This window comes from Neolewinella aurantiaca (assembly GCF_008014675.1).
Taxonomy (GTDB): Bacteria; Bacteroidota; Bacteroidia; order Chitinophagales; family Saprospiraceae; genus Neolewinella; species Neolewinella aurantiaca.
Window position 1 is genome coordinate 1 of the sequence record NZ_VOXD01000018.1, and the last position, 115,343, is coordinate 115,343.

82 protein-coding genes, 3 tRNA genes and 1 pseudogene are annotated in these 115,343 nt (G+C 53.3%); 55 read left to right on the plus strand and 31 right to left on the minus strand.

All coding sequences use genetic code 11. The features are described 5' to 3' along the window. Nucleotides 1-131: pseudogene (locus tag FUA23_RS23140) on the plus strand (IS5 family transposase); the annotation flags it as partial. A gap of 18 nt (nt 132-149) precedes the next feature. Here the strand turns inward: FUA23_RS23140 and FUA23_RS23145 are convergent. Next, a complete protein-coding gene (locus tag FUA23_RS23145) occupies nt 150-485 on the minus strand; it encodes a 3'-5' exonuclease (RefSeq protein WP_147931073.1) in 336 nt (111 codons plus the stop codon). A 1-nt stretch (nt 486) separates the two neighbouring features. Then, nucleotides 487-840 carry a hypothetical protein gene (locus FUA23_RS12440; RefSeq protein ID WP_147931074.1) on the minus strand — a complete coding sequence of 118 codons (354 nt, stop codon included), beginning with the start codon at nt 838-840 and terminating at the stop codon, nt 487-489. Between the two features lie 486 nt (nt 841-1,326). Between FUA23_RS12440 and FUA23_RS12445 the strand changes: the two genes are divergently transcribed. Then, nucleotides 1,327-1,989, plus strand: a complete 663-nt coding sequence (locus FUA23_RS12445; protein WP_147931075.1) for a phosphatase PAP2 family protein — start codon at nt 1,327-1,329, stop codon at nt 1,987-1,989. Nucleotides 1,990-2,015: 26 nt separating this feature from the next. Here FUA23_RS12445 and FUA23_RS12450 read toward each other — a convergent pair whose 3' ends face one another. Further along, nucleotides 2,016-2,939 (minus strand): YheT family hydrolase, encoded by a 924-nt coding sequence (locus FUA23_RS12450; protein WP_147931076.1) that lies wholly within the window; start codon nt 2,937-2,939, stop codon nt 2,016-2,018. Nucleotides 2,940-3,115: 176 nt separating this feature from the next. Here FUA23_RS12450 and nagB point away from each other — a divergent pair, with 176 nt between their 5' ends. Together nagB and FUA23_RS12460 are read left to right on the plus strand one after the other, a co-directional pair. Then, the gene (gene nagB, locus FUA23_RS12455; protein WP_147931077.1) at nt 3,116-5,062 is read left to right on the plus strand and encodes a glucosamine-6-phosphate deaminase; all 1,947 of its coding nucleotides are present in this window, start codon (nt 3,116-3,118) and stop codon (nt 5,060-5,062) included. 103 nt (nt 5,063-5,165) lie between these two features. Then, entirely contained in the window at nt 5,166-6,350 is a 1,185-nt protein-coding gene (locus tag FUA23_RS12460; RefSeq protein ID WP_147931078.1) for a class I SAM-dependent rRNA methyltransferase, read from the plus strand. 108 nt (nt 6,351-6,458) lie between these two features. Here the strand turns inward: FUA23_RS12460 and tnpA are convergent, their stop codons facing one another. Together tnpA and FUA23_RS12470 are read right to left on the minus strand one after the other, a co-directional pair. Next, nucleotides 6,459-6,911, minus strand: a complete 453-nt coding sequence (tnpA, locus tag FUA23_RS12465) for an IS200/IS605 family transposase (protein ID WP_147931079.1) — start codon at nt 6,909-6,911, stop codon at nt 6,459-6,461. A gap of 221 nt (nt 6,912-7,132) precedes the next feature. After that, a complete protein-coding gene (locus FUA23_RS12470; protein WP_187271002.1) occupies nt 7,133-10,216 on the minus strand; it encodes a DNA polymerase III subunit alpha in 3,084 nt (1,027 codons plus the stop codon). Between the two features lie 414 nt (nt 10,217-10,630). Between FUA23_RS12470 and FUA23_RS12475 the strand changes: the two genes are divergently transcribed. Continuing rightward, nucleotides 10,631-11,656: a hypothetical protein gene (locus FUA23_RS12475; protein ID WP_147931081.1), complete on the plus strand. Its 1,026-nt coding sequence runs from the start codon at nt 10,631-10,633 to the stop codon at nt 11,654-11,656. Between the two features lie 527 nt (nt 11,657-12,183). Then, nucleotides 12,184-13,983, plus strand: coding sequence for an acyl-CoA dehydrogenase family protein (locus tag FUA23_RS12480; RefSeq protein WP_147931082.1), 1,800 nt, complete (start codon nt 12,184-12,186; stop codon nt 13,981-13,983). Between the two features lie 658 nt (nt 13,984-14,641). Here the strand turns inward: FUA23_RS12480 and FUA23_RS12485 are convergent. Then, nucleotides 14,642-15,634: a hypothetical protein gene (locus FUA23_RS12485; RefSeq protein ID WP_147931083.1), complete on the minus strand. Its 993-nt coding sequence runs from the start codon at nt 15,632-15,634 to the stop codon at nt 14,642-14,644. 319 nt (nt 15,635-15,953) lie between these two features. Here FUA23_RS12485 and FUA23_RS12490 point away from each other — a divergent pair, with 319 nt between their 5' ends. Beyond that, nucleotides 15,954-17,267, plus strand: coding sequence for a Gfo/Idh/MocA family protein (locus FUA23_RS12490; protein WP_147931084.1), 1,314 nt, complete (start codon nt 15,954-15,956; stop codon nt 17,265-17,267). Nucleotides 17,268-17,273: 6 nt separating this feature from the next. On the opposite strand, the gene FUA23_RS12495 is transcribed toward FUA23_RS12490, so the two are convergent. The 4 genes from FUA23_RS12495 to FUA23_RS12510 form a co-directional block, all read right to left on the minus strand. After that, complete coding sequence (locus FUA23_RS12495; protein ID WP_147931085.1) at nt 17,274-17,846, minus strand: PhnA domain-containing protein; 573 nt, start codon at nt 17,844-17,846, stop codon at nt 17,274-17,276. 70 nt (nt 17,847-17,916) lie between these two features. Continuing rightward, nucleotides 17,917-19,443, minus strand: coding sequence for a bifunctional metallophosphatase/5'-nucleotidase (locus tag FUA23_RS12500; protein ID WP_147931086.1), 1,527 nt, complete (start codon nt 19,441-19,443; stop codon nt 17,917-17,919). 488 nt (nt 19,444-19,931) lie between these two features. Further along, nucleotides 19,932-20,975: a T9SS type A sorting domain-containing protein gene (locus FUA23_RS12505; RefSeq protein WP_147931087.1), complete on the minus strand. Its 1,044-nt coding sequence runs from the start codon at nt 20,973-20,975 to the stop codon at nt 19,932-19,934. A 79-nt stretch (nt 20,976-21,054) separates the two neighbouring features. After that, complete coding sequence (locus tag FUA23_RS12510) at nt 21,055-31,845, minus strand: PKD-like domain-containing protein (RefSeq protein WP_147931088.1); 10,791 nt, start codon at nt 31,843-31,845, stop codon at nt 21,055-21,057. Between the two features lie 419 nt (nt 31,846-32,264). Here FUA23_RS12510 and FUA23_RS12515 point away from each other — a divergent pair, with 419 nt between their 5' ends. From FUA23_RS12515 to FUA23_RS12545, 7 genes are all read left to right on the plus strand, one after another. After that, on the plus strand, nt 32,265-32,477 hold the full coding sequence (locus tag FUA23_RS12515) for a hypothetical protein (RefSeq protein WP_147931089.1): 213 nt from the start codon (nt 32,265-32,267) through the stop codon (nt 32,475-32,477). A gap of 102 nt (nt 32,478-32,579) precedes the next feature. After that, nucleotides 32,580-33,626, plus strand: coding sequence for a Gfo/Idh/MocA family protein (locus FUA23_RS12520; RefSeq protein ID WP_147931090.1), 1,047 nt, complete (start codon nt 32,580-32,582; stop codon nt 33,624-33,626). Between the two features lie 190 nt (nt 33,627-33,816). After that, a complete protein-coding gene (locus FUA23_RS12525; RefSeq protein WP_147931091.1) occupies nt 33,817-34,617 on the plus strand; it encodes a class I SAM-dependent methyltransferase in 801 nt (266 codons plus the stop codon). Nucleotides 34,618-34,786: 169 nt separating this feature from the next. Beyond that, nucleotides 34,787-35,458: a ribulose-phosphate 3-epimerase gene (rpe, locus tag FUA23_RS12530; protein WP_147931092.1), complete on the plus strand. Its 672-nt coding sequence runs from the start codon at nt 34,787-34,789 to the stop codon at nt 35,456-35,458. Between the two features lie 247 nt (nt 35,459-35,705). Continuing rightward, a complete protein-coding gene (locus FUA23_RS12535; RefSeq protein ID WP_147931093.1) occupies nt 35,706-36,950 on the plus strand; it encodes a M16 family metallopeptidase in 1,245 nt (414 codons plus the stop codon). A gap of 306 nt (nt 36,951-37,256) precedes the next feature. Next, nucleotides 37,257-38,789 carry an OmpA family protein gene (locus tag FUA23_RS12540; protein ID WP_147931094.1) on the plus strand — a complete coding sequence of 511 codons (1,533 nt, stop codon included), beginning with the start codon at nt 37,257-37,259 and terminating at the stop codon, nt 38,787-38,789. Between the two features lie 79 nt (nt 38,790-38,868). After that, nucleotides 38,869-40,164: an OmpA family protein gene (locus FUA23_RS12545; RefSeq protein WP_187271003.1), complete on the plus strand. Its 1,296-nt coding sequence runs from the start codon at nt 38,869-38,871 to the stop codon at nt 40,162-40,164. Between the two features lie 74 nt (nt 40,165-40,238). Here the strand turns inward: FUA23_RS12545 and purE are convergent, their stop codons facing one another. The 3 genes from purE to FUA23_RS12560 are packed head-to-tail and all read right to left on the minus strand — an operon-like array spanning nt 40,239 to nt 42,969. Next, nucleotides 40,239-40,730 carry a 5-(carboxyamino)imidazole ribonucleotide mutase gene (purE, locus tag FUA23_RS12550; protein ID WP_147931096.1) on the minus strand — a complete coding sequence of 164 codons (492 nt, stop codon included), beginning with the start codon at nt 40,728-40,730 and terminating at the stop codon, nt 40,239-40,241. 33 nt (nt 40,731-40,763) lie between these two features. Beyond that, complete coding sequence (locus FUA23_RS12555; protein ID WP_147931097.1) at nt 40,764-41,477, minus strand: NUDIX domain-containing protein; 714 nt, start codon at nt 41,475-41,477, stop codon at nt 40,764-40,766. Nucleotides 41,478-41,502: 25 nt separating this feature from the next. Beyond that, entirely contained in the window at nt 41,503-42,969 is a 1,467-nt protein-coding gene (locus FUA23_RS12560) for a nicotinate phosphoribosyltransferase (protein ID WP_147931098.1), read from the minus strand. 628 nt (nt 42,970-43,597) lie between these two features. On the opposite strand from FUA23_RS12560, the gene FUA23_RS12565 reads away from it, so the two are divergent. Both FUA23_RS12565 and FUA23_RS12570 read left to right on the plus strand, forming a co-directional pair. Continuing rightward, nucleotides 43,598-46,093, plus strand: coding sequence for an outer membrane beta-barrel protein (locus FUA23_RS12565; RefSeq protein WP_246144185.1), 2,496 nt, complete (start codon nt 43,598-43,600; stop codon nt 46,091-46,093). 170 nt (nt 46,094-46,263) lie between these two features. Beyond that, the gene (locus FUA23_RS12570; protein ID WP_147931099.1) at nt 46,264-46,965 is read left to right on the plus strand and encodes a hypothetical protein; all 702 of its coding nucleotides are present in this window, start codon (nt 46,264-46,266) and stop codon (nt 46,963-46,965) included. A 94-nt stretch (nt 46,966-47,059) separates the two neighbouring features. Here FUA23_RS12570 and FUA23_RS12575 read toward each other — a convergent pair whose 3' ends face one another. The 4 genes from FUA23_RS12575 to murQ form a co-directional block, all read right to left on the minus strand. Further along, a complete protein-coding gene (locus FUA23_RS12575) occupies nt 47,060-47,434 on the minus strand; it encodes a group III truncated hemoglobin (protein ID WP_147931100.1) in 375 nt (124 codons plus the stop codon). After that, a complete protein-coding gene (locus FUA23_RS12580) occupies nt 47,431-47,847 on the minus strand; it encodes a VOC family protein (RefSeq protein WP_147931101.1) in 417 nt (138 codons plus the stop codon). Before FUA23_RS12580 ends, FUA23_RS12575 begins: the two co-directional genes overlap by 4 nt. A 47-nt stretch (nt 47,848-47,894) precedes the next feature. Beyond that, entirely contained in the window at nt 47,895-48,716 is an 822-nt protein-coding gene (blaOXA, locus tag FUA23_RS12585) for a class D beta-lactamase (protein ID WP_147931102.1), read from the minus strand. An 81-nt stretch (nt 48,717-48,797) separates the two neighbouring features. Then, nucleotides 48,798-49,595: an N-acetylmuramic acid 6-phosphate etherase gene (gene murQ / locus FUA23_RS12590; protein ID WP_147931161.1), complete on the minus strand. Its 798-nt coding sequence runs from the start codon at nt 49,593-49,595 to the stop codon at nt 48,798-48,800. A 281-nt stretch (nt 49,596-49,876) separates the two neighbouring features. On the opposite strand from murQ, the gene lon reads away from it, so the two are divergent. From lon to FUA23_RS12630, 8 genes are all read left to right on the plus strand, one after another. Continuing rightward, entirely contained in the window at nt 49,877-52,291 is a 2,415-nt protein-coding gene (gene lon / locus FUA23_RS12595) for an endopeptidase La (protein WP_246144188.1), read from the plus strand. A 210-nt stretch (nt 52,292-52,501) separates the two neighbouring features. Beyond that, nucleotides 52,502-53,149: a carboxypeptidase-like regulatory domain-containing protein gene (locus FUA23_RS12600; RefSeq protein WP_147931103.1), complete on the plus strand. Its 648-nt coding sequence runs from the start codon at nt 52,502-52,504 to the stop codon at nt 53,147-53,149. Between the two features lie 154 nt (nt 53,150-53,303). Continuing rightward, nucleotides 53,304-53,993 (plus strand): hypothetical protein, encoded by a 690-nt coding sequence (locus FUA23_RS12605; RefSeq protein ID WP_147931104.1) that lies wholly within the window; start codon nt 53,304-53,306, stop codon nt 53,991-53,993. A gap of 221 nt (nt 53,994-54,214) precedes the next feature. Beyond that, nucleotides 54,215-54,286 (plus strand) — tRNA-Glu (locus FUA23_RS12610). Nucleotides 54,287-54,398: 112 nt separating this feature from the next. Further along, nucleotides 54,399-54,470 (plus strand) — tRNA-Glu (locus tag FUA23_RS12615). Between the two features lie 112 nt (nt 54,471-54,582). Then, a tRNA-Glu gene (locus FUA23_RS12620) sits at nt 54,583-54,654 on the plus strand. 345 nt (nt 54,655-54,999) lie between these two features. After that, entirely contained in the window at nt 55,000-55,989 is a 990-nt protein-coding gene (gene gap / locus FUA23_RS12625; RefSeq protein WP_147931105.1) for a type I glyceraldehyde-3-phosphate dehydrogenase, read from the plus strand. A 221-nt stretch (nt 55,990-56,210) separates the two neighbouring features. Beyond that, nucleotides 56,211-57,425: a phosphoglycerate kinase gene (locus FUA23_RS12630; RefSeq protein ID WP_147931106.1), complete on the plus strand. Its 1,215-nt coding sequence runs from the start codon at nt 56,211-56,213 to the stop codon at nt 57,423-57,425. Between the two features lie 116 nt (nt 57,426-57,541). On the opposite strand, the gene FUA23_RS12635 is transcribed toward FUA23_RS12630, so the two are convergent. From FUA23_RS12635 to FUA23_RS12645, 3 genes are all read right to left on the minus strand, one after another. Further along, nucleotides 57,542-59,398 (minus strand): T9SS type B sorting domain-containing protein, encoded by a 1,857-nt coding sequence (locus FUA23_RS12635; protein WP_187271004.1) that lies wholly within the window; start codon nt 59,396-59,398, stop codon nt 57,542-57,544. A gap of 60 nt (nt 59,399-59,458) precedes the next feature. Beyond that, nucleotides 59,459-60,616, minus strand: coding sequence for a glycosyltransferase (locus FUA23_RS12640; protein WP_147931108.1), 1,158 nt, complete (start codon nt 60,614-60,616; stop codon nt 59,459-59,461). A 306-nt stretch (nt 60,617-60,922) separates the two neighbouring features. Next, the gene (locus FUA23_RS12645; RefSeq protein ID WP_147931109.1) at nt 60,923-61,414 is read right to left on the minus strand and encodes a hypothetical protein; all 492 of its coding nucleotides are present in this window, start codon (nt 61,412-61,414) and stop codon (nt 60,923-60,925) included. Nucleotides 61,415-61,642: 228 nt separating this feature from the next. Here FUA23_RS12645 and FUA23_RS12650 point away from each other — a divergent pair, with 228 nt between their 5' ends. The 5 genes from FUA23_RS12650 to FUA23_RS12665 all read left to right on the plus strand — a co-directional run bounded on the left by FUA23_RS12650 (nt 61,643) and on the right by FUA23_RS12665 (nt 68,774). Beyond that, nucleotides 61,643-62,998, plus strand: a complete 1,356-nt coding sequence (locus FUA23_RS12650) for a TlpA family protein disulfide reductase (RefSeq protein ID WP_246144189.1) — start codon at nt 61,643-61,645, stop codon at nt 62,996-62,998. Beyond that, a complete protein-coding gene (locus tag FUA23_RS22930; RefSeq protein ID WP_262713709.1) occupies nt 62,998-63,123 on the plus strand; it encodes a hypothetical protein in 126 nt (41 codons plus the stop codon). The genes FUA23_RS12650 and FUA23_RS22930 overlap by 1 nt, the downstream gene beginning before the upstream one ends. A 92-nt stretch (nt 63,124-63,215) precedes the next feature. Then, the gene (lspA, locus tag FUA23_RS12655) at nt 63,216-63,791 is read left to right on the plus strand and encodes a signal peptidase II (protein ID WP_147931110.1); all 576 of its coding nucleotides are present in this window, start codon (nt 63,216-63,218) and stop codon (nt 63,789-63,791) included. A gap of 158 nt (nt 63,792-63,949) precedes the next feature. Then, the gene (locus FUA23_RS12660; RefSeq protein ID WP_147931111.1) at nt 63,950-66,172 is read left to right on the plus strand and encodes a gliding motility-associated C-terminal domain-containing protein; all 2,223 of its coding nucleotides are present in this window, start codon (nt 63,950-63,952) and stop codon (nt 66,170-66,172) included. A 79-nt stretch (nt 66,173-66,251) separates the two neighbouring features. Beyond that, a complete protein-coding gene (locus FUA23_RS12665; RefSeq protein ID WP_187271006.1) occupies nt 66,252-68,774 on the plus strand; it encodes a TonB-dependent receptor plug domain-containing protein in 2,523 nt (840 codons plus the stop codon). A gap of 57 nt (nt 68,775-68,831) precedes the next feature. Here the strand turns inward: FUA23_RS12665 and FUA23_RS12670 are convergent, their stop codons facing one another. Beyond that, nucleotides 68,832-70,691: an AAA family ATPase gene (locus FUA23_RS12670; RefSeq protein WP_147931113.1), complete on the minus strand. Its 1,860-nt coding sequence runs from the start codon at nt 70,689-70,691 to the stop codon at nt 68,832-68,834. Nucleotides 70,692-70,845: 154 nt separating this feature from the next. Here FUA23_RS12670 and FUA23_RS12675 point away from each other — a divergent pair, with 154 nt between their 5' ends. The 4 genes from FUA23_RS12675 to FUA23_RS12690 all read left to right on the plus strand — a co-directional run bounded on the left by FUA23_RS12675 (nt 70,846) and on the right by FUA23_RS12690 (nt 74,340). Then, a complete protein-coding gene (locus tag FUA23_RS12675; protein WP_147931114.1) occupies nt 70,846-71,496 on the plus strand; it encodes a hypothetical protein in 651 nt (216 codons plus the stop codon). After that, nucleotides 71,493-71,816, plus strand: coding sequence for a winged helix-turn-helix domain-containing protein (locus FUA23_RS12680; protein ID WP_147931115.1), 324 nt, complete (start codon nt 71,493-71,495; stop codon nt 71,814-71,816). The genes FUA23_RS12675 and FUA23_RS12680 overlap by 4 nt, the downstream gene beginning before the upstream one ends. A gap of 437 nt (nt 71,817-72,253) precedes the next feature. Continuing rightward, entirely contained in the window at nt 72,254-73,723 is a 1,470-nt protein-coding gene (locus tag FUA23_RS12685; protein ID WP_147931116.1) for a DUF4153 domain-containing protein, read from the plus strand. Nucleotides 73,724-73,761: 38 nt separating this feature from the next. Beyond that, nucleotides 73,762-74,340 carry a hypothetical protein gene (locus tag FUA23_RS12690; protein WP_147931117.1) on the plus strand — a complete coding sequence of 193 codons (579 nt, stop codon included), beginning with the start codon at nt 73,762-73,764 and terminating at the stop codon, nt 74,338-74,340. 27 nt (nt 74,341-74,367) lie between these two features. On the opposite strand, the gene FUA23_RS12695 is transcribed toward FUA23_RS12690, so the two are convergent. The 4 genes from FUA23_RS12695 to FUA23_RS12710 form a co-directional block, all read right to left on the minus strand. Then, the gene (locus tag FUA23_RS12695) at nt 74,368-74,898 is read right to left on the minus strand and encodes a hypothetical protein (protein WP_147931118.1); all 531 of its coding nucleotides are present in this window, start codon (nt 74,896-74,898) and stop codon (nt 74,368-74,370) included. Between the two features lie 76 nt (nt 74,899-74,974). Next, nucleotides 74,975-76,858 carry a Fe-S protein assembly chaperone HscA gene (gene hscA, locus FUA23_RS12700; RefSeq protein ID WP_147931119.1) on the minus strand — a complete coding sequence of 628 codons (1,884 nt, stop codon included), beginning with the start codon at nt 76,856-76,858 and terminating at the stop codon, nt 74,975-74,977. Between the two features lie 161 nt (nt 76,859-77,019). Continuing rightward, nucleotides 77,020-78,021 (minus strand): NYN domain-containing protein, encoded by a 1,002-nt coding sequence (locus FUA23_RS12705; protein ID WP_187271007.1) that lies wholly within the window; start codon nt 78,019-78,021, stop codon nt 77,020-77,022. 188 nt (nt 78,022-78,209) lie between these two features. Continuing rightward, nucleotides 78,210-78,746 (minus strand): RNA polymerase sigma factor, encoded by a 537-nt coding sequence (locus FUA23_RS12710; RefSeq protein WP_147931121.1) that lies wholly within the window; start codon nt 78,744-78,746, stop codon nt 78,210-78,212. 214 nt (nt 78,747-78,960) lie between these two features. Between FUA23_RS12710 and FUA23_RS12715 the strand changes: the two genes are divergently transcribed. The 3 genes from FUA23_RS12715 to FUA23_RS12725 all read left to right on the plus strand — a co-directional run bounded on the left by FUA23_RS12715 (nt 78,961) and on the right by FUA23_RS12725 (nt 82,580). Further along, nucleotides 78,961-79,482 (plus strand): helix-turn-helix domain-containing protein, encoded by a 522-nt coding sequence (locus tag FUA23_RS12715; protein WP_147931122.1) that lies wholly within the window; start codon nt 78,961-78,963, stop codon nt 79,480-79,482. Between the two features lie 123 nt (nt 79,483-79,605). Beyond that, complete coding sequence (locus FUA23_RS12720; RefSeq protein WP_147931123.1) at nt 79,606-80,094, plus strand: hypothetical protein; 489 nt, start codon at nt 79,606-79,608, stop codon at nt 80,092-80,094. Between the two features lie 146 nt (nt 80,095-80,240). Continuing rightward, nucleotides 80,241-82,580: a S9 family peptidase gene (locus tag FUA23_RS12725; RefSeq protein WP_147931124.1), complete on the plus strand. Its 2,340-nt coding sequence runs from the start codon at nt 80,241-80,243 to the stop codon at nt 82,578-82,580. Between the two features lie 15 nt (nt 82,581-82,595). Here the strand turns inward: FUA23_RS12725 and FUA23_RS12730 are convergent, their stop codons facing one another. Then, the gene (locus FUA23_RS12730; RefSeq protein WP_147931125.1) at nt 82,596-83,429 is read right to left on the minus strand and encodes an OmpA family protein; all 834 of its coding nucleotides are present in this window, start codon (nt 83,427-83,429) and stop codon (nt 82,596-82,598) included. A 257-nt stretch (nt 83,430-83,686) separates the two neighbouring features. Here FUA23_RS12730 and FUA23_RS12735 point away from each other — a divergent pair, with 257 nt between their 5' ends. The 4 genes from FUA23_RS12735 (at nt 83,687) to FUA23_RS12750 (ending at nt 88,116) form a co-directional block, all read left to right on the plus strand. After that, on the plus strand, nt 83,687-84,592 hold the full coding sequence (locus tag FUA23_RS12735; protein ID WP_147931164.1) for an SDR family oxidoreductase: 906 nt from the start codon (nt 83,687-83,689) through the stop codon (nt 84,590-84,592). A 260-nt stretch (nt 84,593-84,852) separates the two neighbouring features. Continuing rightward, nucleotides 84,853-85,599 (plus strand): MlaE family ABC transporter permease, encoded by a 747-nt coding sequence (locus tag FUA23_RS12740; protein WP_147931126.1) that lies wholly within the window; start codon nt 84,853-84,855, stop codon nt 85,597-85,599. 22 nt (nt 85,600-85,621) lie between these two features. After that, nucleotides 85,622-86,398 carry an ABC transporter ATP-binding protein gene (locus tag FUA23_RS12745; RefSeq protein WP_147931127.1) on the plus strand — a complete coding sequence of 259 codons (777 nt, stop codon included), beginning with the start codon at nt 85,622-85,624 and terminating at the stop codon, nt 86,396-86,398. 389 nt (nt 86,399-86,787) lie between these two features. Further along, nucleotides 86,788-88,116 (plus strand): MATE family efflux transporter, encoded by a 1,329-nt coding sequence (locus FUA23_RS12750; RefSeq protein ID WP_147931128.1) that lies wholly within the window; start codon nt 86,788-86,790, stop codon nt 88,114-88,116. A gap of 64 nt (nt 88,117-88,180) precedes the next feature. On the opposite strand, the gene FUA23_RS12755 is transcribed toward FUA23_RS12750, so the two are convergent. Continuing rightward, nucleotides 88,181-88,651 (minus strand): ribonuclease H-like YkuK family protein, encoded by a 471-nt coding sequence (locus tag FUA23_RS12755; RefSeq protein ID WP_147931165.1) that lies wholly within the window; start codon nt 88,649-88,651, stop codon nt 88,181-88,183. A 274-nt stretch (nt 88,652-88,925) separates the two neighbouring features. Between FUA23_RS12755 and FUA23_RS12760 the strand changes: the two genes are divergently transcribed. From FUA23_RS12760 to FUA23_RS12800, 9 genes are all read left to right on the plus strand, one after another. Next, nucleotides 88,926-90,404, plus strand: a complete 1,479-nt coding sequence (locus FUA23_RS12760; RefSeq protein WP_147931129.1) for a family 20 glycosylhydrolase — start codon at nt 88,926-88,928, stop codon at nt 90,402-90,404. Between the two features lie 201 nt (nt 90,405-90,605). Continuing rightward, nucleotides 90,606-91,493 carry a hypothetical protein gene (locus tag FUA23_RS12765; protein WP_147931130.1) on the plus strand — a complete coding sequence of 296 codons (888 nt, stop codon included), beginning with the start codon at nt 90,606-90,608 and terminating at the stop codon, nt 91,491-91,493. 146 nt (nt 91,494-91,639) lie between these two features. Then, nucleotides 91,640-91,894 (plus strand): autorepressor SdpR family transcription factor, encoded by a 255-nt coding sequence (locus tag FUA23_RS12770; RefSeq protein WP_147931131.1) that lies wholly within the window; start codon nt 91,640-91,642, stop codon nt 91,892-91,894. Nucleotides 91,895-91,933: 39 nt separating this feature from the next. Beyond that, nucleotides 91,934-92,575, plus strand: coding sequence for an SdpI family protein (locus FUA23_RS12775; RefSeq protein WP_147931132.1), 642 nt, complete (start codon nt 91,934-91,936; stop codon nt 92,573-92,575). A gap of 97 nt (nt 92,576-92,672) precedes the next feature. Beyond that, nucleotides 92,673-94,103 (plus strand): alpha/beta hydrolase family protein, encoded by a 1,431-nt coding sequence (locus FUA23_RS12780; protein WP_147931133.1) that lies wholly within the window; start codon nt 92,673-92,675, stop codon nt 94,101-94,103. 144 nt (nt 94,104-94,247) lie between these two features. Then, nucleotides 94,248-95,174 carry a helix-turn-helix domain-containing protein gene (locus tag FUA23_RS12785; protein ID WP_147931134.1) on the plus strand — a complete coding sequence of 309 codons (927 nt, stop codon included), beginning with the start codon at nt 94,248-94,250 and terminating at the stop codon, nt 95,172-95,174. Nucleotides 95,175-95,304: 130 nt separating this feature from the next. Next, on the plus strand, nt 95,305-96,495 hold the full coding sequence (locus FUA23_RS12790) for an efflux RND transporter periplasmic adaptor subunit (protein ID WP_147931135.1): 1,191 nt from the start codon (nt 95,305-95,307) through the stop codon (nt 96,493-96,495). Between the two features lie 108 nt (nt 96,496-96,603). Continuing rightward, nucleotides 96,604-99,789 carry an efflux RND transporter permease subunit gene (locus FUA23_RS12795; RefSeq protein WP_147931136.1) on the plus strand — a complete coding sequence of 1,062 codons (3,186 nt, stop codon included), beginning with the start codon at nt 96,604-96,606 and terminating at the stop codon, nt 99,787-99,789. A 42-nt stretch (nt 99,790-99,831) separates the two neighbouring features. Further along, nucleotides 99,832-101,280, plus strand: coding sequence for an efflux transporter outer membrane subunit (locus FUA23_RS12800; protein WP_147931137.1), 1,449 nt, complete (start codon nt 99,832-99,834; stop codon nt 101,278-101,280). A gap of 151 nt (nt 101,281-101,431) precedes the next feature. Here the strand turns inward: FUA23_RS12800 and FUA23_RS12805 are convergent, their stop codons facing one another. Together FUA23_RS12805 and FUA23_RS12810 are read right to left on the minus strand one after the other, a co-directional pair. Beyond that, on the minus strand, nt 101,432-102,475 hold the full coding sequence (locus FUA23_RS12805; RefSeq protein WP_147931138.1) for a PspA/IM30 family protein: 1,044 nt from the start codon (nt 102,473-102,475) through the stop codon (nt 101,432-101,434). 70 nt (nt 102,476-102,545) lie between these two features. Next, on the minus strand, nt 102,546-103,067 hold the full coding sequence (locus FUA23_RS12810) for a hypothetical protein (protein ID WP_147931139.1): 522 nt from the start codon (nt 103,065-103,067) through the stop codon (nt 102,546-102,548). Nucleotides 103,068-103,333: 266 nt separating this feature from the next. Here FUA23_RS12810 and FUA23_RS12815 point away from each other — a divergent pair, with 266 nt between their 5' ends. The 3 genes from FUA23_RS12815 to FUA23_RS12825 all read left to right on the plus strand — a co-directional run bounded on the left by FUA23_RS12815 (nt 103,334) and on the right by FUA23_RS12825 (nt 107,937). Continuing rightward, nucleotides 103,334-104,644: an aminotransferase class I/II-fold pyridoxal phosphate-dependent enzyme gene (locus tag FUA23_RS12815; RefSeq protein WP_147931140.1), complete on the plus strand. Its 1,311-nt coding sequence runs from the start codon at nt 103,334-103,336 to the stop codon at nt 104,642-104,644. 60 nt (nt 104,645-104,704) lie between these two features. After that, nucleotides 104,705-107,086, plus strand: coding sequence for an alanine racemase (gene alr / locus FUA23_RS12820; protein WP_147931141.1), 2,382 nt, complete (start codon nt 104,705-104,707; stop codon nt 107,084-107,086). Between the two features lie 146 nt (nt 107,087-107,232). Continuing rightward, entirely contained in the window at nt 107,233-107,937 is a 705-nt protein-coding gene (locus FUA23_RS12825; RefSeq protein WP_147931142.1) for a hypothetical protein, read from the plus strand. A gap of 55 nt (nt 107,938-107,992) precedes the next feature. Here FUA23_RS12825 and FUA23_RS12830 read toward each other — a convergent pair whose 3' ends face one another. Together FUA23_RS12830 and FUA23_RS12835 are read right to left on the minus strand one after the other, a co-directional pair. Continuing rightward, the gene (locus tag FUA23_RS12830) at nt 107,993-109,159 is read right to left on the minus strand and encodes a PQQ-dependent sugar dehydrogenase (RefSeq protein WP_147931143.1); all 1,167 of its coding nucleotides are present in this window, start codon (nt 109,157-109,159) and stop codon (nt 107,993-107,995) included. Between the two features lie 151 nt (nt 109,160-109,310). Next, complete coding sequence (locus FUA23_RS12835) at nt 109,311-110,411, minus strand: ligand-binding sensor domain-containing protein (RefSeq protein WP_187271008.1); 1,101 nt, start codon at nt 110,409-110,411, stop codon at nt 109,311-109,313. Nucleotides 110,412-110,685: 274 nt separating this feature from the next. Here FUA23_RS12835 and FUA23_RS12840 point away from each other — a divergent pair, with 274 nt between their 5' ends. The 3 genes from FUA23_RS12840 (at nt 110,686) to FUA23_RS22755 (ending at nt 115,266) form a co-directional block, all read left to right on the plus strand. Next, entirely contained in the window at nt 110,686-111,108 is a 423-nt protein-coding gene (locus tag FUA23_RS12840) for a DUF983 domain-containing protein (protein ID WP_147931145.1), read from the plus strand. A gap of 208 nt (nt 111,109-111,316) precedes the next feature. Beyond that, complete coding sequence (locus FUA23_RS12845) at nt 111,317-114,808, plus strand: reprolysin-like metallopeptidase (RefSeq protein ID WP_147931146.1); 3,492 nt, start codon at nt 111,317-111,319, stop codon at nt 114,806-114,808. Between the two features lie 50 nt (nt 114,809-114,858). Further along, nucleotides 114,859-115,266: a translation initiation factor gene (locus FUA23_RS22755; RefSeq protein ID WP_246144192.1), complete on the plus strand. Its 408-nt coding sequence runs from the start codon at nt 114,859-114,861 to the stop codon at nt 115,264-115,266. The last annotated feature ends 77 nt before the right edge of the window (nt 115,267-115,343 follow it).

Genomic DNA, 115,343 nt, shown 5'->3' on the forward strand with positions numbered 1-115,343 from the left:
TGTCTTTGAGTGCCCATCAAGACCGGAAGGCTCGAAGGGGTTTGTAGTAGAAGCCAAGCGGTGGGTAGTCGAAAGAAGCTTCGCCTGGATGAATTTCTATCGCAGAATCACCAAGGACCTGGAGCGAACGATAGAAAATTCGGCTTCATTCATTTTGATGGCCAACATTCAGATGGTTCTATCGTCAATACAGAGAAATCTTGACTCGAATTTTTAGACACGCTCTTATTATGAGATACAGGAATTGAGCCTCTCAAAAATTCATTTACGTGATAATGAATTTCCTCAAAAGAAGGCGCGGATTTAACCATTGTAGCTGTGATCCCGTGAATATGTGATCCACTTACATCCCTGTTCGGGTTTACTAAAGTTGAGTATGAATCAAGCACAACACCTTGACCGTTAATTTTAACCATCCCAATCTCTACGACTCGGTCGTATTTCCCGAACCCCGTAGTTTCGAGATCAATTACAGTATACTTCATCCTACTTCTTTCTCGATTCTTTCTGAATCTGTTGATATTTACCAGACAACCTTAGTAAAGCAAATGAATAATTCATTGACTTTTTCTCTTGAAACCAGCCTGAAAACAATTTTGCTTTCAGCGCAGCGTGAGCGGGTGTGCATCCTTCCAAGTAAATACATGCTGATTCATACGCATTTTCAAAATCTCCAGCTATTAAATATTGCTTTACAAGCCAGTAGTGTGGTTCATATGCGATGTCTTCAGGTAGCTCATTAGAGTAAGCCTCCAAATATTGGATGGAACTCATTAAATCACCACTAGCTAGAGATTTACGGGCATTCCAATAAGAATCGATCAGTCTTTTCCTCAACATTTGATATTGGGTTTAGAGGAGATGGAGTTTACGTGTACTCTGACGTGTGAGTTAATTGACATCCTCTTAAGAGGATCAATTCCCCATTCAACTCCTCAGCGTTCTAGATCACGTACTTAGCGCGATATACTCCTCCAAAGTTACCATTATATTTAACAAAACCTAGAAACCCCAACAAACTAATACGCGTTTAAACACTGTTGTTTTTCATCTAAGAAGACGGAAAATAGTTTTCACTTTGACCATAAATTCTCCAAAGCTTATTTCTACATCATCATTATCAACAGTTGTCAGAACTACGTTGACAATTGCCTGATACTCTAAACCATTTACGCTCGAGACCAAAAGATAAGCCAACGGCTGAAGCCGTGCCTACTGTAGCGCTTTTGACTTTTTCAACGTGTATTGCACCGGCGGCCGCGCCCTTCTGATTCTTTCCAGGGTTTACCCTGAACTTCGGGAACAGAAAGATTGCTTTATTACGATATGGCCATACCCGATAAACTGCTTACCTTTTTCCGGCGCGACAAACGCCTGCTTTTACACTTCAGTCTCTTTCTGCTGGCCGGGTTCCTGTTACTGACCCTGCTCGTTTACCTGCTGCCCCCTTCGTTTATCGACGTGGAGCTATCGGAAGAGTTGCAGGAAGATCGCAATCCGTTACTGGACGGACTGATGCAGGGCATCAGTTGGTTTGGCAACGGCATTGTGCCCGGCATACTAACCGTAGGAACCGCACTGGTTTTCCTTTTGTTCCGGGCGCGCCGTGAAGCTTTGTTCACCCTCCTGACCGCCCTGGCCGGGGCAGTAATTTACGTACTCAAAGTAGCAATTAACCGCCCCCGACCCACCGAAGACCTGGTGACCATAATCGAACACGCACAGTACCAGAGTTTCCCAAGTGGTCACGTCACTTTCTATGTCGCCTTTTTCGGCTTTCTGACTTTCCTGATGTACAGACTGGCTTGGGTACGGAGCTGGATACGGTGGAGTGTCGGTCTGGTTTGCCTGGCCCTCATTTTCAGCGTTCCTTTCTCGCGGGTTTACCTGGGCGCGCACTGGTTTACCGACGTCCTGGCCGGGTTCTTCGTGGGCCTTCTGTGTCTGATCGGGCTGGCGAAATGGTACAGCAGCAAGCCGACCGAATAAAACTCCGAAAACCAGCGGCCGGAAGATCATTCCACAAACGCCAGCGCCCGCTCATCCATCAGGTTGTGTGCTTTGCTCCGCAAAGCAAACCCTACGTGGCCGCCGTAGGCGGGTGTTTCCAGATTGATCAGCGGGTGAGTTTGCGCCAGTTTATGCGGGTTACAGGCATCCGGGACGATGGGGTCGTTCTTGGCGTTGACGATCAGGACCGGGGCGGTTGTCTCCCCGACGTAATTACCCGACGAAAGGTAAGCGTAGTAATCGTCGAGGTTGTCGTAATCGCTGATGCGCATTGAGGTTGCCCGGTCAAAATCACGCCAGACCTTTACGTCTTTCAGCTTAGAAAAATCTACCCGGCCGGGAAACTGGGCTTCTTTGGCGATCATCTTGGCCGTAAGCGACCGCTTGAATTTGATGCGGTAGATGAAATTCTCGGGCCGGTCGAGACTGTCAGCACTGTGCTGAATAAATACCGGAGCCGAAAACGCAACCCCGTGGGTTACTTCCTTTGGTCTCCGGCTTCCCATTGTTCCGAAATATTTGAGGGTAAGGTTGCCTCCCATACTGTAACCAACCAGGACGATGCGGTCGAACTTCCCCGTTGCCAGCGCGTGATCAACGACCGTCTCGACGTCTTCCGACTGGCCGTGGCTGTAGAGTTTCGGGGTGAGGTTCATCTCCTCCGAGCAGGAGCGGCAGTTCCAGGCCAGAGCGTGCCAGCCATGACGGTGGAAGTACCGGGCTGCGCTGGCCACGTAAACCCGCCGGCTGTCTCCCTCCAGGCCATGAGACAGAACGACAAGCTTACGGCTGTTGTCGTGATCCAACCAGTCGAGGTCCAGAAAGTCACCGTCAGGCGTATCAATCCGTTCCCGGCGGTAATCGACGGGAACCGAACGAAAAATATTGGGAGCAATGGTCTGGTAGTGGGCGCGGAAACGATTGAGCATATTTTGGGTAACAGATGGGATAGAAAATTGATCATGAAGGCGAGGCATTTCCGGCAAAAAAATACACGTTCAAACACACTACTCAACCCCGAAAGATATACCGCAACGTGTTTGAACGTGCAAAAAAATCAAAACACAATATTTCCCTAGCTTTAGCCTGTCTAAAAAGTCAATCAATGCTACCAATCCACACCTCCCCCAAAGCGGACATCAGCTACCGCCACGTAGGCCGTACCGATGTTACCCGCTACGAGAAGATGCACGTCGAAGTATTCGGAGAATCGGCTGATGCCTCCATCGCCGTTGCCAATGAGATCGCCGATCTCATCCGCGCCAAGGCCTACGCCCGGCAAAAGTGTGTGCTCGGCCTCGCCACCGGTTCCTCTCCTATTCGGGTGTACGACGAGCTCGTACGCCTGCACAAAGAGGAAGGTCTGAGTTTCGCCAATGTTGTCACCTTCAACCTCGACGAGTACTTCCCCATGGAACGTACCGATAGCCGCTCCTACTGGTACTTCATGCACGAGCACCTCTTCGATCACGTAGACATAGACCCGCAGAACATTCATCTCCCGGATGGCAGGATCGACCTGGCCGACGTCTACCAGCACTGTATGGACTATGAGCATAAAATAGAAGAGCACGGCGGCCTGGACTTTCAGCTTCTGGGTATCGGACGTACGGGCCACGTAGGTTTCAACGAGCCTGGCTCGAACTCCCGTAGTCTCACCCGCCTCATCACTCTCGATCATCTCACGCGGGTAGATGCCGGACCAGACTTCCAGGGCATGAACAACGTACCCACCCGCGCCATCACCATGGGCATCGATACCATCCGGAAAGCACGGAGGGTCGTGCTCGTAGCCTGGGGCCACAAAAAGGCGCCGATCGTACAAACCGCCGTAGAGGGTGAGCGCACCAGTTCTGTACCTGCGTCCTTCCTTCAGGACCACGACAACCTGACGGTTCTTCTCGACGGTGAAGCTTCTTCCGACCTCCGCCGCTTCAAAACACCGTGGCTCGTCGGGCCTTGCGAATGGGACGAAGACCGTACCCGCAAGGCCATTGTCTGGCTGAGCAGCCACGTGGAAAAACCCATTCTCAAACTCACGGAACGCGACTATAACAACAACGGCATGTCAGACCTTCTTGCCCGGGATGGTTCCGCTTACGAACTCAACATCAAGATGTTCAACCAGCTTCAGCACACCATTACCGGCTGGCCGGGCGGTAAACCGGGAGTAGACGACAGCCAGCGCCCCGAGCGCAAGAGCCCCGCAAAGAAGAGGGTTATCCTTTTCAGCCCTCACCCCGACGACGATGTGATCAGCATGGGCGGCACCTTCCTTCGCCTTGTCGATCAGGGGCACGAAGTACACGTTGCTTACCAGACCAGTGGCAACATCGCCGTTTCCAACGCCGATGCCCGCCGCTTCGCCGAGTTCTGCCAGCAGGTTAACCGCAGGGCAGGCGTCGAGAACCCAGACCTCGACAAAACAGTAGACCTGCTGCAAAACCCTGACCCCGCAGCAGACACCGACCCGCTGGAAGTCAGAACCATAAAAGGCCTTATCCGCCAGGGCGAAGCCATTGCGGGAGCTCGCTTCTGTGGTGTTCCGGACGAACAGATTCACTTCCTCAACATGCCTTTTTACGAATCGGGGAAGAACAAAAAGTTCCCCCTCAGCCAGCCCGACATCGATCTGGTCAAGGACCTCATCAAAAAAGTGGAGCCCCACCAGATTTATGCCGCAGGTGACCTTGCGGACCCTCATGGAACCCACAAGGTTTGCCTCGATGCCGTCTTCCAGGCCCTCGACCAGCTGGAGGGAGACGACTCCATCAAGAACACCTGGCTCTGGCTCTACCGCGGTGCCTGGCAGGAGTGGCCCATCCATGAAATCGAAATGGCGGTCCCCCTTTCTCCGCAGGAAGTGGACAAGAAAAGACAGGCCATATTCTTCCACCAGAGCCAGAAAGACGGCGTCATGTTCCAGGGCGAAGACAACCGGGAATTCTGGCAGCGGGCCGAGCAACGAAACCGGGAAACTGCCCGGGCTTACAACCAACTGGGGCTTACGGAGTACGAGGCCATCGAGGCGTTCAGGAGGTGGCGGTTTTAAGCCTGAGTCCTTTGATCGCTTACTCTTTCAGCTTGTTGTTTCGTCAGAAGCTTCCGGCTAAAAGACTAACGAACTAACGCACCAACGAACTACCTTCGCCCTTATGAAGACAGTAACCCTCCAAAAAGGCAAAGACGGAGCCATCCGCCGCCGCAACCCCTGGGTATTTTCCGGTGCAATCAAGCGCGAGGAAGACGGAATTGAAGATGGCGATCTCGTCGCCGTCGAGGCCATCAACGGTGAACGCCTTGGCTACGGACACTATCAGGGAGGTGGCATCCGGGTGCGGTTACTTGCTTTCGGAGAAGATGTATTGCCGATCGACGAAGTCTTCCGCGACAAGCTTAGCCAGGCTCTCGACCTGCGCCGGCAGCTCGGTCTGGCCGATGATCCGCTGACGAACGCCTACCGCATCGTACACGCCGCCGGCGACGGATTGCCCGGGCTGATCGTAGATCGCTACGCCTCCGTGGCGGTGATTCAGTGCCACGGTATCGGCATGTTCCGGCAGCGTCGTCTGATCGCAGAATTGCTCATGGAGTTGATGGGAGATCAGATCACCACCGTTTACGACAAGAGCGCAAAGACCCTGCCCGACCGTTACCCCGCCGAAGACGGTGTTTTGCTCGGCGAGCAGGTTAGCGAAGTTGTAATCCTCGAAAACGGCCGCCGTTTCCGGGTAGACATCGCCGACGGCCAAAAGACGGGCTTCTTCCTCGATCAGCGGGACAACCGCTGGCTGCTGGGCAGTTACTCAAAAGGCAAACGGGTGCTCAACACCTTCTGCTACACTGGCGGTTTTTCGGTATACGCATTATTGGGCGACGGTGCGCAGGTGCAAAGTGTGGACCTGAGCGGCAGTGCCATCGATCTCACCAACGACAACGTTGGGCGCAACGGCGACTTCTCCGACAAACACGAAGCCTACGCGGCTGATGTGATGGAATGGCTCAAGGAACACAGCGAAGACGACCCTTACGACATCATTGTCGTGGATCCGCCCGCATTCGCTAAAAACAAGCATAAACGCCACAAAGCCGTCCAGGCCTACAAGCGCCTCAACGCCCGGGCGATGAAAGCCATCAAGCCCGGCGGGCTGCTCTTCACTTTCAGCTGCAGCCGGGTTGTGGAACGACAACTTTTCTACGACACCATCGTCGCCGCCGGCCTCGAGGCCGGCAGGAACTGCCGGGTCCTCCATCACCTCAGCCAGGGAGCGGACCACCCTGTAGACCTCTACCACCAGGAGGGAGAATACCTCAAAGGGCTGGTGTTGCGGGTGGACTAGCCTTCGCTAGGGCGAGGAGGAGGTAGTCCCCCCCGGATTCCGCGACTGCTACGCAGTCTGCTCCATCCAGGGGTACGGCGGTTTGATCCCTCCGGGATCGGAGTGCTTTTATTCAAAATACTGCTCGTCAAATTCTACACCATTTTTGTGCAGCAAGCGACGTAGTTCGTTAGAAGAATTTTCTTTGCGGTGGTGGGCTTCCTGGTTCTCTGCGTAGAGGATCAGATTACGAAGTGCATCTGGTGTATAAGTAAAGGCACCATACCCTACTTGCCAATACCTGAAATCCGGGAATAGATTCGTGTGTCGGATAAACCTGGAACTTGCCAGCTTGATATCTTTCACCAGACTGGCTAGTGCTACTGAAGGATGTAAGCCAATGATGAGGTGCAGGTGATCTTCCACTCCCCCACCCTGGTACATCGTACAGCCTTTGTTTTTAACGATAGCCCCCATATAGGAGTAGAGTTTTTCCCGCTGCTCCCGCCCGATCATTACGGGTTCGCGGTATTTTGTAGAAAAAACGATCTGGTAAACAGTACGGATGTAAGTACTACTCATGACAAAGAGGTTTATAACTGCCGTCAACCAGCAATCAGTACATGGCGATAATGCCAGCGGCAAAAGAGCAACACTCTAAGCCCATTAGTCGTATTTTATACGAATACTTGCGTTTATAAACGTATACAAACGCCTACGCAACCCGATCCCGGAGGGATCAAACCGCTCTAACCCCGGATGTAGCAGACTGCATAGCAGTCACAGAATCCGGGGAAAGCCACCTACCCAAACCGCAAATCCGGTAAATAAGCCAACCGCTCCATCTCCCCCACTTCCAGACTGGGGAAGTCAAACTCGCGTGTGACCCTTCCCTTCAGGCGGTACACCCCCCTCCCGGAAAACGGGTGCTCCGAAAGGCTGTCGGGGAAGTGAACGGTATCGAAGTGTTGCCCGCCCTCGTCCAGCCAGCAGCCAAAACTCATGCGCTCTCCCTTTACCGTCGGGACAACCTTATCGCAGACGAAGTAGGCCAGTAATTCGACGGGCTGCCGGTCCATTATGCGGGAGATACGACTCGCGGCCCCCTTGTCTCCCCAGTCGTTTACATGTTTGGGGGCGCGGCCGCAGGATGCCGGGTGGGGTTTTCCGGGAACAATCTCCGCGCCAGAATCATCCTGTCCCGGAAAGCTCTTTCCTGTCGGGGGATTGACCAGCAAAAAGGGAGAGCACAGCATGAAGCCCAATAGTTCCAACTCATCGAAGGCCTGGTCCAGTTCTTCGGCGGAGAGCGGATGCCCGGTATAGTGATTGGGAGAAAGGTCGAGATCAAAATGCTGCGTTGGCCCGGTATTCGCGAAAAGCCCGGGTGTAGGGTTCTGCTTCACTCTGGGGTTGAACACAGCGTTTTTCTCCCACAACAGTTCAGATTTCGTTCGTCCCGTAAAGCGAAAAGCCCCGATGCGGACGAGCAGATCGAGTTGAGCTCTATCAACCCGAAGGCGCGCACAAAAATCTGTCAGGGACACGAAGTGGCCACCCCGTTCGCGCTCCAGCAGTATGCGAAGAATCAGCTGCTCCGAAATTCCTTTCACGTGAACGAACCCCAGGTAGAGGTCTTTGCCCTGCAGGTCCGTCAGGTAGCGCCCCTGATTGATGCAGGGGGCATGGATGGTTGCCCCTAGCAACCGGGCCTCGTGCACGTAGAACTCCGTTTTGTAGAAGCCCCCAAAGTTATTGATTACCCCCACCAGAAATTCCAGCGGGTAATAAGCCTTGAGAAATAAGCTCTGAAAACTCTCTACGGCGAAGGAGGCCGAATGCGCCTTACAGAAGCTGTACCCGGAGAAAGACTCGATCTGTCGCCAGACCTCCTCTGCCTTCTCAAGAGCGTAACCCCGCACCTGCGCCCCCGCAAAAAATTTCTCGCGGAGTCGCTGAAACGTGTCATCGTCGTGTTTTTTACCGCTCATGATCCGCCGCAGCACGTCGCTTTCGTTCAGGTCTAAGCCCGCAAAATGATGAACGATCTTCATGACGTCTTCCTGGTACACCATGATCCCGAAGGTCTCTCCGAGTTGCTCTTCGAAGACGGGAGCCAGGTATTCGAAACTGTGCGGAAAGTGGTAGCGGTGGATGTATTCTTTCATCATTCCCGACTTGGCCACACCAGGACGGATGATGCTGCTTGCGGCCACCAGATGGATGTAATTGTCGCACTTCAGTTTGCTCAGCAGGCTCCGCATCGCGGGGCTTTCGATGTAAAAACAGCCAAGTGCATTCCCTTTTTTGAGTAGAGTTTTTACTTTGGCATCGTTTTTGATTTTATCAAGATCGTGAATATCAACCGCTTTCCCCTGATTGCGTCGGATGAGGTCTACTGCCGATTTCAGGTGCCCCAATCCCCGTTGGCTGAGCACATCGTACTTGTGGAACCCGAGGTCTTCAGCGTGATACATGTCGCAGTGAGCAACAGGAAATCCCTTTGGCGTCAGTAACTGTGCGGTATGGTAATGAATGGGTTTTTCGGTAATTACGATGCCTCCGGCATGGATGCTCAGGTGATTGGGCAACCCCAGAAGGCCGGCCGCAATCCTGAGAACCTCTGCCGCTTTCGGGTCCGCTGCTTTCTGTCCGTGCGGGTCGCGTACCAGAAGGTCGATTTCTTCTTTGGGCAGTCCGTAAACTTTAGCGACTTCGCGCAGGGCGGCACGGCCCTTAAAAGTGGAGTAGGTCGCCAGCAGTGCGGTATAATCGCGGCCGTACCGCTTGAAGATGTAGTCGGTAACGTCGTCGCGTTCATCCCAGCTGAAGTCGATGTCAAAATCCGGCGGACTGGCCCGGAAGGGATTAATAAAGCGTTCAAAGTAAAGGTCGAGCTCCAGAGGATCGACGTCTGAGATCGTGATGCAATAAGCAACAATTGAGTTGGCCCCCGAGCCACGCCCCACATGCTGATAACCTGCCGCCCGGGCGTAGCGGACGATATCGTGGGTGATGAGAAAATAGGAACAGAAATCCTGCTTCCTGATCACGGCCAGTTCCCGCTCTACCCGCAGACGGGCCTTTTGAAAACGTACCCCCGGCGGGTAACGACGGGTAACCCCCGCCAGTGCCAGTTTCTCCAGCAAAGCGTAATCGCCCTCTCTGGACCCCGTGAAGGAGCGGCGGTTGATCTGCAGGCCCGTCTCCAACTCTGCCGTACAGGAGTCGATGATCCGTTGGGTATTGCGGACGATTGCGGGATAAGACTTATAGAACCCGGCCAGGGTTTCGGGAGGCAGCAACCGGTCTCCCCGCTTAGCCAGGTCGCGTGGGGTGAGTTTGGTATGAACCGTGTTCAGGTCGATCGCCCGCAGGGTTTTGTGCCGGGAGTAATCCTCGTCCGTAATCGCGACAACCGGAGCGAGAACAACCAGCTTGTGCTGAAAATTACGCAATTCGTGACTAAAAAGCCGGTTAACGTGCTGAGGACGGACCCCCAGAAGCTCGTTGTCTCTGAAGTCTCTGATGGGTTTGCACAATCGTGGGTAAATGATCCATACATCCGACATTGGAGGCGGTACGGCGGGCAGTTTCTTTTCTTCCAGCGCATGTCTGCTTAAAAAAGCACACAGGTTCCGCCAACCTTCCGCATTACGCGCCAGGCCCGAGTAGAGCCATTGCCCCTCCCGCCAAAACGAAATACCGAGAATTGGCTTGATGCCCGCTGCCCGGCAGCGGGCAACAAACTCGACCGCACAACTAGTGTTGTTGGCATCAGTCAGGGCCAGGGTTTTGACTCCCCAGGCAGCAGCCTTTTCTACAAGCGTCGCGGGCATGAGTACCCCGTAGCGCAGGCTAAATGCAGTGTGAACACTCAGGTGCATAACCAAGTAATTCTTCTTTTGAAGCATAGAGCTGTCTGATCACCGAAGTGAATTCATAAAAAAAATGCATGTTTAGTCGTTAATTTTCAGGGATGAAACGATCGCGGACAATGACTTAACATTTGTCGCTAACCTACTTCGTGGCAATCAGTTGTATATATATGCAGACGCAAAGTAATGTATTTCACCACTACCAAACAAATTTTTTGTTTTTAAAAAACCAATAAGCCTACTTATGTTTGCAAACTCCACCTTAACTTTTCGGTTGTGACCAGTATGTGTTCCTTCGTCTTAGTTATTGAAAAATAAACCATTATACTTCTCAATAGTCGATCACAAGTCTTTCTCTTTTGATCAGCAGAGTAATTGTACAGAACCTTCGTTGATCGATGTTCTCTGTATCAATAACAAGCCATGATGAACGCATATCCTACAGAAACTTTTCAGAGTCGTTTTTTCGAACAACTGGAGCGGCAGTTCGACAAACGCGGAGACATGGTCAACGCTACCTGTGAAACACTTCATTTGGGTCGGGATGCCGTTTATCGCCGCTTGCGTGGCGACACCCTCCTCACTGCTAATGAATTGATGACTCTTGCGCAAAAATTCAATATTCAACTCGACGAAGAAGTAGGAAACCGCAAATCTTCGACATCTCAACTGATCTACCCTCAGGGTATTAATCAAGTAAAGGACGAACTGGAGTATTTCGAACAACTCGAATCGTACTGCCAGAAAATGATCAACTTACCTGAAGTTGAAATTGACTACGCGACTCCCGAACTCCCCCTTTACTACGAGGGCTTCACTCCTACTCTACTGGCATTCAAGACGTACGTTTACGGCCTGACTTCCTGGAATTTTGAAAAGTGGAAAGGGCTCCCTTTCAGCCCTTCATTGATCGATCCGAAAATGTTCGAGATCACCGAACGCTTCATTCCCAAACTGTTCAAATTACCCGGAAGGGAACTTTGGTCTATTGGAATTCTTGACATAACGCTTCGTCAGATCGAGCACGCCGTTGAAGTCGGGCAACTGAATGACAGAAAGCTTGTAGATAAAATGTTCGAGGAACTTGAAGATACCATTCGGCACATGGAAGACATGGCAAGGTTCGGTAAAAAGTTCCTCCCCGGAGAGATACCCTCTAAGAACGACCCCGATTTTCAGGTTTATCACAATGAAATGACAAATACGAACAATGTCATTATCATAAAATCCCCTTTGCAGTCGTTCGTGTTTTCTACATTTGTCAACCCTAACTACATCATCAGTACGAATGAACGCATTCAGGTACAGATGGAAACATGGTTCAATAATCTGGTGGACAACTCTAATTGCCTTAGTAAAAAATCAAGCAAATATTACCGGCAATTCTTCGCCAGATTGAGACGAACGGTTCATGCGGCTCAAAATCGCGTAAATGGACTGTTAATTTGAGGAAACGGCATTTAAATCCTTCACATTAGCTTAAAAAATATGTAACATTAAATACATTTGCAAAAATTGCGTAACCTGTGTATCAACAAGAATGTTATCTTTGCAACGCAAGAAGAGAGATGTATATCTTTTACTATGATCTCGCTTCTTAAAGAATAGGTTTATTTTTCATGAGAGACGCTGTGGACAACACAGTCGTATAACCAGACCCAGGCGCGATTCGCTTGGGTCTTTTTTTTGCTTTTGCAAAAAGATATTTGTCGGCCCTAATCCCCTCTTTTTCTGAAGATTACTGCAAAAGTCGCGTTCTACACAAAGGCAGGTCGCACGAGTTGCACTAAGAACATTTCCGTCCTTTGTCTCTCCTCCTGATCCGCCGGTTTCCCCTGAAGCAACAACACTTCCTGCTGCTTTCAGGTAAGCACTTAGCGAAAATTCGCTAAATAATTGCCTTCTCTCTTGACCGGATGGCCTCTGGACCGTAACTTCGCAGCGAAAATTCGCTAAACATAAAATAGATACCGATCATGTCAACAACTGCAGAACAGCTAAAAGTCCTTAAAGGCGGGGAATTTCTCATTGCCGATGCTACGCCAGAAACTACGTTTACTCCCGAAGACTTCAACGAGGAGCAGATGATGGTAAAGCAGATGGTTGACGATTTCATTCAACAAGAGATCACTCCGAACCTCGACAACATCGAGAAGCAAAAAGACGGCATCGCCCCTAAGCTCCTCGAGAAGATGGCCGAACTCGGTCTGCTTGGCAGCCATATGCCCGAGCAGTACGGTGGCCTGGAGATGGACACCAACACCAACACTCTCATTTGCGATGTAATGGGAGGAAGCTCAGGCTCATTTACCGTTTCCTTTGCTGCCCATACCGGCATTGGGATGCTTCCTATTCTGTACTACGGTACCGAGGCTCAGAAAGAACAATGGCTCCCCCGTCTCATCAACGGTGAGTTGAAAGCAGCCTATTGCCTTACAGAACCCGGCTCGGGTTCTGACGCAACCGGCGCGAAGACAACCGCCATGCGCGATGGAGACGAATGGGTACTCAATGGCCAGAAGATGTGGATTTCCAACGCAGGCTTTGCGGATGTTTTCATCGTTTTCGCTCAGGCCGAAGGCGACAAGTTCACCGGCTTCATCGTTCCGTCTAACCTACCCGGCATCACTCTGGGTGCAGAAGAAGACAAACTCGGCATCAAGGGCAGTTCTACCCGTCAGGTTTTCTTCGAAAACTGCCGCATTCCAGCTGATGCGTTTCTCGGTGAGATTGGCAAGGGGCACCTCATTGCCTTCAACGTTCTCAACGTTGGTCGTTTCAAGCTTCATGCACTCAGCATCGGCGGTGCCAAGAATAGCCTCAGTGTAGGCATCCGTTACGCCAACGAGCGGATTCAGTTCAAACAGCCAATCGCCAACTTTGGTGCCATCAAGCATAAGATCGGCGAAGCAGCAATCAGAATCTTCACGGGAGAATCTTCTCTCTATCGTGTCAGCCAGCTTATTCAGGATGCTAACGAAGGCCACAAAGCAGACGGTAAAACCTACGCCGAAGCTAAGCGTCTAAGCGCCGAAGAGTATGCCATCGAGTGCGCCCTGCTCAAGTTCATCGGTTCTGAGTTGCTCGACTATACTGTCGATGAAGTACTCCAGATTCACGGAGGAATGGGCTACAGCGAAGAAACCCTCGCTCCACGGATGTACCGCGATGCACGCATCAACCGTATCTACGAGGGAACCAACGAAATCAATCGTCTGCTCAGCGTTTCGCAGCTTATGCGCCGCGCTATGAAGGGATCACTTGACATCGTTTCTCCGGCCTGGGCCGTACAGAAAGAACTCGCTACGCCAGCCGACGCCAGTATTCCGGAAGGTACTTACGGTGCGGAAATCAAAGCTGTTTCCGATTTCAAGAAAGCCATCCTCATGGTGGTAGGTGCAGCCGCAAAAGGGCAGATGGACGGGAAACTAGACCTCAAAGAGTCTCAGGAGATTGTGATGAACGTTTCTGATATGCTGGCCGACCTGCTCAACGCTGAGTCGACCCTGCTTCGTCTCCAGAAACTGCACCAGACCGGTAAAGGAACCCAGCCCCAGGAAGTCCTGGATGCTATCCTTCAGGTCTACTTCCACGACGCGAACGCACGCATCGCGAAGAACGCGCTCGACGCTGTGTCAAGCTTCGCAGAAGGTGATCTGCTGAACACCTTTGTTACCGGCATACGCCGTTTCACGCAGTACCCTCCGCGTAACGTGGCCAGCCTGCGTCGTGTTGTTGCCGATCACTGCATCAAAGCCAATGAGTACGCGCTCTAAACTTAAAAGTGAACAATTGTATTTGCCCCTTCACCCGCATTGGTGAGGGGGCTTTTTTATTGCCCGTGAACCACGCCCTTCTACGCCGGCACATCTGGATGCCTCATACCATTAGGCTCGGCAGCAGGTGCAGGGCAATCGTTTACGCAGTACGACCGCCCCCGCAAGCAGAAATACAAATCAGGCTGTGCATCGCCCGCGGGGATGATCTGTAGCTTCCCCGGATCCGCCCGGAAAGCATTTGGCAATGCCCACAAATTGACGGCAGCGTAATATCAAAGAGTTGGAAGCTACCAACCCTGAACGGGCACAAACCAGATTGTCGGCGATTGCTCCTCCCCGGCGCAGCGACTTGGGGAAGCGGGGTGGGGTTGAACGACAATCGGGTTTGCGCGCCCCGCGATATATCAATTTATTCCCATACTACTGGACATTTCGCTTCGCGGCTTCTTCGAGGCTTTGTTCCCTCTCCGCTGAGCCTTAGGCGAGCACGAAGTACTGCAAAGCAAACCTTGCCGGAGAGGGCGGAGGGTGAGGTGGAAAATCAAAAATATCCAGTAGTATGATTTATTCCATAAAAAAATACCCCCGACCAAATTCAGGTCGGGGGTATTTTATGGAATAACCTCAGAATTAATTTCTGATATTTATTTATGTATTAATCTTCATTCAGGAACAAAGAAGAAATACCCGGGAAAGAGATGGTATTCAGAGGCGCTACGTTTCCGTTCGCGTCCTGAGCAAATGAAAGCATCATTCCTCCGTTACGCAGGCGTTCCGCTACGTAGAAGATTTCTTCGTCATTGTCATAATCTATATCGACGGGATTACCGAGCATTGTGTTCTCACCGCTGATCTTGGTGTAGTCGGCAGAAGTAACTACGTCCCCGGTAAAGTCGCTGAAGTCTCTGATGATGAAGATAGCTCCGTCGTTGTCAACGCCGCCATCACCTACATCGGTAAGAATCATCAGGTCATCGTCGTCGTCATATTCGATACCGTGGGTACGGACAAGGCCGTCAATACGGATGTAGCGATCGACTACTGCGGTGGCACCGTCAGCGTTATCGAAGAAGTTATTCATCACTGCAATAGAGTCAGAGTTATCAACGATAGCATAAAGCACCCCGTCGTAAAACTCTATGCCCCAGAGGTTAAAGTCAGTATTTACTGTTTTGACTTTAGTAAATCCGGTATCGTCATTGAAGTTGTAGAGAACGAGGGCGTTACCGTCGTCTACATCTTCTGCTACGATAATCTGGTTGTCGTCGGCAACAACGAGACCACGACCATTGGTAAAGTCAGAGCTACTGGTGAATTCAACTTCGCCGTCGAAGTCGTCGTCCAGTACATCTTCGTAGCTTACCAGTACATTAGAGGAACGGTTCACCTGAAAGAGGCGTTCGGGACCGTCGGCGTAAATGATACCATCAGAATCCGTTCCGGCGGCGCTGAAAGTTTCGAGCACCAGCGGATCGTCTTTAGTATCTACGATTCCAACGAGGCCGGATGTATTTGAAGACATGAAGAGGGTTCCGTTGTCAGTAAGGTCGATGCCAAGCACTTCGTCGTCATCGTCACATGAAGAAAGGCCAAATACAGAGCATGCGAGAAGCAGCATAAACAGCTTCGTCAGGGGGAAAAATTTCATAGTAAAGTTGGTTTTTTGGATAGTTTAATGGCATTCCTTTCAACAGTAATGCCTGCCTTGTTTCGCTATAAAAACGGAAGCCCCCGATTTCGTGTTCGGAATTGCTGAAATTAATAATTCAGCAGCTTGTAATACGCAGCTCCGACACCCTGGCAAAACGAATTACACCCCGAAACGGCAAGCATTACACTTTTTAATTCCACGTAAGTCACTGTTATGAAAATTAAAGCAATGTCCGTCGCGGTAGGAATTAAAATATTAAAAACTGGTCATTCTCGGCTTAATGTTATCTTACTCCCTCCCACACAACCCATTTATCATGCAACGACGTCAATTCTTAGCTTCAGTACCTGCTCTGCTCCTTAGTCCCGCCACCTTGCACCCGCGGCCGCGCCCCAAAGTGGCCCTGATCGGCTGTGGATGGTATGGCAAGAGCGATCTGCTGCGTCTTATTCAGGTTGCAGACACCGACGTCGTCGGTCTTTGCGATGTGGACGCAAATATGCTGGAGGAGGCGAGGAGTTTGTTGTACGAAAGGCAGCCGCACCACCAACCGGGGTTGTACCGCAAACACGAAGACCTGCTCGCCCGGGCAAAACCAGACATTGTTCTTATCGCCACGCCAGATCACTGGCACGCCCTCCAGGCCGTGGATGCGCTCAAAGCCGGCTGCCACCTTTACCTGCAAAAACCGATTGGTGTAGATGTAGGTGAGTGTGAAGCCATCCTTGCGGCGGCACGCCGCCACAAACGCGTCGTTCAGGTCGGGCTGCAGAGACGGAGCACCCCGCACTTGCTCGAAATGAAAGACCGCTATATTGACAGCGGATTACTTGGTGAAGTCCACCACGTGGAGATGCACTGTTACTACCACATGCGTGACCGCTCCGTCCGGGAAGTAGTCTCCGTACCGGATCATTTTGATTATGAACAGTGGACCGGTCCTGCTCCCCTCCTACCCTTCAAAGGGCTTCCTCACCGGCGCTGGCGCGCATTCCGGGAGTACGGCAACGGCATTGTCGGCGACATGTGTGTCCATTATTTCGATGCCGTACGCTGGTTACTCGGGCTGGGCTGGCCAACGCGGGTAAGTAGCCTGGGCGGCGTTTTTGTTCAAACCGACGCCGATGCCACCATTACTGACACCCAAACCGCCGTATTCGAATATCCGGAGCAAAAACTCAACTGCCACTGGACGCACCGCAGTTGGGGACAAGCTCCCGATGCCGACTGGCCCTGGGCGTTCACCCTTTACGGTACTGGCGGAACCCTCCGCGCCTCTACCCATCGCTACGAGTGGAAACCCAATAAGGGCGAAGCAATCGTTGCAGAAGCGACCTACGAACGGGAGAAATTCCCCGAAGACACTACGGAAAAAGGCATCGAAATCCACGTAGCGCCCGCAACGCGGGCGCACATGACTGATTTCCTCGCCGCGATTGAAAACAACCAGAAACCCGCAGCGGACATCGAAGACGGGTACATTTCTACCGTAGCCTGCATTATGGCCAATATGGCCTGCGAACTGGGAAGACCTTTGACGTATGATCCCAGGAAGAAGGTTGTAACGGACGATGAAGAGGCCACTACGTTACTGGAACGAAAATACAGGAAGGGCTATACCCGCCCCTAAAGCGGATTATTTGTTCTTCTTCACGTATTCCGTCAGGATTACGATCATCTGGGTTTCCACCTTCCCTTCAATCTGTCCGGCGTTATCCGGCACCAAGCGGATGTTGCGCACGGCGGTGCCACGCTTAGCGGTGAAGTTGGCTCCCTTCACCTTGAGGTCCTTGATGAGCGTTACGGAATCTCCTGCTTCCAGGATATTGCCGTTGCTGTCTTTATGCACGACGGCGTTTTCGTCCGGCAGGCCTGCCTTGGCCCATTCCATGGTTTCGTCTTCCAGGTACATCATATCCAAAAGATCCTGGGGCCAGCCCTCACCGCGGAGTTGGTGCAGCATCCGGTAAGCGACCACCTTCACGGCTTCGGTTTCAGACCACATGCTATCGTTGAGGCAACGCCAGTCGTTGGGCTCCGGCTCGGTCGTTCCGTCCAGTTGATCCTTCAGTCTTTGGGTCACAACGATGGTTTGCTCCGGTGTTCCGTCGGAGTTAGGTCCGACCTCATAAATAGTAAGGTTATCAGCTTCACCGCTTAGTTCACAGGCGTTATTTGCTCTTTGGAGGAGGGTTTTATCTATTTTCATGGCGCAAAGATAGAAGTGTTCCTGATCTATACCTATCGTGGTCAGTTATAAGTAATCAGGAGCTGCCCGGCTAGAGCGTCAGCATATAATCGATCACCAGATCCCGCAGGTCATTCTTCACCGTCTTACCCTCAATTTTCACCGTAGCGACGGGTTCGTCCTTCAAATAGTCCTTAAGGAACCCAAGGTTGGCTTCGTTCCCTGCGGCCATGAAAGCGGGCATTACAACTTTGTAGGTTTGGGTGGGGACAATGGCCGCGCCGTTCAGGGAGGTGCCGTCCGCATTATTGCCGAGCAATTGCAGGTAACCGCCTTCGCCGTAATTGGTCTTCATCCCTGTTTGCAGTAATTTGGAGACGACGTCTCCCGGCATTTCCAGGGTCACGAATTCGCCGCCGTAGGGAAAGGTCCGGAGGACATCGTACTCAGTGACGGTGTTGAACAGGTTGTCGTCCAGGCGCATGGAGCCGGAATTGAGGGCATAGAGATCGGCGCCGGGAAAGGCGCGGGCGATGGAAGCCATCGTGAGCTGGCCGTAGTTGGTTTGGCTGGTGCGGATGAGGTGCTCTTTGCAGACCAGCGGTTCGTCCATTTCCATGACTACGTGCTCAGCGTCGTAGCCCATATCGGTCATGAGACCGTAAACCTGGCCGAGCCATTTATCGACAACGGCTTTGGTTTTGGATTCTTCGGCGATGGTGTCGTCGATGGTTTTTAGTTCGGAGCGGACGTTGGTCATGCCGGTTGCCGGGTCAAAGCGAACGCGGTGGATGTAGACGGTTTTGGCGTTCGCATCGGCCTTTGTGATGATGGTGGAGCCCACGTAGCGGCTGAGGTTGGCGTGCTCGTGTCCTCCCAGAAAGAGAGGCACACCGGGGACTTTTTCGGCCAGCTCGATGTCTTCGTCGAGGTTGTTGTGGGTGATGGCGAGTTGAAGATCGGAGACCGGTTTCAGCTCGGCGAGGGTTTGGCGGAAGCTTTCGTTCACATCTTTATAGCTCAGGTAAGGCATCTGGGTAAAGGGCAGCACTACGCCCAGAATCCCGAGCCTGATCGTCTGTCCGCCCGCAGTAATGGGATGCACGATGTAAGGCGGCACCGGTTTATCTCCTTGTAAAAAAGCGCGCTCGCCGCCGTTTTCACCAACGTAGTTCACGTTGCAGACCGTCCAGGCGAAATCGCTCTGTGCGATTCGCTTTTCGAGCAGAGCGGGATCGCTGATGTCGAATTCATGATTGCCGAAGGTCACATAGTCCAGCCCCATTGCGTTAAGGGTTTCGACCATTTGCAACCCGGCGATCTTTTCGCGCTCTCCGTTTTCGTTGTCAATTTTCATCGTGCCCAGAAAGGAGGGGCTCAGAAAATCCCCGGCAAGCACGGTGATTACGTTGGAATTCTCATTCAGCAGTTCCTGCCGGACCGTGGCCACGCGGGCAAGACCACCAGCCTTTCCTCCTTCCAGAGGAGCGATTTCGTAGACATCATTGAGTTGGAGGACAATAAAATCGACCGGTTCGCTCCTGGGGGCCGTCACCATCCGGGGTGCATTACAGGCCGCCAGGAAAACGAGGCAAAGAAATAAGAAGTAATTTTTCATAGCGTATGGGTTATGGATACAAGGTAAGGTTTGCGGGTAAAGACGCAGACTTTCCGGCGTTTGCACACATTTTGGGCAATACTTCTGCTTCAGGCTGAATTAGTGGCGGGGCCGCAGGTGCAAAGTAAGTTTCTCCGAAGGAGCAAGGTAGCGAGGCTCAGCTGATTTAACTTAAGGGAAATCATAGAAGATTATCGATGAGGTTTTAACCCCATGCTTTTCAAAAACCTATCCTCGCACCTGCGTGCGCGCCTAATGAACAAATATGGCTTCGGTACTGACTCCCTGAAGTGCAACCCGCTTTTATCAATCGCTTAGGGCTATACATCTAAGTTGAGCTTGTGGGATGGGTACGGTTGAGGAAGCCCGGGGCAATACACGTAGGCACACGATCTGTATATAAACATGTTTGTATGCAGACGGGAAATACAAAGCCGCGATGCCTCCAGGGAGACACCGCGGCTTCGCGTCAAATCGGTTACGATTGCTTAGCGTACAATAACGCGGGTGACTTTGCGCTCTTTGCCGTCGGTGGCAATCAGTTGGTAAACACCAGCTTTCACTACGGGCAGCTCAGTGTTGAGGCTACCGTTGCTCAGTCCGGTCCAGTCGGCTACTTTACGGCCGTTGGCATCCACCAGCTCAAGGCTGGCACCGCCAGCCGTCCAGTTACCGTTGAGGCGAACCGTCATGCGGCTACCAGCCGCAGTTGGGTTAGGGTAAACAGAAACGGAACGTTCTGCGGAAACCTCCATATCTGCGGTTACGATGGGGCTGAAGTTGCTGGAACCATCGAGGTCAAACTGTTGAAGGCGGTAGTAGTTGGTGCCTTCTGCCGGATTGTTATCGGTGAAGCCGTAAGTATTGAAAGCAGACGTGGTTTCGTTGCCCAGTACCTTTCCGATATTCTGGAAATCACCGTTCAGGCTGGTAGAGCGCTGAACTTCAAAGTAGCTGTTCTCCGTTTCGCTGCTGGTCGACCAAGAGAGGTCTACCTGATTACGGTTTGGGGAAGCGGAAAAATCAGCGAGGGTAACGGGGAGTGCGTTGGAGAGGAAGTCGAAAGTATCCGTTACTCCTACCATTCCGTTAGGCCCGTCGATACGCCCGGATGCCATGTCAGCAACCGTAGCAGTAAAAATAGAATTTCCAGCAAGGAGGTCTTCACTTCCCGCCCGAAGTTTTATTGTGATCTCATCGCCATCCGTAAAAACCGGGCAATTGTTGCTTTGCTCATCGGTTTGGAGAGGAATGATAAAACCTTCAGAAGTAGACATCCCGTTGATTATTGTTCCAATCTGTCCTTGCCCAATCAATTCATCCGAGGCGTTGAAAACACCTACGTAGTAGCCTGTCGCTCCTGCCGCAGAAGGCAACATCCCGTCAAACTCAGCAGCGCCGGTTAGCCGGGGCGGAGTACCGAGGTTCGTAGCCGGTGCATTACAGCCACTTGGGTAAGAAAATGGAGCCTGTGCATTCAGGCTGAGACTTCCCACTAGTATTAAGGAGGAAAGGGTGATAAATTTTGTCATGTTTTTCAATTTAGTTTATGAAGGGGGAGCACTCCTCATACAAAAGCGAAGTGCTCCCCCAAATGGGATAAGGGCGAAGTTACTGTTTAACAACCTGACGATTGGCCAGGATCTCAGCAGCAGCAGTAATTCGTACCTGATAGGTACCTGCCGGTAAACCGGAGAGGTCCAGGTCAATCTGCTCGAGTCCAACCCCAGGTTGATCAATTGTCTGTTCACTAATCATCTGACCAAAGAGACTGAATAGTTCAACATGAACCGATTCATACTCAGTAGGCAGGTTGAGTTCCAACTTAGTAAAGTCCTGAGTTGGGTTGGGGAAGACCTCCATACTGAAACTGCTATTGTGTTCAACGATTTCAGCCTCTGTAGAGAGGTTGGAGAAGTTGAGGTCCAGACGAGTTAGTTTCCAGTTTCCAGAGAAATTGAGGTCGGCAGCGACTTGCTCGCCACGCAGGTTAGCAAAGAATGTTTCACCCACGGCAAGCCCTTCGCGCAGACGTTCGGTCGTTTCGAGGTCACCGAACAGGAATGTGTTCATGTATATACCTCCTTCAAGAACTTCTGTTTGACCAACAACCATGCCTTCGGCATCGGTGAAAGTCAACATCTCTCCTACGAACTCTTCTCCATTCTCAATCACACCGTAAAGGCGGTCAAAAGCAGAGGTTGCTAATGGCCCATTATCGCGCCATGTACCATTACCGTAAGCTGAGTTTACGTCAATGATGTAACCAGTACTGTTCTCTACATTTAACAAATTGCCAAATACAAATGGCTGGAAGATCGTTTCCAGTGTTTGGTTATTTGTACGGGAACGAGCCAGAACTAAATCGCTGTTGCTGATCAATTCATCGAAGTAAGAGAATACAGACTCAGGAGAGGAACCAGCATAACCTACGATGTTGAGGCCCGCTAAAAGCTCTACACGCAAATCTGTATCTACAGCAGCGCCACAGATTTCAATTGTAGCATCGGTTGCGACTTCTACGATGTAGCCATACCCTGGACGAAGACCACCCTGAATGTTATTGATACCGCCAAAGCCAGGAACGAAAGTGTAAGACTGTGGCTGACCAACTTCAGCATAAAGAGCGACTACTGTGAGTAGGTTATTAGAGGCAATCTCATCAGCAAAGATGGTTTCTACCGTATTGTCATTAGGCATGACATCGAAAGCGATGGTGTTGAAGCCAGCCTTGAGTTCAATTACATCACATGGAACAAAAGTAGAGCAGTCCTCACGGCTGTTCACCTGTACCATGATACCCGTTACGATATCACTACCACAACCATTGGCGCTCACCACCTCGTAAGAGAACTCATAAGCTCCCGGGGAGATGTTATCCTGATTGATCGTTCCGTCGGGGTTGACGGTTACAAAATCAACACCGCCGGTTTGGGTAAACGTACCGTTCTGCATTTCACCGTCCAGCAGGCTGAAGAGGTTGAATACAGGAGCTGACTGACAGGCCTCGCCGATGGTTCCATCGTAAGTACCTGCGTTCGGAGCCGGCTCTACCATGATGGTGAAGTCAACAGCAGCAGTTGCACAACCAGAGTTGCCACCACCTACGGTATAGGTGAAGTCGATTGCCACCGGAGTAGCGTCAGCACCACCAACCATTGGGGTGAAGTTGGCACCATTCAGTACACCCAGTCCGGGATCGCCGTTGGTGAAAGAGAATACGCCTCCCTGGTCTTCGCCGATGAGGGCGTTGTTCAGCACGAAGTTGACGTCATCACAAAGAATACCTAATCCCTGGTCTGCCATACCCGCTTCTGCTGTGGTTTGGAAGTTGAGGGTGATGGTGTCAGTGATCACACCACAACCATTGGCAGAATCATTGTAGATCACTTCGAAGTTCACTGTACCTGGCGTGAAGGCCGAGGCATTGGAACTTGGAGTAATGGTTACACTGCGCTGGTTATTGTACACAATTGTATTGGCCTGGGTGTTCGGGTCACCAACGAAGGTGACTCCTCCTCCGGTGCCACGCTCCAGCGAGTAGCCGGCAGCAGTACCTCCGATGTACTCATAACGGTACTCTCCGGGAGTATCGCTGATCATACCTCCGTTGACATCAATCGCAAAGAGGGAAGTTGCCACACCAGGATCAGCACAGAGTACTGACTCGTTAGCGATAAGGTCAATCTCGGCGCGGTAGCTGACGGTAGTTGTATCCGGCGTTCCGACACACTCTCCGCTGTAGGGGGTTACGATGTAGGTTACCGTTTTAATACCGGGTGTGGTATTAGTGTAGGCAAAGTCCTGACTCCGCACACCATTGGTAGCCGTTGCGGCTCCCAGTATGGTGAACGTTCCCGTTGGAGTAGAACCTATGGCATCCAGTCCGGCATCAGTAACATCTACGATGAAACTGTCTACGGCAACACCAGCTGAGTTGCTGTTCCGTACCAGAAGATCGAATACCTGGCCGCTACAGATAGTATCGGCACCTGCCGGGAAGGCTGCACCAGTACCGTCCATTTCAGTTTGAGCGAAAGCACCGTTGACCGGGTTAATCACTACGTCAAACTGGATAATTCCATCAGACTGGCAGTCAATTCCGTCGTTCTGGAAACCAGGTGTTCCGTTGGCTTCAATGTAAGCCCGGTACTCGACGGTAAAGAGCTGAGATGCACCGGTCATGTTCACCAGTTCTCCGGCAGCATAACTAAGGCTGTCCGCGAGTTCACTCGCCGGGAAGTTGAAGATGGTATTCAGCGGGTAACCGGAGATTCCGTCGTCGTCAGTTGTAACTTCAAAGTTCACCATCAGCGTACCTGCTGCACTGGTAGATGTAGCCGGAACAACAGCGGTCACTGCCGCGCCGGAACAAACTCCGAACTCAGGATTCGGGAAGCCAAGGCGGGCATTGTCGAGGCCAAAGGTTTCGGTGCTGTCCATCGACATCAGGGTTACGTCAGCGAACGGATTCGGGTTAACGGTAACGGTGTACACTACAGAATCACCTGCACAAGCGCCGTTGGCAACTTTAACGGTGTACGTCACGTCCAGCGGGCTGGCCGTTGTATTCGTAAGTTCATCGTTTTTCATGTAATTACGACCACCGGTAGCGGGGTAGCTGCCGTTGGTTTTTGTCAGCGTAATTCCGGCGGGCAGGTTGATATCGTATTCAATAGTTATGCGGTTCTGGAAAGCGTTCGTTCCGGTAGTAGTCGGGAAAGCGCTGTTCGCCGCAGGGAATACTTCCAGTCCGGTAGTAGAACCGGTACAGATGGTTGTATCGATCTGATTGGTAGCAGACTCCACGATATCGATAACCGGTTCCGCGGCGTAGCGGAATTCATACGTGATCAGGTCGCTTGAGCAGTCAGGTCCGGAAACCAGACGTACTTCATAAGTAACGACTACCGGGCCACCGGTACGGTTGCGGTAAGTGTCGGCCCCAAAGAATCCTTCAGAACGGAGCACCATAGCTGGCGAACCGGCGTAAGACGATGAGATCGTTTCGAAGTTTACCGCGTTGGCAGCCGAAATATCACTGTAAACAGTATCGATGATGATTGAATCATAAGCAACGAGTACCGCTGACTGCTCCGCATCAACATCAAAGCCAGCATCGGCGAGGGATACATTGGAGCAAACGTCAACTTGCGCCGGAGCAACTTCCTCGTTGAGGAATTCCGGGTAGACAGATACGGTGAAGGTGATCGTATCACCGAAACATTCAGCACCGCTGGTAGAACCACTGATGATTACCGGAATGATTTGGTAGGTCACCGTAGCAGTATCGGTTCCATCGTAGCTTACTTCGGTTTCAAAGAAGTTCACATCCGTTACGCTCGGCCGGTTATTGCCATTGAAGAAGCTGCTTTGGCTTGCTGCATCAACGTCGTTGCCGAAGGTAACGGTACCATTACCCGCCGTGGTGGTGAGCACACGGGCGCGCAGAGCAGCAGCTCCGTCGGATGGGATTACATCCGAAGAAATCGTAGCACTGATTCCCTCTCCGCTACAGATAGCTGCAGAGTAGTTGTTGTTTCCGTCGTCAAAAACCGTTGTGCCGTTACCCGCCAATTCCAGCGTTGGATTTGGCTCAATGGTCAGCGTTACAATTACCTCACTACCCGGGCAGTTGGCCTCAGAGGAAGTAGAGAAAGTGTAAACGACATCAATCGGAGTATCCGTCGGGTTTTCAAAGCGTTCTCCGAAGAGAATAGTGTCGGTAGCAGAGTCGCCAACGGTGAGGGGAGCTGCACTAAGGTCGATCAGTCCCATTCCAACACTGCGGTTAATCAGCGTAAAGACTACATCGTCGTAGACGAGCGTAAAGTCCATGCTAACGTCACCCGCTGCGGCATCGCCGAAGTCTTTAGTCGTAAACGTATTAGGATTGATGGTTGAAACAGTAGAAGCGTAAGAAGTACCTCCATCTCCGGCCATACCGGTGGTGTTATCACCACCATCGCCGCCGGCCCAGCCGCCGCCGCCGCCGCCGCCGTTACCACGACCGCTGCCGCCAAGGCTACCGGAATTCAGATCCATTGCATCGAAGCCTGCTCCGCCGAAGCCACCTAAGCCAATGCCGTCATTACCATCAGCTGCTGCCGGAGAACTTGGATTAGTTGAGAAGCCCAAAGCATCCTGACCAGCGAAAGCCTGACCTGCTCCGCCACCACCAGCGGCGACGAATACTTCCATCACATCTCCCTGCGCGAACATACCACGGGTAGAGCCTGCGATTACGTAAAGGAGCGTAGCATCTCCTCCGTCACCAAAAGTAGAGCCATCAGTTCCGGCACCAGCTTTGCGCACTCGAATGGTGTCTCCTGGCAGCACCTGGTTAGGGTTGCTGCTTTCGTTCATCTCAATTTCAATCTTACGACCGAGACCGCCACGGAGGGCACCGTTGCCAGAAGCTCCACCGTTACCACCAGTGATGGTGAGATTGATGTTGCGAATAGAAAATACTCCGGGAGGGACAACATAGTCATTGCTGCTACTGAAATCTTCCGTTTTAGCCACACGGCTACGGAAGTTGTTACCGGAAGTCGGGATCGGGAATTGAGTCAACTCGTCGGAGCAGAATGTCGCACTGGCAGGAGCAATCGGGTCCGGGGTCGGGTTGAGGGTTACAATCAGGACGATATCCTCCCCGCCGCATTCGTCAGCATCACGGGAATTCGTATCGACACCATCTTCAAAGTAAGGAGTAAGCCGGATACGTGTAGTCTGAGCGCTGTTGTTACCGTTGGTGGTCTGCACATTCTGAGCACCAAGGGTGAAGCTACCCACAGGTGCCACCTGAACGAAAGGACCGCCCGCTGGCAGGCCGAGGAAATCAACATCTCCAGTTGCCCGAAGCTCTACATAATCAAACTTATTATCAGCAAGCTCAGGAATGTCAAGGTTATCGATCAGGAAATCCTCCCCGCTACAAATTTCAAAGGTATAAGGAGAACCGCTCTGATCAAGACGTTGAATGGCAGCAGTACCAATCTCGAGGTCGTAAGACAGTTCAGGGGTAGGGTCAAGTTGCAGGGTAATCGTATCGATGTCGCCCATACAGTCATCACTACCAGGTGCGAGCATATCGTCCACCCCGTTCGTGCCGAACGAGTATAACGTTACGATGTAACGGACCTCGGTGGTTTGATCGTCTTCAGCGGTAAGAACCTGACGGATCAGGTCGGAACCAGCTGCTGGGTAAAAATTGTTTCCGTTTACCGTGCTCAGGAATGTACCGTTGCCCGAAGTAACTCCGCCCAGCGGTGTGCCATCGTTTTCACGACGCCATACGAAAGCGGCGCCAGTTATCGGGTCGACAGTTGTCAGAGGACGAATAACCACCTCGGAGTTGTCACATATCTGTGCTCCGTTTCCGGGGTTGGTAGTTCCCGTATTCGGGTTATCAATGGTGAGGTTGGTAGCCAAGGACGCCTCGTCGGTCGTTGCTGGCAAAACCTCAACAATAAGGCGTTTGGTTATGCCCTGGCAATCGTCAGAAGCATTCAGGCCGTCGCCGTCCATACCGTCGCCGCCGTAGGTGTATGCAGCAATGTTGTACTGAACAGTAGCTGCTCCAGTACCTGAGTTAACCAGCGTCTCCTGGAAATCAGCGATGGCAAGACCACCTTCAAAGTTATCAATCGCAGAACCGTCACCGTCGGTGACGCTGCCGGTAACGACTCTCTGAACCCGGTAACTTACATCCGTTCCGGTTACGTCTTGTGAAAGCGCAAAGTCAACGGAAGAACCGCTGCAAATGGTAAGGGTCTCTATGTCCGCCAGAAGTTCCTCACCAGTGATGGTGCTGTCTCCCTGACTTGCAGTTACTGTCAGCTCCGGGCTCGGGAGTACAGTTATCGTGTATGTTACCGGCTGGCTGACACAAGCATTCCGGGAAGTAGCCACTACGGTGTAAGTAGCAGTCTGCGGTGTGCTCGTAGGGTTTTCAAAGGAATCACCCTGGAAGTAGAATGCCCCGTTTCCTGTAGTTGGGTAGGTATTTCCGGTATGAATCAGGCTTCCGGCATCCAATGTATAGCTGAACGTTACGTCGTTCGGGGCGAAATTGTTGGCAAAAACTGAGTTTGCCGCCGCCATCACGGAGAGGTTGATTGGTTCGCCCTCACAAACGGTCACTTCTGTATTGCTTTCGTCGATGATCGGCTCAGCGCGAACGTTGAAGTCGTAGGTTACAACGGGGCTTTCACAGCCGGTACCGGAGATGAACACTACGTCTATTTCCACTCCGACACCACCACCGGTGCGGTTGGTGAAGAAGGCATCGTTGAAGAAGTTACCGGTACGGTCCAGCATTACGCCTCCGGCAGCAAGACCAGTTGTGTCCAGCCCGGTCAGGGTGAAATCAGAACTTGAACTGCTGACCCGAAGGTCGGTTACCCGGATGTTGTTGTAGGCGATATTGATTGAGCCGGTTTGGCTGGCATCAAGATCGAATACTGTATTCAGCGGCTCCCGGGAACAAACGTTTACCAACGGCTGGCTTGAATTAACGGTAAAGCCGGGTTGTACAGTTACGGTGAAAGTGATTGGATCACCGGCACAGTCTGGGCCTGCAGCACGGATGTAAGGTGTGATCGTGTAGGTGATCGTTCCGTCAACACCGGTATTGTTGGATACTCCTGTTTCGAAGAAGTCGATAGGGAGATCATCCCCCGTATTGTTTCCACCAAAATCAGTAGAGTTACTCGCTGCCTGGTTGTTATTACCGAAAGGAGCTGTTCCGGATGTTGTTGCAGTAGCCACCTCAAAGTAAAGGCGTCCGGAGCCTAAAGAAGGAGCAGTCAAAGAGTTCAGGACAGCATTAATAGAATCTCCGCTACAAACCGTAGCTTCAAAACCATCAATTGCGTTACCCGTTACGGTAGTCGTTGAGCCGCTCTCTATAACCACCATAGGTTGAGGCTCGATGGTAACGACAACCTCTACGGTGCTCATGTCTCCACAGTTGGCCTGGGTAACGGGCGTCAGAGTATACGTGACATCCTGGGGGTTATTCGTGTTGTTCACGAACTGCTGACCAAAAAGAATGGTGTCTACTTCACCGTTAACGATAGTCTCGCCAATATTGGTCAAAGAATCAGCATCGAAATCGACCACAACATCTTCAAAACGGATATCATCGTAAACGATGGTGTAAGAAACGAGTACTTCACCGTCGGCCTGGCCGGAAGCTTTCGCAACGAAGGTCGGGCTTGTACTCAGAGTGCTTGCGTAGGAAGAACCGGATAAACCGGCTGCGCCGGCAAGGCTGCTGCCACCGTTTCCGCCGCTCCAGCCGCCGCCGCCGCCGCCGCCGTTGGTCATACCATCACCACCAAGCGCCGTTGGGAACCCGGTGCCGCCGGCTCCGCCGCCACCCTGGCCTTGTACTCCATCACTGCCGGTGCTGTTGCTGTCATTAGCCGGGAATACGTCACCTGCCGACTGGGCAAATCCCGCACCGCCACCGCCACCGGCAACAAATTGGTAAATCATAGTGCCCGGAGCAATGCTCATGTGGTTGCCACCGGCAATAACGACCATGGTGGTGGCGTCGCCGCCGTTTCCACTAGTGGTTCCGGCTTCACCCGCAGTTCCTTTGCGTACACGAATTACATCACCAGGAAGAAGCTCCGTAGAGGAAAGCATGCCTTCCAACTGCCCTCCTTGTCCGCCGTTAAAGCCGTTCGCAGCACCTCCGTCGGCACCAGTAATGGTGAACGTGAAGTCCTCAATTCTGTCTGCTCCTTCCGGCACCGTAAATTCGGTAAAGCCATCAAAAGTCGTAACTGTCGTGATTCTGGTCTCCAGGTTACTGCTCATGCTGCCCGTTCCGATTGTGTACTCGATGCGTTCACCGGAGCAGACCGTCTCGGTCTGGTCGGCAATGAACGGCGGAGTAGGATTGATCGTCAGAATGATAACGATGGGTTCTCCTGCGCACTCCAGCGGGTTACTGCCGGGGTTGTTCTCATCGTCCTCGAAATAAGGGGTCAGCGTAAGTGTTGCTACCTGCGCGTTATTGTTCGGGTCGGTATTGACTACGTTATTGATGTTAATCGCAAAATTCTGAATCGGGAAGTACTGAGGTCCTTGCCCGGCAGGAATCTGCAGAAAACTCGCATCACCTGCTACTTCGAAACGCACGTATTTGGCCTTTGTGCCCGAGGTCTCGGCCACCATCAGGTTATTGAGCGTAAAGGTCTCTCCACTACAGATCTCTTCAGCGACTGTTTCACCGCCTGCTAAAGTTGTGGAAATGTTCTGGCCCACCACAAGATTGGCAGCCAGATCAGGTTGAGCAGAAATGGTAACGTTTATAGTTACCGGTTGTCCTTCACAGGTATTGTCCACAAGGCCTCCGCTTACTACTGCGTTTTGCTGAACATAAACAGGAGTCACGATAAGATTGGCGACCTGGTCTGTACCGGAAGTGTTGGTGAAGGTCCCCGTCACAGAATTACCACTCGGCTCGTTACCAGCGAGGGCACCGCTCAGAGAGAGCGCGCTCGTGTTGTAAGACCATTCGTAGTTGTAAGAGAGGCTGCCATTGTTGCCGTTATTAACTTCAATGGGTCCGGAAGAGTACGCTTCGTCGGAACAGAGCAAAACATCTCCTGAGATAGAAGTGAGTACGGGTTCGGCGCGGACGCGGGTGGAAAAATTGTTTACGGCCGAGGTACACCCCGTTGCGACGTTTGTTTTCGTCACCGTAAAATCTATCGTTGCATCGTAGTCAGTACTGTTCGCGAAGCTAATCACGGTATTGCCGTCCACATAGGGGAAAGTATCGTTGGCTGGCGCAGCGCCAGGGCCTCCGGCAGAAACGCCCGGAACGCCGGTGTAGCTGATCTCGTAAGTGAAGGCGGGGTCATAATCCGCAATATCCAGGGCAATATCCTGACCAGAACAATAGAAATCGTCGATGATGCTACCGTTTACATTAGCCGTGGCGTCGACTACGGGAGCCGCTGGCATTGCGTAGATCTGCAGGTCTACCATAAAGGTGTCAAGACAGTTAGTCATTACGTTCTTGACTTCCAACACCAAAGCTACCGTAGTATCCTGGTCGATTGCCCGGCAAAATCCGGTTCCTGGAGTTCCGACAACGAAAGTATAAGTACCATCTCCGTTAGCGGCGCTGCTCAGAGGCGAGTCTCCCGTTACCGGGCTGTTCCAGCAGCCGTTATCGTTGTTAGGGTCGGCATCGACAATAGTCGCATCGATGAAGCGATAGCGTGCACCAGCATCAATACCTGAGATGCCCGAAGCAGTCACCTCAAAGGATGCATCATCGGCACAAATCGCATCTGCTGCGAGGTCAGATACCACAATCTCGTCTGGCCCACCGATGGTGACAGCATCTTCACCGGTACAACCACCGTTACTTGCGGTCAGGATGAGGTTGTAATCGCCCGCTTCGAGGTTCGATTCAGTGGGCATATTGTAAACACCATTGCTCGCTGCAATGGTCCCGGTCCGTTGAAGACCGTTAGGTCCACTAAGCGTGTAGTACAGAAACCCGTTGATTTGCGGGTCTGCATTCTGCGGGATGATCGTAATACTACCATCTGTTTCTCCGAAGCAAGACACTTCAGTAGACTGGCCCAGTACGCCAAAGTTGTTTGCAGGATCACCAACTACTCCTTCGAACGCAACCTCACAGTTACGAACGTTGTCGTAAATCAGGAAAGCATACTCGCCGGATACCAGGGACTGATTCGTCTCGATAATGTAGTACCCACTTCCAGCGGGGTTCGGGTTCGGCGACGTTCCCGGAGGAATGATGGAAATGAAGGTCGCAAAAGAAGAAGGTACCAGGCGTACATCTGCCGACGTGAAGCGGTTGATGGGGTACATTCCGTCAGTAGGGGTTACCCGGACACTAAGTTTCCCCGTAGGGATATCCGCACACGGAGGGTCGATAGATCGCGTGTTGTCCTTACTGACCGTTATGGCTTCCGCCGTCGTTAGCGAGTAGAAATTACTTTCCACATCACCCGCGCCAAAAGTTTGGACACAACCCGTTTCCAGGTCTTCTATCTCGTTCAACCGAACGTAGTTGTTAGGGGTACCGATCGCGAATCCGGGAAGCTCAAAGGTGGTAAAACCAAATACGACCTCTACCGGGATAGTATAGGTACCAAGGTTCAGGCTGTTAAGGAAAAATGACTCGATGGTGATTTCGGTCATACCATCAACAGCCGTGCTACCGAAGTCTATGGTAACGTAGGGCTGTTCGATGTTGCCACTCGCATCCGTACAGGTGTTTTCGACGGAGATGCTGATCAATCCTGGGTCAAGATTGCACGGTTGTTGTGCGCTCAGGGCTGTAGCCGAGAGCAGGAAGACTGCTAACAGGAGCAGTCTCCCATAGGGAGTAAAGTTTTTCATAGGGAAAACGAATTGTTCGGGATGAACGTCAGATATGGAAAGACGAATTTTGGGTGGTGAAGTAAGTGTCGTGAATTTATGCTGTCAGCCCTGGGGCTGTAGATTTTCATGTGTGTACAATAGGGGCCTTAGGTTATATCAAATAAGCATAGCGCCACCAGGAAAAGCCCGGAAACGCAGTAAATTCAGTTCATTCTTATTTTACTCAGGTGTAAGAGACAAAACAACCGGAGGATGAATCCTCCAATCCGGCAAACTGGGTTCCCAGCGCATTACCGTCTTGCAAACATAACAAAATAGGCGATTGACAGCAAAAAACAGGCATATAAATCTTTTGTACTCTTCTGATAGACTTTTTTGTCGTCCGAACACCGATGCTCCTGATTACGCTATACCGACATTCATAAACCCCATCATGCATGAAAGCCATTCTCCCCATCATCCTCATTATTGCAGGCCTTGTTTTTGCTTACCTGGGCATCACTACTTTCCAGGGAGCTTCCGCTGATGTAGAGGTCCTTGGACTTGAGATCGGCGCTACAGACGAGGGTGCTCAGACGACTGCCATCCTTTACGGCGTTCTCAGCATCGCTTGTTTCGTAGGCGGAGCATTTACTTTTGGCAAAAAATAGAACCGGTACGGTTAGCTTGTTCATCCATCTCCTGGTTAGTGGTTTTGTTCTGTCCTATATTTGCTATTCTTTATCTTCCAACAGATCAATCAACTGCACCGGATGCCAGACCCTACCTTCCACTTTGCTATTCTAGGACTAGGCAACATCGCCCGTAAGTTCGCCACTGACTTAGCCCTTATCCCTGACGCAAAACTGGTTGCTGTAGGCTCACGCTCGCAGGAAAGAGCACAGGCCTTTGCGGGAGAGTTCGGAGCAACGTTCGCTGCGGGCAGCTACGAAGAGACCTTTAGCGGGCCGCGGGTAGATGCTGTTTACATCGCTACGCCACACGTGCAGCACAAGGAGCTTGCCCTGATATGCATCGAAAAAGGGATTCCGGTAATTTGCGAAAAGCCGCTGGGGCTGAACATCACTGAGGTCGAAGCGATGATTGCCTCCGCCAGGGCCCACAAGGTTTACCTCATGGAGGCCCTCTGGACGCGGTTTTTGCCCTCTACCCTGAAACTGAAAGAGCTCATTGATGATGGCCTGATCGGCGAAATCCAAAGCATCCGCTCTGATTTCGGATTCCGGGCCAAAGACCTTGCAACTATCCTCAGCCCTGCACCTGCGTCCCCGCCCTCTGAATTACTGGTCCGCAACCGGATTCTGAACCCCGAGCTTGGTGGCGGAGCCCTTCTTGACATCGGGATTTACCCACAGTTCCTCTCGCAATTCCTGCTCGGTGCGCCCGAGGAAATCCACGCAACAGCCCGGCTTTCTCCCCAGGGCGTCGACCTCGATACCCAGGTTACCTGCCGCCATGCCGGGGGGAAACTTAGCCATAATTACAGCACCGTTTTGGGCCGCACAAAAACCGAAGCAGTGATAATTGGCAGCGAAGCCAGCCTGCACTGGCACCCGCGCTGGCACGAACCCAGCAGCTTCAGTGTGTTGCGCGGAAAAGATGTACCCCCGGAAAATTTTTACTTCGATTACGAAGGAGCCAACGGATACCGTTACGAAGCCGAAGCGGTAATGGCCGATGTTCGTGCCGGCAGGACCGAAAACCAGCTTTGGTCGTTGGAAGACTCGTTGACGTTACACCGTACGCTCACTAAAGTGAGGAATAAGGTTGGGGTGAGATACCCTGGAGAATCTGCTTAAATACCCACTTGTCGACATGTCGACAAGTTGATAAACCGACATGTCGATATATCCGAGTTGAGAATCAAAACTCCCCCTCCACAAAACGCCACAGCCTTCCCCTTCCCTTCCCCGGGCATGGTCAAACCAACTCCGCAACGAAACTAAGTTACCCCTAAACGACATCACCCATTAAACAGCACAACGACCAATGATCGACTACCTGAAACTAAACAAGGAACAATGGGACCAGCGTACTAAAGCCCATCTCTCCAGCGAATTCTACGATGTCCCCGGCTGGCTCGCCGGAGCGGAATCCCTCAAGGCTCCTGAATTGGAACTACTGCCTCAGGACCTCAATGGACTTAAGATACTCCACCTTCAGTGCCATTTCGGACAAGACACCCTCAGTTTTGCCCGTAAAGGCGCCATTGTCACGGGCGTCGATCTCAGCCCCGCAGCTATCGCTGCGGCCCGGGAACTTACTCAGAAAGCGGGGCTGGAAGCACGCTTTATCAACTGCGACCTCTATAGCCTCCCACAGCACCTCGACGAAGAATTCGACATCGTGTTCACCAGTTATGGTACCATTACCTGGCTGCCGGATATCGAAAAATGGGCGGGCATCGTACACCGCTACCTGAAGCCCGGCGGCCAGTTCGTATTTGCAGAATTCCACAATATGGCCTACCTCTGGAACGAAGACCGAACGGCCATCAAATACCCTTACTTCAACCCCGAACCGATCATCGAACCAATCACCAAAAGCTATACCGACGGTAGTGATGGTGTAAGCGGAACTGAAGTAAACTGGGACCACACCATCAGTTCTGTCGTCACGGCATTACTCAACGCCGGGCTTACCCTACGTGGCTTCCGGGAGTTCGATTACTCGCCTTACAACTGCTTCGACGACATGGTCCCGGCCGGCAAGGAGGGCCACTGGCACCTCCGGCAAATGGCCGGTTTAATTCCGCTCGTTTACACCCTCGATTGCGTAAAAACAGTGTGATAATCAAAGGGCGGTTCAACCCGATTTGCCATTCCACCATTTGTTATTTGGCGCGCACGCAGGATGCAAAGTAAGTTTTAAGGGCACGGTACCCCGCCTTACCTTTGCCGTACTGCGCCGACCCTGCTCTCTTGCGGCCACTCCTATCGTTAACCTCAACCTTCCAACCTTGCATCTCGTAGCTCCCTCTCTACTCGCCGCCGACTTCCGCCGCCTCGACCAGGCCATCGATTTCATCAATTCCAGCGAAGCTGACTGGTTTCACCTCGATGTAATGGATGGTAGCTTCGTCCCCAACATATCCTTTGGTCAGTTCATCATCGAGCAAGTCGCCAAAGACGCTAAAAAATTTCTGGACGTACACCTCATGATCGATGAGCCAGGGCGCTATATCGAAAGTTTCGCCAAAGCAGGTGCTAACGGCATCACCGTCCATGCCGAAGCAACCAAGCACCTCCACCGGGTAGTACAACAGATAAAGGCCGCTGGCTGTAAGGCGGGCGTTGCCCTCAATCCGCACACACCAGTAAGTGTGCTCGAAGATATTATTGAAGATATCGACCTTGTGCTCATTATGTCCGTCAACCCCGGTTTCGGGGGGCAGAAGTTCATTTACCACAGCCTTGCAAAAATCCGTCAGGCGTACGATTTGATCGCTGTTCGTAACAGCCCGGCCATCATTGAGGTAGACGGTGGCGTCGGCCTGCAAAACGCGCAGAAAGTACTCGAAGCCGGTGCCAGAGTACTGGTAGCTGGCTCTGCCGTGTTCAAAGCCGATGACCCGGCACAGGTGGTCAAACAATTAAAAGGAATTTCGGCCAACCCAATCGACTACGTATAGGTTTACCCTGTTACAATTGTTGACGGCTCGCGCCTGCTGCCACCACCCTCCGGGGAGAGGCTCCACGTACGATCCGGTCCGTTCTGCAAACATTTGCTCAGCAGGCCTCCTTTCAATTGCTTCCCGCCGTAAGTCCGGTTCATCAAAAAGATATCCCATCCGTCCCCCAAAAGTCCATCTTCCGAAGATTCCCGCCCTGTTACCTGCGCGACGTTGGAAACTTTCTAACGGCCTCCGGGTCGTTGCTATGCCCGGAGTCGAGGCTCCGGTGTTAAGGGTTGAACTAATCTGGGACGCCGGGCGCCCCTTCGAAAACAAGAAACTTCAGGCCGGTGCTACCGCTGACATGCTCGTGGAAGGCACCCGTCATCGTTCCGCCGGAGACCTGGAAGGCTTCTTCGAACAGTTCGGCACAGCGCTTGCCCAACCCGACCTGATGGATACGGCTAATCTGTCGCTGTCCACGATCATAAAACACGCCGGTAAAGTCTTCCCCGTAATGGCCGAGGTGATCGCAGAACCTGCTTTCGACGAAGCAAGCTTCCGGAAGTTCATGAAGCGGCGCAAGCAACAACTGCGGGAAGGGCTGAGCGATAACGACACACTTGCTTTCCGCCTCATCACCGAGTCGGTTTTCGGACCAGATCATCCCTACGGCTACAACGGGTACAAAGAAAATTACGCAAAGCTCACCCTGGAGGACATCCGCAACTTCCACAAAAGCCATTTCCACGCGGGTAATGCCACTTTGTACGTTGCCGGTCACATCAACCGGGAAGTAGAGGCCCTGCTTGAGCGCACCTTCGGGCAGCTACCTACCGGGCCACGGGCTATCGCTCCCACCCTGCCGGCCACACCCGCCCAGCCTCAAATCATTCAGGTACTGCGCCCACGGGCGCAGCAGACAATGATCAGACGGGGACGGCGCGGCATCCACATCGGCAGCGAAGATTACGGCGGTCTCGTCATTCTCGAAACTATTTTCGGCGGCTACTTCAGCAGCCGCCTGATGAAGAACATCCGGGAAGAAAAAGGCTACACCTACGGCATCGACAGCGAACTCGACACCTACCGCTACGATGGCTCTTTTGGCGTTTCGGCCGACGTTGCTAACGAGACCCTTGGCGCAGTTCGGCACGAAATCGACATTGAAATCGATAAACTCCTTCAACACCCGGTACCCACAGCAGAACTGGACATGGTAAGAGCCTACCTTGCCGGCAGCATCTCTATGGAACTCGACGGGCCTTTCGGCCACGGTTTCCGCCATCGTTCTGCCCTGATAAAAGGATACGACCCTGCCGCTCTCCTCAGGAATCTCAACGATGCCATCCGCGACATTTCTCCGGCTGAAATACAGGACCTGGCGCAGCAGTACCTCTCCAAAGGAGATGATTTCGAGGTGATTTTGGGCGGAGCAGACCTCATAGAAGGAGCGCAAAAAATTACGGCTACAGATCAGCCCCTTCAACTCACTGCCGGCATCATCTAAACCAATAAAGAAAGTCTGCGCTCAGGCTTCAGAGTTTCCTTTTACGGAAAAACCGCTGCCCGGTCCGGCAGCGTAACGGAACCGTACGAGCCTTCCCTTGCTTCTACCAAGGCCTTGCACCCGCGTTTGCGCCACTAACCGATTCCCGCAAAACACACACCGATCCAACTAAATTTAACACCGTTCCCTCCCAATTGCAACTTATTCCTATATTTGAGCCTGTATTTAGCCAATCCCGGAAACAGCAAGCGAATTTTGTGTTTTTAAAGACCCGGGTGAGGTCATCCCTGTCAGAAGCGAGTTCCCATGAAAAGATTACTGATGAGCAGCCTGTTGCTGCTCTGTGCCTTCGGCCTTACCGCCCAGATGAATAATCTGAAGTCTTATAATGCCCTTTCGGCCCGGGTGCTGGCCATCGATCACCAAAGTATAAACGATGGGATCGACGAGGCCTCACCTACCTTTGCCCTCGAAGTGGGCTTCCGCAGGCAGTTCAGCAAAATCTTCGGCATTATGGTTCCCATCAAGGTAGGAATCATTGACGTGGGGGAGCTTGACAACATCACAATTTCAGGAATAGAAGTTCTGGGCCAGCTCTACCCTGCCGGAACAGACGGAAAAATCTCCCCTTACCTGCACGCCGGCTACGGCGTGGTATCCGAACGCCTGGAAAATGCCAACCGTCAGATTCCCCTCGGTGTCGGCCTGAACTTCAGGCTCGATGGAAACTCCTGGTTCAACATCCAGGGAGAATACCGCATCTCAGACCAGGAAAACCGGGACAACATCATGGCCGGGATCGGCTACGTTTACCGCCTCAGCAGTATTGACTCCGACAAAGACGGTATCATCAACCGCGACGACAAGTGCCCCGACTTGCCCGGCCCACTGGCCACCAATGGCTGCCCCGACGCAGATATGGACGGCGTTACCGACGACAAAGACCGCTGCCCAACCGAAGCTGGCAACGCCAACCTTGCAGGTTGCCCCGATACCGATCAGGACGGAACCCCCAACGTAGACGATAAATGCCCCGAACTCGCCGGACCTGCCGATAAAATGGGTTGCCCCGATGCCGACGGCGACGGCATCAACGACGAAGCCGACGAATGCCCCGAACTCGCCGGAAAAGCGGAACTCGACGGATGCCCCGACACCGACGGCGATGGTGTAAAGGACAGCGAAGACGAATGCCCCAACACCGCAGGCAACCCCCGCCTCAAAGGCTGTCCCGATGCCGATGGTGATGGCATCCCCGACAAAGACGATAAATGCCCAGACCTGGCGGGTGAATCTGACAGCGGGTGCCCCGACAAAGACGGAGACGGCGTGAGCGACGACGAAGACAAATGCCCCGGAATTGCCGGAACTTTCAACGGTTGCCCCGATACCGATGGCGACGGCGTCGGCGACGACCTCGACCGCTGCCCCACCCAGGCCGGTACTGCTGATAACGCAGGCTGTCCCGAAATAAAACAGGAGGTAAAGGAACGTCTCGAGTACGCCGCCCGTGCCGTGCGCTTCGAAACCGGATCCGACAAACTGAAGGAGGAAAGCTACATCGTGCTCTCCGAAGTAGCAGGAATCATGCGGCAATACCCCGATTACGATCTCACCATCAGTGGCCATACCGACAATGTAGGCTCCGACGTAACCAACCTGGCGTTGAGCGAACGCCGCGCAGCAGCCTGCCTCAAATTCATCGTAGCCACGGGAATTAAAGAAGGCCGCATCAGCAGCGCAGGCTACGGAGAAAGCCGCCCGGTAGCCGACAACGGCACGGCATCGGGCCGCCGGATCAACCGGCGCGTAGAGTTCGGACTCAATCCACGACGGTAGCTGACGCTGGGAGGGAATGACCGATTGTCCTGCTCGCCTTACATTTACTCCTCATTACCAGTCCTCCCAAAAGAACGCCATGCTTCGCCCATTTCTCTTCAGCCTGCTTATGGCATATGGCTGCGCCCTGTGGGCCCAGAACGTCGAACTTCCAGACCCGGCCCCTTTCACCACACTGGGCTTTAAGATGGTTATGCTCGACCACGGGATCCCCAACGAGCAACTGAAGGACCTTCAGAAAAGCTATGCGCTTGAACTCGTACCGCGCCGCCAGTTCAGCAAGCATTTCGGTATGCTGATGCCTCTGCGCATCGGGAATGCAGACATCGGCGAGTTCAGGAACGTTCGTTTTGGCACCCTCGACTTCCTGGCCCGCATCGCTCCCGCAGGCAGTGAGAACAAGGTTTCTCCCTACCTCCAGGGCGGTTACGGGTTCTCCTTCGAGCAGGACGCCCGTCCTTTTCAGGCATTCCCCCTTGCTGCGGGCTTAGACCTGAAGGTAGGCAAAGACATGTGGGTTACCCTCCAGGCCGAATACCGATCAACCAGGCGCGAAAACCGAAAAAATGTCAACCTGAGCCTGGGTTACGTTTTCCGCTTCGGCAGCCCGGACCGGGACGGCGACCGCATCGCCGATGGACAAGATAAATGCCCGGATCTGCCCGGAATGTCTACCGCCGATGGTTGCCCCGACGCCGACCGCGACGGCACCCCCGACAGCGAAGACCTATGCCCTGACGTACAGGGAGACAAATCGGCAAACGGCTGCCCCGATTACGATAAAGATGGCATCCCCGATGATAAAGACCAGTGCCCCTACGAAGCAGGCAAAAAACGGCTGCGTGGCTGCCCCGACATCGACGGAGACGGCGTCCCTGACGACATCGACAATTGCCCCAACACCCCCGGCGGACTTTATACGGGTTGCCCCGATTCCGACAACGATGGCTTTGAAGACAACGAGGACGATTGCCCCGGTATAGCCGGGCCCAACCGCGGCTGCCCCGAGGTAAGCCCCCAGCTTCAGGCTTTGCTGGAAAGAGCCACGAACCGGATTACCTTCGAGGGCCGTTCCGCAACCCTTACGGCACAGAGTCTGCCGATGCTCGACGAAATTGCCGTCAACATGAGGGCCAACCCTTCGTTCAAGCTTACAATAGCGGGACATACCGACAACACCGGCACGATAGACAACAGCGAAAAACTGAGTGAAACCCGGGCCCTCGCCTGCCGGGGCTACCTCATTTCGAAAGGCATCGACGCAGACAGAATCAAAACCATCGGCTATGGTGCAACCCGGCCTAAAGCGGACAACGCTACTTTGATCGGGCGGGAGCTGAACAACCGGATAGAGTTGTCGATAGGTAACTACTAAACCCGAAGGGCAAGAGTTTCCGGCAACCTTAAGAGCAGATAAGCGCCTTATAAGGTTACCGGAACATTACTTCTTTACGCCCATCCGTCTTTTTCCAACCGCTCGTACTTAACCTGTACCTGAGCGCGCAAGCCCTCCTGGTAATCCGCCATTTTCTGGCGGATGTCCGTATCGGTTGCGCCGAGGATGCGCGCCGCAAGCAGGCCGGCGTTCTTTGCGCCGTCCAGAGCTACCGTGGCAACGGGGATACCGCCCGGCATCTGGAGGATAGAGAGTACAGAATCCCAGCCATCAATGCTGTTGCGGCTTTTGATCGGCACGCCGATCACGGGCAAAGGTGTGAGGCTTGCGACCATGCCCGGAAGATGAGCCGCGCCTCCGGCACCAGCAATCACAACCTGAACACCTCTGTTGGCAGCATTCTTTGCGTAATCGTACAAACGATCGGGGGTGCGGTGAGCGGAGACGACCGTCACTTCAATCTCGATGCCGAATTCGGTAAGTATTTCCGCCGCCTGGCGCATGATTGGGAGGTCGCTGTCGGACCCCATTATTATTGACACCATAGTTGATTTATTGGTATTTTGGTTCGCCGGAACTTAAATCTCAAAGTCGAGGGCCCGCCGAAGTACACCTCCGTCGCGCTGTTCGGCAAGTTTTTTATAGGTTTCCTGGTTGAATTTGTAAAGCACTGCCGGCCGGTGAGCTACGTTCTGTTGCCGTCCGACTTCTTCCAGAATACCGGTTCTCAAAATCCGCGTTCTGAAATTGCGCTTATTGAAAGACTCTACGTTGAGCACCGTCTCATAAAGTTGTTGGAGTTGCCCCAGGGTGAACTCTGCGGGCAACAATTCGAAGCCAATCGGCTGGTAACGAACTTTAGCGGCAAGGCGCTCATTTGCTTTTTTGATAATATCGCTGTGGTCAAAAGCAAGCTCAGGCAACTCATTCAGCGGAAACCATTCTGCCTTTGTCGCATCGGACGAAGCAACTGCGGGGTGATCCTGAAGATTTACAAGCGAGAAGTAGGCAACCGAAATGACCCGACCACGAGGATCACGGTTTACGGCGCCGTAGGTATATAGCTGTTCCACGAAGAGATCCTTCACGCCGGTTTCTTCTTCCAGTTCACGAAGAGCAGCTGTTTCGAGATCCTCATCGAGATCAACAAAACCACCGGGAAGTGCCCAGTGTCCTTTGAATGGCTCGCCGCCACGCTCAATGAGTAACATTTTCAGCTGTTTCCCGCCATCGTAGCCATAGACGACAATATCGACAGTAACCGAAGGGCGGGGATATTCATAAGTATACATAGTGTCAGAGCTTTCTGGGGTAGCATTATAACGCGTCAAAACCGAAATCTTCGAGAAGATTCATCTTTTCTTCCTGGAGTGCAGCATCCAATCCGTGCGGAAAGTTAGCAAAATTGGTGATGAGCGACCATTTCTTCCAGTTTTTCAGGGCGCGGTCGCGGGTGCATTGTAAGGATGGAAGGCTGTATACCAGTTCTCCGTCTTCGAACACAGGACGCAAGAGCTCGTCTTCTTTCAAACCCGGAGGGATGGATATCGAAAAGCCCTCTTCGGTATAGAAACGGCCGGTAGGCTCGCCGTTGAATTGATTATAGATGATTGATCCCATCGGGAATCCGTCTTTTTCATCGTAGTATCTCCGTACACCCTGCCGGCCGGGATTGCTCACCTTGATGGCTGTTTCGGAAAGCTTGATCCGCGGCGACCATTCGCCATCCTCTTCCTCGATCGCAGCTAGTTTATATACTCCTCCCAGCGCGGGCTGATCATGGGCGGTTGCCAGGCGGGTCCCGATTCCCCAGACATCGATCCGGGCTCCCTTCGCTTTCAGCTCAGCAATAGCGTATTCATCGAGGCTGTCGGACGCAATCACCTGCGCATCCGGGAAGCCAGCTGCATCGAGCATCTCCCGGGCAGCGATAGACAGTTCGGCCAGATCGCCGGAATCGAGCCGGACGCCCAGCATTTCATGCCCGCGCGCTCTCAGCTTGGTCGCTTCCCGGATGGCCTCAGCTATTCCGTCGAGCGTATCGTACGTATCCACCAGAAAGATCACATTGTTAGGCATCGCTGCGGCGTACGCCTCGAAGGCTTTTTCTTCACTCGGGAAGGCCATCACCCAACTGTGCGCGTGGGTCCCCTTCACCGGCACGCCGTAGTAGCGGCCGGCCCAAACGTTGGAGGTTGCGTCGCACCCCCCGATGTAGGCCGAGCGGCTGGCCGTTAGTCCGCCATCGATACCCTGCGCCCGGCGCAGGCCAAACTCCAGTACGGTATCCGGCCCGGCAGCAGCTTTAATCCGCGCAGCCTTGGTGGCAATCAGGGTACTGAAGTTCATCACCGTCAGCAAGGCTGTTTCCAGGAGTTGGCATTCGATAATGTTTCCTTCAATTCTCAGTAATGGCTCGTGGGGAAGGACGATCTCTCCTTCGGGCACCGCGTAAATGTTGCCGCTAAACTTCATCCTTTGCAGATAGTTCAGAAACGGCTCCTTAAACAAGGGTTTACCGTTTGCCCCCTTCAGGCGACCGAGGTACTGCACGTCGTCGGCACTGAACTTAAGCCCCTTTACAAGGTCAATCGCCAGGGCCAGCCCGGCCGACACCGCAAAATCTCCACCAAAAGGAGCTTTGCGGTAAAACAAATGGAAAATCGCTTTCTTTTGGTGCAGCTTCTGGTCGTAATAACCAGCAGCCATCGTAAGTTGGTACAGGTCAGTCAGCAACCCAAAATCGGGCTTGTATACAGTGCTGAGGTGGGAGGTTGCGGACATAGTTAGTTTAAATTTTAAACAAAGGTAGTTCGCGTAGTCGACAGATGCAAATTTTCCCTGAGTTTCGCACCAAATATATGACGCGCCGATCGGGCGCAAACCAGATTGTCGCTCAACCCCCTCCCAGCCTCCCCACACCGCTGCGCTGGGGAGGAGCAATCGCGACAATCTGGTTTGCGCCCCGCCGATCAGCAGGATCAGTTACCGTCTGCACTTGAGCCGTCGATTGCCGTTCAAGTATCCCGGTACTCCGGTAACAGCTCAGAAAGCACTGCGCCTTATGGTTAGAGAAGGTTCCGTTAACCTTACCCTGCACCTGCGTTTCAGCGCCGTTCCTGCTGACGTACCTACCCTAGTGGACCAGCCACTAGTCAGCTTAACCGTGGAATCAAGCATATGTCTACCGGAGCGGGGCAGCCGACCTGACAAGACCTTACATCTCAAATAACCCGAGCCGGGCACAAACGAGCCTTAGTTACTGCGTAACCCGAGCGCCGTTTGTAGCTCATTCCCTTTCATTCGTAGCATTATACCAGTTGCTCATATACGAAAGTATTCTGGCGTGCAACCTGCCTTTACCCAACTTCGCCCTTAGGGTATGTTCACTCGCACCCAACAATCAAGAAAGATGAAAACATTTTACCCTGCTTCTACCTCTCTGCCGTCATCCCTACCCTGCACCTGCGTCCGCGCCCTGAAAAGCGCAGTAGTACGAGGAGGGCGCAAAAGGCCTGTCCTCCTCTCTTTGCTTCTTTTCACCCTCGCGCCTTTACTCCTGTTTGCCCAAAAAGAAATTCCGGCTTCCGACCCCGGCACTATTTCCGGTCGGATCCTGGATGAGCAGACCCCCGCTGAGTTTACCAACATCCTCCTCCTCACGGCTAGTGACAGCGCCGTGTTAAAACTGGAATTAGCGGATGAAAGCGGACGTTTTTCCTTTATCAACGTTCCGGCGGCGGATTACTTCATCCGCACCACCGGCATCGGTTACGGAGAGAAAAACCATCCTGTCTTTACGCTGAGCCCTGGTCAGGAATTATCCCTGCCCGATTATCAGATCAGCGGCTCGGGCACCAACCTGGAAACCATCGAGGTCGTGGCCCGCAAGCCCTTTTTGGAGCAAAAGGCGGGCATGCTAGTGGTTAACGTTGACCAGAGCATCACCGGACAGGGCGGCACCGTGATTGATATGCTGCGGAAGGTGCCGGGCATCGTAATTGCAGGCAACCGCATCCAGATGGCCGGAAAATCCGGCCTGACCATCCTCATCGACGGCCGGCCAACGAAGTATATGGACATTCAGAGTCTACTGCGGGATATGCCGGCAGACAACATCAAGTCCATCGAAGTCATCAGTCAGCCCGGCGCACAGTACGATGCGGAAGGATCTGGCGGCGTAATTAATCTCGTACTGAAAAAGAACAGCTTGCTGGGCACCAACGGATCCGTGTACGTCGGCGGCGGCTACGGCGAGCGGGCGAAGTACCGCGCGGGCGGTCAGCTCAGTCACCGTGCCGGCAAGCTCAACCTCACCGGAGGGGCCAGCTGGAATCGTAACAGCTGGGTAGAGGGCCTGGACCTCATCCGCCGTTTTGATGATCGGACCTTTGTGCAAACGAACCGAGATTTCGGCATACCGAAATCTTACAGCCTTCGCGGCGGTGCCGATTATGACCTGACCGACCGACAGCGCGTCGGCCTCAACGCAAGGTATAACTGGGGGCAGTCTCCCCGCTCCGCCAATAACGCAACCGATGTTCTCAGCCCGGAGACCGGAGAAGTCCTGGAGTCTTTCACAACCTCCGCCGAACGTACCCGCCCCTGGACAAGCCTCAACCTCGATGCTTTTTACCGCATCAAGCTGGATACCAGCGGGCAGGAGATCAACTTCGACGCAAGCTACAACCGCTTCACGCGCGACGGCCGGGTAGAACTTAAAACCTTTGGTGCTGACTTCCCGGACCGAGTCAATCTGGAGCCTTCCAGCGCAGACATTGTCTCCGCCCAGGTAGATTACAAAAAGCCGCTGAGCCAAACGCTTATCTTCAAAGCCGGTGCCAAGGCCAGTATGGCGGAACTGGACAATGAGCTGCTGGCCCGCTTCAGCCAGGCCGGCGAAATGGTGATCGATGAGAACCTGAGTAATCAGTTCCTCTACGACGAGAACATCAAGGCTGCCTACACCAGCATCGGCTGGGAAAAGGGCGACCTGAGTGCCAACTTTGGCCTTCGCTTCGAAGACACCCAAATGGAAGGCTATAATGTAACGCTCGACAGCTTCAACAACCGCAATTTCAGCCAGCTTTTCCCTTCGCTCAGTTTCAATGCTCCCGCCTTTGGCCCCATTGGTGTATCCGTTGCCTACAGCTACCGGATCGAACGGCCGAGTTACTATGACCTTAACCCTTTCGTGAGTTACCTCGATCCGCTGACCTTCGAGAAGGGCAACCCCTTCCTGCGGCCGGAGCTTATTCACAGCGGGCAGTTCAGCCTGACCTATGAGAAGCAACCCTTCTTCAACCTGAGTTATGACTATACCAGCGACGTGATTGCCGACGTAACCGAGCAGGATTCAGAGACGGGCGTTGCCTTTCAGAACACCGTCAACCTCGACCGCTACATCCGGTACGGAGGCAGTCTTTTCCTTCCACTCGACTTCATCGCCAAGCCCATTTCCGGCTACATCGGCGGGATGCTTTTCTACAACGACTACACCTCTGACTACCTCGGTGGCCAGTTGGATCAGGACCAATGGAGTTTCACCGGTTTCTTTCAGGTGAATGCTCAGCTACCCGGCGACTGGAAGGGGGAAGTTTCCGGCTGGTACCAGGGCAAAGGCATTGAAGGAATCATCCGCTCCGAGCCCCTGTACGGGATTTCTGCCGGCGTGGAAAAGGATTTCTTTGATGATCGGCTTAACTTCATCCTCAGCGGCGACGGCATTGTTCAGAAATTCTTTACCGGCACCATCCGCTATCAGGAACAGAACCTCGACATTCGTTCCATCTGGGAAGCACCAGTGGTGTCCGTAAAGCTCACGTACAAATTCGGCAACCGCTTCCTGAAGAAGAACGAAGGACGCCGGAGTTCGGCCAGTGAGGAACGGGGGAGGTTGAATGATTAGGGTTATTGGTCTGTTGGTTCGTTGGTCTTTTGGGGCTGCCGCATTCTGGAGGTTAAACAATGGTTGCTATACGACTGTAAAGCTTATCGTTATCCTAACATTCCAATAAGGCTGGCAGGGCTTATTTGGGCGGGCTACCTTTATGCACACACCTGAAAGACCACATGAACATGGCCAAACGAACCCTAACCTTTTTCTTTCTGACTATTTGCATCAGTCTGCTAAATGCCCAGGCCGAAGACCACTGGGCGGTCAGCCTGCGGGCAGGCTTTGGTAGCACTACGGCGGATGAAGCCATTACCCAGATAACCCTTATTTCCGCAGAAGATGAAATCGTTCGGGAGGTAGACATGGGAATGATGGCCGGCTACACCGGCGGCATCGATCTCCGGCTGGCGACCACCGATAAGTACCTCTTTTCTGCCTCGCTGGATGTGCTCGACGTGAGTGATCGCTCACAGGTATATGCCAACACGAATGGCTTCATCGATGACGGTCGGGGCAGGCAAATTACGGAGCAGAACAGTTATCTAGCGGCCACAGCGGCCATTGGCGTCCACTATCGAATTACAGAGGACGACAGCAAACTCGACTGGCAGGTGGGGGGGGTGCTGACTTATTCCTGGTTTACGCACAACTACAAATCAGCCTTCACCGTCATCACCTCTGGCGGCGATGCTTTTTCAACTTCCAACGTGTTTAGCACCCGAAACTCCGGTAAACGCGAAGGACTTGCCGTTGAAATGAAAATAGCTTATCTGATCACACCCCGGATCGGCCTCGGCATCACTGGCCGCTATGGTCTGGAAGGCCGGGAATTTAACCGGGCAAGGATGCTGGCACTGGGCGTTCAGTACAGTTTCGGAGAGTAAGGAAATGAGGGCGCGAACGCAGGTGCAAGGGAAGGTTGAAGGGCAAGGTCTTCCCCGGAGGTCTTTTGTATTCACCGCTGCTGTCAGCGAAAGGCTACCGCCGCTGGTCGATTTTATGCAGCATCAGTCGTCCGATGTTTTGGGCCCGCTGGACGGCCAACTCCGCCTTCTCTCCAGCAAAAAGCTCTTTTACGGTCTCTTCCCACATTGCTAACCAAGCCCCGAATTGCACCTGCGTCAGCGCCGTCTTTTCCGCCAGCTCAAGGTGCTTCCGCATTGGGTTCCCACGATAGACCATATTCCCCAGCAGGACACTTTCCCAGAAATCACCAATGACGGGCAAGTGAGCTTCCAGATTGAGCTTCGCTACCTCGGTGAAGATGTGGCCGATGGTGGGATCGGTCGTTGCTTTGGTGTAAAAGGCCGCTACGAGTTGGTCGATGTCCTGGCGGTGGGTTATGTCGGTCATTTCTTAGGTATTTCAGGCTTATGACAATGTTCGGCGATTTGCCGCAAAAAACCCGCCTCATCCTTAAAAGCAATCAAATTCCCGTCCGGGTCTTTGAATTTGGCCACCCTGCCCCAGTCGTGCTCCTGGTAATCAACGTCGATGCCACGGGCGGCGGTGGCTTCAGCGGCGGCTTTAACGTCCGCCACGTTTAGCCGCAGGCAGGTGAAGGTTCGGGGTTGATCAGCGGGCAAATGCAGGTACTCCGGCCGATCTTCCCGCTCGACCATCAGGTAAGTTCCGTAGCATTCATAGCAAGTCAGCATCTCGTTGGCGAAATAGACGGGCAATTGCAGCTTTTTCCCGTAGAAATCAAGACAGGCTTCGTAGTTCCTGACGTAGAGGACCTGGCCGGTGTGGAGGACGTTGTGCATATCATCGTTAACGTTCCCGGACCCGGTTTAGATGACATCCCAAAAAATTACAGATAACCCAGCCGGGTGAGGGCCAGCCGGGTAACCGCCACCCGCACCGCAGCAAATCCATCCATTTCAAATCCAGCCCCCGGTTCCACATTCGTGGCGAAGTAATAGACCTTTCCTCCTCGCTCTACAAAGCCAACGAACCAGCCATTGTTCTTCTCTCCATCTATTGACCAGCCCGTTTTTCCGCTCAGGGAGTAAGCTTCGGTCTGCTCCCTGAGCATGATTTCCCGGATAGCCGCCTGTGTCGTCTTCTTGATGGGAAGCTCCTCATGATAAAGGCGCCGCAAAAACTGAATCTGCTGGTAGGGCGTAATACGGGATTCGCCCCGCAGCCAGAAATTGTCGACCGCAGCAGCGTCGAAGACCATTTCCGGGTAGCCCAGTCGCTCCAGTTCTGAGCGCATCTTTTCCGGGCCGACCGCCCGCGCTACTTCCTGGTAACAAGGCACGCAGGAAACGGAATAGGCTTGCTTTAGGGTCAGGTCCTGCTCCCAGGCATCCAACCAGCGGTCCGTGCCGTCCCACGGAAAAAGGTGTTCCGGTCCGGAAGCTATACCGGTTTCCAGGGCGATGATGGTGTTCGGAATTTTGAAGGTAGAGGCGGGGAGTTGGCCGGTGTAGGCCCTTTCCAGATCGTTGAAATATAAAGCGTTCTCCTGTTCATCAAAGATCAGGACCGTCCCGTCTAATTTGAAAGAATCGAGCAGGTGCTGAAAAGTAAGGTCTTCGATGTGCAGTAGCTTGCCAACCTTTTTTTCAACGGGTGTTCCTTCGGTCACAACCTGCTTTTCTGATTGGGATGATTGGCAGTTTAGCATGACAAATAGTAAGCTGACTGGCCATAGAAATTTCATTCAGTGTTGATTTCAAGTAATTAATGTCAGCGGCTGAAGCCGTGGCTACTGTTCAATCACCGCCCGTACGCTACCCTTCAGCAACAGCCGCCGCTTGGCCTCCTCGTAGGGAATGTCCAGTGCATCGACGATCATCTTCGTTCCCCGGTCCACGAGCTTAGCGTTGGAGAGTTGCATGTCGACCATGCGGTTATCTTTCACGCGGCCGAGGCGGATCATCGTGGTGGTGGTGATCATGTTGAGGATCAGCTTTTGAGCGGTACCGGACTTCATGCGGGTGCTGCCCGTGACGACCTCCGGGCCGACGACAGCGACGATGGGGTGATCAGCGTGTTCGGTGACGGGCGCTCCGGGGTTACAGGTCACGCAGCCCGTAAGGATGCCGCGTTCCCGGCAGGCCTTCAGCCCGCCTACGACGTAGGGCGTGGTGCCAGAGGCAGCGATGCCAATCAGGGTATCGTCGGGGCCGATGTTGTGCGCTTCGAGGTCGATCCAGCCCTGTCCTTCAGCGTCTTCGGCCGACTCAACGGGGTGGCGGAGGGCATGGTCTCCGCCGGCGATGAGGCCCACGACCCACTCGGGTGGCACGCCGAAAGTGGGTGGGCATTCACTGGCGTCCAGTACGCCAAGGCGGCCACTTGTTCCCGCGCCGGAGTAAAAGATGCGGCCACCGCGCTGCATGCGCGGCACAATGTCCTCCACCAGGGCCGTCAGCGCCGGAATGCACTTTTCCACCGCCAGGGCAACCTTCTGGTCTTCTCGGTTGATCTTGGTCAGCAGCTCCAAAGTAGATTGCTGCTCCAGGTGGCGGTAGGGGCCGGGTTGTTCGGTGATCTTTTGCATGGGGCGAAGGTAAAGGTTGACAGCTATACCCACCCTGAAAGCCAGAACAGCGTACTCTGGAAATATCTGTCCTGCTTCCTGCATCAACTACCTGCCGGTAAAGAGGTGTCAATATTCCGGTCGTCCACCGCCCCGTCTGCCGGATTTGGCATTCCGGCTACTTCAGCAGCCCCATAATTTAATGTGGCACGGAAATTGCGGGAGAACCTAACCAACCTTCGGGTGTTATTTTATCTATACTGAATTAACGGGCTTTACCACCCGCCCCAGAAATAAGCAATGTGAGCCAACCCAAGATCTCCATCAATATGGACAACCGCGGATTCGACGACGACCAGGATCTTTTCCCCTTCATCGGTACCGAAGAAGGCGACGAAGAAATGAATGCTGCCGAAGTGCCCACCATCGTCCCCGTTCTTGCCCTTCGCAACTCTATACTCTTTCCAACTATCGTTATTCCGATCAACATCGGTCGTGACCAATCGATTAAGGCCATCAATAAAGCCCAGGAGACTGACAAATGGGTTGCTGTATTCAGCCAGCGTGACCTTAAAGAAGAAAATCCCTCCGGCGACGACCTTTACGAGGTCGGCACCCTGGCCCGGATCCTGAAGATGCTCCGTATGCCCGATGGCAGCCTGACCGCCGTCCTCCGTGGCCGCCAGCGAATCCGGCGCAAGGCACTCACACAAACCGAGCCATTTCTGGCCGGTGAAGTAGAACTGCTGAACTACATCCCCCCAACCGATCCGCTTACTTTCCAGGCTACTATCGACAGCGTTCGTCATAGCGCCGGCCGTGCCGTTGAGCTGAGTCCCAACATCCCTACGGAGGCTAAGATGATGCTCGACAATATCGACATGCCAAGCCACCTGCTCAATTTCATCTCCAGCAACCTGAACGCAGAGATGAACGTAAAGCAGGAAATCCTGGAAACTGCCGACCTCGGAACCAAGGCTAACCGTGTCCTCACTCAGCTCCAACAGGAACTCCATATCCTGGAAATCCGTGACCAGATCGAGAACAAGACCCGGGGCGACATCGAAGAGCAACAACGACAGTACTTCCTGAACCAGCAAATGAAGGCTATTCAAGAAGAACTCGGCGACAACCCCAACCGCGAAGCGGTTGAACAACTCGAAAAACGAGCCCTCGAGAAACAATGGCCCGAAGAAGTAGAAAAGGTTTTCACCCGCGAGATCACCCGCCTAAAGCGGATGAACCCTCAGGTAGCCGAGTACTCAGTACAACTCTCTTACCTCGAAATGTTACTCGACCTGCCGTGGCAGGATTACACCGAAGACAACTTCAACCTGAAAGCCGTCGCTAAGGTCCTCGATGAAGACCATTACGGACTCGAAAAGGTTAAGGATCGCATCCTGAGCCACCTCGCCGTCCTCAAGCTGAAGGGCGATATGAAGGCGCCAATCCTGCTGCTGCTTGGCCCCCCCGGAGTAGGTAAAACGAGCCTCGGTAAAAGCGTAGCCGAAGCATTGGGCCGCAAGTACGTGCGTATGAGCCTGGGTGGGCTACACGACGAAAGCGAAATCCGGGGCCACCGGAAAACATACATCGGCGCCATGCCCGGTCGTATAGTGCAGTCACTCAAAAAGGTTGGCTCCGCCAACCCGGTGTTCATCCTCGATGAGATCGACAAGGTCGGTCAGAGCCACCGCGGAGATCCCTCCAGCGCACTCCTGGAAGTCCTCGACCCTGAACAAAACACAACCTTCCACGACAATTATCTTGACCTGGACGTAGACCTTTCGAAGGTAATGTTCATCGCTACCGCAAACAACTTCAGCGCCATCCAGCCGGCTCTTCGTGACCGTATGGAAATCATCAACCTCAGTGGTTACTCCGCCGAAGAGAAACTTGAGATCGCTAAACGCCACCTTGTTCCCCGGCAGCGCAAAGACCACGGTATCAAAGCGAAGCAGGTCAAAATTCCTGTGGCGACCCTGAAAGCGGTTATCAGTGGCTACACCCGCGAGAGCGGAGTCCGCAGCCTCAACCGTCAGGTCGGCGGATTGATGCGCTACGCTGCGAAGCAGATTGCAATGGAGAACGCAGAAAAGGTCGAAATCAAGCCGGAACTGCTGGAAGAGATCCTCGGCCCGGTGAAATTTGAGCGCGAACCTTACCGCGTAGGCAAGCTTCCTGGCATCGCTGTAGGACTGGCCTGGACGCAGGTCGGGGGAGAAATTCTCTACGTCGAAGCCAGCCTCAGCCCCGGCAAAGGTGGGCTTACCCAAACGGGTAACCTCGGCCAGGTCATGAAAGAGAGCGCCATCACGGCCCGCTCTTTCCTTAAGGCAAACGCGGAGGAGTTTGACATCGATATGGACAGGATAAAGGAAAACGATATTCACATTCACGTGCCGGAAGGAGCAACGCCCAAGGACGGACCGAGTGCAGGTATCACGATGCTTTCCGCAATGGCAAGCGCCTACACGGGCCGTCCGATCAAGCCTTACCTGGCAATGTCTGGTGAGATCACCCTGCGTGGTCGCGTACTGCCCGTAGGCGGTATCAAGGAAAAGCTACTTGCTTCCCGCCGCGCGGGAATGAAGACCGTCATGCTCAGCAGAAAAAACGAAAAGAACGTCCGCGAAATCGAAGAACGGTACCTCAAAGGCCTCAAAATCCACTACGTGGACACCATGAGGGAAGTACTTGAATTTGCCCTGAGCTGATTTTTCTTTCCGAAAATCTGAAGAATTTGTCCGTACTTTTCGGGCAACATCTGACGTAAACCTGGCTTCGCAAGCGGATTTCAGTCGCAGACTGATCAGGGACTGCGGTGGAATTTATTGTCTAATAATTCGTTAATCCTTTGCCTCGTTCCAACCACAGGCCCCTTTCAGGTGTCCTTTAATTTAGGAAACAACATCCCACACCGCTTTATGAAGTACCTCCTCCTACTCTGCTTTTCTGTCTTTTCTTTCACCTGCGTTCGCGCCCAATTAGTAGACCAAAACGGTGAAGATCTCGTCCAGTTTTCAGGAATGGTGCTCGATGGAACCAATACCCAGCTCTACCCGATCCCGTACGCAACGGTACTGATCAAGAACGACGGACGCGGTACTTACGCCAACTTAGACGGCTTCTTCAGCATCGTGACGCACAAAGGTGACACCGTCGTTTTCAGCGCGCTTGGCTTTGAGGAGGCGACTTACATCGTGCCGGATACGCTGCAGGACGACAAATACAGCATCGTACAGTTGATGACCAAAAACGACATCGATCTGCCTACCGCAGTCGTTTTCCCCTGGCCCAGCCGGGATCACTTCAAGCTGGAATTTCTGGCGATGGACGTTACGGATGAGTTACAGACCATCGCGTCGAATAACCTGAGTGCCGACAAACTCGAAGAACTACAAAAAACAGTCCCCATGTCTGGTGCCGAAAACGGTAGCTATTACCTCCGTCAGCAAGCACGGCAGACGTACTACATCGGACAGAGGCCTCCTATGAATATCTTCAGCCCGGTAGCCTGGAAACAGTTCTTCGACGGGTGGAAGCGGGGAGACTTTAAGAAAAAGGATGACTAACTTCCCCTTCCGGGCTACCAGATTTCACGGGGGCGCGAACGCAGGTGCAAAAAACGTTATTTAAGGGCAGCGTTTGCAACGTCGCCTGACGTTATTCTGCGGTTACTGATGGTTTGCAACGCAACTATCCGGCCCGGCAATCAGTTAATAAGGCATGAGTGCTCCCGCCAACCAAACCGGACCAGACACCCCTACCCTTCTGGTTTACGTCTGCCTTTACTTTCTGGTCGCCAGTCTTTTCCTGCGCCTTTCTCCCGGTATTGGCGTCGTGCTTTTCCTTCTGGGCATTATCGGCCTCGCCGCCTGGTTCGGAACCTCATGGTTCCGTAAGCATCGCAGCGAAAAACCCAACCCCAACGACTTTGGCTACCGCATTGGTCAGCGTTACGAAGATTGCCGCCGGAAGGAAGAACGTTTCAGAACCGAAGCAGAAGGCATCCGTAACAGCATTGCTACCCTGCGCGACGACATCGAACGCAGTTCTTCTGCCGACGCAGGAGAAGTGGAACGCGCCCAAAAACTGATTACCGAGTTCGAAGCCGAATTCAACCTTCGCCATGCCAAAGCTTCCTTTTTTGCCGATTGCGCCGCCAAGCTGAAGGCCCTCCTTGACCGCCACAAACTGCAAGAGTCCATCATCGCACGCAAGAAAGAATTGGATGCGCTTCGGTCCACCAATTTCGACGACGAGGCCGCCCTCGAAGAAACCCGCTACCACCTCGAGCGCGACACGATCGAACTGGACACGATCGCCGAATTGAGTAAAGAAGCTTTTGCCAGCTTCAAAGCAGAACAAGCGGAAGAATTGCGCCTCCGCCTCGAGAAATTGAGGAGCGAATTGTAGCCTCTCCCCACTCAAAAAAATCCTCGGCAAGAAAAAGTTTTCACAAACACTTCCACATTTTGCGCAGAGGTACTATCTTTGCGGTCGCTTAAGCGCAGAATGCTGTGCCCACTGCTTTTTCAATTCTTAATATCTGATGTATTTTATTGCTCCTCTAAGCAATATTGCTTTTTGACCCTTGTAGTTCTTACCGACAACAAATCAGACGTCAGACATCCTACGGCCCGTTCGTCTATCGGCTAGGACGCCAGGTTTTCATCCTGGTAAGAGGGGTTCGATTCCCCTACGGGCTACTAAACCGCTTTGCGGTTTTAATTAGTAATTCTCGGCTTCTGATTCAGCGTCTGCAACGGCGACAGCTAAATCAGGATTCAAACTTCGAGAATTCAAAACCATATATCCTACGGCCCGTTCGTCTATCGGCTAGGACGCCAGGTTTTCATCCTGGTAAGAGGGGTTCGATTCCCCTACGGGCTACTAAACCGCTTTGCGGTTTTAATTAGTAATTCTCGGCTTCTGATTCAGCGTCTGCAACGGCGGCAGCTAAATCAGAATTCAAACTTCGAGAATTCAAAACTATACATCCTACGGCCCGTTCGTCTATCGGCTAGGACGCCAGGTTTTCATCCTGGTAAGAGGGGTTCGATTCCCCTACGGGCTACACTTTCAATAGCTTCATTTCCGCAAGGAGGTGAGGCTATTTTTAGTTTTACAGCAGTTCTTCGGGGCCCCAGTCCGGCAATTACGGCCAGAAAGTGTAAAAATTACACTAAGAATGCAATTTAATCGTTCCAAGAAAGCTTGGAATTTACCCCAAGGGTGTACATTTGGACTACTAAAAGCAAAGTGATTGGACTGAGACCATAAAATCAAAGCCCTTATCTTTGCGCCTTCTTAAGCAGAGTCGGCAGGTTACAGTAATTGGTCATCCAACATTCTTTGCACCTGCGTTTGCGCCCAAATTTCAACAGACCAATAGCTCCTAAACAAAAAAGAATTCTCAATCATGGCAAGAATTGCAATTAACGGTTTCGGCCGTATCGGACGAATTACCCTCCGCAACCTTCTCGAAAAAGGACTGGACGTTGTGGCCATCAATGACCTGACCGACAACGCCACCCTGGCGCACCTCTTCAAGTACGACTCTGTACAGGGGAACTACCCAGGCGAGGTAAAGAGCGACGACGATTACATCTACATCGATGGCAAGAAAATTGACGCGCTCAGCCAGCCCGACCCAAGCAAGCTTCCGTGGGGAGAAATGGACGTTGACGTTGTACTTGAGTGTACTGGTCGTTTCGTACAGAAAGAAAAAGCCAACCTTCACATCGAGGCGGGTGCCAAGAAAGTACTCATCTCTGCTCCTGCTAAAGGAGATGTTGCCACCGTTGTTCTTGGTGTAAACGAGGAAGTACTCAACGCTGAGACCAAGATTTACTCTAACGCCAGTTGTACTACCAACTGTCTGGCTCCCCTCGTGAAAGTACTCGACGATGCCTTCGGTGTTGAGCAGGGTCTGATCACTACGGTTCACGCTTACACTGCTGACCAGAACATCCAGGATGGTCCACACAAAGACCTTCGTCGCGCCCGTGCTGCGGCAGTCAACATCATCCCAACCAGTACTGGTGCCGCTAAAGCTGTAGGTCTGGTGCTTCCTCACCTTGACGGCAAGCTCGACGGTGGTGCCATGCGCGTGCCGGTTCCTACCGGTTCCCTCACCGACCTCGTCGTGAACCTCAAGACCGAAGCTACCGTAGAAGAGATCAACGCTGCCTACAAGAAAGCCTCTGAAGGCTCAATGAAAGGTATCCTCGCTTACGTGACCGATCCTTACGTGAGCTCCGACATCGTTGGTAGCAAGTACAGCAGCCTTTATGACGAAGGCCAAACCAAAGTTATCGGCAAACTCGTAAAAGTGGTAAGCTGGTACGACAACGAAGCTGGTTACTCTGCTCGTCTGGCTGACCTGTGTGAGCGCATTGCAGCAATGTAAATCGGCACACTAGTAGCTAGGGAACTAGTAGCTAGACGCTAGAAAGCTAGGAACCGGGCAACCAGTTTCTAGCTTTCTAATTTCCGAAAGCCAGCTCCCCAGTTTTCTACACACAGGTGAATCAGCCGCACAAGCCCCCCCACCCTCTCCGGTGTGGTCTCTGCCGGCTGGATCATCAGTCCACTTCCAACTCCCAGTTTCTAACTCTAGTTCTTAAAAATATGAACCTTAAAGATTTAAACGTAGAAGGCAAAAAAGTCCTCGTTCGCGTAGATTTCAACGTGCCCCTCGACGGTGAAAAAAACATTACCGACGATACACGCATTGCCAAGGCTGCTCCTACCATTCAGTATCTTCTGGAAAACGGCGCTGCCGTAATTCTGATGAGCCACCTTGGCCGTCCGCAAAAGAAACTAAAAGAGGACGGTACCGTTGACCGCGAAAAATTCAGCCTTGCTCCCGTTGTTACTACGCTGGAGGACTACGCCGGATGTCAGGTGCAGTTCGTTCCCGATACCATCGGAGAAGAAGCCAAAGCTGCAGTTGAAGCCCTTGAACCGGGCCAGATTCTTCTGCTGGAGAACACCCGCTTCTACGCAGGAGAAGAAAAAGGCGACGAAGACCTCGCTAAGGCGATGGCTGACCTGGCCGACGTTTACGTCAACGATGCATTCGGAGCCGCTCACCGCGAGCACGCTTCTACCGCAACCGTAGCCCGGTTCTTCGACGCCGACCACAAATCGTTCGGTTTCCTGATCGCCGCCGAGCTGGAGGGCGCAGAAAAACTGCTCAACAACCCTAACCACCCGGTAACCGCCATCGTGGGCGGAGCGAAAGTATCCGACAAAATCCTCCTGCTGGAGAAATTGCTTGACTTCGCCGACAACATCATCATCGGCGGAGCGATGGCTTATACCTTCAGTCTCGCTCAGGGAGGAAAGGTTGGCAACTCCCTGGTGGAGCGCGATAAAACCGACAACGCCATGGCCCTGCTGAAAAAAGCGGAAGCCAACGGAACCAAAATCTACCTGCCGGTAGACACAAAGGTGGGCAAAGAGTTTGCGAACGAAACACCCTCCGACATCGTAAAAGCCGGTGAGATCGGAGACGAATGGGAAGGCCTCGACATCGGCCCCGAATCCATCAAAAACTTCAGCGATGTCATCGCTACCAGCAAATCGATTCTCTGGAATGGCCCCATGGGCGTATTCGAGATGAGCAACTTCGCTATTGGCACCAACGCCATTGCCGAAGCGGTCGCAAAAGCGACCAAAGAAAACGATGCTTACAGCCTTATTGGCGGCGGAGACTCTGTTTCAGCCATCAACCAGGCCGGTCTGTCCGATCAGGTATCCTTCGTATCTACCGGTGGCGGAGCCATGCTCGAGCTGCTGGAGGGCAAGGAACTGCCCGGTATTGCTGCGATTAAATCGTAACAGTCTTAAAGTCTGTTGTACCGAAAGGGGCTGTGCCTCCGACTCTGGTAAACTCCCAATGCGACTTGAAAACGCGCCGGGGAGGTACCTGAGTGGGAGGCACGCCCTTTTTTCGTTTAGCGCAATAGTGTAAAGCTGCCAGCGTAAGGCAGTACTGCACCGTCCAGGAAGCGAACGGAAGCAGTGTAATAATATACTCCGTTTCGGGCGGGCTCACCGTCTGTGCTCCCGTCCCAACCCGAAGCGGCAAGGTTAGGCTCCAGGTTCTCAGCGCCGAAGACCTGGCCTCCCCACCGGTCGAAGATATTCAGGCTGTTGATCGCAGTCACGTTGGGTACTGCAGCGAAGAGCGTAAAATAGTCGTTGATGCCATCTCCGTTGGGAGAGAACGCATTGGGAGGATATACTTTCCGGTTTTTCACCACCACGTAGCGCAATGAATCGCGGGCTTCGCAGCCCCGAGGGGAGGTAGCAACGAGATATAAAGTCCCGCTTTCAGCGGGAGTGAAGCGAGCTCCGTCGCAATCCTCCGTACAATCGACAAGACCCGGAGGGCTGAAGTTATAAGACGTCACGGCATCGTTGGTACCATCAGTAAGCAAAATGCTTTCGCCAAGGTCTACCACCCGGGGTTCTCCCATTTCGATGGCAAAGGGATTAGGTGTAACTAAACTGATCGTCCCCTCTTCCGCACAGCCATAGCGGTCTGCGATGCGGTAAGCGAAGTCTCCTTGCCCCAGGCCAGTGATGGAGGTACCCAGGCTGCGGGTCATGCCGCCGAAGGTAAAGCGGAACGGCTCCGTTCCGTTGTTCACCTGCACAAGTTCTACACTACCATCGGTGAGGTAGGAACAACTTGGGTCCGTAACGGTAAAGTCGCCGGTGATATCCGGATCAGAGACCACCGTTAGCCGTAGGGTAACAATACTGTCGCAACCGAGGGATGAAAGTAACGTATCCACCGACACGCCGGTTTGGCGGTATTCAGAAGCACCTACGGCAACCATCATTCCCTCACAAATTGTATCCACGACTTCGTAGCGCTTGGGGATAACGTAAACCGTTTTCACATTAGAAACGACCCGGCATTTGTTATTGGTCAGGTTTACCGGCCCGTTGGCCAACAGGTAGCGGTAGTAGTAGAACCCGCTGGTTCGCCCGGTATGGGTAAAGGTCATCCCCATTTCTCCGGGAAGATCCTGCCAGGTCACTCCGTCGTCGAAGCTTTGCTGCCACTGCAGTTGGGGGTCGTCGTATTCACCTCCGGTGATCTCTGAGGTGAGAACCGCAGGCTCACCATCCTCGCAAATGCTTAGCATTTCCTCGCCGGCGATGCGGGCCAGCGGCCCGCAGGCACGAAAAGAGATATTATCGATGGCCAGGTCGTTGCCGTTGCCACCGGGAGCATTGTTGCTCAGGGCCAGTACGACAGACGTTTGACCAGGAGCCGTCGTAAACGTGAAGCCGTAAGTATTCCACCGGCCCGTTTCGCCGATGGCCCCCGACGTGAAGCGGGTTACATCGTCGATGCTGAAACTTACGTTTGGTGTCAGTCCGTTAGAGCCCGGACTCAGGATATTCCGCACATCCGCAGAAAACTGGTACAGGGTGTTTTCACAGAGATCATCCACCTGCTGTTCGTAGAACTTACCCGGAGAGAAGGCCGCATTGACAACCATCATGTAACCATTCGGATCATTGCTGTTATCCGAGAAGGCATCCCAGGAGGGGAAGATGTAAGACCACGCGCCCATATCATTGGTGATGGTGTAGAAGCCGTCATTGGGTGGCGGATTGGGCTGGTAAAGAAAACCAGGAGCGATGCCGGGATCGGGTGTCAGGATGTTAGCAGTACCGCTACCGAAATCACCCGCTTCAAAAATGTTTTCTCCGAGGTTGCCGGAGCATTGCTGGGCGGACAAGCAGGCCGCCAGGGTGGTCAGAACGACCAGAAACAAAATTTTATGACTCATGGGTGTATTAGATCGACAAGTAACGCTAAGAAACGTGAAGATAAGTATTCCCACCATGCCTCAATGCCTACCCTTCCACTTTACGGTAAAACCCAATAAAGCTGCAGTCCCCACACCAAACAGAAAGAACGGATAAACAACGGAGGCCAGAGGATACCACTTCATGGCTTTGTTTTGCCCGAACCGTATCATCACCGGCCAGAGGCAGATCAGATCAATAAGTGCTTTACCTGCCCACAGCACAAGAACGAGGCGCGGCCGCAGGTGCAAGGGAAGGCTAATGAAAGAGATTACGATGGCGGCAGACAGGGAAAAGGCAAGTGCCTGAGCAAAGCTGAGCTTTGCGTTATTGTAATTCCCCGCCTTTCCTGCCCACCGAAGCCGTTGCCGCCAGAGTGCCAGCCAGCCGTTTACCGGCCGGGTCGTTACCGCAGCCCCGGCAACGTAGTGGGTTACGGGAGGAGCAATTGACTTAGAGACAGAAACCTGTTTTGTTGCCGGCCAGAGATCCGGCTGGTAAAACTTATGAAGCAACAACACATCGTCTCCCGAAGGCAGATGATCCACTCCTTGGTAGCCGCCGACAGCATTGAACAGCTGACGACGAAAAGCGAAGTTTGCACCATTGGCCAGTGCCGGCCTGCCCTGCCGGGCGGTTGCGGCCGTCAGAAATTGGTACGCAGCCATATCCAATGCCTGATAAGCGTTGCAAAAGCTGTCTGCAGGAGCGATGAGAACCGGCCCAAGGACCACATCTGCACCCGCTGCAAACGCCGCTGCGATGCACGACACCCGGTCTGCGGGCCAGTAACAATCGGCATCGGTAGTGATGATGACATCGGCTTCGGTAGAAGTGATGGCGTAGGTAAGTGCAGCCTTTTTATGAGCAATCACCGGCTTCCCCTTCAGGTAGTCGGCCAGGTGAAGAAGGGTTACTCCGGCAGGCAGCAGCGTTGCTCCGTGATCTGAGGAATGATCGTCGATAAAGATGAGCTCCAACCCTCCGGAATAATCCTGGGCTAAAAGTGATGCCGCGAGGGCGGGCAGGTTCTCGGCTTCGTTGCGAAAAGGAACGAGCAGGGCTATCGTGGGCAAAGCGGAGTTGCTGTCGGGAGCAGGTTGCCGCACCACCCTGCGCCAGGCAGCGAGGCTGAAAAGTTGCCACGCGGTGTACAGCACAAGGATTAAAACAGCGAGTATGGCCAGGGCATCGATCATTCCGGGCAAAGGTAATCTTGCTGGTCTTTAAAGGGTGATCCCGAACGGCGCAATCGTTTTTAAAGGCAGGAGGTTCCCTCTGATGGAGTGCCAGCCTAATGCTTTCTGCACGGTTCTGCTCACTCCGTCCGTAACCTCCCCCTGTCCGTGGGAGCGGGGAGCAAAACCACGATCGTAGAAGGTCAGCACGGATGGACTATCCCCACTAGCAGGAACAGCCTGTTTTTAAAGGTTACCAGTGCTCTGCCCCAACGGGCGGAAAAGCCTTTTTTTCAAAACCATTTTTGCACCTGCGACCGCGCCTCTTTATTCAAACAGGTCATCGTACCTGGTGTCTTTCTTACTGGTGCGGGAGAGGGGTTCTGCCGGAGGAGGCAGCGGTGGCAGTTCTTCGTAATCGATGTCAATATCGGTGGGTTCACGGGGCACTTCTTCAAAATCGGTCCATTCTCCGTTTTGGCGGGCGTCGGCTTCAGCGACTTTTTCTTTCAGTTTTTTGCGGAAGAGGGCGGTACCGAGCAGGTACAGGCCGGTGAGCGGGTAGAGGGCTACGGCCAGAAGTACCGTTACCAGTCCCATTACCCAGTTGCGCTCAAAAAGGCCTTTGATGCTGTTGGCGAAACCGGTAAACACCGTCCGGTCAACGAATAGAGATGCGATAAAGAACAACCAGCCCACTTTGTAGAGCAACCAGAAGATCCAGCCGACAATATTGAAAATGACATAAAGGGCGAACAGACCGATCACCAGGCCGATGATGCCGTTGATGCCATTGAAAGGAGAGCGGGAATTAGACATAGTCTTTTTGGTCTTTAAGTTTGTTATTTTGAGTCAGCGGAGCTTGCCGGAGAGCTATTTTACCCGGTGGCTGGAAACATTGACTGCTTTGACATCTAACAAAATCCTGTGCTACAGGTTTCCTTAAGGTCTGCCAAGCTACCAGCTTTTCCGCCCAATGTAGTCGTTTTACCGTCGTATGGCGATCATGAAGGGTACAGGCCGCCTCAATTTTGTAAATTTGTGCTGATGAAAACTATCTCCTACCTCTTTCTCCTGATGTTCAGTTTTTCACTGGCTGCCCAAACGACCAACATTACGGTGGACGCCAAAGGCTGCAGGACGATGAACCTTTACGCTTTTGACGGTGTGACCTTTGAAGCCATCGAAAGCTTTACCCGTGGTGACGACGGCAAATTCACCCTGGGTGCTTCTACTGAAGGCCCTGTGTTCCGTTACGTTGGCAGCCAGCCCTCCGATGTGCTACCCCTGATTATCGGCGATGATGAGTCGATGACGATTACCGGCACCTGCGGGCGAATGAAAAGTGGCAAAACGACTGACTCACCGATCAACCAGCGCTACCAGGACCTCAAATTGAAATTCCAGGAAAACAACCGGGATTTCAAAAGCACCATGACTGCTTACCAACGGGCCGTAGGCAGCAAAGACTCCACCTCCATCGAGCAGCAAAGAGAGGCGATGGTCGAACTCGACGACCGCAAGCGGGCGCTGCTGGAAAAGACCAAAACCGAAGACCCGCTCCTGCACCGGGTAGTGACGCTGAACACCTACCTCAACTTCATCAACGAGAACAAAGGTCGTTTCCAAAACGAACTCGACTATTTCGTGAATACTTATTTCCAGTTCGTCGACTTCAAGGATGAAGGTTACGGCGATCTTCCCTGGACGTACGAGGGCAACCGCAACTTTGCCAACACATTGACGGGGGCAGTTCCCGGAGAGCAACTCGCCGACATCCTGGGGGCAATCTACAACAGCTGGCCGGAGGGCAGCCGGGCAAAGTTTTTCGCCATGAGCGGCGGCTTCGCCGCCCTGGCCCAGAAGAAACACCCCGCAACCGTAAAACTGGCCGACGCCATCGAGACACAGTACGAAGCCGTATACCCTGGCCAGGTGGCTCAGATTTCCGCTCAGGCGGCCACGCTGCGCACTTTTGCCGTAGGAGCCGAGGCTCCGCTCTTTGCCGGCCCTAACCCGGAAGGTGAAGAAATCAGCCTGGAGAGCCTCCGGGGGAAGGTGGTACTGATCGATTTTTGGGCCAGCTGGTGCGGTCCATGCCGCCGCGAGAACCCCAACGTCGTAAAACTCTACGAAGCCTACAAAGACAAGGGCTTCGAAATTCTGGCCGTAAGCCTCGACAAGACGAAGGATCGCTGGGTAAAAGCCATCGCGGACGATAATCTGACCTGGCTCCACATTTCGGACCTGAAAGGATGGAGAAGCCAATACGCTCAGCAATACGGCGTTTCCAGCATCCCCCAAACCGTCCTGCTGGATCGTGAAGGAAAAATCCTGGCGCGCAATCTCCGGGGCAAGTCCCTGGAAGACAAGCTGGAAGACATCTTTTCTGTAAAAAAATAATGAGCGGAGTCTACCTCGATGTACTCCGGGAACAAGGAGCCTGCGAAGCGAACATGCATTACCACGGACCTGTGTTCTCCGACGTTCAACCATCCAACAACCTGGCGCTTAAAGCGACTGCCTGAGGCAACCTGAACAATAAACATCCACTCAAAAAGGCACCGTTACTTCATAGGATAACGGCCCGGGGAATCAGAGTTCGTGACAAAAAACTGAAATGACAAGAACAAAAAATCAAATAGCCATCGTAGCCGGAGCAATTCTGGTGACTGTAGGTCTCGACCAATGGACCAAGGCGCTGGCCATAGAGCACCTCGAAGGCCAGCCACCGATCTATTACCTCAACGAGATGTTCAGCCTTACTTTCGCCAAGAACACCGGAGCGTTTCTTTCCCTTGGCGAAGACCTTGGCCCCGTGCTTAAGCCTATTTTGCTGAACGCTTTGCCCGCATTGCTTTTAGTAGGCCTGCTGTACTTCATCTTCAAAGAAAAGAACCTCAACCGGTGGCAAACGCTGGCGTTGTCGCTGATCGTGGCGGGCGGCCTCAGCAACATCATCGACCGGCTGCTGTACGGCCATGTTGTAGACATGCTTCACATTCAGCTCACAGATTCTATACAAACAGGAATTTTCAACATTGCCGACATGGCCATCATGGCGGGGATGTTCATCATGCTTCCATTCGTATTCAAGAAAGACGACTTACCAACCGAAGAGGAAAAGGCAAACCACGTTCCGCTCACTCCGGCGGAAGAAACCGTAGTAGAAGTAAAGCAAGAAGAACGGGAATAGTACCGTTCTGGTCATCGATGTTACGTTTAGGCACAAACCTCTGTTCTGCGCCTGAAGAACCGTCTCAGTACGCCACCCCTATCCGGCACCATTGTATTTCGGTTGAGATTAGTCGCAACCAACCCGTTGAATCATAGTATATCCCAAGAATAGTATTCATGAAAATTTCACAATCACTCGTAGTGCTGCTATGCCTTGTGTCGGCAACGCTAACCGCTCAGGTTGAGCAAGCCAACAACTGGCATTTTGGCGATGAGCTCTCCGTAAGTTTCGTGGGAGGCACGCCGGTACTGAACCCACCTTCCGCGATGGAAGCCTTCGAGGGTATCGTATCCATGAGTGACGACTCCGGTCAACTGCTGTTTTACACCAACGGTGGTGGCCAGCCGGCGGACCCGATTTTGCCCGACGAACTTCAACCCAACCCGGGCATCATCTGGAACCGCAACCACGAAGTAATGTATGACATGCGGGGCGAAGAAGGCGGAGGCTACAGCGCCCGCCAGAGCTCGATCGCGATGCCCGACCCTGCCGGCGAAGACGGCGTATACTACCTCTTCACGATGGAAGAAGCCGAGTTCAACGTTGGAGGAGCCATCCCCGGTCAGCCACTCGGGCGCGGACTGTCCTATTTCATCATCGACATGAACCTCAACGGAGGCCTGGGCGGCGTCCGTACGGCAGATCAACGCGTTGTAGTCCCGGCCTACGAAGCACTCGATGCCACACCAATGGCTGATGGTTCCGGCTATTGGATCATCTGCCATAACAACGATCAGGGCGATTCGAAATTCATCGTCGTTCCCCTGACGGCGGCGGGTACCGGCACTCCCGTGGAATACCCGACAAGCAGGGTTTCCGGAAAGATCAAATTCTCCCCGAACGGCCTGTTTATGTTCAACGACCGCAAGCTTTACAGCTTCGACAACGAAACGGGTGCTATCGCATCCGACCCCGCTGACATCCCCGGGGTTTCAAATCAGATTACGTGCTTTACTCCGGATAGTCGCTTCCTCTACACTACAGAAACCCGCGCGGTGATCGGAGAGGTAATCGTACGGTATGACCTTCGCGACCTCAATGAACCGCCCCTGGTACTGGATCGCGTAAACCTTAGCACCGGGGAGCCCGTGTTTCTTACCGCTAATTTCCAGATTGGCCCGAACGGCAACATTTACTTCTTGGAGCAAACCTTCGACCCTGGAACCCTCACCCGCTACGGCCTGAGCGAGATCACCTGTGTCTCCGGAGAAAACCCAATGGTAAACCGTTTCATCATCGACCTGCCGGTAGCGGACGGGGCTGACTTTTTGAGCCAGCACCTCCCCCAGTTTGTAGACGCCATCTTCGCCGTTGAGCCGTCGCCGGATACGATCCGCCTGGACACCACCTTCCTCGCTGCCTGCGACGATGAAGTACTGACACTCACCGCCAGAGATTCAGGGACGAATTACTCCTGGACAACGGGTGACACTACGGCGACAACCGTCGTCTCTGCCGCCGGAACTTACTGCGTCACCGTGACCGGAGACTGCTTTCCCGTGGTGGACTGTCAGACCGTAACCTACGAGCAGACAGGGATCAACGCTGTGGTTATCGGAGAAGACGACCTTGGGTGTGCCGGCTTCCGGTGCGTCGTAGACCTTGATGTTGACGCCGCATTCAGCGGCGTGAAGGTTTCGCTTTACGAGACCAATCCCCTGGGCACCGAAATTCTGGTCGATGAGTTCTTATCCGCATCAGATACGGTGAGCCTCGACAAACCAGAGGACGGGCAGCAGTACCGAATTGAAGTAACCTACGAAAACTGTGGCCAGATCGAGTACCCTCTCATCCTCGACTTTCCCGAAGACGACCGCTTCCGGCCAGAACTCAACGTTACCGCCGACGGCGAAATCTGCAACGGTAGAGACATCACCCTCGAGGTGACCAACGATGATGGCACGCTGGCCATCGCATCCGTCCGTTACGATGACGGGAATACAGATAATCCACGTACCCTTCCTGCTGCGTTCGAGACCGACATTCCCGTCACGGTTTTCAGTGAATGCGGGGATTCTGTAGTCCTGATCTACACCGGGCCTGTTGCTGAATTTTGTGACTGTGACGGCGAAATCCCCGAACTGATCACTCCTAACGGAGACAACGTCAATGATGAATTTCGTTTATATTCTGACTGCCCGGCGGAGGATTACACCCTGATGATATTTAACCGTTGGGGTCAGCCCGTATTTGAAAGTACCAACTACGAACAAGCCTGGGACGGCACTGTAGACGGTTCGCCGCAAAATTCCGATCTTTACCTGTACCGGATGGTCTTCAGGTTTACCGACTCGGACGCAGTTATCGTTCGGGAGGGCCAGTTTAGCCTTGTCCGGTAATCCATTACCCCGGCTAATAATTGGCTGACCCTGGGCTACCTGCTTATGGAAGGGGAACTTGATGATTAAATACTTTCCCGTGAATTATAGGGCACTTGGCATTTTGCTTACGGTTATTTTCTTTTACACTGCGGCCAGCGTAGCTCAGGATACCCTCCGCATTACAGATGCTGCCGGGGTGGCATTGCCCTTCGCCAATGTCCTCCTTTACCCTGAAGAAATCAGTATTGGCCCTGCTGATGAAGAAGGTCGGGTGATCCTGAAGGATGATTTTGCTCCCGAGCAGGTATTCCGGATCAGTTACCTGGGCTACGAAGACGTACTGGCGATGTACCGGGACCTGCAATTTGCGGGCTTTGTGTACGCTTTCGATGATACCCAAATCACGCTTGCCATGCCGGAAGTGATTGGCCGGCGAAACGAGACAGCCAGGGACATGCCCTACCAAACCGAAGCCATCGGACGCTCCGTGATCGCCAAAGCGCAATCGCTGACCACCGCCGATGCACTGGCTGACCTAAGCGGAGTTTTCGTACAAAAATCTCAATTCGGGGGAGGTAGCCCGATTGTGCGCGGCTTTGAGGCCAACCGGGTTTTGCTGGTGGTTGACGGTGTGCGGATGAACAACGCTATTTTCCGGAACGGCCACCTCCAGAACGCCATCTCGGTTGATCCACTGGCCCTGGACCGATTGGAACTGATATACGGAGCCGGTGCGCTGGCCTACGGCAGCGATGCGATAGGTGGAGTGGTTCACTTCAGGACACAGCAACCCGATTTCCATGCGGGAACGCAGGATGCAAAGTGGGGAGTTCAGGGAGCAATGTCGGTAAGTTCAGCGGCTAAGGCATTTAGCCAGGGAGTAAGAATCGAATATAGCCGCCGCAACTTTGCCGCGCTCACCTTGCTCTCAACGAGCTTCACCTCGGACCTGCGCGCCGGCGCCCAAAGACCCTCTGAATACCCCGCCTTTGGTCTCCGGAACGAATACGTCAGCAGGATCGACGGCCAGGACCGGATACTGCGAAACGAACGGCCCAACGAACAGATCGGCACCGGATACAACCAGTACAATTTCCTCCAAAAACTCCGCTTTCGCCTGAAAAACGAGTTAGAGCTCAACGCCAACCTCCAGTACTCCACCACCTCCGACATCCCCCGTTACGACGCCCTGACTGAGCGCCGCAACGACCAGCTCCGCTGGGCCCGCTGGGATTACGGGCCGCAGGCCCGGGCGCTGGCTTCCCTCCAACTGAGCGACCGCAGGGCTACAAAAATCTATGATATTGCCACCTATCTGATCAGTCATCAATTTATTCAGGAAGACCGTATACAGCGTCCGTTCGGAGACCCGCAGGAAGAAAACAGCCTCGTTGATGTTCATGCTACAAACCTGCAAACCGATTTCACCAAAGCCCTCAACGAGCTAACCTTTCATTATGGTTTCGATCTGCGGTACGATCAGGTAAAGAGCGAAACTTTCCTGCGGAACATCGAGACAGGAGACATCACGACTGTTGGCCAGAATAGCCGCTACCCCAGCGCCGGAAGCAGTCTTCTCTCGGGCGGGTTGTACGCTGAGGCCAGCCAGCAATTGGGAGCAAACCTCCAGCTGCGCGGAGGTGTGCGTTGGAGCCGGCAGCGCCTCAACGCCCGCTTCGGGGCGGACGACCCCGTTGCCTGGCCCGAGGCCTACCTCGCGGGCATCAGCAATACCGAAAGCGCGGTTACCGGTACGCTCGGCCTGATCCACGATACCGGCAACCATCGCCTGCGGACGCTGTTCGCTCAGGGATTCAGGGCACCGAACATCGACGATTTCGCCAAGTTCCGCGAAAGCAATGGTTTCATTCAGGTTCCCAACCCCGCCCTGCAGCCCGAACGGTCGAATACCCTGGAGGCGGGATACCAATACGTGTCGGCGGACAATGCCTTCCGGGCGGGTGCTACGGTGTACCATACCTGGCTCAGCGACGCCATCATACGCCGTGACGGTACGTTACCCGACGGGAGCCGGTCCTTTGTGAGTCGGGGAGATACACTTTTTGTTCAGACGAACGTAAACGCCGAGCGTGCTAAGGTCTATGGTTTCGACGTCGATGCCTCGCTGAAGTTCATCACCAACTGGTGGATCGAGACCGCCTTCCACTTTGTCCGCGGCCGCCGCGACCAGCTTGCTCCGGACGGAAACGTACTAACCCTGCCCCAGGACCACATTCCCCCGCCATACGGGAATACAGGGGTCGGCTGGGCCCGTGGCCCCTGGGACCTGAGTTTCCGGCTCCGTTACCAGTTCGCCAAAGAAGTCAAAGACTACGCCGTGGGTGAAATCTCCGGAAACCTGGCCGACGGGTACATCCTGGACCGTTCCGGAACAGCAGACAATCTTGAACTGACTCCTCTGGCCAGCGACGGTCAGTTCAACTACACGGGAGTCTACAGTTGGTGGACGGCAAACCTGTACGCTGAGTACCGACTCAACGATCACTTTACCTTCCGCATAAAAGGAGAGAACCTGCTGGACCGGCATTACCGGACCTTCGGCAGCGGCGTCTCCGCCGCCGGCTTAGACCTTGGGATCGGACTCAGTTGCCAATGGTAAGAGGCGATCGATGCCGGCCGGGGAGAATAGCACAAGTGGGGTGCGGCAGCACACGTTTTACTTATGCAGCAAATCATAGTACCCATCAACGTTGAGGAAACCTTCCTCCTGGATGGAAACCTCCAAACCATGTTCTTTGGCTATGGATACCATTTGGGGAGCCTCAATGATACCTTTAGCCGTAAGCTCTTTGCTTAGTGCCTTCAACAGGGGTAAATGCTGAGCGAGCAGATCGCGGGTTTCCTGTACCAGTCGGACCATCATTGCTTCCACCGCAGCGTCGGTATCCTTCATATCCATCGTGAGGTGGCTGGCCTGCAGGTTGACCACCGATTGGAAGCGTTCGTTGAACCCGAAACGCCGTACAAATTCGATGGCTAACGTTGTTGCCTCCTCCCTGTCGTTACTGCGGCCGGTCGAAGCTTTTTCAGCGCCAAATATTATTTCCTCGGCGATACCGCCAGCAAGGTAAATCCTGATTTTTTTGAGAATGTTTTCTTTTGTCAGGTGCAGTTGGTGAGAGAAAGTAAAACCTCCCGCCTGGCTGCTCGCGATTTTGCTCTTCAGTTGTAGCGGCACCAGCCCCATCAGGTGCATGTATGCCACGGCGTGGCCAGACTCATGGACGGAAATATTCGCTACCACATCCTCCTGATTGCTCCGGCGGATGCTATCGATACGGCCGACGTAGGGGATCGTAATCTTGTGGCTTCCAAAGGAAGCCAGGATCGCCAGGGCTTCGTCGTCGTAGTCAACAGTGATTTCGTCCTCATCCTTCATGATGGCCTCGAACATAAATTGACTCAGGTTAGACTCCAGAATATCGATTACGGAACTGAAAACAGGGCGAACGCCCTGCACTGAGAACACCCCGTTGCGGTAAATCAGCTCGTTGAGCTTTTTTGTGACGTTGACCTTGATGCCAATTTTGCGGAACACGTCCTCTTTGACCCTCGCGACTTCTTTTTCGATCAGCTCTTCGAAATCTTTGCGCCGCAAAGAAGTGTAAATGAGGTGGATGTTACCAAAGCGGGCGACCTGCTCGGGGTAAAACTTCCGGGAGAGCGCATTCTTGATGTCTACTACCGTAATCTTCTTAGTAAAAGCGTGGTAGATATCGGCGTCGATGTCCGTTTCGCTCGTATGCGAAGCCATACTGAAGGCTTCATCGAGGTTGCCGGAGATGATGATCAACGTTTTGGAATGGTTAACTGGTTCGTAAATCTTCTTGCGTCGTTTTACTTCCAGAATCAATTCAATGAGCTCGTCTTCATTCAGGCGGGTGAGCTCAGCTACGGACATGTCTAAGTTGAAAGATTTACGCAAGCGCTTAGCAGACCATGGATCGAGTTTCTGTTCTTCGACCTCTTCCCCGCGTTTACGGGCAGCTGCATTCTGTTGTTTGGTAGTAGTGTAATTGAAGAGAAAATTATCGACGTTCTGCTTGGTCTTACGGCTCAAACGGCCGTCGCTCAGGAGTTCCCAGAAATCAGCAAACTGAGTCTTGTGCAGTGGGCTGCCGTCGTTGTCGATAGTATTGAATCGCTGAATCTCATCGAAGAGTACGATGCCTGGTTGTTCGTCGTTGAGGTCGTTCTCCGCCAGAATCTGGGAGACACTGGACGCCCAGGTCCCACCGGAAGTATTGCTCAGTTCCACCTCGGCAAAGCGGTCCTGATAATCCAGAAACTTGACCATTTTGCGTACAAGGTCAGTTTTGCCGACTCCGGTCATTCCCCAAAGATTGAGAATGATCGGTCGGCTTAAGATTTCGGGCATCAGGTACCAAATCTGGATATAATCGATAAGGCTGTCAATGATTGAGTCTATGCCTACAAATTCTCCTTTGAGGTAGACTTTACAAGCTTCCAGCTTGTTTTTCCGGACGAGCACTTCGGCCTTATCGATCTTTGTCATTTGGGTTTCTTTGGGTGATTTTTTGTTGAACGAACAGGCAAGCGGTGAAGTTGCAAACGCTTCCGGGGGCTGTCCGCACGAATAAGAAGCAATAAACATAAAATTACTTGCAAATCCCATTCTTCGCCACTAGCTTTGTATTTCAAAGCACTCTATGTCAAAGACGATAGCCACCCCCATTAGTGACCTCCGTGAGATCCGCTCTCTTATGGAGCGGAGTCGTTATTTTATGGGTTTGAGTGGTCTTTCCGGAGTTGGAGCGGGATTGTTTGCCCTTGCCGGCTGCTTACTGGTTGTAGCTTACCGTTGGTCTGCGGGTGAAGGTTTACTCTTCATCAGCCGCTCGGTTTATCTTACGTCAGATCATCCCTGGGGCATTGCGCCTCTACCCTTTCTGGTCGTCACGGCTGCGGGGGTGCTGCTTGGCGCAGTAGCCTGCGGCTACTTCTTCACGATGAGACGGGCCAGGCGGCTGGGGCAGGAGCTGTTTCATACCAAAACATACAAACTTGCCTGGCACTTATTTTTTCCTCTCGCTGTAGGAGGTGTATTCTGTCTTGCGCTTATCTACCACGAGCAAGGCGGCTTCATCGGGCCGGCAACGCTTATCTTCTACGGGCTGAGCCTGCTCAACGGCAGCGGCTACGCACGGGAGGAACTCTCCTGGCTCGGTTATATGGAAATCGCCCTCGGCCTGGTCTCCTGTTTTTTCATCGGGTACGGTTTATACTTCTGGGCCGTAGGCTTCGGGGTACTGCATATCGCTTACGGCATCTGGATGTACCGCAAATATGATCTGAAATGAAAAATGCTCCAACTATAACCAAAGTATCTATCGGCGGACTGAATAAGCTGTTCAACCACCGCAGCCGGATGGGCATCATGGCCATCCTGATGGTGAACGAATGGGCCGACTTTGTCTCCCTCCGCGACACCCTGAAGCTAACGGATGGTTCTTTGGCCAGCCACCTCAAAGCACTGGTCAAAGAGAAGCAGATCGAAGTAGAGAAGAAGTTTGTCGACGATAAACCCAAGACCTCTTACCGAGCAACCACCGAAGGAAGAGAAGCCTTTGAAGCACACCTGGCCGAGCTGGAAGAATTCATCAGGTTGGTAGACAATTAATAACTGGTACTGTCTTAGCACCAGCCTTACCCCCCGCAGGGCTGACGCATAGGATTCTATTTTGAGCTTTTAGCTCGAGATCATAGTCGCCACCTAAGAGCTTGCAACCCAAAACGCGTAGCGTTTTCACCAGCCCATCCCCCGTGGGACCGCCGAAGGCAGCAGCGAAGCTCACGGGTTGGGTGGGGATTTAACACGGCCTAACTAGTCTATGCGTTAGCCCTTCACCCCCGGCCCAGGCCGATTCCTCTGAAAAACCGATCACCAGATTCAATTTACTCACGACCAACAACTTTGAAAAATGAAGAACTATCAAATATTAAAAATCCTCGGCGGGATATCTGGACTACTGCTGCTTCTCTACACTACTTACCTGGTGTGGTGCTTGATCGTTCTCTCCAGTATGAATTTTCCTGACTAACCTAAAACCCCATTCAATGAAAACCTCTCTAAAAACCCTGGTGGCTTCCCTTGCCCTTGGCCTCACTTATGCCTTCCTTTTCTTCCACGCCGAGGCGGGGTTGAATATGTTTCTCTTCGACGCTGTCCTGATCGGTTTGTCGCTGTGGGTACGTCCTGATTTAGCGAAGCACAAAGCGTTCGTGTGGTCGGTTGGCGGTTTACTATTTGCGGCGGGCAGTGTCGTGATCGTCCATAGCAATGCGGCGATTTTTGCGCATCACCTGACGTATTTTCTGGTCCTGGGCTTTGCCCAGGCGCGGGAGTTACGCTTCATCTGGTTTGGCCTTCTACTGGGTATAGCCGCGGTGTTGGAAGCACCGGTCAATGCCTTCCGGCGCTGGCGTATCCTTCGCCGTAAAAAAGCGCGTAAAACCACCTCGCGGGCACTACCCTGGCTGAAGCAGGCCTTGGTTCCAGCCTTCGTATTGGTACCGTTTCTGTTGCTTTACGCCGGCGGCAACGATAAGTTTGCGGCGGGGCTGGAGCTGTTTTTTGACGCCTTCAGCAATCTATCGCTGAGCGTAGACGCCTACTGGATGATTGCCCTTACCATCTTCGGCTCGGTGCTTACGCTTGGTTTTTTGCTTCCGCGTCCGGGCACTTCACTTCTGGTGAAACAACAGTCGGGCTTCCGGGACAAACTGATGCGGGAGCGCAAGGAGCAAAGTCAGGTTAACAACGATGTTCTTTACCCTACACGGCACCTGCGACCGCGCCCCCATAAAATGCTCGCCCTGAAGGGTGAATACCTGCAAGCCGTCCTCACCTTTGGCTTGCTCAATTTGTTGCTGGCCGCCGTGAATGCAACCGACCTGCGCTACGTCTGGCTCAAGACCGGCGAACTCTCGGCCGCCACGCTGAGCAGCTACGTACACACCGGAACCTGGAACCTCGTAATCTCCATCGCACTGGCGATTCTGGTGGTGCTCTATTACTTCCGGGGCAACCTCAATTTCCTGAAAGTTACGCCCTGGCTGGCGCCACTGGCTAAACTTTGGGTGGCCCAGAACGCTCTGCTGGCGCTCTCCGTCGGCGTTCGGAATTATCACTATGTCGACGCCTACGGCCTCGCTTTTGGTCGGGTTTACATCGCCTTTGTCCTGCTGCTGATTCTGTTCGGTTTGTACACCCTCTTCCGGAAAGTCCGCGACAAACTCAGCCTTACTTACCTGCTGCACACTAACGGAATGGCCGCCTGGCTCTGCCTGCTGCTCTTCGCCGCCGTGAACTGGACGAACGTAATCACCCGGGTAAACCTGAGCACCCAAACCAGCGAAGAAATCGACTGGGAGCACCTGCGCTACCTACCTAACGACAATACGTTCCTCTTGCTCGACCACCCGGAAGCCGAGATATTGAAACTCTGGAAAGGGCCAAACCCGCCCTATGCGGATTGGCGATCATGGAATTACTCTGACTGGCGGAATATTCAGGCCTTACAGTAGCCGCGGCTTCAGCCGCTGGCTTGGAAAACTGAACTACGATGGACAGAGAACAAATATCTACCTTCTTTTCAATCTCGCTCGGGATTATCACACCATTTGTCGCCAGCCCACTGGTTTACAATTGGTACTTTGATACAAGTGATTTGAGCATGGTGATCTTATTCCCCTTGCTTGTAATATTACTTCCCTCTATTGCTTTTCTGACCGTAATCAACCTCCTGAACGGCTGGAAATGGCCGCTCTTCGGCAATCTGCTTTTCCCGGTACTCACTGGCACTTTCTGTGTTGCAAGCATTGGAAACAAGGTTTTGAAAGATTCGCCCACTATCCTGCTTCATGCCAGATATTACAATGAAGAAGGTTTTGATTTATACCTCAGGGAAAACATGACGGTAAAATGCAAAGAGCACAGCTGGGTTTCCTCAAACGACAAATACGGCACCTATCGACTCAGAAACGACACTGTTTTTCTCCAGGGGATAAACGTACAGTACGGCTTATCTGAAGTCAGCGACACCTTATACTTCAAAGAAGACAAATTGGTCTTCCGATTAGATAAAGAGTGGAGATCGGTACTTGAGAGTGCCATGTACATTGAAGAAAACCGACTAAAATAAAAGCCAAACCAACAGCTGAAGCCGTGGCTACCGAACAAATTTCACCCCTGAATAATCATATAACGTCGCGTCCAGAAAGAACACCTCTCCCGAAATCTTATCCACCACCTTATTATAATCATGATCGCTCCAGAAGGGGTCATTCGTGAGAGCATGCAGCGACTGCCCGAAGACCGTAAGCCGGCCGATCAGGATCTCCTGATCAAGCTGGCCTTTCGTGTCCGCCTGGTCGAGGATGGCGGCGAAGAGACGGGCGTAGCCGACGCAGTTGGCCCGTCCGGATGCCATCACGTCGCGCGGGTTGCCAGACGTAGTGCGCATCACAAAGGAAGCATGTTGCGCTGTTTTTCGCCGGGCGAAGGCGATGATGTCCTTAGCGGAGGCATCGGGGTGCGTAATTGCCCAGCCCGCTGCTCCCCTGCTTATTTCATCCATCTCGTCTAACGGAATAAATAAACGTGTACCCACTGGTTCGTAGCTGACGCAGAAGCGGAATAGTTGGCCGCGGAGCAAGAAGGCCAGAAAAAGGAAAAACAGAATATAGTATCGTTTTTTCACGGCAAGTCTGGCGGCTAAACTTTGGTGGCTTTGCGACGTCTGGCTTGATCGCGACGAATGCCGTCGCGGGCGTAACCTATTCCACCTCGTTGCCTTTAATCGCCGCCGCTACATTCCGGTCCAGTGCCTCGTGCGCGAGCGGCGTGGTGAATTGGTTCAGCTCATCCAGACGTTGGTTGATGGCGTCTTTGTCGTCTCCGGCAACGGCCGTGGCGAGTTTTTCGGCGTAGCCTTCAATGCTCGTCACTTGGTCGGCTTCCAGCCAGTCAGCGTTTTGTTCAAGGAACTTTTTGGTGCTCAGCAGTACGTTGTTCGCCTCGTTGCGGGCTTCTACGAGCGCGCGGTTTTTCATGTCCGTTTCGGCGTTGGAGAGGCTGTCGATCAGCATTTCCGCCATGTCTTCTTCGCTGATGCCGTACTGGCTCTTGATGGTAACACTCTGGCTGGTGTTGCTGCGGTGCTCGATGGCTTTCACCCGCAGGATACCGTCGGCGTCGAGGCCGAACTGAATCTCAATCTGGGGGATGCCAGCGGGCATCGGGGGGATATTGCCGAGTACGAATTCGCCGAGTTTCCGGTTGTCTTTCACCATATCGCGCTCACCCTGGTAGACGGCAACCTTCAGGTTTTTCTGCCCGTCCACACTAGTGGTGTACTTGCGGCCAACGCGGGTAGGAACTTTGGAATTACGAGCGATAATCGGGTCCATCAGCCCACCAACCGTTTCGATACCGAGGCTGAGGGGTGTAATATCCAGCAGCAACACATCTTTCTGGTTTCCTGCCAGGACATCGGCCTGGATGGCGGCGCCAAGCGCCACTACCTGATCGGGGTCGAGGGTATTGTTGACATCCTTGCCGAAGAAAGCAGAAACTTCCTTCTGCACCAGCGGAACGCGGGTCGAGCCGCCAACCATGATAACGTGATCGATTTCATCGGTCGTCAGTTCAGCGTCTTTCAGGGCGCGGCCGCAGGATGCCAGGGTCCGTTTGATGAGCGGGGTAAAGAGGACGTTCGCCTGGTCACGATCGAGGTAGAGCGTAATACCATGGAATTCTGCCGTAAAACTGTCCTGATTAGAAAGACGCTTCTTTGCGGCTTCGGCCAGAAGGCGGATCTCCCCACGCTTTTCCGGAGAGTCAATCTTCAGCGCTTTATCGTTGATCCAGTGGTCAACAATAGCCTGGTCGAGGTCATCACCACCGAGGAAGGTATCTCCGTTAGTAGAAAGCACCTCGAAGATGCCCAGTTCGATGCGCAGGATGGAGACATCGAACGTTCCGCCACCGAGGTCGTAAACAGCGATGGTCCGCCCTTCATCCTCATCTTTCAGCCCGATGCCGTAGGCTAGACTGGAAGCCGTTGGCTCGTTGACAATACGAAGGACATCCAGGCCGGCCAGTCGGCCGGCATCGCGGGTAGCCTGCCGTTGTGAGTCGTTGAAATAGGCAGGAACGGTAATCACTGCCCGGCTTACTTCGTTTCCGATCTCTGCCTCGATCCGGGCTTTCAGCGCTTTCAGTATTTCTGCCGACAATTCAATCGGGCTGTAGAATTTGTCTTTACCGCCTGGCCCCGGCACGGCAATCTTTACCAGACGGTCTTCGTCTTCGTCGATGATACGGTAGCCGAAGCGATTCTGGACCGACGTCAGGTCGCCGTAACTTTTACCGAGTAGTCGCTTGACAGAATAGATCGTCCGCTCAGGAGCAGTAGTGAGGTAAGGCTTGGCATCGTCGCCCACAAGAACGGTACCGTCGTCGGCGAAGTGCACGATACTCGGCACCAGAACGTTCTTTCCGTCTGCACCGGCCACGGCTTCTGCTTTTCCGTCGGAAACAATTGCAACGAGGCTATTCGTGGTACCAAGGTCGATACCAACAATAGTCTGCCCTACTGAGCTTACCGTCTTATCTTCTTTTACCTTGCCCGCCTGAAGGTCGATGCTGAATTTTGCCATTATGGTTCGTTAGGGAGTTTGGGTAGGAACGTGTAAGACGAGAGGATGGTTGTGAAAAGGGCGCAGCTTCCCCGATTCATTATAAACCCGCTTATTCCCTCCGACCGTAGCCGGAGGGAATAAGCGGGTTTTGCCATCACTTCCAGGGGTTGAACACCAGCTTACTGCTCTTCTTCGAGCTTACTGTTGAGTTCTTCATGTAAGGCCTTCAGGCGGTCTGCAGATTCATCCGCACCGGTAAGTGCGATACTGAGTGCGGAGTAATCCGTTGGTTCACGCAGGTTATTCGCGATGCGCTTGAGCATCAGTTCGAAGTAACAATCCTCGATATCGGCGAGGGTTTGAATATCCTCCTGAAAGCTGATAAGCCCGTCTTCACTGGGCCTGAAGAGGTAGCACTTGAAGAGCACCTGACGGATTTTTTTAACTTCGGTCATGGTAGCTCCGGGTACATCCTGCGAAAGCTGGTTGTAACACTCGTCATCCAGTTCCTTGAAGGAATGGAACTGCCCGAAGTCACGGAGGAAAGAAGCGTAGATATCTATCCCGATCCACATGATTTTGGGCGGGGGCATCCTGACGCCCTGCTGTGCAGCAACTCTCAGGTAGAACTTGGGTAAATCCTGGGATCGACTTCCGGAAGGAGCGTTTGGCCGCTTAATTCCAGGCAACTCGTAATAATCTTTGAATTCGTCGCACACTTCACGGAGCACATCATCCTTCAGAGAGTCTGTTCCGAGGCCATGGACATGGCACCCGAGCTTCTTCAGGTCTTCGACCAATTGAACGCAATCATCATCCATTCCGACGAGGACTACGTTGGTAACGTCCTCGTTGTCCTGAATGAAGCGTTTGACCCGGGCGACCATTTGCGGAAAAACATCAGCCGGGGTGTATTGATCTTCGGGAAAGACGTGAAACAAAGTCGTCTCTTCCAGAGCGAGTGGCTGTTGGTAACGGGCCATCCAGTGCCAGTTTCCAAAAGCTTCATTGGTCAACACTTGTCCGAAGGATCGTGCAAAATCCATGACGGCTTCCACATTCACCATCTTCGGCTGAAGGCGTCCATTAGCTTTTTTATGGCCAGAATGTCCGTGCTTGTCAAGCATCAATGCTTGGTGAAAGTGTTCGAAATCCCAAAAAACGGCAACAATATCAGACATGGGTAATTTAGAACTTGCTATAGTAACGGTAAAACGTAAAGTTAGCATATAAGTTACAACAAATACAAAAGTCGCCACTTATAAAGTAAAGGACCAGGTGCAAACAGTACGGTCTGAACACATGAAGACCCCTAAGTGATAACCATTTAGGGGTCTTCATTAGACAGAATCTATTCTTCCAGACAAAGTTAAGCAACGCTTCGCTCACGCATAGCTTCTTCGTACATTTTCTGAAGTTTTTTACGCGCAAAGAAAATACGCGACTTGATGGTACCAAGCGGGCTGCCCAGTTGCTCCGCGATTTCGTCGTACTTGTAGCCTTGGTAAGCCATAAGGAACGGAACCCTGAAATCATCCGGCAGGCGATCTACCAACTCCTGAAGTTCATTAAAAGTAACCTCACTTTCACCATCATTGAGTACGGTTTTATTACCGCTGTTGATGTAGTAATTGTTCGGGGTTTGATCAATAATAAGGTTACGACGAACTTTCTTACGGTAGTTGTTGATGAAGATATTACGCATAATAGTAACCGCCCAGGCCTTAAAATTGGTCCCGGGGTTATATTTTTCAGCGTTTGTCATGATCCGCAGTGCAGTATCCTGGTAGAGATCTTCTGCATCGTTCATGTTACCGGTAAGTTTCAGGCTGAAAGCACGAAGACTGTTCGTAATGGTGCTCAGGAGATCCTGAATATCTTTCTGTTGCTTCTTTGTAGCTTTCATTTTCAGTTTTTTTGGTCACAATTGTAAAAAATCTTTACAAAAGTAAGCTTTATTGACAATCGGCACAAGTTCTTTTTGCCCCATTTACACATAATACGTACAAAAGGTGTGCCATGGTTCGGCCAAAACGAATATAAACGTAAAAAAATTTGACACAGAGCAACCATTTTTGTCAATGAGTTGTAAACATGGTGTAATCAGTTCTTAAGACCATATGAAAACCAAGGAAGCCATAAAGCCTGCCACACAGGCCTTACCTAATTTTATCGCCTCCAACCTGAAAGTCCTTCGCAACCGGAAGGGATGGTCCCAGTCTGAGCTGGCAGAGAAAGTGAATCTAAACCGGGGAAACATTGCCAGTTATGAGAGTGGATCGGCCGAACCAAGCATATGCAAATTACTAAGAATCAGCAACTTACTTCAAGTTCACCCCCGAGATATTACCCGCCGCGACCTTAGTGACCCCAACGAATTACTGCTGGCTCAGCTCGCTCACGACGAGCGACAGACGGAAAAGAACGAACGCCTTGCCCAGCTCCGCCATCGGGCTATAGAGCTGACCGAACTGGTACAATCCTCCCGGAAGCTTTTTGAGTACAAAAAGCGTAACCTGGGTACCCCTTGCAAAGAAACCGCACTGTTTGCCGCTCAGTACGAGCAACTCTACGAAGTAACTCAGCAATTACTGGAAGAACACCGCGAATTGCTCGGTGAAGTCGGTTGCCAGTGTGACTAGACAATATGTCCGACGCAGCGCCATAATGTCCGGCTGTTTCAATTATCTGAGTATAATTGTCAGGCAACCACCCCTGACTCATATCCCTTCGCTACTGACCGGTGACGGCCAGGATGGAACAAAATGATACTCTGGTTCGCGGGGGCCTCCTGCGCCAATGATCAGGACAGCAGACGCTGGTACAAACAACCGGTTGAGAATAAGATCGCAGGTTCAACATTCGACCCTGCAATGGCGTTCCTACTCCATAACACTCAATCTACACACATGGAACTCTACGACATTAATCGCGTTGCCCTCATCATTTCGCCCAGTGAAGCCCTGCTGAAGTGGGCCATAAGCGAAGACCCAAGTCTTGCGGAAGAGATCGACCTCGATGATCCGTCGGACCTGAGCACCGTTTACCTGCTACCCGATTTCGATGATATCGAAGAAGCAGACGACTGGATTGAGGACAACTACCTGCCGATTCTGGAAACGCTGCTCGAGGAGTGGATTCCTGACGACAACTGGCCTGAACGACTGGAGTTTACGCACCTTGAAAAGTACGCCGAGTACTCCTTCAGTAACGTTGTAATCGACACCGTTGACCCGTCGTACGACGAAGATTAGATCATCATCCCAGTCACTTTCTGAAACGGCCTGCACTTATGCTTTCCATAGCACCTGCGGCCGCGCCCATACATTAGCTTGCCCCATCAGACTCACACAGAGTTGAGGAGCAGAAAAGCTAAGCATCCAAATAATACAAGCTCCCTTTGACTTACCAGACACCTTCCCCGGCGATTGCTTCGCTTGTGAATCTGAAACCCGACCCTCTCCTCTTTTTCGGTCCGGACCGCAACCTCATGCTGATTGCCGAACGGCCAAGCTATCCATCAATTGAGGAGCTTCGCGAGCCAAAGTTGAAACTGGCGGGCCGCCAGATCAACCCGGCTACTTATACTCCTTACGGGCACCGTGGTTACCACGCGCCGCGCCTGCGCGACCTGCGAACCGGCGAGGAAACTCCGTTGAAAAACCTTCCCGAAAATGGAACCTTCCGCTCCTTCACCTGGTCTCCCAGCGGCACGCGCATTGCTTTTTGCCTGAACACACCAACCGGTTTGCAGCTATGGAGTTGCCCGACAGAGACCCTGGAATGCACGCCTCACGGGCCCGCAGACCTTAACAACAGCCTTGGCGGGTACACTTTCGAGTTTGTCTCTGACGATGTGGTCATGACCAAGCGGCGTATTCCTAACAGTGGGGAATCTCCCGACGAAGCGGTGGTTACCGGACCCAACGTGCAAGACACCAGTGGCAAAGAAGGTCGTAACCGAACCTATACCAATCTGCTTCAGAGCCAACACGACGTCGAGGTATTCCGGTACTACGCCACAGCGCAAATATGGTTGGTTAACTTAGCAACGGGCGAAGAAAAAAAATGGGGAGAACCGGGCATTATTTCCGGTGTAAAATCCAGCCCGGACAAGAAATACTTCGTTGCTGTACGGATTACGGAGCCCTTTAGCTTTAGTGTTCCTTTTGAGAAATTTGCTGACCGGATCGAAATCCTCGATGCAGAAGGGAACCTGATCAGGCTCCTGTGCGAGCGCCCCGCCCGCGAGCACATTCCTGCTCCGTTTGATGCCGTGGCGAGTACGCCCCGCCGCTTCAGCTGGCGCAGCGACCACCCTGCACAGCTCTACTGGTCGGTGGCTCAGGATGGCGGAGACACCCGCAATGAAGCTGAATTCCGGGACCAGCTCTTTTACCTGGAGCCTCCTTTCACCGGCGAGCCACAGCCAAGTATAAAAATGCCCCTCCGCTACGGCGCGATCCGTTGGGGCAGAGGCGACCTGGCCATCTTTATCGACTGGAGTTACAAGGACCGCCGCCAGGTAACACGGCGCTGGTGGCCCGACTCTCCCGACCGACCCGCCGAAGTGATCTTTGACCAGAACTGGGAAGATGACTACAATGACCCGGGCAACTTCATGACCATCACTCAGCGCAACGACCATTCGGTGTTGCTCACCAGAGACGAAGGCACCAAACTGGTTCTCGCCGGCATCGGCCACGGCCCCGAGGGGAGCCAGCCTTTCATCGATACCTACGAAATCGCTACGGGAAACATCAACCGGCTCTGGCAGTCTACCCCGCCCCTGTTCGAATACCCCGGCTACTTCCTCGACGAACACCCCGACTGGTTCTTCATGGGCCGAGAGCAAACCACTGAGCGGCCAAACTTCTTTCTGCGCAACCTGATCACCGGCGAAGAAATTCAACTGACCGATTACGAGCATCCCTACCCACAACTGCGGGATGCCAACCTGGAAAAACTGGAATACCTGCGCGAAGACGGCGTTCAACTGAGGGGAGACCTCCACACACCGCAGGGATTCGTAGCGGGCGAAAGCGACCCACTGCCCGTCTTCATGTGGGCCTACCCGCAGGAATACAAAGATGCCGAAAAGGCCGGCCAGGTAACAACGAGTCCGCATCAGTTCACCCGGATATCGCCGCTCAGCCCCCTACCCTTCCTAGCGGCAGGGTTTGCGGTTTTCGACGATTTTGCGATGCCAATCGTAGGTGAGGGCGATCAGGAACCCAACGAGACCTTTATTGAGCAGGTTCAGCTCAACGCCAAGGCTGCGGTCGAAAAACTGATTGAGTTGGGCGTTGCTGATCCGGAACGGATTTACGTAGGCGGCCACAGCTACGGCGCATTTATGACGGCCCACCTGCTGGCCCATACCGACCTGTTTGCCGGAGGCATAGCGCGTTCCGGTGCCTACAACCGCACCCTGACGCCCTTTGGCTTCCAGGCCGAAGAACGCTCCTTCTGGGAGGTTCCCGATACGTACATCAAGCTCTCACCTTTTGTCCACGCCGACAAAATTGATGCGCCCTTGCTTCTGATTCACGGCGAAGAAGACGCTAACTCGGGCACCTACCCGGTGCAGAGCAAGCGTCTGTTTGCCGCCCTGAACTCACTCGGTAAAACGGCCCGGCTTTGCCTCCTGCCCCACGAAGACCACAGCTACGCTGCGGAAGAATCGATCCTGCACATGCTTTGGGAAATGGAGCGATGGATGACGAAAGAGGAAGCCTGAAAACGCTGACGGCACTTACTCCACCCTTATTTCCACCCGGCGGTTTTCGGCCTTGACTTTGCTCAGTGGTTGTTCCTCGCCCATTCCGATGACCACAAATTCCAACGAGGATTCGCCTAGCTTTTCCCGCAGGAACCCGGCGACGGCCTCCGCTCTGCGCAACGACAAGCGCTGGTTGTATTCGGGCGGTCCATCCGCGTCGGTATGCCCGGTAACGATCACTTTCCCGGAACGACGGCCGGCCAGGCGGGCAGCAAAAACGTTGAGTCCGGCGATGGCGCCGGGGCGCAGACGGGATTGATCAGCCTCGAAAAGAGTTGCCGCAGGCAAACTTACCGGCGGTAAAGCACAGAGATTGCCGTTGGGCAATCGTTCTGCCTTCAGCGCGAGCCCCATCAGCGGAATGTAGGCATTGAAGTACCAGACCCGGACCGGAAACGCTCCGGGTTCGAACCAGCTTGTATCTCTTTTTACGCGCCATTGGTGGGGCCCGCCGTTGTTGATAACCAGGGAATCAGAAATCCATAGCCGGGAACCATCGTCGCTGGCCAGGGTAAAAACATGGCAGCCGGCGGTGTCGACGGTGAGGGTGGAACTGAGCAGAAAACCAAAAGCAGACGGCAACGTAACCCCGGGAAAATTGACTTCGGTCTCCCGGGGCAAAAAATCGAGCGCGGGAAAACTGATTTGCCCGAGCACCTCCATCATATCAGGATAGTGATCGAAGCCGTAACGAAAGGCTTTCTCTTCAATTTTGAGCAGGTCTCCGGAGAAAGCGCTGAACGATTGGGCGCGGCCGCAGGTGCAAAGAGAGGTTATCAGAAACAGGCTTAACAGGGTATTGTGCATCGGGTGTAGGGTTTCAATTACCACAAACCCTGATCTGCGATTTCAAGGTATTCAGGCAGTCCTTTTTAACTCTTCGTCGCAACGGACAGCCAGGCAGAGGCTCCCCCACCGTACGGAATTTGCGCTTAAAACATAACAATGAGTACCCGCCTTAGCACCGCCGGACGGAGCGAACCTGCCGTTTTGGTGCTCCGTTGCAGTAAGCGTACGCAGAATTATTCTGTGTCGATTATTGTAAACCTATATTAATGAGTGCCATGAATTATTCCTCCGAAAATCGTTTAAAAAAACAAAATCCTCAAACCCAATATCCCCAGCCCCCTTTCCCCCGGCAGCCGCAGGAGCGCCCGGGAACAGTAGAAGACATGACGCCCCGGCCCGACCACGGGGAAGAGTCCTACAAAGGCAATAACCGATTGGAGGGCCGGAAAGCCCTGATCACTGGTGGCGACTCTGGTATCGGTCGTGCTGCAGCCATTGCTTTTGCCCGCGAAGGCGCGGATGTAGCCATCAACTACCTCCCCGAAGAGGAAGCGAACGCCAAACAGGTAATCAAACTGATTGAAGCCGAAGGCAGAACTGCCGTGGCCATCCCTGGTGACATCATCAAGGAGGAATTCTGCGAAGAGCTCGTGGCTACCGCCGTCGAAAAGATGGGAGGGCTCGACATTTTGGTCAATAACGCCGGTCGGCAGACCGCCCAGAAGTTTATCACAGACATCACTACCGAGCAGTTCGACAACACCTTTAAAGTCAACGTTTACGCTCTTTTCTGGATTACACGTGCGGCGATGCCGCACCTCAAAGAAGGCGCATCCATCATCAACACCGCCTCGATTCAGTCTTTTGATCCTTCGGCGAACCTGCTCGACTACGCCCAGACCAAAGCCTGTATTGTCTCCTTCACCAAGTCATTGGCGGCGCAGGTGGCCGATAAGGGAATCCGGGTCAACGCCGTAGCTCCCGGCCCGTTCTGGACACCGCTGCAACCGTCCGGAGGGCAGCCTCAGGATAAGATCGAAGAATTTGGCAGCAGCACCCTTCTCAAGCGTCCGGGGCAACCAGTGGAATGCGCTCCGGTGTACGTTCTGCTGGCCAGCCAGGAAGCCAGTTACATCACGGGGGAGACCATGGGCCTCTCCGGCGGAACCATGCCCTTTTAACCTACTATCAGGAGTATAACACCGAGCCCGCAGACGATCAGTTCGTCTGCGGGCTTTTGCATTGACCGCCACTATTCCTGACTCCGGGAACCATGAACAAGCTGATTGTCAGGCGTTGCTCTCTGGTCCCTTGCGTTATCCAACCGTCATTGCACCTGCGGCCGCGCCCCGGCTACTCTATTTAGCCTTCCTGAACATCAAACTATAACGCAACCCACTACGTTACTCCTCCAGCCAACGCTCATTTCACCCGGCCAAGCATGCTGATAGATACTTTCCTTTATAAATTCGGGCAATACGTCCTCTTATTGAAAACCGCCGTAGCCAAGCCTGAGCGGTTCTCGATGTACTACAAAGAGACGATACGCCAAATGGATGCGATCGGCGTTGGCTCGGTCTTCATCGTAATCCTGATTTCGATGTTTATCGGGATGGTGACCGCCGTTCAGTTCGCTGATCAGCTGGGAGACAGTTTTGTACCAACTTACTACATCGGCTACATCGTACGCGACATCACCATCATCGAAATGGCGCCTACCATAACCTGTCTCGTTCTTGCCGGAAAAGTCGGCTCTAACCTTGCGGCTGAAATTGGGGGGATGCGCCAAAAAGAGCACATTGACGCCATGGAAATAATGGGCGTCAACACCGCTGCGTACCTGATAATGCCTAAGCTTATCGCCGCTGTAATCGTGATTCCGCTGTTGGTGGCCATTTCTGCCTTCGTTTCCATCATTGGCGGGTACGTAGCAACCGTACTGCCAGGTACGCTGTCGCACACTGAGTATGTGTTGGGGCTGCGGTCGTACTTTGTACCGCGTTACGTCTTCATGATGTTCGTAAAGGCTTCGGTGTTCGCGTTCCTGCTGACCTCGGTAAGCTGCTACCTTGGCTACTACGTTAAAGGAGGAAGCATCGAACTGGGAGAAGCCAGTACCAACGCGGTAGTGGTTTCGAATGTCCTGATCCTCCTTTTTGATTTCATCATCGCACTGTTGCTGACCTAATAGCCCTCATAGAATATCCGTTATGATCCGTACGATCGACATCGAAAAGTCCTTTGGGGAGAACCACGTACTTAAAGGTATTACCACCGAATTTTACTCCGGGAAACCGAACCTGATCATTGGTAGCTCGGGAGCAGGAAAGACCGTGCTGCTCAAGTTGCTGATTGGCCTGTTTACGCCCAATTCCGGGCAGGTCCTGTACGACGACGTCAATATCTTCGAGCTCGACAAGAAAGAACTTCGCCAAATACGGATGAAGATCGGGATGCTTTTTCAGGGCAACGCCCTTTTCGACTCCATGACGGTAGGCGAAAATATTCGTTTCCCGATGGACATGTTTACCCGCCGCTCCATGAAAGAAAAGCAGATGCGGGTAGACGAGTGCCTGGAGATGGTAAACATGGAAGGCATCAACAACCGCTACCCCTCCGAAGTTTCCGGTGGTATGCAGAAGCGCGTCGGTATCGCCCGCGCAATGGTGTTGGAGCCCAAGTACCTGTTTTGCGACGAGCCCAACTCCGGCCTTGATCCCCAAACTTCTATCCTGATCGATGAGCTCATCTGTGACCTCACCACCCGGAACGACATTACGACCGTCATCAATACCCACGACATGAATTCAGTTATGGGAATCGGCGACAATATCCTGCTAATGAAGAACGGACACGTGGCCTGGCGGGGCGACAAGTCTCAGGTACTGGAAAGTGACAACGAGGTCCTGGAGGACTTCATCTTCGCGAGTCCGTTTTTACAACGTCTGCGGGAAGATGCCCTTAAATTGCGGCACGGAGGCCAGTGATTCAGTAGCTCGTTTGCTGCGGCAAAAGAGCACTGCTGAAAGATCACCGCAGGTGATTTCCGGCACTACTACCGCCTCTTCGGAGATGACCGCCCCGTAAGGGAGCAAACCACATTATCGCTTTTAGGCCCCCTGGCCCCCAGTTGGGGGGAAGAAGAGCGACAATTTGGTTTGCTCCCCCTCCTAAGGGGGTGAGACTTATGGCTCCGCATTACATTCTTTTGAAGAGGGACGGTTAATTTTGTGCCTCCTCCCGGTGGTTTCGTACCACGAAATTGCTTCCGTTTCTCCTTAAACGTTCAGGTTTTAGTTGATAAGAAAGTCATGCACTGCGCATAACGAGTAGTACCGACTACGCTACTACAACCCTGCGTTACTATCTTTGCTACGTGAAATTAACCACCTCCTACCGCGACATCTGGAAGGTTTCCCTGCCCATTATCATCGGCAGCGCTGCCCAGAATGTGGTAGCGATGACGGACAGTGTTTTCCTGTACTATACTGGCGAGGAAGACTTTGCCGCCATCGGCTTCGTGGCGGCTTTCTACCTGATTGTAGCAGCCATCGGCTTTGGCTTCAGCCGGGGCGGACAGATCATGATGGCCCGCAGAGCGGGCCAGGGCAAACCGGACGAAGTAGGGCGTGTGTTTTACTCCACGGTTTACTTTGAGCTGGCCCTTGCGATAATCATGTTTCTGTTCATGACCCACGGAGCCTACTGGCTTTTTGCCAGCCTTGTGGACTCGGATGTGATCTTTTACAAATCGTTGGAATACCTCGAAATGCGAAAATGGGGTGTTTTTGCCAGTTATTTCGGGGTAGCATGCATCGCGTTGTATACGGGAATTGCCCGGCCGCTCTTCATCATTCTGGATACCTTTTTGCTCGCAGCAACGAATATTTTCCTGGACCGGGCCCTGATTTTCGGCATGTACGGCTTCCCGGAAATGGGCATTGCGGGTGCTGGCCTGGCCAGCACGATTGCCGAATACGTTGCTTTGCTGGTATTTCTGATCTATATGGTTCTGGACCGCAAAAACAGGGTCTACAACATCTTCAAATTACCGAAGTGGGATCCAGTAATCATCCGTGAGATAGTCGGCCTCTCTGTCCCTATCGTAGCGATGTCTGTGGTTGGCCTCGGTAGTGGCTTCATCTTTTTCGGGTTAGTGGATAACTTCGGAGAACGAGCCCTTGCGACCACCAACATTGTACGCATTGCCTACCTCATTCTGAGTATTCCCGCCTGGGGCTTTTGCACCGGCATCAATACCATGGCAAGTTACTTCGTTGGTGCTAACCAGCCCGAAAACGTACGTACGGTACTCTGGAAGACATCCTTCCTCTGTCTTGGGATTACGACCCTGATGATCGTTCCCCTGCTGGCTTTTCCACGCTACTTCCTCTACCCCATCCTGGGCGACGAAAGGGCTTATCTTATCGATGCCGCCTACCCCGTTTTCTGGGTTTTGTGGGGTATCCTCAGCACTTTCAGTTTTGGGAGTATCTTCTTCAACGGGCTCATTGGCGCGGGCGAAACCCGTTTTGCTCTGAAAATACAAACCCTTGTAGCCGTGCTCTACGTTGTCCTTATCTTTCTGGTAGTTCACTCTGAATGGGGAACAATGTCGCTGGCCTGGGCGGTAGAAATACTCTACTGGATCGCTATTTTTGTTGTGGCCTGGCTGTTTTTCCGCAAGCCCAAATGGAGCCGGTAATTCGATAGGGCTGCGAGCCCCTGAATGCGCACATCACGGTGCTTTCAGAGGCCCGCAGCAGGGCTCAACAAACTTTATCGGCACAGGCCGAGCTGGCAAAAGCGTCGGGCTTCGCCTTGAACACAAAGCCCATACCCAGAATATAGCCCATGGCCTCCTTGAGGGCAACGTTAGACTCGAAAGAGGGATCGGTATTGATGTCAGCGTGAACTTCCAGTTCCACCCCATGTTCGTCGAGCAGGTTACAGAGTGCGTAGGCAATCTCTACGGAGCGGCCTACCTCGAGGATCATCCGCTCGCGGATGGACATCTTCTGCTCCGTTTTGTAATTGGCGATGAACATGAAGCCTCCTTTCTTTTCGCGCAGGAATACGATGACGGTAGCGAATTCGGTGGTTTTGCCGCGTACCTGGCTATCGGTCCCAATACAGACCTTGAGCCGGTGACCGGCTTCTTTTTCCCGGATGAGGGTGGCGCGCACGGCGTCGGCGATCGGCAGGTCGATGGAGCGGCCATCGAAGCGACGCCATTTCATATCGGTCAGAGCGATTTGGTTCATGATTGAGGTTTTGATTACGGGTTGGAGAAATGCTTTGCTTGCCAAGATAACCTTAAGCTGGCGTGAAAAAGTTGCGAAGCGCTTGTTTCGCCCAAATTTAATCCTGACTTAACGCGCTCGTTATCAGCTACTAGCTACTTACCTTAAGGTCTGCAATTGAGATCTCCGGCGCCAACTTGCTTCCTAAAACCGGCCCTGGCACCTGCGTTCGCGCCCGCGTTGTATCTTGCCCTCCTGCAAAATATCGATCATGCGCTACATTCTTCCTTTATTGTTGTTTACCCTCTTTTTTGCCTGCGGCGACACTCCACCACCACCAGCGATGCCGCCGCTGAGCGACCTCCCGCTGGTACCATTGCCCGTTGAAATTTCGAATTCGGAAGGCTACCTGTACGTTGACCCTGCGGAGGTGATCAATAATGAGGGCGCAGACGCAGGTGCAGTGGCTTACCTGAAGAGCAAAGAAGTTCCGGCCCTGCCACTGACCACCAACATGGACCCTGCGCTGCGGTTATCCGACGGTGCCTACTCTCTGCAAATTGCTTCTGAGGGTGTAACAATCACCGCCAAAGACCAGGCCGGTCTCCTCAACGGCGCGATCACTCTGGAGCAGGTTGTGGCCTTCAGTCCCGACACCGAACGCGGGCTTTTCCTGCCCGCCGGCACCATTACCGATCAGCCCCGCTACGCCTACCGAGGCTATATGCTCGACGTTGCCCGGACCTTCTTCGGCGTAGATACCGTAAAGCAGGTAATTGACCGCATTTCGACTTACAAGATCAACCATCTCCACCTTCACCTCAGCGACGATCAGGGGTGGCGGATCGAGATCAAATCCTGGCCGGGGCTGGCCCAAATAGGAGGTATGTTTGAAGTCGACGGTACCCCCGGAGGTTACTACACGCAGGAAGACTACAAAGAGATCGTCCGCTATGCAGCGGCGCAGGGCATCACCATCGTGCCGGAAATCGACATGCCCGGGCATACCAATGCAGCCCTGAATGCCTACGCAGAACTCAATCTGGACGGTAAGGCCCGCGACCCTTACTTCGGCACCAAAGTGGGCTTCAGTACTTTAGACGCCAACAAAGAAATAACCTACGAATTTATAGACGCGGTGGTCGGCGAAATCGCCGCCATCACGCCTGGTCCGTACTTCCACATTGGCGGCGACGAAAGCGCCGTTACGCCACACGACGACTACGTGAAGCTGATCCGTCGCGCTCAGGAAATCGTGATTTCTCACGGTAAGAAATCCATCGGTTGGGACGAAGTCGCCGTTGCCGGCCTGGACGAAGGCTCCATCGCCCAACTCTGGAACCACTCTGAATACGCCCTAATGGCCAAAAAGGAAGGCAATCAGGTGCTGTTCAGCCCGGCTACCCGCACTTATCTGGATATGCAGTACGACAGCCTGAGCCGGCTTGGGCTTCACTGGGCAGCCTACATCGAAGTCGATTCCGCTTACCTCTGGGATCCTAAAGCGATGGTAGACGGCATCACCGATGCCGATATCATGGGCGTTGAAGCACCACTGTGGGGCGAGACTATCCGCAGCATCGAAGACATCGACTACCTCACCTTCCCCCGCCTGCTCGCCCTGGCCGAGGTAGGCTGGACGCCACAACCCAAACGCAACTACGAAGACTTCCTGCGGCGCCTGCGGGCACAGCAAACCTGGCTAAAAGAGAAAGGAATCGGAACGTACGATACGCGGGTACTCCGCTAGTGGCCGACGCACGCTCCGCGTGCGAGCGGCCCGCGAACTCTCCGAGTTCGCCCCAGCATTCGCGCCCGGAGGACGCTCAAACCGGGCGCACGTGGAACGTGCTTAGGCCGGCTCACGGAGTGAGCCGGGGCCGGGTGTTAATGCGTAGCGGCACCATAATAACGGGGAAATAATTATTGTTTCGTTTGAAACCCACCTCCTATGTCCAGAACTTATGCCGTTGCGCTCATCTTTGCAATCCTCACTTTATTTGGAGGTCTTTTTTACGGGCAGTACCTGTACTTCATGGAGCGGGAAGCGGAGGTTTCAACTCGCTATTCTGAAGTACATGAATCGGTGATTACTCAAAAAAGGGACGAAATCCGCTTCTTAGAGAAACAACTTCGTTATCGGTTGTCTGATGACAGCAAGGCTCGATTCAGACCATTACTTGAAATTTTTGACATAGCGAATGAGGAGGAAATTACATTGACTGACATGTTCAATAAATCCATTGACTCCCCTGAGCAAATCACTATTAAGATGTTACGCGATCAAACATCAGCGAGCATTTTATCCGTTTACGACGCCTGGAGTCGTGACCTCGAAGTAAACCATCAAATTTACGATTTACGAACAGCTGACTTTGAAGAAAAAGTAAAAAAACTGGAAAAAACAGTTGTTTCAGCTTTAAATAAAATTCAAAACTTCAGGCCCGTTGATTTTCAGTCTGAGCGAAATGTACTGATGCTCATTTATCTTTCCACTCTTCAGGAAATCTTGAGCGAATTGAGTTGGATGGGCAGTTCATGCGGCTTGGTTGTAGATCAATATTACCCAGTGATTATTGATCCACTCGACTATCTTGATCCAGCATCTCCAGCCAAAATCCGGATAGGTGTAGGAACTTACGCCTCGTCCATGAATCCTAAGAACGTCAAGTTGAGCGTTAACGGACAACTCCTGAAAGTTGGATACGATGGCCTTGCGGAATACATAATCCCTTCTCAACCTCGTGGGAAGCAACGGTTGGAACTCGAATGCGAGATCACAAATCCACTTACTGAAGAAACCCAGCGAGGCTCTAGTACTTATTGGTACAAACGATAAGCGCCCGGAGGGCGCTCAAACCGGGCGCATGCGGAGCGTGCTTAGGCCGGCTCACGGAGTGAGCCGGGGCCAAAAAACCAGTAGGTTTTTTAAACTTTATCATTTAGACGTTTGTCTAACTATCAAACTAAAGAACTATCTTTATTATGGACGAAGTCTTCAAGGCCCTGAAAGACCCTACCCGCCGCAAAATCCTTCAGCTGCTGAAACGGGGGAGTATGACCGCCGGAGAGATAGCCGAGGCCTTCGATATTTCCAAGCCCAGTATTTCTCACCATCTGGACTTGCTGAAGCGGGCCGACCTCATCACCGTAGAACGCCGTGGCCAGTTCCTGCACCACCACCTCAACACCACCGTTGTCGAAAATCTGCTAGCGTGGGTTATCGACCTCAAAGAATAGAATGTCACGGGTGCCAAGCCATCCACAAACCCTCCTGTCATGAAAAACATTCATCTGATCACCTCCCTTCTGTTCGTCTTTCTGCCCTTCATCTATCTCGCTTCGATCTACGGGGGGTTGCCCGAGCAAATCCCGATTCATTTCGACTGGCGGGGCCAGCCCGACGGCTGGGGGCCTAAGTATATTTTGTGGCTGCTGCCCACAATAATGGTTCCGATGGTGATGCTCATTATGGCCGCCATCCAGAAAAAGATTGCGAAGAGAGAAGCGCCCGAAAAGTCACGCGCCATCGGGACCATCACCCTAATTTTCGTGTCGCTGATCACCTGCTACATCATTCACGGAGCAGAAGCCGGAAGCTACGCCGGGCTCGGTGGTCTTTCGGTTCTGATGGGTTTATTCTTCGGAGCGATGGGTAATTACCTGCCGGTTTTACGGAAGAATCCATACATCGGCATTCGGGTACCGCCGACGATGAGCAGCGAAGAAAAGTGGACGAAGACCCACCGTTTTGCCGGTCCGTTGTTCCTGCTTGGCGGCGTACTGATGGTTATCAACGGATTGCTTTTGGGAGGAGGGACGGTAACGGTGGTGCTGCTGATAATCGTTGGCGCCATCACACTGATTCCGGTTGTTTACGCTTACCGCTTGCCCGACGAAGAGGACGGTGACCTTGTTTGAAGTCAATCGTCCGAACAGCGAACAATTTCCTCGTGTTCCCTGCTTTCAAAAAACCTGCTCTGCACCGGCGTTCGCGCCTAAAAAATATTTCCTGCTAATGCGTACTTTCTTTACTGTTCTCCTTTTGCCCTTACTGCTTTCCACGCTCTCTGCTCAGGATATTTCCGGAAACTGGTATACCATTCTCGATGCAATGGGAACCAAACTACCGCTTGGCCTGGAAATAAAAGCCGAAGGCGGCGCGTACGCAGGTGCAATGAAAAGCCCTTCGCAAACCAAGGTTAAAATCCCTTTAACCTCGGTTACTTTCGACGGTAAAAAATTCACCGCAAAGGAGGCTCAAACGGGGGTAACCATCGACGGTGTACTGAACGGTAAAGAGCTGCGCGGCATTTTCAACCAGGCCAATCAGGATTTCCCCGTTATTTTTACCCGCCACCGCCCACAGGCATACCCCATTGAAGAAGGACCGATCACGATAACCGCACGCCCACAGGACCCCGTGGACTTTCCGTACGAACGCTCTGCGGTCAATTTCCCCGGCGGAGCCGACGGCGTCGTTATCGCCGGCGAGCTCACCATGCCGGCAAAAGGCAAACCTAAAGCCGCCATTGTGCTCGTTTCCGGTTCCGGCCCTCAGGACCGCAACGCTTACCTGGGCAGCCAAATCAACCACAGCCCTTTTCTGGTGCTCAGCGATTACCTGACCCGCAAGGGCTACGCAGTGCTGCGCTACGACGACCGGGGTGTAGGTGAGTCTACCGGGGAATTCCGCTCCGCTACTTCCGATGATTTCGCCCTCGACGCAACCGCCGCCGTAGCGTACCTGCGCTCCCTCAAAGAGCTAAAGAAGGTTCCCATCGGCGTTGCCGGACATTCCGAAGGCGGCATGATTGCTCCCGTTGTTGCCTCCCGGGATGAAGAACTCGATTTCGTTATCCTCATGGCCGCTCCCGCTGTATCCATCGACAGCCTCATGCTGGAACAACGCCGCCAGGTCGGCCTCTCGATGGGACAACCCGAAATGCTTATCCGCCGCGACGAACCCACCCTGCGCGCCGCCTACGCCTGGATCAAAGACAACCCGGACCTCAGCCAGGAAGATTACGTTGAAGGTCTTTACGGAGTATTCGAAGAACAATTGAAGAACCTGCCCCCGGCGTTGCAGAAAAGCATCGTCGATCCCCGTGCGTTCAACGCACAATACGTAAAACCACTTTCGTCGCCCTGGATGCGCCGCTTCATCGCCTTTGAGCCAAAAGATTTCCTGAGCCAACTTTCGATTCCCGTACTCGCCATCAATGGCCTGCTGGACACCCAGGTGGATGGCATGACGAACCTCAATGCGATCGCAGAGACGATGGCCATTAACGGCAATAAAGACGTAACAATCACGCCCCTGCTTGGTCTCAACCACCTGTTTCAGCCCGCCGAAACAGGAAGCCCTACTGAATACGGCACCATCGAAGTAACCTTTGACCCAACGGCGCTGGAAGCCATTGGAAGATGGTTGGACGAACGGTATTAAACGCTGCTTTTTCCGGGTCGCTCTTAATTGCGCTTCCTCACCGGTAGCCAACCTAAGCGGGTTTATGTTTCCCTGGTGACCAACGTGGAAATTGATTCATCCAAATTCCAAGTGGGGTGTTGATTACCGTAAGCCCCTCTTAAGATGAATGAATCGACCAACAGCCACATACCGCTCCTGTCTACCATTACCGAGTTCTACCGGGCATTCGGTATCGGGACGCCGCAGTCTGACCAGTTTTCGGTTATGCGGATCGAAGACCAGCCGATGGACAAACGGAGATTGATGCCTCTCTTTCGAAGCAACTTCTACCGTTTAATTCTCTTTACGTCTCCCGGTGTCGAATTCATGGACAGCGGGCGCAAGCTGTCCTCCAGCGGCAACTCGATGTACTTTGCCTATCCGGGAAAACTTGAGAGCTGGCAAGTGATCGCTCCGGTTGTTCATGGTTACGCGATTTGCTTCACCGCAGAGTTTGCCCAGTTGGATCCTCAGGCGGGGGATTTTGCGACCCGCTTCCCTTTCTTTCGTTTCGATACCGACAACCTCAGCCATTTCTCTGCGCCGGAGAGCGAACCCCTCGAAACGACTGCGGAACTGATGCTGGCCGAGATCAAAAATCCTACCGCAGAACGTTTCGACATCCTGAAGCACCTCCTGCACATCTACCTCCTCCAGAGCAGGCGTTTGTTCAAGGAATGTGAAGACTGCAAATCTGCCGAAGATCAGCGCGCCGCGCTCGTTCACGCGCGGTTCCTTTCCGCCATCGATAACCAGTTGGAACGGATAGCCAGGGGATTATCCGATGAGCAACCAACCGTAGCCAGTATTGCGGCCGAACTGAACCTGCACCCGAGCTACCTCAACGATCTGCTAAAAAAACTTACCGGGAGCACTGCCTCCTCCATCATCCAGCGCAAGATCATTCTTGAAGCGAAAAGCTACCTGCAAAACACCGAGTTACAGGTAGCCGAAGTTGCTTACCAATTGGGCTTCACCTCCGCCAATTACTTTTCCCGCTACTTCAAACAGCACGCCGGTTCTACCCCTAACAGTTTTCGGCGAGCCTGATTTTTTCGCCTATCTGTGATATGTGCATATTCTGCTTGAATACGTCCTACCGCAATGAGAGAGAACGCCACCACCTTTGCATGCTCAGGAGCCAACCACTCCGTCTCATTTGTAACTAACCACAAGCAAAATGTCTAAACGTACCAAAACCTTCATTTCTGTAGGGGGAATATTTGCCATATTGGCAATAGCCGTTTTTTTCTTTATTTCCGCTGCCGGGCCCAAGTCTCAACCAGCAACTACTGCACCACCTCCCAAACCCGTAGAATTCGTTAACCCAACCATCGATACCATTCAGAGTTGGGATGAATATTCCGGCCGTTTCGAGGCCAGCCAGCGGGTAGATGTCCGTGCCAGAGTTGGTGGTTTTATCGACCGCGTTCATTTCCGCGATGGTCAAATCGTAAAAAAAGGTCAGGTCTTGTATACCATTGATCAACGTCCGTTTCAGATTGAAGTAGACCGCGCAAAAGCCGATCTTTTACAGGCCAGAACTGCATTGTTGCAATCGGAAAACAATTTTAGCCGTGTTGAAAACCTGAAGGAATCCGGAGCGGTATCTCTGGAGGAGTACGATCAGCGCGAGCAAGCCGTTTCGGTGGCGCGGGCGCAGGTGCAAAGTATGGAAACCAGGGTCAGAGCCGCAGAGCTGGAACTGAGCTGGACTCAGGTAAAAGCCCCCATCACCGGTCGTATAAGCCGGGATTTAGTCAACGCCGGCAATATTGTCAGCGGTGGAAATTCCAACGCTACCGTCCTGACATCTATTGTGGCAACGAGTCCGTTGTACTTCTACTTCTCCGTTCCGGAAGATGACTACCTCCGGTACGCACGGCAGGCGCCAGGCTCTGGCCACAGCGGTTCGGTTCCCGTACGGGTAGAACTGGCCGACGAGAATGGGTTCTCACATACCGGCTCCGTGGATTTTGTAAACAATGAAGTAAACCGCAGTACGGGCGCTATGCAGTTCCGCGCTACGTTCAAAAACGACGATGGTTTGCTGGAGCCAGGCCTCTACGGCCGGGCTCAGTTCCTGAGTCGCCCCGACTACCCGGCAACCATGATACCGGACAAAGCGATTGGTACAAACCAAACCGTAAAATTTGTCTACACCATTGGCGCAGACTCTACCGTACAGGTAACCCCCATCGAGCCCGGACGCCTCTACAAAGGCAGTGAGCGGATCGTCACCTCCGGTCTTGCGCCCGACGCGCGGGTGATAACCTCCAACCTCGGTGCAATTGCACCGGGCATGAAGGTTGCGCCACGCAGCACTGCTTCTTCATCCACCTCCCCTGCACCTGCGGCCGCGCTAAAATAGTCCTGCCCGAATAGCCTGAGCTACGGCTTGGAAGAACTTCACCGACCGGCGGTGAACGGCCTTAACCATGCCTGTTCCCAACGGATTACCGGACCAAAAAACTAACCAATGAATATCTCCCACACCTTCATAGACCGGCCAATTCTGGCCACGGTCATTGCCATCTTTATTATGCTGGTGGGTGGCTTGTCTTACTCCAGCCTGCCAACCGCACAGTACCCCGAAGTGGCTCCTCCCACCATCAATGTATCGGGAAATTACCCCGGTGCCAATGCTGAAACGGTAGCGGCTACCGTAGCAACCCCTCTTGAGCAGGAGATCAACGGCGTTGAAAACATGCTTTACATGACGAGCCAGAGCACCTCTGATGGTTCGGTCTCCATTAATGTAACCTTCAAACAGGGAACCGATATCGACCAGGCGCAGGTACTCGTTCAAAACCGGGTTGCCAGTGCGAGCCCGCGCCTTCCTGCGCAGGTAAGCCAGGTCGGAATAACCACCAATAAGGTTTCTCCCGACCTCCTGCTGGTGGTCAACCTCTTCAGTCCGGATGAAAGCTTCGACCAGACCTACATCGCCAACTACGCCGTACTGAACATGCGCGACCGTATTTCGCGCCTCGATGGTGTTGGTAATGTTCGTCTGTTTGGTGCTACGGCTTACTCCATGCGGATCTGGATCGACCCGTCCAAACTGGAAGCGCGAGGAATTACCGCAACGGAAGTTATCGCTCAGCTCCGGGCACAAAATGTTCAGGTCTCCGGCGGAACGCTGAACCAGTCTCCCAGTACCGAGCAAAGCGCGTTTGAACTCAGCATCCAGACCAAAGGGCGTCTTGAAACATCTACTGAATTTGAAGACATAATTCTTAAAACGGGTGAGGATGGCAGTGTTGTCCGCGTCCGCGACATTGGTCGGGTAGAAATTGGATCAGAAAGCTACGTGACCCGGGGATTACTGGACGGCCGCAACGCAGTAGCGATGCCCATCAGCCAGCGCCCCGGCTCAAATGCGATTGAAACGGCAGACGCCATTAAGGAACTGATGACGGAGATGTCTCAGGATTTTCCGGAAGGCATGGCGTACGAGATTGCCTACAACCCGACCACCTTCGTGGAAGAATCCATCGTTGAGGTGCAGCATACTATTTACGAAGCTGTTTTTCTGGTTATACTCGTAATCCTCTTGTTTTTGCACTCGTGGCGTGCTGCGATTATTCCTATCGTTGCAATTCCGATTTCGCTGATCGGAACGTTTGCGGTGATGTCTGCCATGGGTTTCTCGCTCAACAACCTCTCTCTGTTTGGTCTTGTCCTGGCAATCGGGATTGTGGTAGACGATGCGATCGTGGTGGTAGAGAATATGGAACGTTGGCTGGAGGAAGGGCTGAGCCCCCGGGACGCTGCGCGTAAGACAATGACCGAGGTGGGAGGAGCCCTGATTGCAATGGGCCTGGTTCTTGTTGCCGTTTTCCTTCCAACAATGTTCATCGATGGTATTGCCGGCTCTTTTTACCAGCAGTTCGGCCTTACGATCGCAACGGCGACGATTATTTCCGTATTTGTTTCGCTGACACTCTCTCCGGCACTGGCCCGGTTGCTGTTGCGGCACAAGCCCAAGGCAAAAACCGACAAACCGTGGTACAAGCGCCCACTGGGCGCTTTCGCAAATTCGTTCGACCGCGGGATGAACAAGATGGCCGGCCGCTACGGTAACATCGTAGGTAAATTCATCCGCCGGACAGCCATTATTGGATTCGTTTACCTGGGTTTACTCGCCCTGACGGCCTTCGAATACGACCGGGTCCCTTCTGGCTTCATTCCTGATCAGGATCAGGGCTATTTTATCACCGTAATACAATTACCCGCGGGTGCGAGCCTTAGCCGGACGGAAGAAGTCGTAAAGGCGACTTCGGATAAAATTATGGCAGTAGACGGTGTCAGTCACGCCATTGCCTTTTCCGGCTTTGACGGTGCAACCCGGACCATCGCCAGTCATACTGCGGCAATCTTCAGCCCTTTGGAACCCTTCGAGGAACGGAACGCGAAAGGAATAAACTACGAGGACTTACTGACAAACGTCCGTACAGCCGTAGGTGGAAACCCGGACGCGAACGTATTTACCATTACTCCCCCGCCCATCCGCGGAATTGGCAATGGTGGAGGTTTTAAGATGATGGTCCAGGACCGGGAAGGTAAGGGCGTTCACGAGTTAGCCGAAGCTACCCGGGCCCTTGCTGCTGCGGCCAATGCAGACCCGCGACTCAGCGCAGTATTTACCGTTTTCAACACCAATACGCCCCAGCTCTTCCTTGATGTTGACCGCGAAAAAGCGGAACGCCTCGGCGTTCCGGTCAGCGACGTCTTTTCTACCCTGGCCACCTTTATCGGTTCCAGTTACGTCAACGACTTCAACTACCTGGGACGGACCTACCGTGTTACCGCCCAGGCCGACGCCGAGTTCCGGGCAGAGCCGGATGATGTAGAACGACTTCAGGTAAGGAACAAACAGGGCGAACTGGTTCCGCTGGGAACCGTAGCGAATTTTGAAACAGTAGCCGGGCCGAGCCGGGTACAGCGTTACAACCTGTTTACCGCCGCAGGCCTCCAGGGTGTTCCTGCCCCCGGAGTCAGCTCGGGCGAAGCACTGGCAGCCATGGAAGAAATTGCCGCACAAACACTGCCCGACGGCTTCAGTTTCGAGTGGACAGAACTGGCCTATCAGCAAAAGCAATCTTCCGGCACCGCCGGAATAGCTTTCCTGCTGGCGGTTCTGTTCGTTTTTCTTTTGCTTGCAGCTCAATTTGAATCCTGGGTACTGCCGCTGGCAGTCATTATGGTAGTTCCGATGGCTTTGTTCTCAGCCCTGATCGGCCTTGATGTTTTCTCTTTCCCGAACGACGTCCTTACACAGATCGGGATGATCGTGCTCATCGGCCTCGCCAGTAAGAATGCCATCCTGATCGTAGAATTTGCCAAACAAAAAGAAGACGAGGGAATGTCGCTGCTGGAAGCAGCAAAGGAAGGCGCAGCGCTCCGCCTGCGGCCCATCCTGATGACTTCGTTTGCGTTCATTCTGGGTACTGTTCCGCTGGTGATTGCAACTGGTGCCGGTTCCGAGATGCGCAACTCTCTCGGTACAGCTGTATTCATCGGGATGATCGGGGTTACCATTTTCGGCCTGTTTCTGACGCCGGTCTTCTACGTGGTAAGTCGCCGCCTCGGAATGATCAGGCTTCCCCCAAAACCAGCGCAGCCTACTGTACCGACGACTTCCGTCGACCTGCCCGGCTAACCGCCTGTGAGTTTCCTTTATTAACCCCTGAACCAACCAACCATGAAATATATATTTCATTTATCGATCGCCTTCCTCCTAGTTGGGTGTGCGACCTCAAAACGTAGCTACGACAACGTATCCGGCACTTCAGATTTGCCTGAAAAAGCAGCTGAGGCAGCCTGGACACTAGATACAGATAGCCTTTATCAAACCAGCGCCAAGCCCATTGCCGATTGGTGGACCGCATTCAACGATCCGGCGCTCGACCAGTTGATCGATGGCGCACGACGTGGAAACCGTGAACTGGCCGTGGCGGCAGCGAATTTAACCGCATCCCGAGCTGAGCTAAGTCGTGCTAAAGTAGATTATCTGCCCAACGTAGGCACCACCGCCGGCTATACCCGCCAACGGCTGGGAGAGAACGTTTTTGCTCAGGGTGAGAACGCCAACCTGGAGTACTCTACTTACGATGTCCTCGGTAACGTTACCTGGGAGACCAACCTCTTCGGCCGGGTGACCGACCGGAACCGCTTAGCACAGGCAGGCCTTGAACGGGCTTCGGCCGAGTTGCAATCTGTTCACGTCAGCCTCTTTGCCGAGGTTGCCCGCAACTATCTGGAATTACGTGGTGCGCAGTACCTCCGCAGCATTGCGGTTCAGAACATGGAAGAGCAAAACCAGGCATTAGAAGTAACGCAACTCCTGGTAGACTCCGGAACGAGCAACAGCCTAAACGTTGAGCGCGCTAAAGCACTGCGGGAGTCGACCGCCGCTTTGCTGCCACAACTGGATGCCCGCATTGCCGCGCTGCGCAACGCCCTGAGCACTCTTTCCGGAGAACTTCCCGGAGAACTTGATGCGCCCGCGCTCGATGAGTTTCGTCCTCTGCCAAGTTTACCTCCTTCGGTTGCCATCGGCAACCCCGTAGAATTGCTCCGTCGCCGGCCCGATATACTAATGGCCGAAGCGGCTTTACTCGAGCAGACCGCCCGGTACAACCTGGCGGTGGACGAACTGTACCCAAGTATTCAGTTTGGCGGAAACATCGGTTTTTCGGCTATTGACTTTGCCAGCCTGGGCACCGGAGGTGCCTTTACCTGGGCCCTCATGCCCCGTATCAACTGGTCAGCCTTTAACCTTGGCCGGGTGCGTCGGCAAATCGAAGCCGAAGATGCCCGTGCTCTGGCCGCTCTGAACCAGTACGAGCAAACTGTTCTCCTTGCTCTCGAAGAGGTCAACACCGCCCTGTCCAATTACAGCGGCGAACTTGAGCGGCGGGATATTCTGCGCCGAAGTGCGCTGGCCAGTGAAACTGCTGCCGCTCTGGCAAAAGACCGTTATGAGGCCGGACTCGACAATTTCCTCGATTACCTGGTGGCCAACCGCGACCTGCTCGAAGCACAGCGCCAGCTCGCCGAAAGTGAGATCGGGACCACCACGACACTCGTAAGCATTTACCGTGCTTTGGGTGGCGGCTGGTCATTGGAAGAAACAGATTCACTGAAGTAAAGATTGGCCACGTCCACATCTGCGCTGGTTAGTGCGTCCGGTTGACAACCATCCGATTGGTTATCGGGGTAGTGGTTACTTCCTGATGGTGGCGGCCCTTTCGGCCCCGGCAGATTTTTCTGTCGGGGCCTTTTGTGTTTCGGTTAGTCGGTTATTCAAAAAATGAATCGTAGCCCGAGGATTTCCCCCGGGTCTGCACGTCTTTTTCCCGACGTGGAATAGCATCGAGGTCCAGAATGTCTTCAGTCCCCGTCTTCTTGGCCACTTTATCCACTTCAATGTGCCCTCCGGCGAGCATGAGGTCAGACTTTTGCTCCCACTCTTCGAGCATCCGTAATCCTTCGTCGGCAAATACACCATTTTGTAAGTCTACCGAAGACATGAACTCGTTGGACAGGTCCATCATCCGTTCCATCTCTCCTACTTTATTGGCTACATCTTCGGCAATTCCCTCCATCGCAGCGTCGAACATTGCCCGCTGATCCGGATTTCCGTTGATGACCGACATAGCTGAAGACATCGCGCCATGACTGGCGCGGATGGCCTTACGCTCTACGATACGCAGCTCCACCTGATCGCGTGTGTCTTCCAGCAGAATCTCTGAGTTGTCGTGCATCTTGTTGAGCACGCGGCTGAGAACGTCCATCTTGGTCAGTAAAACCTCGTATTTCTGGTTGCTCTCGCGCAGGCGGGCAGCCTTGCGGCTGCTGAGAATCATCTGCTGGCGCTTATCGCGCTCTTTGGCCAACTTGGCCAGTTTCAGTTGCTTGTTGATTTCCGTTTCGTTCGTTTCTACCAGGGTTTTCAGGTGGCGAATCTGACCGCGCAGTTTGCCGATCTGTTTTCGCATATCCTGAAGGTTGTTTTCGAGGCTCTCGATGTAAGATTTGAGAATACCGATGGGATCGATATTTACGAAAACCCCGGTTATGGCTCTCATCGCGCTCTTGTACATGTACCCGAACAAGGCCCTGGTACGGGGGTCGAGAACAGAGAAAAGAATAGTACCCAATACAGCTACCGATACGACGATGCCTGCGGTAGTTGCCAGAAAGGACCCGACAAGGGTCCAGAAAGTCGAAAGTAAAAAGGCGCCGCCAGCTATTAGGGCAACAAGAAAAATCAGTCCGGTAACGCCCTCAGGGCGTTGCCAAAATGATTTCTTCGGAGTAACATCGGGTGGAAATTGTGGCATCAGGAAAAAAGATTATCGAAAAGCAAAATTGAGAATAAGAAAGCGAAGCACCAGGAGCAGCATTATGCCATTAGCCCAGTACACGCGTGATATCCGCGACATCTGACCGGATAGCGGAGGTGATCACTTCCAGCGCATCGTCGAATCCCTGTTGGTTCATGGTTGCTTTTTCCTTAGCGTTACTGATGAGTTCATCGGCAGAGTCGATTTTGGCTTTGGCTTTGGCAACTTCCGCCTGCAATTGCTCGATCTTTGCTTCCCAGTTCGCAATCTTCTTTTTCAACTCTCCTGTTTCCTTGGCTTTGCCCTCTACATTGCTCATGAGGTGCTTTTCCATGGAATTCATGAACTTGGACTTCTCGTCCTGCAACACTTCAGTATAGTACTTGGCGGTTTTCACCAGCTTTTCCAGCGTAAGCCCAACGGTAGATCCGGTACCAAAAGCAGCACGGATGGCCGTGTCGTGGTCCATTCCTATCTCTTCCATCTTAGCAACAGATTGCTTGAATTCGAGATAATCAAAGCCTTCAAGGTTCTTATCCTCCAGGGCCTTCATTAAAACGTTGGCAAAACGGTCATCTTCTTGTGACATAGTATTGAAAGCTTTAGCTAAATTGGACATTGGGTAGTGTTAGATTCGTAGAATGACAAATGTAAGGTTCAGTAAGCGAAAATTATTGTGGCATAGATAGAGGAGCCTGTTCTTTAGACAAATGCCCCTGATTATAAGTTCGGCAGAGTCCTGCCCGGCATTATTTCCCCGTTTCAGCAGGAAATCATCCTTATCACGGCCAACGAAACATTCACCTCAGGAAGTGTTTACAGGATAACACACAAACAGCCTAAAAGACGAATTCAATGTCTCTTTCTCAGCGCGGCAAGTCTGCCGCCAACCAACCTTTACGTGCAGACCTCGACGCTTTCTACGAAGCGATGGACGACAAATACGACGCACAGGATAATCCTGAAGGCAAGTTCACCCTCACCATAGCCGAAAACTGCCTGAGCTGGCCGCAATTGAGGGATAAGTTCCGAAGGATTCAGGCAGAGAACGAAACCCCAGGCTGGGTGGCCTCCTACACTTCTATACTCGGAGCTCCCGAGCTGCGCGAAGCCGCAGCGGCCTTTCTTCAACGGCATTTTTCGGGATGCCCGCTCAACCCCGAACGGCTCGGCGTCGCCGCTGGCGCGGCGGCAATTATTGAAATGACTGCTCTCCTACTGGGCGACCCGGGCGATGTGGCCGTAATCCCCGGTCCGGCCTACATGGCTTACACCCCCGATATTGGCGCAAAGGCCGGCATGGAACGCTATGACCTCCAACACCAGCCGACAGCCGGAGAACCCGACAGTCGATTTCGCTTCCCGACCTATTTTCAGCATACCACTGCAGACCTTGATCGCGCTTATGCTGAACTCGGCAACCGCTTCCGCGTCCTCATCCTGACCCAGCCCAACAACCCAACCGGTCAGGTTTTTACCGAAAGCCAGATCCTTGCTTTTGCCGACTGGTGCGAAGCACATAAAGTACACCTGGTCGTCAATGAAATTTACGGCCTTTCGCTAATCGACCAGGACCACGAAGACCTCATCGACGATTACGGCGAGCGGAGATGGTTCACCTCCGTACTGCCCCTTCTCGAAAGCCGCAAGAGCGAATATTTCCACTGGTGGTATTCGTTCAGCAAAGACTTTGGCATCTCCGGATTCCGGATGGGAATGATTTATTCTCACAATGAGCAAATGCTGGAAGCATGGGGCAATATCGGCTCCACCTCGATGGCCTCTAACCATAGCCAGTGGCTTGTGCAACGGATGCTTGAGGATGAAGACTGGGTCAGAGAATACATCTCCGACAACAGCCGCCGGCTAACGGAGAGCTATGCGCTCGTGGTCCGTACACTCCGGGCTGCCAACATTGCATACGCACCCGCCGCGGGCAGCCTCTTCGTTTGGTTCGATTTGAGCAACTTTCTTCGTGCTGACACCGCTGAAGCAGAAATGGAGCTATGGCAGCGCGTCTACGATGAAACAGGGATTCTGCTTACCTCGCCCGTAGGCCAGGGCAGTCCGGAACGCGGCTGGTACCGGATGGTCTATTCCTGTGTATCTTACGCGGAGCTGGAGGTGGCAATGGAGCGCTTGAAAAGCTTTTTGCAGCAGGCATAAAAGCACTGATTCAGAAAAAAGAGCGCCTTCCGGCCTTTCGCAAAAGCTTACCTTACTACTGTGACTGAATACACGATTTCTGCTCTCTACACGAAGTACAAAGACTTCGACCTCGTAGTGGATTCCCGCCGGCTGACCCGGCCGGAGCGTACTTTGTTTTTTGCCTTGCCGGGCGAACGTACAGACGGGCACGACTTCATTCCTGAGCTGTTCCGCTCGGGAGTCCGCCACTTCGTAGTCATGGAGAATTTCGGGGCGCGGCCGCAGGTGCAGGGTGAGCTTTCCGAGGAGCAATGGGCGCAGGCCAGCCTCCTCCGGGTGGAGCGCCCGCTGGCTTTGCTGCAGGCCCTGGCCGCCCACCACCGCCAGCAATTCGACATCCCCGTACTCGCCATCACCGGTTCCAACGGTAAAACGATCGTTAAAGACTGGCTCGCCCAGATTCTCAGCCGGCGATTTAACGTCTGCGCGAGTCCGCGCTCCTTCAATTCACAAATAGGAGTGCCGCTGTCGGTATGGCGCCTGCGGCGCGAGCACCAGCTCGCCGTTTTCGAAGCCGGCGTTAGCGAGTCTGGTGAAATGGCCCGCCTGGAAGCGATCATTAAACCTACCTGCGGTTTATTCACGATGCTTGGCAGTGCCCACGATGCAGGTTTCCCAGACCGGGAGACCAAACATCGTGAAAAGCTCAGCCTCTTCAAAGGTGCAGAATGGGTAGCCGTCTCCGCCGACGACACCGACAGTGTCCGCCTGTTGCGGATGGCAGACATCCACCCTCTCACCTACCTCGGCGTAGAAGGCCGTTTTCTGGAGGTAGACGAAGAAGCAATCCGGATCGACTTCCCCGACCTGCCCCGTATTTACCTCGAAAACGCCTACGCCACCGCTGCGGTGGCTTATGAATCAGGTATCGACAAATCCACGCTGCGCAGCGAAATACCGAAGTTACGGCCGCTCAGCAACCGCCTCGAACAACGCGAAGGGCGCCGTGGTGGCGTCGTCATTAACGATAGCTACAGCAACGACCTCAGCGCACTCGCTGCTGCAATCGACTTCGCCGTAACGCAGAACCCGTTTGAGCATCTAACCCTGATTCTGGGCACGCTTCAACCCGGCTCCTTCAACCAACCCGGCACCCGCGGCCGCGCCCAAATGACCGAACTGGAGCAACTCCTCGCCGGGCGGGTAGACCGGCTGATTACCGTTGGAGAAAGCTACGCCGCTACCGACGGACACCTGCACTACCCCACCCCCGAGGCGCTTCTTGCTGCGCTCGACGAGCTGGACACGAGCCCGGAAACCATCCTCGTAAAGGGCGCCAGCTACGAACGTCTCGACCGGATTGCCGACGCATTGAGCCGCAAACAACATCAGACACTTTTGCGGCTCGACCTGACCGCTTTGCGCCATAACTTCCAGGTGTATCAACGCTCCGTAGACGCAGGAATGATCGTGATGGTGAAAGCATCGGCTTACGGCGGTGGCAGCCTGCCCGTGGCCCGGGCGCTCGCAGCAGCAGGCGCTGAGCGCCTGGCCGTCGCTTATCCGGACGAAGGCCGCACCCTCCGCGAAGGAGGCTTGTTGTTGCCTATAATGGTTCTCAACGCCGAGGCTGCTACTTTCGGTCGCTGCGCGACCGACAAACTCGAACCCGTGGTCCATCAGGCCCGCGATCTCCGCCGCGCCCGCGCTGCCGGGCTGTCGGTCCACCTCGAAATAGACACGGGGATGGCCCGGCTCGGCTTTCAGGCCGACGACCTCGACGCCCTGATCAACGAGTTGCAAAATGAAGATTACGGCCCGACCATTGCTTCTGTATTTACCCACCTCGCTGCTGCCGAAGACCAGGCCCACGATGGTTTCACAAGGGGACAAATTGAGACCTTCGATGCCGCCTACGCCAGAATTGCCGCAGTGCTTCCGGCTCCGCCACCCCGCCACGTTCTCAACACCAACGGTATTTCCCGTTTCCCGGATTTCGCCTACGAGTTTGTCCGGCTGGGCATTGGCCTCTATGGCATCGGTGATGCGTCTAAAGCCGATGAATTACGCCCTGCGCTGCGTTTGGTTACCCACATTACCCGTATTTACGACCGGCCTTCGGGCAGCAGCGTGGGTTACGGTCGCCGGGGAAAACTCAGCCGGCAAAGTCGTATCGCGGTGCTGCCCGTAGGTTACGCTGATGGCCTGCCTCGCCTTGCCGGAGAAGGTCGCTTCCGGGTGAAAACGGTCAGCGGTACCGCACCCACCGTTGGGTCGATATGCATGGACATGACCACCATCGACGTAACGGACCTGCCCGCAGTTCGCGCCGGAGACGAAGTGACCCTCTTTGGGCCCAACCACCCCATCGAAATACTTGCTGCTGCCGCCCAAACGATTCCCTACGAAATCCTGACTGGCATCGGGCCGCGGGTTCACCGGGTTTATTCAGAAGAATAGCGCCTGAATTATTAGTAGTCGCAAATAACAGCAGACTCGTCGATAATATGCAGGCATTTCCGGGAGTGCTCGTAGTTTCCCTTTATTGCCCGTCGCTACTAAGCCGGGACGCATTTCACACACCAATCTAAAACACTCATTTTATCATGTCGCACTTCTTTCTCCGCTCCAAACATTACGTACTTTTTGTCCCGCTTTTCCTCACAACCCTTACTACCTGGATTTTCCAGGGTATGTACAGCCAAAGCATTCAGGAATGGTCGACGGAGGCGCAAATGGGTGGAGATTTTGACTTCAGCGGCTTCGACCTCGCAGACTACAACGTGTACTTCTACGCATTCATCGGCGTGATGCTGCTCTCCCTTCTGACCCAGGTCGGCTGGTACAGGAGTGTTGGTCAGGACCTTAAGCGTTATCTCCCGGACCACCTTGATCTTCAGGATAAAACTTTCAAGGTAACCATCCCTCTTCAGGTAATTACCACCTTCGCAATAATTGCAATTTACTGGTACGGCTGGAACTGGGCGAGCGACAACCTTACTGCCCTGATCGACAACGAAGGCATTGGTTCCGGAACGCCGCAGGATTTCCTGATGACCATGCTCAAATTCCTCGGCATGTTCAGCCTGGTGGGGATCATTGGTTTTGCAGCGACCATCTACAACTGTTACTTCGCGGGGAAAACCCTGAAATCAATCGAAGAAGGACGGCCGGTTAAAGGCGGTGAGGTTGTAGGCTACGTAATTCTTTCTTACTTCCTCGTAGTCGGTGTGTGGATCATGCAGCCAAAGATCAACCGCCTGGTTGAAACAGGCAGCATGGATAAGGCCGAAGACAACGAAGCCTGGTAGTTCATATCGTTAGCCTGGCGCTACGAGCCAGGCTAACGACCCGACACCAACTATTTTATTCGACCTCTAAGCGGACGATGCCTTCCCCTTCGACGGAGGCGTAGATGTAACCGTCCGGGCCCATCCGGACGTCGCGAACGCGGCCCATGTTGTTGATGAGTTTCTGCTCACCTACAACCTCCTTGCCGTCGAGTTGAACGTGCTGGAGGCGCATGAATTTCAGGCTACCAACCACCAGGTCACCTTCCCAACCAGGATACTTATCGCCGGTGATGAAAGCCATACCGCTCGGCGCGATGCTTGGCACCCAGTAGTGCAGCGGCTGCTCCATGCCGGCTTTGCCCGTCAGTTCTGTGAATTGAGTGCCGCTGTAATTGATGCCATAGCTGATTACGGGCCAGCCGTAGTTTTTGCCGCCTTCGATGATGTTGATTTCGTCGCCGCCACGGGGGCCGTGCTCCGTTTCCCAGATCTCACCGGTTTCCGGGTGGATGGTCAGGCTTTGCGGATTACGATGCCCGTAGGAGAAGATTGCCTTTTTAGCGTTCGCGTAGTCGACGAACGGGTTGTCCTCGGGGATTGATCCGTCGGCAGCGATGCGGTAGACCTTTCCGTGGTCGCGGGTGCTGTCCTGCGGATTGTTATCGCGGTCACCGCGATCACCGATGGTGAAGTAGAGGTGGCCATCCTTTGGTCCCCAGGCCATACGGCTTCCGTAGTGGTAGGGCTTATCGGTCCGTGGTCCGGCTTCGTAGAGTACTTCGAAATTTTCGAGGCTGGTTTCGTCGTCGGCCAGGCGGCCACGGCCAACGGCCGTGCTGGCGTTTTCCTGATCGTCGGGCATACTCCAGGTGAGGTACACCATCCGGTCGGTGGCAAAATCGTTGCTGAGGATAACATCCAGCAAACCTCCCTGGCCGACATTCTTGACGGGGGGGATGCCTTCGGTGATTTCGGTGCTCTGTCCTTCTTTATCTATGAGCAGCAATTTTCCGGACTTATCGGTGGCGATCATCCGTCCGTCGGGCAGGAACCGGAAGCCCCACAGGATGTCTTCGTACTCGAAGGCGATTACCGGATTGATTGCAGCGGGCGTCAGAGCCATGTGGCCTTCGGCCGCAGCGGCTGCCCGCTCCGGAGCGGGTGTGGAAGTAGACGTTGTTTCTGTAGAAGCATCACAGGCCGTCAGGGCCAGCAGGCAGAAAAATACTAGGTAGCGCATATTAATGGATGGATTGTACTGGAGGATACGCTGATTTTCCGGTTTGGTTCGCTCCGGGGCGTTTAAAAAAAGGCGCGATCGCGGGTGCGGAGATGGTTTTTAAAAAACCGGCTCTGCTTCCTGCAATGCTTGTCTCTGCTCCCGGCCCGGCTCACTCTCCTTCCCGGAACCAATCAAATTCCTCGCCGTCGTAGCGGCCAACTCCGTTAAGACTGCCCAGCCAGATGCCACCATCTTTATCTTCGGTAATGCCAAAAAACATATCTCTGCGCTGAAGGATAACGGCGGGTTTTACCGGGTCACCGTCCAAACCGTTAGCGTCGTAGCGCGACAATCTCCATTCATCAGGTTTACCGGGCGCAGCAGAGCTGGTCCAGATATTACCCTGTGTGTCTTCGTAAATGTAGCCGATAAACTCTGTAGCAAACTGCGTCAGTTCACCGTCGGTACGGTAGCGCCACAAACCACCGTTGCCACCAAACCACACATTCCCTTTTTTGTCCTCGATTACGCTGCGGGTGTTGTAGAACGCTTCACCGTTTTGATCTGATGTTGTTCTATTCTTCTCATCATTTACGCGAACGATACTAAATGTCAGTCCGTCGTATACGCATAGTGCCCCGCTGGAAGCGATCCAGAATTTCCCGGAGCGGTCTTCGAGGATGGAATTGGCAGCGTTATCGGGCAGTCCGTCTTTTGTAGAAATTGTCCGGTAAGAACTTCCGTTATAGATGCTGATACCGCCTACGGTACCGATCCATATTTTTCCGCTGCGGTCCTGATAGAGACAAAGCTGTTTGTCGTGGGCCAGGCCGTCTTCGGTAGTGATGTTGGTAAAGGCCGTACCGTCGTAGCGGTAACCACCGGCACCAATGGTGCCGAACCAGAGCTTCCCGTCGCGGTCTTCCATTGCTGAGAAAACGTGGTAGCGCCTCAGCCTGTCCTTATTGGTGAAATTGGTGAACGAGGTTCCGTCGTAGCGGATGATACCTTCCCAGGTTGCGAGCCATACGTCTCCGTTGCGATCCTGGATGATGTTTCGGGTAATGCTTTTGGGGCCAAACTCCGAAGAGACCGAAGCAGTAGGGCTGAAGTAAGGGTCGAAATCTGCGGGCTTTGTCGTCTTCGGCTTTACTTCGTTTGAGATTACGGGAGGAGACATCTCCGATTGACCGTTACAGGCAGCAAGGGCAAACATTACCAGCAGTAAAAGGCCAGCCGGAACCAGTAGTTGAATGAAACTCTTGATCATGAAGGGGAAGATTTGTTTTCGGTCCTCAATAAACGCCCGCGCTTTGTTTTGGAATGTAAAAGCTTGTAAAACCGGAAAGACGCCCCCTCCCCGCCGGAGGAGCATCTTTCAAAAACCTGTTATTGCACCTGCGTCCCCGCCTTATTGAACAGAAATGGCATGCCGCACAAAATCTCTTCTTCGCCAGACGGTAATAAACGCCTTTTTCCAAATCTTTACTACTGTTTGAAGGTTTACCAGATGTTTACTCCAAACAGAATTTAAAGACGATTCAATGCCATCATTACTGGGATCTATTTTTGGGATGACTTGCCCCAAGTGCCGCCGGGGCGACCTGTTCCCCACCAGCTCCTTTGGTTTCGATAAACCATTCATGCAGTACGAGCACTGCCCCGAATGTGGCAACAGCTACTTTCCCGAACCCGGTTTCTATTACGGAGCAATGTTCATTTCTTATATCGGATCTGCCTTCTTCAGCATGGGGTTCGTGATGCTTCTGCATTGGGTTTTCGGGTGGTCTACCCTGGCCTCTTTTCTTGCCTTACTCGTAGTTGCTGGCCTCTTCTTTGTCTGGTGGTTCCGGTTTTCACGTTCAGTATATTTTCACCTTGTATCGAAATACCACCCCGAGGTCACCAAGGCTGTCGATGCCGGAGAACTACACGTTCCAACACCCGAAGCAACCAGTAGAAACTGATTTACAGACCGGTGCAAAGTTAGGGTGACAACTTTAAGGCTTTTTCGTCTACTTTTACGTCAGAAACTTCTGTAATAAGCTCATCCCCCGCCCGTTGCAACCCGCAAACAGTACCAGCAGGAGCATGGACAACCGGGGCTCTCCGGATATCGAATATTACTAAAGCCAGTTGCGGCAAATTCAACGACTACTTGAACAGCACAATTATATGCGTTACTTTTTATGCGCTCTGACCGTTTGGGCCATTGCGCTTTCACTGAACGGACAAGCCTGGGCGGACACAGATATTTACGACGTAAGAGGCAAACATCAGCTCACCCCCAAAACTGCCCGTGGCCTCATTGCAGACACAGAAGCGCTCCGCAGCGCCCTCAAGGCGGCGCCCCACGAAACCAATTCTACCGCCGAGAGCAGCCCCGCCATCCTTCTGCTCCCCTCTCCCGACGGCGAAACCTCCTCGTTCCGCATCGTAACCTACGACGCCGTCGGAGACCCGGATCGCTACCCCGACATCCGTACCTGGTACGGGATCAATACCGATGACTTCAGCCAAACTATTTTTCTGGACTGGACCAAGCAAGGTTTTCATGCATCCGTTCGTGGTGGCAAGAACCCACCCTGGTACATCGACCCCGTAATTTCCGGCGACCTTACGCTCTACCAGGCTTATTTCCGCAAAGACCTGACGGACAACACACCCTCCTTTGGTTGTTCCACCAAGACGGACGAAGCTCCCGGCCTGCTGGACAACCAGACCGGCAAAAGCGCAGGCGACTGCGTACTGCGGCAGTACCGCGTTGCCATTACCGCAACGCCCCAGTACAGCAATTACCACGGTGCGTTTACGGGAATTCAGTCGGGGCTTATTCAGTCCGCCATCGTAACAACCGTTAACCGGATCAACCAGATTTACACCCAGGAGCTGAGCATCAGGCTGCAACTGATTGCAGAAAACGACAAGTTGTACTTCTACGACGAAGCTACTTCGCCCTTCAGTTCCAACCTCGTTGCCGACCTGGTGAATGAGAACATTGCGGTTCAGGAAGACCGTATTCCGCTCGCAGACTTCGACCTTGGCCATGTTTACACCAAAGGCATCAACAACGGGCGCGCCTTCCCGCGCGCCAGCTGCGTTGACGCACTAAAGTCAGGTGGTGCCACCAGTCGGGTCGACCCCATAGGAGACCCCTTCACTATCGATTACGTCGCCCACGAGATGGGCCATCAGTTCGGGGCTTTCCATACCCAAAACAACCTCTGCAATTACAGTGCAGACTCCGGTATGGAACCAGGCAGTGGTAGCACGATCATGGGTTACGCCGGTATTTGCTTCCCGAACGTTCAGCTGGCCAGCGATGACTACTTCCACGGCCGCAGTATCGAGGAGATTACGAACTTCACCGAAAACCCCTTTACCGGGGGCATCTGCGCCGAAGAGATTGACAACAGCCTGTTCAACCCTCAGGTGGGTAGCGTCCCCGACCGGACGATCCCGCAGGGAACGCCATTTAGACTGACGGGGCAGGCCAGCGGTGCAGGACGGATTTCCTACAACTGGGAGCAATACGACCCTGAACTCGGAACAATGCCTCCCCAGGCAGACAACAAAGAAGGTCCCCTCTTCCGGAGCTTTCCGCCATCTGCCGATCCGCACCGCTATTTCCCCGTGTTCTCCGCCGTACTGAACAACACAGACCCCGAGTGGGAAACACTACCGGAGGTAGGCCGCGAAATGAACTTCCGCCTGACCGTTAACCACTCCACCGCAGCCTACGGCTGCGCGGGCGAGGAGGATGTAAAAATCACCGTAGATGATGACTTCGGTCCCTTCGTAGTGTCTGACCCCGCCGATACAAATCAGTGGAGCATCGGCCAGATCGCTCAGATACAATGGGAAGTTGCAGGCACCGATTCTCCGGTTTTCACCTCTCCAAAGGTCGACGTCTTGATCTCTACCGACAACGGGCAGACATTCATCCCCCTGGCGCCCGGCCTCCCGAACAACGGCCTTGCTGAAGTAAGGGTTCCGCAAACAGAGACCGACAGCGCCCGCATCATGGTGCGCAGTTCAGGCAACTACTTCTATAATGTCAGCCCTCAACCTTTCCGGATCATCGACTCTGTTGGTCCTCCGTCTCTCTCCATCGCGCCGGTTAGCCCGGCAGCAATAGGAGATTGTTTCTCGGCGACCGATGAGGTTACGTTCGATTTTCTGCTTACCGGTGCCGGAGGGGCGACAGACTCATTGGAAATGACCGTTACCGGCCTTCCGGAGGAGCTGACAGCGAGCTTTCACCCCACCACCCCACGGCCCGGAGGCCGGGTCCGGCTAACTGTTTCGGGAATGAGCGACCAATCGCTGGGCGTTTACGAAGGGCTTGTTTCCGGGGTGAGCGCCGACGGAACAGTGAGCCAGGTCATCTCTATTACCAAATATTCAGGTGAACCCGACAGGGGCCCCGAACTGAACGGGCCTTCGGGGCTACTCCCCGACATCCGGCCGACCCTCCGGGTACGGAGCAGCATGACCGACCTTTACCAATTTCAGGTATCCGAACAGTCGGATTTCAGTACCTTACTCTACGATGAATCGACCGACCAGCCCTTTTTCACGCTGCCGGCATACCTTTCTCCGGACAGCCGGTATTTTTGGCGGGCGCGGACGCGGGATGCAAACGGAGGTTGCGGAATATCAAAATGGACCTCATCGGAATTCATCACCGGCGATTGCCCCGTCTTTTCTACCGCCAGCTCACCGGCAACTATTTCCACCGGGCCACCGATTCAGTCGGTAGAGATGACGCTGGACATCAGCCGGTTCGGAGAAATCACCGACCTGGACCTCGTAATGCTCGACCTCGAGCACTCCTACCTCAACGACGTGGAGGTAGACCTGGAGAGCCCCTCCGGGGTTATCGTCCCCATCTTCGACCGCAGTTGCGGCGGTAACGACGACATTCTGCTCAACTTCGACGATGAGGCCGGGGCCGCCGAACTCTTTTGTCCGCCGGTAGCACCCGACGCTTTTGTCCGGCCTCCTTCCACTCCCCTCGCTGCTTACGACGGCGACCAGCTGAGAGGAAGCTGGACGCTCCACGTCCGGGACCGTGCCAATCAGGATGGAGGCCAGCTCAATGGCTTCAGCATCAAGGCTTGTCTGTTTCAGGAAGCCCTGCCCGTTACGTGGCTTTCGTTTACCGCCACCGGCCGCAAAGCAGACATTTTGCTCGAATGGTCCACAGAATCAGAGACAGCGAACGACGGTTTCTACCTCGAGCGTGCACCTGCTGCCGAGCCCACGAACTGGGAAGAGATCGGCTTTGTGGGAGCAGGCAATGATTACTCCTTCGTGGACATTACCGCCCTCCCCGGTACAGATTATTACTTCCGGCTTCGCCAGACTGATCAGGATGGCCGCGTGAGCTACAGCGAAATCCGTTCTGCCCGGATCGGGCAGGCTGCTACCGACGGCCTTCACCTGTTCCCAAACCCTACTGCCGACCGCGTTCGTTACCGCTGGACGACACCTGAAGGACTACGCTCCGACCGGTTGTATTCGCTGACCGACAGCCAGGGCAGGCTCTTGCAGGAAGGCCAATTGCACGCTTCCGGCGGTTCGCTCAGTATCAGTACCCTACCCGCCGGGGTCTACTTCCTACGGGTGACGGGGCTGAAAGCAATGCGGGTCGTACGCCTTTAGCTTCGTGTTTCCTTAAGCCCTATTTTTGCCCAACCAAACCACCCGCTAAAATGGCCAAGAAGAAAAAGCAGTCTTACTCGACCGGTAATGCACCGGACCCCGACAATCCGTTCGCAGCGCTGGCTGGCCTTGGGGCCAGCCTCCCTCCACCGCCCGACAACCTTCCGGAACCGGAAGAGGACGAAGAACACGGACTGAGCAAAGCCGAAAAAGCCAGCATGTCGTTGCGCATCCACCTCGACCGCAAGAACAGAAGAGGAAACGAGGCAACCATCATCACGGGATTTACCGGACCGGAAGACGAAATGAAAGCGCTCGGAAAACTACTGAAAACCAAATGTGGCGTTGGTGGCTCCGCTAAAGGAGAAGAAATCATCGTGCAGGGCAACAAGCGCGATAAGGTATTGGAAATACTGCTGAGCGAAGGATATAAAGGAGCCAGGAAAGCAGGGGGGTAATCCGTTACTCTACCGCCTTTCGGGCCCGCGAGCGCCTACATCCTTTAAAGCTTAGCAGGTTCACCGCACCTATGGGA

Bases quoted from the DNA above. Each gene is read 5' to 3' on its own strand.
- FUA23_RS12600 (WP_147931103.1), top strand. From the start codon at position 52,502: ATGAAGTACCTCCTCCTACTCTGCTTTTCTGTCTTTTCTTTCACCTGC.
- FUA23_RS12810 (WP_147931139.1), bottom strand. From the start codon at position 103,067: ATGTCACAAGAAGATGACCGTTTTGCCAACGTTTTAATGAAGGCCCTG.
- FUA23_RS12580 (WP_147931101.1), bottom strand. From the start codon at position 47,847: ATGCACAACGTCCTCCACACCGGCCAGGTCCTCTACGTCAGGAACTAC.
- FUA23_RS12765 (WP_147931130.1), top strand. From the start codon at position 90,606: ATGTCCAGAACTTATGCCGTTGCGCTCATCTTTGCAATCCTCACTTTA.
- FUA23_RS12525 (WP_147931091.1), top strand. From the start codon at position 33,817: ATGATCGACTACCTGAAACTAAACAAGGAACAATGGGACCAGCGTACT.
- FUA23_RS12475 (WP_147931081.1), top strand. From the start codon at position 10,631: ATGATGAACGCATATCCTACAGAAACTTTTCAGAGTCGTTTTTTCGAA.
- FUA23_RS12775 (WP_147931132.1), top strand. From the start codon at position 91,934: ATGAAAAACATTCATCTGATCACCTCCCTTCTGTTCGTCTTTCTGCCC.
- FUA23_RS22930 (WP_262713709.1), top strand. From the start codon at position 62,998: ATGAGCGGAGTCTACCTCGATGTACTCCGGGAACAAGGAGCCTGCGAA.
- FUA23_RS12785 (WP_147931134.1), top strand. From the start codon at position 94,248: ATGAATGAATCGACCAACAGCCACATACCGCTCCTGTCTACCATTACC.
- FUA23_RS12720 (WP_147931123.1), top strand. From the start codon at position 79,606: ATGATACTCTGGTTCGCGGGGGCCTCCTGCGCCAATGATCAGGACAGC.
- tnpA (WP_147931079.1), bottom strand. From the start codon at position 6,911: ATGAGTAGTACTTACATCCGTACTGTTTACCAGATCGTTTTTTCTACA.
- FUA23_RS12690 (WP_147931117.1), top strand. From the start codon at position 73,762: ATGGACAGAGAACAAATATCTACCTTCTTTTCAATCTCGCTCGGGATT.
- FUA23_RS12670 (WP_147931113.1), bottom strand. From the start codon at position 70,691: ATGACAAAGATCGATAAGGCCGAAGTGCTCGTCCGGAAAAACAAGCTG.
- FUA23_RS23145 (WP_147931073.1), bottom strand. From the start codon at position 485: ATGAAGTATACTGTAATTGATCTCGAAACTACGGGGTTCGGGAAATAC.
- FUA23_RS12705 (WP_187271007.1), bottom strand. From the start codon at position 78,021: ATGTCTGATATTGTTGCCGTTTTTTGGGATTTCGAACACTTTCACCAA.
- FUA23_RS12660 (WP_147931111.1), top strand. From the start codon at position 63,950: ATGAAAATTTCACAATCACTCGTAGTGCTGCTATGCCTTGTGTCGGCA.
- FUA23_RS12650 (WP_246144189.1), top strand. From the start codon at position 61,643: ATGAAAACTATCTCCTACCTCTTTCTCCTGATGTTCAGTTTTTCACTG.
- FUA23_RS12685 (WP_147931116.1), top strand. From the start codon at position 72,254: ATGAAAACCTCTCTAAAAACCCTGGTGGCTTCCCTTGCCCTTGGCCTC.
- FUA23_RS12495 (WP_147931085.1), bottom strand. From the start codon at position 17,846: ATGAAAATAGATAAAACCCTCCTCCAAAGAGCAAATAACGCCTGTGAA.
- FUA23_RS12800 (WP_147931137.1), top strand. From the start codon at position 99,832: ATGAAATATATATTTCATTTATCGATCGCCTTCCTCCTAGTTGGGTGT.
- FUA23_RS12770 (WP_147931131.1), top strand. From the start codon at position 91,640: ATGGACGAAGTCTTCAAGGCCCTGAAAGACCCTACCCGCCGCAAAATC.
- FUA23_RS12790 (WP_147931135.1), top strand. From the start codon at position 95,305: ATGTCTAAACGTACCAAAACCTTCATTTCTGTAGGGGGAATATTTGCC.
- FUA23_RS12470 (WP_187271002.1), bottom strand. From the start codon at position 10,216: ATGCACCTGAGTGTTCACACTGCATTTAGCCTGCGCTACGGGGTACTC.
- lspA (WP_147931110.1), top strand. From the start codon at position 63,216: ATGACAAGAACAAAAAATCAAATAGCCATCGTAGCCGGAGCAATTCTG.
- FUA23_RS12535 (WP_147931093.1), top strand. From the start codon at position 35,706: ATGCCCGGAGTCGAGGCTCCGGTGTTAAGGGTTGAACTAATCTGGGAC.
- murQ (WP_147931161.1), bottom strand. From the start codon at position 49,595: ATGCAAAAGATCACCGAACAACCCGGCCCCTACCGCCACCTGGAGCAG.
- FUA23_RS12575 (WP_147931100.1), bottom strand. From the start codon at position 47,434: ATGACCGACATAACCCACCGCCAGGACATCGACCAACTCGTAGCGGCC.
- FUA23_RS12640 (WP_147931108.1), bottom strand. From the start codon at position 60,616: ATGATCGATGCCCTGGCCATACTCGCTGTTTTAATCCTTGTGCTGTAC.
- FUA23_RS12445 (WP_147931075.1), top strand. From the start codon at position 1,327: ATGGCCATACCCGATAAACTGCTTACCTTTTTCCGGCGCGACAAACGC.
- FUA23_RS12835 (WP_187271008.1), bottom strand. From the start codon at position 110,411: ATGATCAAGAGTTTCATTCAACTACTGGTTCCGGCTGGCCTTTTACTG.
- FUA23_RS12675 (WP_147931114.1), top strand. From the start codon at position 70,846: ATGTCAAAGACGATAGCCACCCCCATTAGTGACCTCCGTGAGATCCGC.
- FUA23_RS12605 (WP_147931104.1), top strand. From the start codon at position 53,304: ATGAGTGCTCCCGCCAACCAAACCGGACCAGACACCCCTACCCTTCTG.
- FUA23_RS12545 (WP_187271003.1), top strand. From the start codon at position 38,869: ATGCTTCGCCCATTTCTCTTCAGCCTGCTTATGGCATATGGCTGCGCC.
- FUA23_RS12815 (WP_147931140.1), top strand. From the start codon at position 103,334: ATGTCTCTTTCTCAGCGCGGCAAGTCTGCCGCCAACCAACCTTTACGT.
- FUA23_RS12540 (WP_147931094.1), top strand. From the start codon at position 37,257: ATGAAAAGATTACTGATGAGCAGCCTGTTGCTGCTCTGTGCCTTCGGC.
- FUA23_RS12490 (WP_147931084.1), top strand. From the start codon at position 15,954: ATGCAACGACGTCAATTCTTAGCTTCAGTACCTGCTCTGCTCCTTAGT.
- FUA23_RS12635 (WP_187271004.1), bottom strand. From the start codon at position 59,398: ATGAGTCATAAAATTTTGTTTCTGGTCGTTCTGACCACCCTGGCGGCC.
- FUA23_RS12710 (WP_147931121.1), bottom strand. From the start codon at position 78,746: ATGAAAGCTACAAAGAAGCAACAGAAAGATATTCAGGATCTCCTGAGC.
- FUA23_RS12500 (WP_147931086.1), bottom strand. From the start codon at position 19,443: ATGAAAAATTACTTCTTATTTCTTTGCCTCGTTTTCCTGGCGGCCTGT.
- FUA23_RS12735 (WP_147931164.1), top strand. From the start codon at position 83,687: ATGAATTATTCCTCCGAAAATCGTTTAAAAAAACAAAATCCTCAAACC.
- FUA23_RS12565 (WP_246144185.1), top strand. From the start codon at position 43,598: ATGAAAACATTTTACCCTGCTTCTACCTCTCTGCCGTCATCCCTACCC.
- FUA23_RS12450 (WP_147931076.1), bottom strand. From the start codon at position 2,939: ATGCTCAATCGTTTCCGCGCCCACTACCAGACCATTGCTCCCAATATT.
- FUA23_RS12485 (WP_147931083.1), bottom strand. From the start codon at position 15,634: ATGAAATTTTTCCCCCTGACGAAGCTGTTTATGCTGCTTCTCGCATGC.
- FUA23_RS12560 (WP_147931098.1), bottom strand. From the start codon at position 42,969: ATGTCCGCAACCTCCCACCTCAGCACTGTATACAAGCCCGATTTTGGG.
- FUA23_RS12515 (WP_147931089.1), top strand. From the start codon at position 32,265: ATGAAAGCCATTCTCCCCATCATCCTCATTATTGCAGGCCTTGTTTTT.
- FUA23_RS12795 (WP_147931136.1), top strand. From the start codon at position 96,604: ATGAATATCTCCCACACCTTCATAGACCGGCCAATTCTGGCCACGGTC.
- FUA23_RS12755 (WP_147931165.1), bottom strand. From the start codon at position 88,651: ATGAAATGGCGTCGCTTCGATGGCCGCTCCATCGACCTGCCGATCGCC.
- FUA23_RS12825 (WP_147931142.1), top strand. From the start codon at position 107,233: ATGTCGCACTTCTTTCTCCGCTCCAAACATTACGTACTTTTTGTCCCG.
- gap (WP_147931105.1), top strand. From the start codon at position 55,000: ATGGCAAGAATTGCAATTAACGGTTTCGGCCGTATCGGACGAATTACC.
- FUA23_RS12760 (WP_147931129.1), top strand. From the start codon at position 88,926: ATGCGCTACATTCTTCCTTTATTGTTGTTTACCCTCTTTTTTGCCTGC.
- FUA23_RS12570 (WP_147931099.1), top strand. From the start codon at position 46,264: ATGGCCAAACGAACCCTAACCTTTTTCTTTCTGACTATTTGCATCAGT.
- FUA23_RS12645 (WP_147931109.1), bottom strand. From the start codon at position 61,414: ATGTCTAATTCCCGCTCTCCTTTCAATGGCATCAACGGCATCATCGGC.
- FUA23_RS12780 (WP_147931133.1), top strand. From the start codon at position 92,673: ATGCGTACTTTCTTTACTGTTCTCCTTTTGCCCTTACTGCTTTCCACG.
- nagB (WP_147931077.1), top strand. From the start codon at position 3,116: ATGCTACCAATCCACACCTCCCCCAAAGCGGACATCAGCTACCGCCAC.
- FUA23_RS12845 (WP_147931146.1), top strand. From the start codon at position 111,317: ATGCGTTACTTTTTATGCGCTCTGACCGTTTGGGCCATTGCGCTTTCA.
- FUA23_RS12440 (WP_147931074.1), bottom strand. From the start codon at position 840: ATGTTGAGGAAAAGACTGATCGATTCTTATTGGAATGCCCGTAAATCT.
- FUA23_RS12805 (WP_147931138.1), bottom strand. From the start codon at position 102,475: ATGCCACAATTTCCACCCGATGTTACTCCGAAGAAATCATTTTGGCAA.
- FUA23_RS12630 (WP_147931106.1), top strand. From the start codon at position 56,211: ATGAACCTTAAAGATTTAAACGTAGAAGGCAAAAAAGTCCTCGTTCGC.
- hscA (WP_147931119.1), bottom strand. From the start codon at position 76,858: ATGGCAAAATTCAGCATCGACCTTCAGGCGGGCAAGGTAAAAGAAGAT.
- FUA23_RS12510 (WP_147931088.1), bottom strand. From the start codon at position 31,845: ATGAAAAACTTTACTCCCTATGGGAGACTGCTCCTGTTAGCAGTCTTC.
- FUA23_RS12480 (WP_147931082.1), top strand. From the start codon at position 12,184: ATGTCAACAACTGCAGAACAGCTAAAAGTCCTTAAAGGCGGGGAATTT.
- FUA23_RS12520 (WP_147931090.1), top strand. From the start codon at position 32,580: ATGCCAGACCCTACCTTCCACTTTGCTATTCTAGGACTAGGCAACATC.
- FUA23_RS12830 (WP_147931143.1), bottom strand. From the start codon at position 109,159: ATGCGCTACCTAGTATTTTTCTGCCTGCTGGCCCTGACGGCCTGTGAT.
- FUA23_RS12715 (WP_147931122.1), top strand. From the start codon at position 78,961: ATGAAAACCAAGGAAGCCATAAAGCCTGCCACACAGGCCTTACCTAAT.
- FUA23_RS12460 (WP_147931078.1), top strand. From the start codon at position 5,166: ATGAAGACAGTAACCCTCCAAAAAGGCAAAGACGGAGCCATCCGCCGC.
- FUA23_RS12730 (WP_147931125.1), bottom strand. From the start codon at position 83,429: ATGCACAATACCCTGTTAAGCCTGTTTCTGATAACCTCTCTTTGCACC.
- FUA23_RS12555 (WP_147931097.1), bottom strand. From the start codon at position 41,477: ATGTATACTTATGAATATCCCCGCCCTTCGGTTACTGTCGATATTGTC.
- blaOXA (WP_147931102.1), bottom strand. From the start codon at position 48,716: ATGCTAAACTGCCAATCATCCCAATCAGAAAAGCAGGTTGTGACCGAA.
- purE (WP_147931096.1), bottom strand. From the start codon at position 40,730: ATGGTGTCAATAATAATGGGGTCCGACAGCGACCTCCCAATCATGCGC.
- FUA23_RS12680 (WP_147931115.1), top strand. From the start codon at position 71,493: ATGAAAAATGCTCCAACTATAACCAAAGTATCTATCGGCGGACTGAAT.
- FUA23_RS12840 (WP_147931145.1), top strand. From the start codon at position 110,686: ATGCCATCATTACTGGGATCTATTTTTGGGATGACTTGCCCCAAGTGC.
- FUA23_RS22755 (WP_246144192.1), top strand. From the start codon at position 114,859: ATGGCCAAGAAGAAAAAGCAGTCTTACTCGACCGGTAATGCACCGGAC.
- FUA23_RS12740 (WP_147931126.1), top strand. From the start codon at position 84,853: ATGCTGATAGATACTTTCCTTTATAAATTCGGGCAATACGTCCTCTTA.
- FUA23_RS12505 (WP_147931087.1), bottom strand. From the start codon at position 20,975: ATGACAAAATTTATCACCCTTTCCTCCTTAATACTAGTGGGAAGTCTC.
- FUA23_RS12745 (WP_147931127.1), top strand. From the start codon at position 85,622: ATGATCCGTACGATCGACATCGAAAAGTCCTTTGGGGAGAACCACGTA.